The sequence below is a fragment of the Actinopolymorpha pittospori genome (genome assembly GCF_014873875.1).
GTDB classification, from domain to species: domain Bacteria; phylum Actinomycetota; class Actinomycetes; order Propionibacteriales; family Actinopolymorphaceae; genus Actinopolymorpha; species Actinopolymorpha pittospori.
Genome location: NZ_JADBEM010000001.1, coordinates 8,176,500 through 8,291,842 on the forward strand (window position 1 = coordinate 8,176,500; position 115,343 = coordinate 8,291,842).

The 115,343-nt window shown below is 70.9% G+C and carries 100 protein-coding genes (2 of these 100 cut by a window edge); 47 read left to right on the forward strand and 53 right to left on the reverse strand.

All coding sequences use genetic code 11. The annotated features are described in order from the left end of the window. The 4 genes in view from HEB94_RS38010 to HEB94_RS38025 are tightly spaced (at most 18 nt apart) and all read left to right on the forward strand, a layout consistent with a single transcriptional unit that may run on beyond the window. Window positions 1-578, forward strand: the 3' portion of a protein-coding gene (locus tag HEB94_RS38010; RefSeq protein ID WP_192754317.1) for a class I adenylate-forming enzyme family protein. 718 nt of this gene lie to the left of the window's left edge; only the last 578 of its 1,296 coding nucleotides appear in the window; the start codon falls outside the window, past its left edge; its stop codon occupies window positions 576-578. After that, window positions 575-1,882: a thiolase family protein gene (locus tag HEB94_RS38015; RefSeq protein ID WP_192754318.1), complete on the forward strand. Its 1,308-nt coding sequence runs from the start codon at window positions 575-577 to the stop codon at window positions 1,880-1,882. The genes HEB94_RS38010 and HEB94_RS38015 overlap by 4 nt, the downstream gene beginning before the upstream one ends. An 18-nt stretch (window positions 1,883-1,900) precedes the next feature. Further along, on the forward strand, window positions 1,901-2,575 hold the full coding sequence (locus tag HEB94_RS38020; RefSeq protein ID WP_192754319.1) for an energy-coupling factor ABC transporter ATP-binding protein: 675 nt from the start codon (window positions 1,901-1,903) through the stop codon (window positions 2,573-2,575). Continuing rightward, window positions 2,572-3,189, forward strand: a complete 618-nt coding sequence (locus HEB94_RS38025) for an energy-coupling factor transporter transmembrane component T family protein (protein WP_192754320.1) — start codon at window positions 2,572-2,574, stop codon at window positions 3,187-3,189. Before HEB94_RS38020 ends, HEB94_RS38025 begins: the two co-directional genes overlap by 4 nt. Before the next feature lie 7 nt (window positions 3,190-3,196). Here the strand turns inward: HEB94_RS38025 and HEB94_RS53905 are convergent, their stop codons facing one another. After that, the gene (locus HEB94_RS53905; protein WP_337918198.1) at window positions 3,197-4,057 is read right to left on the reverse strand and encodes an IclR family transcriptional regulator; all 861 of its coding nucleotides are present in this window, start codon (window positions 4,055-4,057) and stop codon (window positions 3,197-3,199) included. Between the two features lie 126 nt (window positions 4,058-4,183). Here HEB94_RS53905 and HEB94_RS38035 point away from each other — a divergent pair, with 126 nt between their 5' ends. Then, on the forward strand, window positions 4,184-4,960 hold the full coding sequence (locus tag HEB94_RS38035) for an enoyl-CoA hydratase-related protein (RefSeq protein WP_192754321.1): 777 nt from the start codon (window positions 4,184-4,186) through the stop codon (window positions 4,958-4,960). A 65-nt stretch (window positions 4,961-5,025) separates the two neighbouring features. Then, window positions 5,026-6,225 (forward strand): L-2-hydroxyglutarate oxidase, encoded by a 1,200-nt coding sequence (gene lhgO / locus HEB94_RS38040; protein WP_337918199.1) that lies wholly within the window; start codon window positions 5,026-5,028, stop codon window positions 6,223-6,225. Here the strand turns inward: lhgO and HEB94_RS38045 are convergent. After that, window positions 6,154-6,909: an AAA family ATPase gene (locus tag HEB94_RS38045; RefSeq protein ID WP_192754323.1), complete on the reverse strand. Its 756-nt coding sequence runs from the start codon at window positions 6,907-6,909 to the stop codon at window positions 6,154-6,156. The genes lhgO and HEB94_RS38045 overlap by 72 nt on opposite strands. Before the next feature lie 115 nt (window positions 6,910-7,024). Here HEB94_RS38045 and HEB94_RS38050 point away from each other — a divergent pair, with 115 nt between their 5' ends. Next, window positions 7,025-7,918, forward strand: a complete 894-nt coding sequence (locus HEB94_RS38050) for an LLM class flavin-dependent oxidoreductase (RefSeq protein WP_192754324.1) — start codon at window positions 7,025-7,027, stop codon at window positions 7,916-7,918. Between the two features lie 35 nt (window positions 7,919-7,953). Here the strand turns inward: HEB94_RS38050 and HEB94_RS38055 are convergent, their stop codons facing one another. The 9 genes from HEB94_RS38055 to HEB94_RS38095 form a co-directional block, all read right to left on the reverse strand. Further along, complete coding sequence (locus HEB94_RS38055; RefSeq protein WP_337918200.1) at window positions 7,954-8,661, reverse strand: acVLRF1 family peptidyl-tRNA hydrolase; 708 nt, start codon at window positions 8,659-8,661, stop codon at window positions 7,954-7,956. Next, a complete protein-coding gene (locus HEB94_RS38060) occupies window positions 8,627-8,950 on the reverse strand; it encodes a metal-sulfur cluster assembly factor (RefSeq protein ID WP_192754325.1) in 324 nt (107 codons plus the stop codon). The genes HEB94_RS38055 and HEB94_RS38060 overlap by 35 nt, the downstream gene beginning before the upstream one ends. Continuing rightward, on the reverse strand, window positions 8,950-9,474 hold the full coding sequence (gene sufU, locus HEB94_RS38065; RefSeq protein WP_192756930.1) for a Fe-S cluster assembly sulfur transfer protein SufU: 525 nt from the start codon (window positions 9,472-9,474) through the stop codon (window positions 8,950-8,952). The genes HEB94_RS38060 and sufU overlap by 1 nt, the downstream gene beginning before the upstream one ends. Before the next feature lie 17 nt (window positions 9,475-9,491). Then, on the reverse strand, window positions 9,492-10,790 hold the full coding sequence (locus tag HEB94_RS38070) for a cysteine desulfurase (protein WP_192756931.1): 1,299 nt from the start codon (window positions 10,788-10,790) through the stop codon (window positions 9,492-9,494). A gap of 56 nt (window positions 10,791-10,846) precedes the next feature. Further along, window positions 10,847-11,611, reverse strand: coding sequence for a Fe-S cluster assembly ATPase SufC (gene sufC / locus HEB94_RS38075; protein WP_192754326.1), 765 nt, complete (start codon window positions 11,609-11,611; stop codon window positions 10,847-10,849). A 26-nt stretch (window positions 11,612-11,637) separates the two neighbouring features. Then, on the reverse strand, window positions 11,638-11,970 hold the full coding sequence (locus HEB94_RS38080) for a Rieske 2Fe-2S domain-containing protein (RefSeq protein WP_192754327.1): 333 nt from the start codon (window positions 11,968-11,970) through the stop codon (window positions 11,638-11,640). After that, window positions 11,967-13,325 carry a Fe-S cluster assembly protein SufD gene (gene sufD / locus HEB94_RS38085; protein ID WP_337918202.1) on the reverse strand — a complete coding sequence of 453 codons (1,359 nt, stop codon included), beginning with the start codon at window positions 13,323-13,325 and terminating at the stop codon, window positions 11,967-11,969. The genes HEB94_RS38080 and sufD overlap by 4 nt, the downstream gene beginning before the upstream one ends. Window positions 13,326-13,400: 75 nt before the next feature. Next, window positions 13,401-14,813: a Fe-S cluster assembly protein SufB gene (gene sufB, locus HEB94_RS38090; protein ID WP_192754328.1), complete on the reverse strand. Its 1,413-nt coding sequence runs from the start codon at window positions 14,811-14,813 to the stop codon at window positions 13,401-13,403. Continuing rightward, window positions 14,810-15,574, reverse strand: a complete 765-nt coding sequence (locus tag HEB94_RS38095) for a helix-turn-helix transcriptional regulator (protein WP_337918203.1) — start codon at window positions 15,572-15,574, stop codon at window positions 14,810-14,812. The genes sufB and HEB94_RS38095 overlap by 4 nt, the downstream gene beginning before the upstream one ends. Before the next feature lie 416 nt (window positions 15,575-15,990). Between HEB94_RS38095 and HEB94_RS38100 the strand changes: the two genes are divergently transcribed. The 3 genes from HEB94_RS38100 (at window position 15,991) to HEB94_RS38110 (ending at window position 18,832) form a co-directional block, all read left to right on the forward strand. After that, entirely contained in the window at window positions 15,991-16,926 is a 936-nt protein-coding gene (locus HEB94_RS38100; protein ID WP_192754330.1) for an ATP-binding cassette domain-containing protein, read from the forward strand. Continuing rightward, a complete protein-coding gene (locus HEB94_RS38105) occupies window positions 16,923-17,708 on the forward strand; it encodes an ABC transporter permease (protein WP_192754331.1) in 786 nt (261 codons plus the stop codon). The genes HEB94_RS38100 and HEB94_RS38105 overlap by 4 nt, the downstream gene beginning before the upstream one ends. A gap of 134 nt (window positions 17,709-17,842) precedes the next feature. Continuing rightward, window positions 17,843-18,832, forward strand: coding sequence for a COX15/CtaA family protein (locus HEB94_RS38110; protein WP_337918204.1), 990 nt, complete (start codon window positions 17,843-17,845; stop codon window positions 18,830-18,832). Between the two features lie 300 nt (window positions 18,833-19,132). Here HEB94_RS38110 and HEB94_RS38115 read toward each other — a convergent pair whose 3' ends face one another. After that, window positions 19,133-20,908 (reverse strand): DEAD/DEAH box helicase, encoded by a 1,776-nt coding sequence (locus HEB94_RS38115; RefSeq protein ID WP_238361743.1) that lies wholly within the window; start codon window positions 20,906-20,908, stop codon window positions 19,133-19,135. Between the two features lie 276 nt (window positions 20,909-21,184). Here HEB94_RS38115 and HEB94_RS38120 point away from each other — a divergent pair, with 276 nt between their 5' ends. Then, complete coding sequence (locus HEB94_RS38120; RefSeq protein WP_192754332.1) at window positions 21,185-22,687, forward strand: DHA2 family efflux MFS transporter permease subunit; 1,503 nt, start codon at window positions 21,185-21,187, stop codon at window positions 22,685-22,687. Between the two features lie 118 nt (window positions 22,688-22,805). After that, on the forward strand, window positions 22,806-23,855 hold the full coding sequence (locus HEB94_RS38125) for an aldo/keto reductase (protein WP_192754333.1): 1,050 nt from the start codon (window positions 22,806-22,808) through the stop codon (window positions 23,853-23,855). A 197-nt stretch (window positions 23,856-24,052) separates the two neighbouring features. Here the strand turns inward: HEB94_RS38125 and HEB94_RS38130 are convergent, their stop codons facing one another. Next, window positions 24,053-24,766 (reverse strand): tyrosine-protein phosphatase, encoded by a 714-nt coding sequence (locus HEB94_RS38130; protein ID WP_192754334.1) that lies wholly within the window; start codon window positions 24,764-24,766, stop codon window positions 24,053-24,055. A gap of 154 nt (window positions 24,767-24,920) precedes the next feature. Continuing rightward, entirely contained in the window at window positions 24,921-25,895 is a 975-nt protein-coding gene (locus tag HEB94_RS38135; RefSeq protein WP_420481616.1) for a heme o synthase, read from the reverse strand. Window positions 25,896-26,213: 318 nt separating this feature from the next. Here HEB94_RS38135 and tkt point away from each other — a divergent pair, with 318 nt between their 5' ends. From tkt to pgl, 6 genes are read left to right on the forward strand one after another with little or no spacing between them, the layout of a single operon-like run. Continuing rightward, the gene (tkt, locus tag HEB94_RS38140) at window positions 26,214-28,319 is read left to right on the forward strand and encodes a transketolase (protein ID WP_192754336.1); all 2,106 of its coding nucleotides are present in this window, start codon (window positions 26,214-26,216) and stop codon (window positions 28,317-28,319) included. A 34-nt stretch (window positions 28,320-28,353) separates the two neighbouring features. Further along, complete coding sequence (tal, locus tag HEB94_RS38145; RefSeq protein ID WP_192754337.1) at window positions 28,354-29,460, forward strand: transaldolase; 1,107 nt, start codon at window positions 28,354-28,356, stop codon at window positions 29,458-29,460. Then, on the forward strand, window positions 29,460-31,079 hold the full coding sequence (locus tag HEB94_RS38150) for a glucose-6-phosphate isomerase (protein WP_192754338.1): 1,620 nt from the start codon (window positions 29,460-29,462) through the stop codon (window positions 31,077-31,079). The genes tal and HEB94_RS38150 overlap by 1 nt, the downstream gene beginning before the upstream one ends. Next, window positions 31,076-32,719 carry a glucose-6-phosphate dehydrogenase gene (zwf, locus tag HEB94_RS38155; RefSeq protein WP_192754339.1) on the forward strand — a complete coding sequence of 548 codons (1,644 nt, stop codon included), beginning with the start codon at window positions 31,076-31,078 and terminating at the stop codon, window positions 32,717-32,719. Before HEB94_RS38150 ends, zwf begins: the two co-directional genes overlap by 4 nt. Next, a complete protein-coding gene (locus tag HEB94_RS38160; RefSeq protein WP_192754340.1) occupies window positions 32,716-34,089 on the forward strand; it encodes a glucose-6-phosphate dehydrogenase assembly protein OpcA in 1,374 nt (457 codons plus the stop codon). The genes zwf and HEB94_RS38160 overlap by 4 nt, the downstream gene beginning before the upstream one ends. Next, window positions 34,086-34,868 carry a 6-phosphogluconolactonase gene (pgl, locus tag HEB94_RS38165; protein WP_192754341.1) on the forward strand — a complete coding sequence of 261 codons (783 nt, stop codon included), beginning with the start codon at window positions 34,086-34,088 and terminating at the stop codon, window positions 34,866-34,868. The genes HEB94_RS38160 and pgl overlap by 4 nt, the downstream gene beginning before the upstream one ends. Here the strand turns inward: pgl and HEB94_RS38170 are convergent. Both HEB94_RS38170 and HEB94_RS38175 read right to left on the reverse strand, forming a co-directional pair. Continuing rightward, window positions 34,846-35,871: a LacI family DNA-binding transcriptional regulator gene (locus tag HEB94_RS38170; protein WP_192754342.1), complete on the reverse strand. Its 1,026-nt coding sequence runs from the start codon at window positions 35,869-35,871 to the stop codon at window positions 34,846-34,848. The genes pgl and HEB94_RS38170 overlap by 23 nt on opposite strands. Window positions 35,872-35,900: 29 nt before the next feature. Beyond that, on the reverse strand, window positions 35,901-36,926 hold the full coding sequence (locus tag HEB94_RS38175) for a Gfo/Idh/MocA family protein (RefSeq protein WP_192754343.1): 1,026 nt from the start codon (window positions 36,924-36,926) through the stop codon (window positions 35,901-35,903). 150 nt (window positions 36,927-37,076) lie between these two features. On the opposite strand from HEB94_RS38175, the gene HEB94_RS38180 reads away from it, so the two are divergent. The 5 genes from HEB94_RS38180 to HEB94_RS38200 all read left to right on the forward strand — a co-directional run bounded on the left by HEB94_RS38180 (window position 37,077) and on the right by HEB94_RS38200 (window position 43,045). After that, window positions 37,077-38,612, forward strand: a complete 1,536-nt coding sequence (locus HEB94_RS38180) for a sodium:solute symporter family protein (RefSeq protein ID WP_337918206.1) — start codon at window positions 37,077-37,079, stop codon at window positions 38,610-38,612. After that, window positions 38,605-39,879, forward strand: a complete 1,275-nt coding sequence (locus tag HEB94_RS38185; protein ID WP_192754344.1) for an AGE family epimerase/isomerase — start codon at window positions 38,605-38,607, stop codon at window positions 39,877-39,879. Before HEB94_RS38180 ends, HEB94_RS38185 begins: the two co-directional genes overlap by 8 nt. Before the next feature lie 97 nt (window positions 39,880-39,976). Continuing rightward, on the forward strand, window positions 39,977-40,720 hold the full coding sequence (locus tag HEB94_RS38190) for a 6-phosphogluconolactonase (protein WP_337918207.1): 744 nt from the start codon (window positions 39,977-39,979) through the stop codon (window positions 40,718-40,720). Next, the gene (locus HEB94_RS38195) at window positions 40,707-41,903 is read left to right on the forward strand and encodes an amidohydrolase family protein (RefSeq protein WP_192754345.1); all 1,197 of its coding nucleotides are present in this window, start codon (window positions 40,707-40,709) and stop codon (window positions 41,901-41,903) included. Before HEB94_RS38190 ends, HEB94_RS38195 begins: the two co-directional genes overlap by 14 nt. After that, window positions 41,900-43,045 (forward strand): neutral/alkaline non-lysosomal ceramidase N-terminal domain-containing protein, encoded by a 1,146-nt coding sequence (locus HEB94_RS38200; RefSeq protein WP_192754346.1) that lies wholly within the window; start codon window positions 41,900-41,902, stop codon window positions 43,043-43,045. The genes HEB94_RS38195 and HEB94_RS38200 overlap by 4 nt, the downstream gene beginning before the upstream one ends. On the opposite strand, the gene HEB94_RS38205 is transcribed toward HEB94_RS38200, so the two are convergent. Both HEB94_RS38205 and HEB94_RS38210 read right to left on the reverse strand, forming a co-directional pair. Further along, the gene (locus HEB94_RS38205; protein WP_192754347.1) at window positions 43,042-43,266 is read right to left on the reverse strand and encodes a ferredoxin; all 225 of its coding nucleotides are present in this window, start codon (window positions 43,264-43,266) and stop codon (window positions 43,042-43,044) included. The genes HEB94_RS38200 and HEB94_RS38205 overlap by 4 nt on opposite strands. A 46-nt stretch (window positions 43,267-43,312) precedes the next feature. Next, a complete protein-coding gene (locus HEB94_RS38210; RefSeq protein WP_238361744.1) occupies window positions 43,313-44,575 on the reverse strand; it encodes a cytochrome P450 in 1,263 nt (420 codons plus the stop codon). A 344-nt stretch (window positions 44,576-44,919) separates the two neighbouring features. Here HEB94_RS38210 and HEB94_RS38215 point away from each other — a divergent pair, with 344 nt between their 5' ends. Further along, window positions 44,920-45,507, forward strand: a complete 588-nt coding sequence (locus HEB94_RS38215; RefSeq protein WP_192754348.1) for a TetR/AcrR family transcriptional regulator — start codon at window positions 44,920-44,922, stop codon at window positions 45,505-45,507. Window positions 45,508-45,569: 62 nt separating this feature from the next. Here HEB94_RS38215 and nadC read toward each other — a convergent pair whose 3' ends face one another. Genes nadC through nadA form a run of 3 tightly spaced genes read right to left on the reverse strand, consistent with a single transcriptional unit; the run spans window position 45,570 to window position 49,113 of the window. After that, the gene (gene nadC / locus HEB94_RS38220; protein ID WP_192754349.1) at window positions 45,570-46,478 is read right to left on the reverse strand and encodes a carboxylating nicotinate-nucleotide diphosphorylase; all 909 of its coding nucleotides are present in this window, start codon (window positions 46,476-46,478) and stop codon (window positions 45,570-45,572) included. Beyond that, window positions 46,475-48,100, reverse strand: coding sequence for an L-aspartate oxidase (locus HEB94_RS38225; RefSeq protein WP_192754350.1), 1,626 nt, complete (start codon window positions 48,098-48,100; stop codon window positions 46,475-46,477). Before HEB94_RS38225 ends, nadC begins: the two co-directional genes overlap by 4 nt. Continuing rightward, window positions 48,097-49,113 (reverse strand): quinolinate synthase NadA, encoded by a 1,017-nt coding sequence (gene nadA, locus HEB94_RS38230; RefSeq protein WP_192754351.1) that lies wholly within the window; start codon window positions 49,111-49,113, stop codon window positions 48,097-48,099. The genes HEB94_RS38225 and nadA overlap by 4 nt, the downstream gene beginning before the upstream one ends. Window positions 49,114-49,173: 60 nt before the next feature. On the opposite strand from nadA, the gene HEB94_RS38235 reads away from it, so the two are divergent. From HEB94_RS38235 to pepE, 3 genes are all read left to right on the forward strand, one after another. Then, on the forward strand, window positions 49,174-49,854 hold the full coding sequence (locus HEB94_RS38235) for an NUDIX hydrolase (RefSeq protein ID WP_337918208.1): 681 nt from the start codon (window positions 49,174-49,176) through the stop codon (window positions 49,852-49,854). A 98-nt stretch (window positions 49,855-49,952) separates the two neighbouring features. Then, entirely contained in the window at window positions 49,953-51,116 is a 1,164-nt protein-coding gene (locus HEB94_RS38240; protein WP_192754352.1) for an ADP-ribosylglycohydrolase family protein, read from the forward strand. A 106-nt stretch (window positions 51,117-51,222) separates the two neighbouring features. Continuing rightward, on the forward strand, window positions 51,223-51,951 hold the full coding sequence (gene pepE, locus HEB94_RS38245) for a dipeptidase PepE (protein ID WP_192754353.1): 729 nt from the start codon (window positions 51,223-51,225) through the stop codon (window positions 51,949-51,951). Between the two features lie 87 nt (window positions 51,952-52,038). Here pepE and HEB94_RS38250 read toward each other — a convergent pair whose 3' ends face one another. The 6 genes from HEB94_RS38250 to HEB94_RS38275 all read right to left on the reverse strand — a co-directional run bounded on the left by HEB94_RS38250 (window position 52,039) and on the right by HEB94_RS38275 (window position 58,695). Next, complete coding sequence (locus HEB94_RS38250; RefSeq protein WP_192754354.1) at window positions 52,039-52,974, reverse strand: DUF1177 domain-containing protein; 936 nt, start codon at window positions 52,972-52,974, stop codon at window positions 52,039-52,041. 39 nt (window positions 52,975-53,013) lie between these two features. Next, complete coding sequence (locus HEB94_RS38255) at window positions 53,014-53,706, reverse strand: AroM family protein (RefSeq protein WP_202896770.1); 693 nt, start codon at window positions 53,704-53,706, stop codon at window positions 53,014-53,016. Next, window positions 53,703-54,986: an alpha/beta fold hydrolase gene (locus tag HEB94_RS38260; protein WP_192754355.1), complete on the reverse strand. Its 1,284-nt coding sequence runs from the start codon at window positions 54,984-54,986 to the stop codon at window positions 53,703-53,705. Before HEB94_RS38260 ends, HEB94_RS38255 begins: the two co-directional genes overlap by 4 nt. 20 nt (window positions 54,987-55,006) lie before the next feature. Further along, window positions 55,007-55,738, reverse strand: a complete 732-nt coding sequence (locus tag HEB94_RS38265) for a 2,5-dihydroxypyridine 5,6-dioxygenase NicX family protein (RefSeq protein WP_202896771.1) — start codon at window positions 55,736-55,738, stop codon at window positions 55,007-55,009. A gap of 402 nt (window positions 55,739-56,140) precedes the next feature. Beyond that, complete coding sequence (locus tag HEB94_RS38270; protein WP_192754356.1) at window positions 56,141-57,820, reverse strand: OPT family oligopeptide transporter; 1,680 nt, start codon at window positions 57,818-57,820, stop codon at window positions 56,141-56,143. 50 nt (window positions 57,821-57,870) lie between these two features. Continuing rightward, on the reverse strand, window positions 57,871-58,695 hold the full coding sequence (locus HEB94_RS38275) for an IclR family transcriptional regulator (protein ID WP_192754357.1): 825 nt from the start codon (window positions 58,693-58,695) through the stop codon (window positions 57,871-57,873). Window positions 58,696-58,887: 192 nt separating this feature from the next. Between HEB94_RS38275 and HEB94_RS38280 the strand changes: the two genes are divergently transcribed. Further along, window positions 58,888-59,682 (forward strand): alpha/beta fold hydrolase, encoded by a 795-nt coding sequence (locus HEB94_RS38280; RefSeq protein WP_192754358.1) that lies wholly within the window; start codon window positions 58,888-58,890, stop codon window positions 59,680-59,682. Between the two features lie 13 nt (window positions 59,683-59,695). Here HEB94_RS38280 and HEB94_RS38285 read toward each other — a convergent pair whose 3' ends face one another. Next, window positions 59,696-60,187, reverse strand: coding sequence for a DUF1203 domain-containing protein (locus HEB94_RS38285; RefSeq protein ID WP_192754359.1), 492 nt, complete (start codon window positions 60,185-60,187; stop codon window positions 59,696-59,698). A gap of 82 nt (window positions 60,188-60,269) precedes the next feature. Next, a complete protein-coding gene (locus tag HEB94_RS38290) occupies window positions 60,270-61,565 on the reverse strand; it encodes a hypothetical protein (RefSeq protein WP_192754360.1) in 1,296 nt (431 codons plus the stop codon). A gap of 110 nt (window positions 61,566-61,675) precedes the next feature. Here HEB94_RS38290 and HEB94_RS38295 point away from each other — a divergent pair, with 110 nt between their 5' ends. The 4 genes from HEB94_RS38295 (at window position 61,676) to HEB94_RS38310 (ending at window position 64,889) form a co-directional block, all read left to right on the forward strand. After that, window positions 61,676-62,443: a GntR family transcriptional regulator gene (locus HEB94_RS38295; RefSeq protein ID WP_192754361.1), complete on the forward strand. Its 768-nt coding sequence runs from the start codon at window positions 61,676-61,678 to the stop codon at window positions 62,441-62,443. A gap of 107 nt (window positions 62,444-62,550) precedes the next feature. Further along, window positions 62,551-63,024: a hypothetical protein gene (locus HEB94_RS38300; RefSeq protein WP_192754362.1), complete on the forward strand. Its 474-nt coding sequence runs from the start codon at window positions 62,551-62,553 to the stop codon at window positions 63,022-63,024. Between the two features lie 119 nt (window positions 63,025-63,143). Continuing rightward, window positions 63,144-63,869 carry an excalibur calcium-binding domain-containing protein gene (locus HEB94_RS38305; RefSeq protein ID WP_192754363.1) on the forward strand — a complete coding sequence of 242 codons (726 nt, stop codon included), beginning with the start codon at window positions 63,144-63,146 and terminating at the stop codon, window positions 63,867-63,869. 84 nt (window positions 63,870-63,953) lie between these two features. Continuing rightward, a complete protein-coding gene (locus HEB94_RS38310; protein ID WP_192754364.1) occupies window positions 63,954-64,889 on the forward strand; it encodes a phosphotransferase in 936 nt (311 codons plus the stop codon). A 39-nt stretch (window positions 64,890-64,928) separates the two neighbouring features. Here HEB94_RS38310 and HEB94_RS38315 read toward each other — a convergent pair whose 3' ends face one another. The 7 genes from HEB94_RS38315 to HEB94_RS38345 form a co-directional block, all read right to left on the reverse strand. Next, window positions 64,929-65,960, reverse strand: coding sequence for a DNA polymerase IV (locus HEB94_RS38315; RefSeq protein ID WP_192754365.1), 1,032 nt, complete (start codon window positions 65,958-65,960; stop codon window positions 64,929-64,931). Between the two features lie 39 nt (window positions 65,961-65,999). Then, a complete protein-coding gene (locus tag HEB94_RS38320) occupies window positions 66,000-67,523 on the reverse strand; it encodes a family 43 glycosylhydrolase (RefSeq protein WP_192754366.1) in 1,524 nt (507 codons plus the stop codon). Window positions 67,524-67,670: 147 nt separating this feature from the next. Then, entirely contained in the window at window positions 67,671-68,939 is a 1,269-nt protein-coding gene (locus tag HEB94_RS38325; protein ID WP_192754367.1) for a Bcr/CflA family multidrug efflux MFS transporter, read from the reverse strand. A 411-nt stretch (window positions 68,940-69,350) separates the two neighbouring features. Continuing rightward, window positions 69,351-70,025 (reverse strand): SDR family oxidoreductase, encoded by a 675-nt coding sequence (locus tag HEB94_RS38330; protein ID WP_192754368.1) that lies wholly within the window; start codon window positions 70,023-70,025, stop codon window positions 69,351-69,353. A 627-nt stretch (window positions 70,026-70,652) separates the two neighbouring features. Further along, complete coding sequence (locus HEB94_RS38335; protein WP_192754369.1) at window positions 70,653-73,523, reverse strand: vitamin B12-dependent ribonucleotide reductase; 2,871 nt, start codon at window positions 73,521-73,523, stop codon at window positions 70,653-70,655. A 175-nt stretch (window positions 73,524-73,698) separates the two neighbouring features. Next, window positions 73,699-74,199 (reverse strand): transcriptional regulator NrdR, encoded by a 501-nt coding sequence (nrdR, locus tag HEB94_RS38340; protein WP_192754370.1) that lies wholly within the window; start codon window positions 74,197-74,199, stop codon window positions 73,699-73,701. Between the two features lie 675 nt (window positions 74,200-74,874). Then, complete coding sequence (locus HEB94_RS38345) at window positions 74,875-75,504, reverse strand: LysM peptidoglycan-binding domain-containing protein (RefSeq protein WP_192754371.1); 630 nt, start codon at window positions 75,502-75,504, stop codon at window positions 74,875-74,877. 305 nt (window positions 75,505-75,809) lie between these two features. Here HEB94_RS38345 and lexA point away from each other — a divergent pair, with 305 nt between their 5' ends. Both lexA and HEB94_RS38355 read left to right on the forward strand, forming a co-directional pair. Continuing rightward, on the forward strand, window positions 75,810-76,547 hold the full coding sequence (lexA, locus tag HEB94_RS38350) for a transcriptional repressor LexA (protein ID WP_192754372.1): 738 nt from the start codon (window positions 75,810-75,812) through the stop codon (window positions 76,545-76,547). Window positions 76,548-76,589: 42 nt separating this feature from the next. Beyond that, a complete protein-coding gene (locus tag HEB94_RS38355) occupies window positions 76,590-77,441 on the forward strand; it encodes a hypothetical protein (RefSeq protein WP_192754373.1) in 852 nt (283 codons plus the stop codon). A 111-nt stretch (window positions 77,442-77,552) separates the two neighbouring features. Here the strand turns inward: HEB94_RS38355 and HEB94_RS52980 are convergent, their stop codons facing one another. After that, window positions 77,553-79,685, reverse strand: a complete 2,133-nt coding sequence (locus tag HEB94_RS52980; RefSeq protein ID WP_192754374.1) for an ATP-dependent DNA helicase — start codon at window positions 79,683-79,685, stop codon at window positions 77,553-77,555. Between the two features lie 165 nt (window positions 79,686-79,850). Between HEB94_RS52980 and HEB94_RS38365 the strand changes: the two genes are divergently transcribed. Both HEB94_RS38365 and HEB94_RS38370 read left to right on the forward strand, forming a co-directional pair. After that, on the forward strand, window positions 79,851-81,704 hold the full coding sequence (locus HEB94_RS38365; RefSeq protein ID WP_192754375.1) for a S9 family peptidase: 1,854 nt from the start codon (window positions 79,851-79,853) through the stop codon (window positions 81,702-81,704). Window positions 81,705-81,845: 141 nt separating this feature from the next. Then, complete coding sequence (locus HEB94_RS38370) at window positions 81,846-82,484, forward strand: rhomboid family intramembrane serine protease (protein WP_192754376.1); 639 nt, start codon at window positions 81,846-81,848, stop codon at window positions 82,482-82,484. Between the two features lie 108 nt (window positions 82,485-82,592). Here the strand turns inward: HEB94_RS38370 and HEB94_RS38375 are convergent, their stop codons facing one another. Then, window positions 82,593-83,852 (reverse strand): MFS transporter, encoded by a 1,260-nt coding sequence (locus HEB94_RS38375; RefSeq protein ID WP_337918210.1) that lies wholly within the window; start codon window positions 83,850-83,852, stop codon window positions 82,593-82,595. Between the two features lie 76 nt (window positions 83,853-83,928). Here HEB94_RS38375 and HEB94_RS38380 point away from each other — a divergent pair, with 76 nt between their 5' ends. Continuing rightward, window positions 83,929-84,918 carry a DUF5937 family protein gene (locus HEB94_RS38380; RefSeq protein WP_192754377.1) on the forward strand — a complete coding sequence of 330 codons (990 nt, stop codon included), beginning with the start codon at window positions 83,929-83,931 and terminating at the stop codon, window positions 84,916-84,918. A 35-nt stretch (window positions 84,919-84,953) separates the two neighbouring features. Here HEB94_RS38380 and HEB94_RS38385 read toward each other — a convergent pair whose 3' ends face one another. After that, window positions 84,954-85,850 (reverse strand): LysR substrate-binding domain-containing protein, encoded by an 897-nt coding sequence (locus tag HEB94_RS38385; protein ID WP_192754378.1) that lies wholly within the window; start codon window positions 85,848-85,850, stop codon window positions 84,954-84,956. Between the two features lie 116 nt (window positions 85,851-85,966). On the opposite strand from HEB94_RS38385, the gene HEB94_RS38390 reads away from it, so the two are divergent. After that, entirely contained in the window at window positions 85,967-87,337 is a 1,371-nt protein-coding gene (locus tag HEB94_RS38390) for an MFS transporter (RefSeq protein ID WP_192754379.1), read from the forward strand. Window positions 87,338-87,383: 46 nt separating this feature from the next. Here the strand turns inward: HEB94_RS38390 and HEB94_RS38395 are convergent, their stop codons facing one another. Both HEB94_RS38395 and hflX read right to left on the reverse strand, forming a co-directional pair. Beyond that, window positions 87,384-88,106 (reverse strand): GIDE domain-containing protein, encoded by a 723-nt coding sequence (locus HEB94_RS38395; RefSeq protein WP_192754380.1) that lies wholly within the window; start codon window positions 88,104-88,106, stop codon window positions 87,384-87,386. A 136-nt stretch (window positions 88,107-88,242) separates the two neighbouring features. Beyond that, window positions 88,243-89,730: a GTPase HflX gene (hflX, locus tag HEB94_RS38400; protein WP_192754381.1), complete on the reverse strand. Its 1,488-nt coding sequence runs from the start codon at window positions 89,728-89,730 to the stop codon at window positions 88,243-88,245. Between the two features lie 227 nt (window positions 89,731-89,957). Here hflX and HEB94_RS38405 point away from each other — a divergent pair, with 227 nt between their 5' ends. Continuing rightward, the gene (locus HEB94_RS38405) at window positions 89,958-91,244 is read left to right on the forward strand and encodes an enolase C-terminal domain-like protein (RefSeq protein WP_192754382.1); all 1,287 of its coding nucleotides are present in this window, start codon (window positions 89,958-89,960) and stop codon (window positions 91,242-91,244) included. A gap of 96 nt (window positions 91,245-91,340) precedes the next feature. Here HEB94_RS38405 and HEB94_RS38410 read toward each other — a convergent pair whose 3' ends face one another. The 11 genes from HEB94_RS38410 to HEB94_RS38460 form a co-directional block, all read right to left on the reverse strand. Then, on the reverse strand, window positions 91,341-91,508 hold the full coding sequence (locus HEB94_RS38410) for a hypothetical protein (RefSeq protein WP_192754383.1): 168 nt from the start codon (window positions 91,506-91,508) through the stop codon (window positions 91,341-91,343). 208 nt (window positions 91,509-91,716) lie between these two features. Beyond that, the gene (gene dapF, locus HEB94_RS38415) at window positions 91,717-92,562 is read right to left on the reverse strand and encodes a diaminopimelate epimerase (RefSeq protein WP_192754384.1); all 846 of its coding nucleotides are present in this window, start codon (window positions 92,560-92,562) and stop codon (window positions 91,717-91,719) included. Window positions 92,563-92,699: 137 nt separating this feature from the next. Then, on the reverse strand, window positions 92,700-94,529 hold the full coding sequence (gene ggt / locus HEB94_RS38420) for a gamma-glutamyltransferase (RefSeq protein ID WP_192754385.1): 1,830 nt from the start codon (window positions 94,527-94,529) through the stop codon (window positions 92,700-92,702). A gap of 293 nt (window positions 94,530-94,822) precedes the next feature. Then, on the reverse strand, window positions 94,823-95,755 hold the full coding sequence (gene miaA, locus HEB94_RS38425; protein WP_337918211.1) for a tRNA (adenosine(37)-N6)-dimethylallyltransferase MiaA: 933 nt from the start codon (window positions 95,753-95,755) through the stop codon (window positions 94,823-94,825). Window positions 95,756-95,939: 184 nt separating this feature from the next. After that, a complete protein-coding gene (locus HEB94_RS38430; RefSeq protein ID WP_192754386.1) occupies window positions 95,940-96,659 on the reverse strand; it encodes a class III extradiol dioxygenase subunit B-like domain-containing protein in 720 nt (239 codons plus the stop codon). Between the two features lie 84 nt (window positions 96,660-96,743). Then, entirely contained in the window at window positions 96,744-97,256 is a 513-nt protein-coding gene (locus HEB94_RS38435) for a cellulose synthase (RefSeq protein ID WP_192754387.1), read from the reverse strand. A gap of 283 nt (window positions 97,257-97,539) precedes the next feature. Further along, window positions 97,540-98,763: an alpha-hydroxy acid oxidase gene (locus HEB94_RS38440; protein ID WP_192754388.1), complete on the reverse strand. Its 1,224-nt coding sequence runs from the start codon at window positions 98,761-98,763 to the stop codon at window positions 97,540-97,542. A 67-nt stretch (window positions 98,764-98,830) separates the two neighbouring features. Continuing rightward, complete coding sequence (locus HEB94_RS38445; RefSeq protein WP_192754389.1) at window positions 98,831-99,484, reverse strand: GntR family transcriptional regulator; 654 nt, start codon at window positions 99,482-99,484, stop codon at window positions 98,831-98,833. A gap of 102 nt (window positions 99,485-99,586) precedes the next feature. Then, entirely contained in the window at window positions 99,587-102,634 is a 3,048-nt protein-coding gene (locus HEB94_RS38450; RefSeq protein ID WP_192754390.1) for a glycoside hydrolase family 38 N-terminal domain-containing protein, read from the reverse strand. A gap of 225 nt (window positions 102,635-102,859) precedes the next feature. Beyond that, the gene (locus HEB94_RS38455) at window positions 102,860-103,888 is read right to left on the reverse strand and encodes a LacI family DNA-binding transcriptional regulator (RefSeq protein WP_192754391.1); all 1,029 of its coding nucleotides are present in this window, start codon (window positions 103,886-103,888) and stop codon (window positions 102,860-102,862) included. Between the two features lie 101 nt (window positions 103,889-103,989). Then, window positions 103,990-105,153 (reverse strand): glycosyltransferase family 4 protein, encoded by a 1,164-nt coding sequence (locus tag HEB94_RS38460; RefSeq protein ID WP_337918212.1) that lies wholly within the window; start codon window positions 105,151-105,153, stop codon window positions 103,990-103,992. A 337-nt stretch (window positions 105,154-105,490) separates the two neighbouring features. Between HEB94_RS38460 and HEB94_RS38465 the strand changes: the two genes are divergently transcribed. From HEB94_RS38465 to HEB94_RS38480, 4 genes are all read left to right on the forward strand, one after another. After that, window positions 105,491-106,327, forward strand: a complete 837-nt coding sequence (locus HEB94_RS38465; protein WP_337918213.1) for a PIG-L deacetylase family protein — start codon at window positions 105,491-105,493, stop codon at window positions 106,325-106,327. Further along, window positions 106,324-107,376, forward strand: coding sequence for a lysylphosphatidylglycerol synthase transmembrane domain-containing protein (locus HEB94_RS38470; RefSeq protein WP_337918214.1), 1,053 nt, complete (start codon window positions 106,324-106,326; stop codon window positions 107,374-107,376). The genes HEB94_RS38465 and HEB94_RS38470 overlap by 4 nt, the downstream gene beginning before the upstream one ends. 83 nt (window positions 107,377-107,459) lie before the next feature. Next, complete coding sequence (locus HEB94_RS38475; protein WP_192754394.1) at window positions 107,460-108,674, forward strand: Gfo/Idh/MocA family protein; 1,215 nt, start codon at window positions 107,460-107,462, stop codon at window positions 108,672-108,674. Further along, the gene (locus tag HEB94_RS38480) at window positions 108,674-110,737 is read left to right on the forward strand and encodes a hypothetical protein (RefSeq protein WP_202896773.1); all 2,064 of its coding nucleotides are present in this window, start codon (window positions 108,674-108,676) and stop codon (window positions 110,735-110,737) included. Before HEB94_RS38475 ends, HEB94_RS38480 begins: the two co-directional genes overlap by 1 nt. Before the next feature lie 9 nt (window positions 110,738-110,746). Here HEB94_RS38480 and miaB read toward each other — a convergent pair whose 3' ends face one another. Then, window positions 110,747-112,234: a tRNA (N6-isopentenyl adenosine(37)-C2)-methylthiotransferase MiaB gene (miaB, locus tag HEB94_RS38485; RefSeq protein WP_192754396.1), complete on the reverse strand. Its 1,488-nt coding sequence runs from the start codon at window positions 112,232-112,234 to the stop codon at window positions 110,747-110,749. Between the two features lie 285 nt (window positions 112,235-112,519). Between miaB and HEB94_RS38490 the strand changes: the two genes are divergently transcribed. The 4 genes from HEB94_RS38490 to HEB94_RS38505 all read left to right on the forward strand — a co-directional run. Further along, on the forward strand, window positions 112,520-113,302 hold the full coding sequence (locus tag HEB94_RS38490) for an amino acid ABC transporter ATP-binding protein (RefSeq protein ID WP_202896774.1): 783 nt from the start codon (window positions 112,520-112,522) through the stop codon (window positions 113,300-113,302). A 131-nt stretch (window positions 113,303-113,433) separates the two neighbouring features. Beyond that, window positions 113,434-114,315, forward strand: a complete 882-nt coding sequence (locus HEB94_RS38495; protein ID WP_192754397.1) for a glutamate ABC transporter substrate-binding protein — start codon at window positions 113,434-113,436, stop codon at window positions 114,313-114,315. 106 nt (window positions 114,316-114,421) lie between these two features. Continuing rightward, window positions 114,422-115,069 (forward strand): ABC transporter permease subunit, encoded by a 648-nt coding sequence (locus HEB94_RS38500; RefSeq protein ID WP_192754398.1) that lies wholly within the window; start codon window positions 114,422-114,424, stop codon window positions 115,067-115,069. Continuing rightward, window positions 115,066-115,343, forward strand: partial view of an amino acid ABC transporter permease gene (locus HEB94_RS38505; RefSeq protein WP_192754399.1) — the 5' portion only. The gene runs 574 nt beyond the window's last position; 278 of the gene's 852 nt are visible here — the first part of the coding sequence; it begins with the start codon at window positions 115,066-115,068; the stop codon falls past the right edge of the window. The genes HEB94_RS38500 and HEB94_RS38505 overlap by 4 nt, the downstream gene beginning before the upstream one ends.

Below are 115,343 nucleotides of genomic sequence, written 5' to 3' on the forward strand. Positions count from 1 at the left end.
TGCAGGTCATCGACTACTACGGCGCCGCCGAACTCTCCTTCGTCGCCATCCGCCGGCCTGGGCTGGCGCCGGGCCGGCTCCGCGTCTTCCCCGAGGTGGAGGTCGACGTGCGGGACGGCGCGATCTGGGCGCGGAGTCCCTACCTCGCGCTCGGCGTCGACCAGGACGCCGAGGGCTTCGCCGGCGTCGGCGACCACGGCGTACGCCATGACGACGGCACGTTGACCGTTCTCGGTAGGGGCGACGCGGCGATCACGAGCGGTGGTGCCACGATCGCGCCGGAGGCGGTCGAGGGCGTTCTGCGCACGGCGCCCGGTGTCCAGGACGTCGCTGTCGTCGGCTCGCCACACCCACGCCTCGGTCAGGTCGTCGTCGCGGTCGTCGAGGTCCGACCCGACCACCCACTGTCGCTGCCCGTCCTGCGTTCCACGGCGACCGAGCAACTTCCCCCCGCGCAGCGTCCCCGCGTCTGGTACGCCGTGGACCAGCTTCCGCGCACCGGCAGCGGCAAGGTCGCCCGAGCCCTCGTCGGTGCCGGGCTGCGGGACGGCTCGCTCGGGGCCCGGGTGCTCGCATGAGCGCGGGAACTCACCAGAACGCGGGCGCCGACTGGCACCCCCCGACGACCGACCCCTTCGAACCTGTGATCGTCGCGGCGCGGCGGACGCCGATCGCGACCGCCGGACACGGCCTGGCCCAGCGTTCCGCCGAGCGGCTCGCCGCGCCCGTCCTCAGCGCTCTGCTCGCCGACCTCGGCGTCGATTCCGACCAGGTGGCCGACGTACTCCTGGGCAACACGATGGGACCTGGCGGCAACCTCGCCCGGGTCGCGGCGCTGGCGGCCGGTCTCGGGACTCGTGTGCCCGGCGTGACGGTCGACCGCCAGTGCGGAAGTGGGCTGGAGGCCGTGACGCTGGCCGCCAGCCAGGTCCGTGCGCGCCGCGGCGACCTGTACCTCGCCGGCGGGGTGGAAAGCGCGTCCACCGCGCCGATCCGGGCCTGGCGGCCGACCACCGAGGGCGAGGAGCCCCGCGTCTACGAACGCGCGCCGTTCGCTCCCCCGCCCTACGCCGACCCGGAGATGGGCGAGGCCGCTGACCTGGTGGCCCGGGAGGCCGGGGTCAGCCGGGCCCGTCAGGACGCCTACGCCGCCCGCAGCCACGCCCGGGCGATCGCGGCGACGGAGGCGAAGGCCTTCGCCGACGAACTCGTTCCGCTGGACGGACTCGACCACGACGAGCGTCCCCGCGCCGGGCTGGACGTGCGCCGGCTCTCGCGGCTGCCTCCGGCGTTCGTCCCCGAGACGGAGGGCGGGACCGTCACCGCGGGCAACTCCTGCGGCGTCAACGACGGCGCGGCCGCCGTCGCCGTCGTCTCCGAACGCGTGCGGGCCCGGCACGGCTGGCCGGGGCTGCGGCTCCTCGACTGGGAGTGCGCCGGATCCGATCCCGCCCGACCCGGACTCGGTCCCGTACCCGCGGTCCGCGCGCTGCTGGCTCGAAACGACCTCGGCCTCGACGACGTGGGCGCGATCGAGTTCGTCGAGGCTTTCGCCGGCCAGGTCCTCGCCTGCGCCGACGCCCTCGACCTCGATCCTGTGCGGATCTGCCCCGAAGGCGGCGCCCTGGCCCTCGGCCATCCGTGGGGCGCGAGCGGAGCCGTCCTGCTCGTCCGCCTGTTCTCCCGGATGGTCCGCGCGGACGGACCCGCCCTCGGCCTCGCCGCCGTCGCCATCGGTGGCGGCATGGGCCTCGCGGCGCTCGTGACGCGGGTCGGCCCAGGACCCGGCCCAGAACCAGGCCCAGAACCAGGCCCAGAACCAGGCACTGACACACCCGGCGATACGCCGGGCACGGGACCGACTCCGGAGAACGAGCAGTGATCGAGCAGTGACCAGACCATGATCGAACTCCGGGACGTCACCCACCAGTACGGCTCCCGCGTCGTCCTCTCCCGTCTCGACCTGCGCCTGTCCGAACGGCGTATCGGCGTGGTCGGCGCCAACGGCTCGGGCAAGTCCACCTTCGCGCGCCTGCTCAACGGCCTGGTGGTTCCTACCGAGGGGCAGGTCCTCGTGGACGGCTTCGACACGCGAACGGCCGGCCGGGAGGTACGCCGCCGCGTCGGCTTCGTCTTCACTGACCCCGACGCCCAGGTCGTGATGCCCACGGTCGGCGAGGACGTCGCCTTCGGGCTGCGCCGCTCGGGCCTGCCGCGGGAGGAGATCGCCCGTCGGGTGGAGGAGGCCTTGCGCGCCTACGGACTCGCGGAGTACGCCGACCATCCCGCGCACCTGCTCTCCGGCGGCCAGACCCAGCTCCTCGCGCTGGCGGGCGTCCTCGTCACCGAGCCGGCGACGCTGGTGTGCGACGAGCCCACCACCCTGCTCGACCTGCGCAACGCGCGGATGGTCACCCAACTCCTCGCCAAGCTGCGGCAACAGGTGATCCTCGTCACCCACCACCTCCAGCTCCTGACCGGGTTCGACCGGGTACTCGTCCTGCACGAGGGCCGGCTCGTCGCCGACACCGATCCGGCCAGCGCGGTCGCCGCCTACGAGGAGCTGCTGGCATGAGCGGAGCGTTGACTCCGGCACTGGGGCTCTACCAACCGGGCGCTTCGCTGCTGCACCGCGCCCCGGCCGGCGCGAAGCTCGCCGGGCTGGCGTTGCTCGCGGTGGGTGTCCTGCGGATCACCGCGGTCACCACCCTCGGCATGGTCTTCGGCGCCACCCTGGCCGCCGCGGCCCTGGCGGGGCTGCCGTGGCGGGTCTGGCTCGCCCAGCTGCTGCCCGTCTGCTGGTTCGCCCTTCCCCTGCTGGTCTTCCAGTGGGTGACGGCGGGCCAGCACCGCGCGTTCATGGTGGTCGGCCAGTTGGTGGTGCTCGTCTCCCTGGCTGCACTGGTGACCCTGACGACCCGGGTGTCGGCGATGCTGGACGCGTTCGAGGTGGCGCTTGGCCCACTGCGTCGGATCGGCGTCAGCCCGTCCCGGGTCGCCCTCGTGCTCGCCCTCACGGTCCGCTGTGTGCCGATGGTCGCGCAGACGTACGCCGAGACCCGGGAGGCCCAACGCGCCCGCGGCCTCGAACGCAGCCCGGTCGCCCTCGTCGTCCCCCTCGTCATCCGGCTGCTGAAGAAGGCGGACGCCATCGGCGAGGCGCTCTCGGCCCGGGGGCTCGACGACTGATCGCCGCTCAGGAGGGTGCGGGACTCGCCGCCAGAACCTGGGCCCGCACACCCTCACGGGTGGCGCCGAGACCCTGGGAGACGCTCCACGCGGCGGCGGCGAGCAGCGGAGCCATCCGCTCCATGCGCTCCTCGGGCATCCGGCTGGTCGGCGCGGAGATGCTGATCGAGGCGACCGGGAGGTCGGCCGCGTCGAAGATCGCCGAGGCGATCGTGCGGATCCCGGCGATGCGTTCGGAGAAGGAGAACGCGACGTTGCCCGCCCGGATGTCGGCGAGTTGCTTGCGCAGAAGGTCCGGGTCGGTCGGCGTGGTCGGGGTGGCGGCCGGGATGGGCCGGGCGAGCACCACCTCCTGGACGTCGTGCGCGAGGTGGGCGAGCAGGACCTTGCCGGGAGCACCGAGCGGCAACGGGATGGGAACGCCGAACTCGGTGTAGGTGCGGCGCAGTGGCTGCCGGGTCTCCACCTGGTCGATGACCGCCCGCTCCTGGGTCGGCAGGAGAACATGCAGGCCGATCGTCTCGTCGACCTCGTCGCGCAGTCTGGTCATGGTCGGCCGGGCCACCTCGTGCACGGCGGAGGGCAGAACTCCGCCGCGGGCGAGCCGCATCAGCAGCGGACCGAGGGCGTAGCGGCGTTCGCGGGTCTGGCGGACGACGCCGTTGTCCTGCAGCGCACTGAGCAGGCGGTGGGTCGTACTGGTCGACAGCCCGGTCTGCCGGGAGATGTCGCTGATTCCGAGCTCGGGGTGCAGGGCGTCGAAACACCGCAGGATGGCGACGGCGCGGTCGATGGACTGAACGCCGCGGCGACGTTCGGCGAGGTCAGGCGGCTCGTGGTGCGGATCCTGGGGATTCGTTGACCTCACCCTTCCCCTGTGCCTAGGGTTTCGAATTGCGAGAGATTATCCCACTTGGTGGCATTCACGTAAGGAACCACTGGCGATGCTGCGCAGGGTTACACCGCCTCTTCGGGCCACGATCGAGGCCGTCCGGTGACCGACCAGCTGCTGCTCAGCCGTTCCGGCGCGGTGGCGACGCTCACCCTGAACCGGCCGGAGCGTCACAACGCGATCACCCTCGACATGTTCAGGGAACTCCCGACCGTCCTCGCCGAACTCGACGCCGACGACACGCTCAAGGTGGTCGTGCTCCGTGGCGCGGGACGGCGGGCCTTCGCCTCCGGCGCCGACATCGCGGAGTTCGAGGAGGTGCGCGGCGACGCCGCGAGCGCGCGGGTCTACAACGATGACGTGGCGGTGGCTGAGCAGGCCCTCCGAGACCTCACCAAGCCCACGATCGCGATGATCCACGGCTACTGCATCGGTGGCGGCTGCGGCCTCGCTCTCGCCGCCGACCTCCGCTTCGGCGACACCCGCACCCGGATGGCCATCACCCCGGCCAAGCTCGGGCTCGTCTACAGCCTCGACTCCACCAGGCGGCTCGTCGATCTGGTCGGTCCCTCGCGGGCCAAGTGGATCCTCATGTCCGGTGAGCAGATGGACGCGCACGAAGCCCACCGCCTCGGTCTCCTCGACGACCTGCAGCCCGTCGAGAACCTCGAGGCGCACACCTACGACTTCGCGCGGCTGCTCACCACGCGGGCGCAGTACAGCGTCCGGGCCGCCAAGCAGATCGTCAACAGGATCGTCGCGGGCCAGATCGCCGAGGACGAGTTCACGACGGATCTGCGCAACTCCTCCTTCGACACCGCCGACTACGCCGAGGGCGTGCGCGCGTTCCTCGACAAGCGCGAACCCCACTTCGACTGACGAACGCAGGGGACCGACACGTGACGCCCGCCGGCGCGGGTCCCGGGAGGACGCGTCGGTGCGCCGTGGTCGGAGGTGGCATTCTCGGCGTCGCCGTCGCCCGGCGGTTGCTGCAGGTCGAGCCCACGGCGAGCGTCACCGTCCTGGAGAAGGAGCCCGAACTCGCCCGGCACCAGACCGGCCACAACAGCGGCGTCGTCCACGCCGGGCTCTACTACCCGCCGGGATCGCTGAAGGCGCTGCTGTGCCGGCGCGGCGTGGGACTCCTGCGAGACCTGTGCGCCGCCCACGACGTCCCCTACGTCGAGTGCGGCCAGGTGCTCGTGGCTCTCGACGAGGTCGAACGCCGACGCCTGCTCGAGATCCGCGACCGCGCGGTCGCCAACGGCGTGCCTGGCATCCGGCTGCTGGACGCGGACGGGATCCGGCGGATCGAGCCGCACGCGCACGGCGTCGCGGGGCTGCACTCCCCCACGACGGCCATCGTCGACTTCGTGCGGGTCACCGGAGCGCTCGCGGCCGACGCGACGGCCGCCGGCGCGAGTGTACGGACCGGCGTCGAGGTCACGGGGTTCCGCCACCGCGGTGCCGAGGTGGTGGTGACGGGGGCGCACGGGTACGACGCGGCGTTCGACCTGGTGGTCGTCTGCGCGGGACTGCAGGCCGACCAGGTGTCGGTCCTCGCCGGCGACGAGCCCGATCCGGTGATCGTGCCGTTCCGGGGCGAGTATCACCTGCTACGGCCCGAACGCCGCTCGCTGGTACACGGCCTCGTCTACCCCGTCCCCGACCCGCGGTTCCCCTTTCTGGGTGTCCACCTGACCCCGCGCGTCGACGGCGAGGTCATGGTCGGGCCGAACGCGGTCCTCGCCCTCGCCCGCGAGGGATACGCGAGGGGTACGGCGTCGTGGCCACAGGTGCGCTCGACTCTCCTGCACCCGGGCTTCCGCGCGTTCGCGCGCCAGCACTGGCGGACCGGGCTCACCCAACTGCGGAGCTCGTTCAGCCACCGGGCGTTCGTGGCGGCGGTCCAGCGCTACGTGCCTGTCCTCCGGCCCGAGGACGTCCTGCCGGGGCCGGCCGGGATCCGCGCCCAGGCCCTCGACCGGGACGGCGTCCTGGTCGACGACTTCCGTATCCACCGGCGCGGACCCGTGGTGTGCGTCCGCAACGCCCCCTCGCCCGGGGCCACGTCATCCCTCGCGATCGCCGAGCACATCGTCGACCTGGCGCTCGACCGGCCGCTGCGGTTCGGTGGGAGCTGAGTCGGCCGAACCGCGGTCGGCCGAACCGCGGTCGGCTGGGCCAGCACCGGGCTCGGGGCCGAACCGCACCGACCGCAACTGGTCCGCCGTACGCCGGTCCAGCACCAGGGCGGACCGCGCGCCGGGCACCAACAGGTCGGGCCTCTGCGCCGCCTCGTCCAACAACGCGGACCAGCGGCGGCAGTGCAGGTCGAAGCGGCCCGGCGGAATCGACCGCCCCCGGGCCAGCTGCCCAGCCCGGGCCTGCTCGGGTGAGACGTCGAGCAGCAGCAGGTGTACTTCCAGGCCGTGTCGGCCCGCCCAACGACCGGCGAGCCGGCGCACCAACGGGCGGGTGCCGCAGTCGTGGGCGAGGACGGGGCCTCCCCGCCGGATCGCCGCCCACAGCCGCACGTAGTGGGAGGCGTGGACGAGCGGGCGCCAGAACCGGTACGGCACCGGCTGGAGCACTGTCCGCCACGCGGCACGCGTCTGCTCGGAGTCGAGGATCTGGATGCCACCCGTGCGTGGTGGCAGGGTCGGGCGGGCACCGTCGGCGTACAGCCGGCGCAACAACGTGGTCTTCCCGGCGCCCGGGACGCCGATGAGGAGCACCAGGGCATGCGCGGGAAAGCGCAGCTCGTCGACGGCGGAGCCACGCAGGTCGGCGAAGCCACGAGCCACGGCCACGTGCTCCTGAATCATGCGCATTCAACGTCGGGGAACGCGACCGGCGTTCCACTGGGCACGCCGACATCCCACCCGATACCCTGCCGCGGGACTCCGGGAACCTGCCCGGGGACGGCGAGAGGAGACGGGCGTGCGCGTAGGTGTGATGCTCCCGATCGGTGACGAGGTCGAGCCCGGCGTGCCGCGCGGCTACTCCGACATCCGAGACCTCGCGGTCCACGCGGAGTCCGCCGGCCTGGACGCGGTCTGGGTCTACGACCATCTACTCGGCGACTCGGTCGAGGACGCGGGCAGCTCCCCGTGGGAGGCATGGACCGTCCTCAGCGCGCTGGCGGAGGCCACCTCGACCGTGAGCCTCGGGGCGCTCGTCCTGTGCACGGCGTTCCGGCCCGCGGGCGTCCTCGCCCGGATGGCCGACTCCCTGCAGGAGGTCAGCGGCGGGCGGCTGGTTCTCGGCCTCGGCGCCGGCTGGCACCAGCCCGAGTTCGACGCGTTCCACCTGCCCTTCGACCACCGGGTCGGGCGGTTCTCCGAAGCGCTCGAGATCATCGCCACGATGCTCCGCGAGGGCCGGGCCACGCTGCGCGGTGAGTATCACCAGGTGGAGAACGCGCCGGTGCGGGAGCGTCCCGACCGTCCCGTGCCGCCGATCCTCGTCGCCGGTGTCCGGCCGCGGATGCTGGACCTGACCGCGCAGTACGCCGACGTCTGGAACCTAGCGTGGTACGGCCTGCCGAACGACCGCTTCCGGGAGGCCAACGCCGCGCTCGACGAGGCGTGCCGCAAGATCGACCGCGACCCGGCCACCCTGGCGCGCACCGCGGGCATCCTGGTCGGCACGCCGTCGGGGGACGACGAAGGCGACCAGCGCGTCGTCCCCGCCGACCCGGCGCGGATCGCGGCCGCGTTCGCCGCCTGGGCGGCGGAGGGAGTCTCGGAGCTCATCTGCCGACCGGACCCGTCCGACGCGGCGACAGTGAGCGTGATCGCGGACGGCTACGCCCGCTACCGCGCGGGTGCCTGAGCAGCCGCGCGGACGAACGCACTCGGCCCACCTGCTCAGGCTGGCTGGGTCAGCCTGATCCGCACCGCGCGGAACTCCTCCGGGGTGTTCCGGAGCACGGCCAGCTTCGGGTCGGGCACGTGCAGGTGTGGGCCGGTGACCAGCGTCCGTAGCGGAGCGAGCCGGGCGTCCTCGAGCACCTGCGCCACGGCTCGCCGGTCGCCGCCGACCACCATCGCGTCGAGGTCGGCCGCGTGCGGCAGGAGTACGCGCGCCACCACGTCCGCCGCGGCCTCGAAGGCTTCGCGGGCCTGCTTCTCGCGGCGCCGGGCGAAGCGCTGCTGGGACCAGCCGCCAGCCGCGGTACGGCCCTGCACCAGGCGTGCGCCGACCTTCGACACCTCGAGTCGCCGCCCGACGAAGACACCCGCGGCGTAGCCACCCATCCGGACCAACAGCACCCCGACGCGCCGGTCACGGGTGGCGTGGCCGACCAGACCGGCGTCGGGCAGCGCGGGATTCGCCCGCAACGGCGGGAAGGGCACGGTGCACTCGGCCCGGGCGCCGTCGGCGGCGACGAACGTCACCGTCTCCGCGCTCGCTCGCACGGCGTCGCCTCCGGTGTGCTCGCCCACCTCGGCGGCGCCGCCATGCCGCTCGAAGAAGCCGGCAAGCCAACGGTCGAGCCGTTCCGGCCCGACCGTCAGGTCCCGCTCCGTGCGCTCCGGCTCAGACGTTGAAGCCGAGGGCACGGAGCTGCTCACGGCCTTCGTCGGTGATCTTGTCCGGCCCCCACGGCGGCATCCAGACCCAGTTGATCCGGAAGGCCTCCACGATCCCGTCGAGGGCGACCTGCGTCTGGTCCTCGATCACGTCGGTGAGCGGGCAGGCGGCGGAGGTGAGGGTCATGTCGATGGTGGCGACGTTGTCTTCGTCCAACACCACGCCGTAGACGAGACCGAGGTCGACGACGTTGATGCCCAGTTCGGGGTCGACGACGTCCTTCAGCGCCTCGAGGAGGTCGTCCTCACTCGTCTTCACAGCGTCGGCCATCAGCCGACTCCCTTCTCGTTGCGGTGGTCCTGCGCGGACTCGGCCGCTCCATCGTTGGAGGACACCTCGCCGTCACCCCGTGCCTGCGCCTGCAGCGTCGCGTCCTTCCAGGCCATCCAGGACAGCAGCGCGCACTTGATCCGGGCGGGGTACTTCGAGACGCCCGCGAACGCGATGCCGTCCTCGAGTACGTCCTCGTCGGGCTCGGCCTGCCCCTTGGACTGCATGAGGGCGAGGAACTCGTCGTGCAGATGCAAGGCTTCCTTGACGCTCTTGCCCAGCAGCAGGTCGTGCATGACCGACGTGGCCGCCTGGCTGATCGAGCAGCCCATGCTTTCGTACGACACGTCCTCGACCCGGGCATCCTCGCCCGCACCGACCAGGTGGACGCGCAGGGTCACCTCGTCGCCGCAGGTCGGGTTGACGTGGTAGACCTCGGCCTCGAACGGATCCCGCAGGCCCTTGCCGTGCGGGTTCTTGTAGTGGTCCAGGATGATGTCCTGGTACAACGCTTCGACCTGCATCAGGTCAGCCACCGCCCTCAGCTTGTCCCGGTCCCGTCAGGGTACGCACCCGCGGCCCCTCCGGTGACTCCGAAGAAACGCTTGACCTGTTCGATCCCCTCGGCCAGCACGTCGATCTCGGCCCGGGTGTTGTACAGGTAGAACGTCGCCCTGGTCGTCGCCGGAATCTTGAACCGACGCACGATCGGCCAGGCACAGTGATGGCCCACACGGACCGCGATCCCGAGTTCGTCGAGCACCTGTCCCACGTCGTGGGGGTGGATCTCCTCGACGACGAACGACACCGCGCCGCCACGTGCCTCGGCGGTCGGCGGTCCGATCACGCGGACCCCGGAGATCGAGGACAGCCGCTCCAGCGCGTAGGCCGTGAGGTCGTGCTCGTGCGCCGCCACGGCTTCCATGCCGACGGCGGTCAGATAGTCGACCGCGGCACCGAGGCCGACCACCTGCGCGATGTTGGGCACGCCCGCCTCGAACCGCTGCGGCGGCGGAGCGAACGTCGTTCCCTCCATCCGGACGACCTCGATCATGGATCCGCCGGTCAGGAACGGCGGCATCGCCTCCAACAGCTCACGCCGCCCGACAAGGACGCCGACGCCCGTCGGTCCCAGCATCTTGTGGCCGGAGAAGACGAGGAAGTCGACGTCGAGCCGCGCGAAGTCGACCGGCTGGTGCGGAACCGACTGGGCCGCGTCGACCACGACCAGCGCGCCCATCGCGTGCGCCCGCGGAACGATCAGGTCGAGCGGGTTGACCGTTCCGAGCACGTTGGACTGCTGGGTGAGTGCCACCAGCTTGGTCCGCTCGTTGATCAACGTGTCGATCTCGGACAGGTCCAGCCGACCGTCGTCGGTGATCCCGAACCAGCGCAGCGTCGCGCCCGTACGCTGGCACAGCATCTGCCACGGCACGAGGTTGGCGTGGTGCTCCATCTCGGTGACGACGACCTCGTCGCCTGGTCCGATCCGGAAGCGTTCGGCCTCCGGGCCGGCCGTGCTGGCGTTGCTCATCGCGTAGGCGACGAGGTTGATGCCCTCGGTGGCGTTCTTGGTGAAGACCACCTCGCCCGCCTCCGCGCCGACGAAGGCCGCGATGCGCGCCCGCGCCGACTCGTAGAGGTCGGTCGCCTCCTCGGCGAGCCGGTGCGCGCCCCGGTGGACGGCGGCGTTGTGCTGCTCGTAGAAGTCGCGCTCGGCGTCGAGGACCTGGCGCGGCTTGTGCGAGGTGGCCCCGCTGTCGAGGTAGACGAGCGGGCGGCCGCCGGGCAGCACCCGCTCCAGGATCGGGAAGTCCTTCCGGATCCTTTCGACGTCCAGGGTGGCGCCCTTCCAGCCCTTGGCGGGCGTGGGAGTAGGCGTCCCCGGCGAAGCGGTCACGAAGATGCGCCTGCCTTCACGTAGCTCGCGTACCCCTCGGACTCCAGCTTCTCCGCGAGTTCGGGGCCGCCCTCCTCGGCGACCCGGCCGTCGACGAAGACGTGCACGTGGTCGGGGGTGATGTACCGCAGGATGCGGGTGTAGTGAGTGATGAGCAGAACGCCCTTGTCACCCTTGGCGTGGAACCTGTTGACGCCGTCGGAGACGACCTTCAACGCGTCGATGTCGAGGCCGGAGTCGGTCTCGTCGAGGATCGCGAACTTCGGGTCGAGCAGCTCCAGCTGGACGATCTCGTGCCGCTTCTTCTCACCACCGGAGAAGCCCTCGTTGACGTTGCGCTGGGCGAAGTCGGCGTCCATGCCCATCTGGTCGAGAGCGCCGTTGACCTCCTTGACCCACTTGCGCAGGTTCGGTGCCTGGCCGTCGACCGCGCCCTTCGCCGTACGCAGGAAGTTGGCGACCGAGACGCCGGCGACCTCCACGGGGTACTGCATGGCGAGGAACAGCCCGGCGCGGGCCCGCTCGTCGACGGTCTTGCTGAGGACGTCCTCGCCGTCGAGCGTGACGCTCCCGCCGGTGACCTGGTACTTCGGGTGGCCGGCGATGGAGTAGGCGAGGGTCGACTTGCCCGAGCCGTTCGGGCCCATGATGGCGTGGGTCTCCCCCGACTTCACGGTCAGGTTGACCCCACGCAGGATCTCCTTCGGACCGGTCTCGGTCTCGACGGAGACGTGCAGGTCGCGAATCTCGAGGGTGCTCACGGAAGTTCAGGCTCCAGTTCTACAGGTCAGTCTGTGGTGTTGAGCGGGTGGTGGACGTCGACCAGGACGTCGTCTCCGTCGACCTTCACCGGGTAGACCGGCACGGGTGTGGTCGCCGGGAGGCCCGTGGGCGTCCCGCTGGTCAGGTCGAAGCGCGAACCGTGCAGCCAGCACTCGATCTCGCCGTCCTCGACGTCGCCCTCGGACAGGGCGACCTCCGCGTGGGAGCAGACGTCGTGGATCGCGTGCACCTGGCCCTCGCTGCGCACGACCGCGACGGGCACCCCGTCCACGACCACACCCACCGCTCCGGTCTCGGGCAGGTCGGCCAGCGGACAGGCGCGCTGGTAGTCGGTCACGCACCCACCTCCCTCGTGCTGCCGGCCACGGTGGCGCCCGAGGACGCGGGCGCCAGGCCGGCGCTGCGCTCGAGTTCGTCCTCGACGTGTCGCATCAACCGGTCGCGCAGCTCAGGGACGCCGACGTGGCGGACCAGGTCGGCGAAGAAGCCGTGCACGACCAGCCGCCTCGCCTCGTCGACGGGGATGCCGCGCGCCTGGAGGTAGAACAGCTGCTCGTCGTCGAAGCGTCCGGTCGCACTCGCGTGGCCGGCGCCCTCGATCTCGCCGGTCTCGATCTCGAGGTTCGGCACGGAGTCGGCGCGGCAGCCATCTGTCAACATCAGGTTGCGGTTGTGCTCGTAGGTCTGGATGCCCTCGGCCACCTTGCGGATCAGCACGTCGCCGACCCAGACGGTGTGGGCGCCCTTCCCCTGCAACGCACCCTTGTACTCGACGTTGCTCTTGGTGTGCGGGGCGTTGTGGTCGACGAAGAGCCGGTGCTCGAGGTGCTGGTCGGAGTCGGCGAAGTACAGGCCGAGCGCCTCGACCTCTCCACCCGGGCCGGCGTACTCCACCTGGGTCTGCAGTCGCACCAGGTCGCCGCCGAAGGTGACCACCACGTGCTTGACGTGGGCGTCGCGCCCGACGCGGAGCGCCTGGTGGCCCGCGTGTACGGCGTCGTCGGCCCAGTCCTGCACCGACACCAGCGTGACCTTCGCCCCGTCACCGACGCGGACCTCGACGTTGTCGGCGAACGTCGCCGAACCCACGTGGTCGAGGATGAGCACGGCCTCGGCGTAGGGCTCGACGTCGACGAACGTGTGCCCGTAGCTCGCCCCGTCACCCACCTCGCCGCGGACCGTCACGACCGTCGGAGTCTGCGGCCGCGCCTCGGCGGGCACGGTCAGGACCGTGGCCGAGGTGAACGACGTCCAGGCCTGCGCGCTCACCCGGTCACCGGGCGAGTAGACCGAGCCGAGCCGCTGGTCGTCGCGGCCGACGGTCTCGACCCGGACGTCCGGCGCCGCGTCGATGTCGACGACGACCTTCCCGGTGGCCGCCGCGGAGCTGTCGGTGAGGCCACGCAGCCGCTTCAGCGGCGTGAACCGCCACACCTCCTCCCGGCCGTTCGGGACCGGGTGGTCGGCGAGGTCGAAGGAGCCTTCCGGGTGCAGGTGAGAGGCCGGCTTGGACTCCGCCCCCGCACCGTGGGAGTGCGGCTGGGCGGCCGAGGCAGCCGGGGTCGCCGGCGGGCCGGCGGCTGCGCCGGTGTCGGGCGAGAGCACCTGGGAAGCGACGGCAGCGCGGTCGTGCGCCGCCTCCTCGCCGGTGCTGATCTGGTCGTGGTCGGGCATGTCGGGTGTCGCTCTCACCTTCTCGTCGTACGAACTGGGCGTCGGCCAGCCGGTGCGCCGCGGTGATCCGCGGCGTCGCACCGGCCCGCTGGGTCAGCCGACGGCCCCCTCCATCTGCAGCTCGATCAGCCGGTTCATCTCCAGTGCGTACTCCATCGGCAGCTCGCGGGCGATCGGCTCCACGAACCCGCGGACGATCATCGCCATCGCCTCGTCCTCGTTGAGCCCACGGCTCATGAGGTAGAAGAGCTGGTCGTCGGTGACCTTGGACACCGTGGCCTCGTGGGCCATCTCCACGTCGTCCTCGCGGACGTCGACGTAGGGGTAGGTGTCGGACCGGCTCACCGTGTCGATGAGGAGTGCGTCGCACTTCACCGTGCTCTTGGAGTGGTCGGCGCCGTCCTGCACCTCGACCAGGCCGCGGTAGGAGGTGCGGCCACCGCCACGCGCGACCGACTTGGAGATGATCGAGGAGGACGTGTGCGGCGCGCAGTGCACCATCTTGGCGCCCGCGTCCTGGTGCTGGCCCTCGCCGGCGAACGCGATCGAGAGGGTCTCGCCCTTGGCGTGCTCACCCATGAGGTAGATCGCCGGGTACTTCATGGTGATCTTCGAGCCGAGGTTGCCGTCGACCCACTCCATCGTCGCGCCCTCGGCCGCGGTCGCCCGCTTGGTGACGAGGTTGTAGACGTTGTTGGACCAGTTCTGGATCGTGGTGTAGCGGCAGCGGGCGTTCTTCTTCACGATGATCTCGACCACCGCGGAGTGCAGCGAGTCGGTGGAGTAGATCGGCGCCGTACAACCCTCGACATAGTGCACGTAGGCACCCTCGTCGACGATGATCAGCGTCCGCTCGAACTGCCCCATGTTCTCGGTGTTGATCCGGAAGTAGGCCTGCAGCGGGATCTCCACGTGCACGCCCGGCGGAACGTAGATGAAGGAGCCTCCGGACCAGACCGCCGTGTTGAGCCCGGCGAACTTGTTGTCGCCGGCCGGGATCACCGTGCCGAAGTACTCCTGGAACAGCTCCGGGTGCTCACGCAGACCGGTGTCGGTGTCGACGAAGATGACGCCCTGCTGCTCGAGGTCCTCACGGATCTTGTGGTAGACGACCTCCGACTCGTACTGCGCCGCGACACCGGCGATCAGGCGCTGCTTCTCCGCCTCCGGGATGCCGAGCTTGTCGTAGGTGTTCTTGATGTCCGCGGGCAGCTCGTCCCAGGTCGTCGCCTGCTTCTCCGTGGAGCGCACGAAGTACTTGATGTTGTCGAAGTCGATCGTCGACAGGTCGGCGCCCCAGGTCGGCAGCGGCTTGCGGTAGAAGTACTTGAGTCCCCGCAGCCGCATGTCGAGCATCCACTCGGGCTCGTTCTTGAGCGCCGAGATGTTGCGGACGACATCCTCGGACAGGCCACGTTTCGCCGTGGCGCCCGCACTGTCTGAGTCCGCCCAGCCGTACTGGTACCGGCCCAGCCCCTCGAGTTCGGGATGCGCGGTCGTGGTCATGAAGAGTTCCTCCCAGTCCGGGATGTGGCACTTCGGGTCGTGGGGTGGTCGGTTGGTTGCGGCTCGTCCTTGCTGGCGGCCACGACTTCGGAGCGGGGTACGTGGGTGGTGCACACACCGTCACCGTGCGCGATCGTGGCAAGGCGCTGGACGTGTCGCCCGAGGATTCGGGAGAACACCTCCGTCTCCGCCTCGCACAGCTGCGGGAACTGCTCGGCGACGTGAGCGACCGGGCAGTGGTGCTGGCACAACTGTTCGCCGGCCCCCGCCGGAGCGACCGACGCAGCGTACCCATCCTCGGTCAGCGCCTCGGCCAGCGCGCTTGTTCCCTCACCCTCGGGGGACGTGGCCGCGACCGAGCGGTAGCGCTCCTCGAGTCGGCCGACGAGCCGCCGGGCGAACGCCTCCAGGGCATCCTCCCCGCCGGTCTCACGGATGTAACGCAACGCGCTCACCGCGAGATCGTCGTAGGCCTGGTGGAACGCGCTCCGGCCGGCGTCGGTCAGCGCGAACACCTTCGCCGGGCGCCCGCGCCCGCGGGGACCGCGGATGCGCTGCTCACGGGACCCGACGACGCCCTCGGCCACCATGGCGTCGAGGTGCCGCCGGATCGCGGCCGGAGTGACGCCCAGACGCTCGGCGAGCGCACCGGCGGTCTGTGGTCCACATTCGAGGATCACCCGGGCCACCCGCTCACGGGTCGACTCGTGCGCGGCGTCGCGGTCCGGGCCCGCGGTCACGGCGTCAGACGCAGTGTCCACCGGCTCGGGGTGCGCCGCCGGCATGGCCGAAGCCACGAGAGACGACCGAGCGTTTTTCACAACGCCATTGTGCTGTTATTCACGCGGTCCTGCTAGTGAGGCCTGCCTAAGTCGGCGCCGTGAGCGGCTCGAACGGCCTGCGACCTTCGTCACATCCCGCCGAAGTCGTGCGGAGCGACCCTGCGCGGAAGGGTCCTGACGCGACCTCAGTGACATCGCACGCCAAGGTGACATGCCACACGAAAGCGACAGGCGCGACCTGCCGGAATCTGCACCGATCGGCCCGCGACCCCGTTCTCCCCTCCTGCCCACCCGTGCCGCCGGGCCGGTCGCCGGCCCGCGGACGAGCGTTCCGACACCCGCGTCCGCGGGTTCGCGGCGTTGTGGTCGCAAGGTCACGCCCTACACTCGCGAGGGTGGGTGATCTGGTCATAGAGATTGAGGATCTCGTGGTGCGGTATGGCCGCGGGAAGGCCGCGGTCACCGCGGTCGCCGGCCTCAGTCTCGCGGTCGCCCAGGGCAGCGTGACCGCTGTGCTCGGGCCCAACGGCGCCGGCAAGACGACGACCATGGAGACCTGCGAGGGCTACCGCCGCCCGACCCGGGGCCGGGTCAGCGTGCTCGGCCTGGACCCCGTGAGCGACCGGCGCGCGCTCATGCCCCGCGTCGGCGTGATGCTGCAGGAGGGCGGTGCCTGGTCGGGAGCACGCGCGGTGGAGATGCTCCGCCACGTCGCCCGGCTGCACGCAAACCCACTCGACGTCGACCTGCTGGTGCAGCGGCTCGACCTCGCGGGCTGCGGCCGGACCCCGTACCGCAGGCTCTCCGGCGGGGAGAAGCAGCGACTCGCGCTCGCGATGGCTCTGGTCGGCCGCCCCGAACTCGTGATCCTCGACGAGCCCACCGCCGGGCTCGACCCGCACGCGCGCAGGGCGACCTGGGAACTCGTCGAGGAGCTTCGCCGCGACGGCGTCTCCCTCGTCCTCACCACCCATCACATGGAGGAGGCCGAGCGCCTCGCCGACCAGGTCTATGTCATCGACCGGGGTCGGGTGATCGCCGCCGGCTCGCCCAGCGAGCTGACCTCGCGCGGCGCGGCCAACACGCTTCGGTTCCGGGGCCCGATGGGCCTCGACCTGCGCTCGCTGCTGGCGGCCCTGCCCGACGGGAGCGGCGTCCGCGAACCCGCGCCGGGAAGCTACCTCATCCTCGGAAAGATCGATCCGCACCTGCTGGCGACCGTGACCGCCTGGTGTGCCGCCCACGGCGTCCTCGCCGATGACCTCGCGGTCGAGCGCCACACCCTGGAGGACGTCTTCCTCGAACTCACCGGACGGGAGCTGCGCCCATGACGGTCGGAACCTTCACACCCCGCCCAGGTGCCGCCCCGTTGCCCCGGATGGTCCTCGGCCAGGCCCTGATGGAGGCGAAACTGCTGCTCCGCAACGGCGAGCAGGTCGTCCTGGCCCTCGTCATCCCGCTGCTGCTGCTCGCCGCGGGCACCCTCGCCCCCGGCCTCGCGCTCGGGCCGGGCCGGCGGATCGACGTCCTGGCGCCGGGCGTTCTGGCACTCGCCGTCATGTCGACGGCGTTCACCAGTCTCGCGATCGCCACGGCGTTCGAACGGCGCTACGGCGTCCTCAAGCGGCTCGGCGTCTCTCCGCTCCCCCGCACCGGCCTGCTGGCCGGCAAGGTGCTCGCCGTCCTGCTCGTCGAGGCCGTCCAGGTGGTCCTCATCGTGGCCGCCGGATTGCTGCTCGGCTGGCGACCGGAGGCGAGCGTCGCGACGGTGGGCCCGGTGGTGGTGCTGGTGATCGCGGGAACGGCCGCGTTCGGCGCGCTCGGGCTGTTGATGGCCGGGACGCTCCGGGCGGAGGCCACCCTCGCCGCCGCGAACCTCGTCTACCTGTTGCTGGTGGTCTGCGGTGCGACCCTCGTTCCCGTTCACTCCTACCCCGAGGCGATGCAGCCCGTCATCGGCTGGCTGCCCTCGGGCGCGCTCGCCGAGGGGATGCGCCAGGCGTTCGGTCCGGCGGGTCCCTCCTGGAGCGCGGTGGCAGGGGCGATCGGGATCCTGCTCGCCTGGGCGGTGGCGGGAGCCCTCGCCACGGCGCGCACCTTCCGCTGGGAGTGACCTCGCACCAGGCCCGTTCGGACGACGCCGCGACACCAGGGCCAACCCGGCGATTCGTCGTTGAAGCGGACGTCTCCGGCGCGCCCGGCGGAGGCATTGCCGGCGACCGGTCCGCCGCTGCTTAGGCTTGGCCCGTGCAGCTGCCTCGTCCCACCCTCACCCACCTGCGCGGCCTGGCCATCGCGGCCGTGATCGCCAACATCGCCATCGTGGTGACCGGAGGGGCGGTTCGGCTCACCGGATCGGGGCTCGGCTGCCCGACCTGGCCGCGGTGTACCGAGCAGTCCTTCGTCGCCCACCAGGAGCTGGGCATCAACGGGGCCATCGAGTTCGGCAACCGGATGCTCACCTTCGTGGTCGGGATCGTGGTGGCCCTGTGCTGGCTCGCCGCCATGCGCTACCAGCCGCACCGGCGCGACCTGCGCTGGCTGTCGGGCATCCTGGTGCTCGGCGTCCCCGCGCAGGCCGTGATGGGTGGGCTCACGGTCCTGAGCCACCTCGACCCCTGGGTGGTAGGGCTGCACTTCATGGTGTCGCCGGTGCTGGTCGTGGTGGCGGTCGTCTTCGCCCGCCACACCCGTGAGACCGGTGGGCCGGCGACGAGGACCGTCCCGGCACCGGTGCGCGGCCTCGCGATCGGCACGCTCGCGACGACGTTCGTGGTGATGTACGTCGGCACCATCGTGACGGGCAGCGGACCACACGCCGGTGACCTCACAGCGCGCCGGAACGGCATCGATCCGGCGACGATCAGCCAGTTCCACGCCGACGTGGTTTTCCTGCTCGTCGGGCTCACCATCGGGGCACTGGTGGCGTTCCGGGCGACCTCGGCACCCGCCCGCGCCCAACGAGCGGCGCTGGTGCTGCTTCTCACCGAGATCGGCCAGGGCCTCGTCGGGTTCGTGCAGTACTTCACCGGCCTGCCCGCCGTGCTCGTCGGCATCCATCTCGGCGGCGCCACCCTGACGGTCGCGGCCGCGACCTGGCTGGTGCTCGGAACCCGCCGGCTCACCGCACCGGCCGGTACGACGGACGTCGAGAATTCGGCGGACGCGCAGGTCGAAGGCGCCGGTCGACTCGACCAGTTCGGCAGTCCCGCCCAACCGGCGCGGCAACCCGGCTGACCCACCGCAACGCGCGCGAGGCACAGCCCGCGTGAACCAGCGGTTAGCAAATCAGCCCGCGCGAATCTTCGGCGGCGAAATCAGCTGGTGTGAACCAGCGGTGGCGAAGTCAGCCGGCCTGTATGTCGCCAGTTGCTCTGCCAGGCACGCTCGCCTGCCGCGCGCCGGCTTCCATGATCATGAAGGTTCCCGGTCACAGAGCCACCGGGAACCTTCATGATCACGAACATGTTCAAGTGAAGCAGACCGCGTGGGGGGCGAGCCACCTTCGGGCTCGCCCACGGTCAGCCCACGGGTGGGTCAGGAGGCGCGGCTGGTTCGGCCCTCACCACGGTGGTCGCGGTTGCGGCGGCTCTCGCCGCGCCGCCCCTCGGCGGGACGCCCTTCACCCGAACGACCGTCGCTTCCGCGCCCGTCACCCGGACGCCCCTCGCCGAAGGAGGGCCGACGGTCACCGTCAGCTCGCCGCGGCCGGAAGGCGCGCTTGGAAGCGCCACCCCGGTCCGAACGGCGCGCGCCCTGCTGGCGCCGCGCTTCGCTCACCTGCGGCCGGGTCACCACGATCGGGGTACCGGAGACAGCCACGTCACGCACCGCCTCGTGGCCGGGCGTCACCTCGAACGCGCTGGGCGTGACCTTGGCCAGCTTGTGTAGGCGGGCCACCTCGCGCCGCTGGTCGGGCTGGACCAGGGAGATCACTGTCCCGGTCGCACCGGCCCGCGCCGTTCGTCCGGAACGGTGGAGGTAGTCCTTGTGGTCCGCCGACGGGTCGAAGTGCACGACCAGGTCCACGTCGTCGACGTGGATGCCACGGGCCGCGACGTCGGTGGCGATGAGGACGCGGGGCGAACCCGACGCGAACCCGGACAGCGCCCGACGACGTGCGCCCTGCTTGAGGTTTCCGTGGATGGCAGCGGCCTCGACACCGGCGTGGCCGAGTTGCTTGACCAGCCGGTCGGCGCCGTGCTTGGTCCGGACGAAGAACAGCGTCCGTCCGGGCCGGGACGCGATCTCCGCGGCCACGGCGACCTTGTCGTCGGGGCGCAGGGTGAACACCCGGTGCTCGACGGACTCGACCGGCGCGGCGGCCGGTGCGACCGCGTGGAACGCCGGGTCCTTGAGATAGCGCGCCACCAGTCGGGCGACGCCGCGGTCCAGGGTGGCGGAGAAGAGCATCCGCTGGCCACCCTCCGCCGTCATGTCGAGGAGCCGGGTGACCGCGGGAAGGAATCCCAGGTCGGCCATGTAGTCCGCCTCGTCCAGGACGCTGACGTCGACCTGCGCGAGAGTGCACTCGCCCTGTTCGATCAGGTCGAGCAGGCGCCCCGGGGTCGCGACCACGATGTCCACACCGTCCCGCAACGCGAGGACCTGCCGGCGCATCGAGGCGCCGCCGTAGACCGTGGTGAGCTCGACTCCGATCCGCCGCGCGAGCGGAAGCAGAACGTCGGCCACCTGCTGGGCGAGCTCGCGGGTCGGTACGAGGACCAGGCCGCGGGGGGTTCCGGGCCGGCGGGTGGCGTCGGCGCCGACCAGCCGGGTGAGCATGGGCAGCCCGAAGGCCAGGGTCTTACCCGAACCCGTCTGGGCGCGGCCGAGGACGTCGCGGCCGGCCAGCGTGTCGGGCAGGGTGCGGGCCTGGATCGGGAACGGGCGTTCGATCCCGCGCCGACGCAGCGCCTCGGCGAGGCGCTCGGGGAGGCCGGTGCTCTCGAAGCTGGTGGGGATGTCGGCCGGTTCTACCGCGCCGGCCGCGTCGAGGGCGGCCTCCAGCTCCAGCTCGAAGGACTCCTCGACGTTGTGGGAGCGAACCCGGTCGGGTCCGGGTCCGCCGCGTCGCGGCCGCGGCGGGCGGGCTCCACCACGCGAGGAGTCGGCGTGCCGCGAGGTGGCGCGGCGGGAGTCGCTCCAGCGGGAGCCGTTCGGCCGTCCGTCCGCCCCGCGAGAGGGGGTACGGGACCTGGTGCCGTAGCCGGAGGTGGAACGAGAGTCGCTTCCAGCAGTCGATCCGGAGTCGGATCCAGTGGAGGCATTACGAACCCGGCGGGAGTATTCCGCCTCGGAGTTTTGGGGCATGTAAAGACTTGCTCCGTCGTGGGGCTTCGGCCGCGACGTCCGGTCGGTTGTCACGCACGACGTCTACGAGCGGACGGCTCGCGGACGGGGACGGAACACTCGGAGGGGCGACCATGCGGGCGGCTCGCCCACAAGAGGGACGGCGGACGCCGTCTTGCGCAGATCTTACCCACGACGCCGGGACAGGCCTCCCCCGGGTCCAGGCGACGAGCGACCCGGGACGTACGGTTCAAGCTCCGGGCCGCGACCTGCACACACCGAGGAGGATCCGTCACGATGAGTGAGGCACGCCCCGATCCGACGGTGGCAGGGCCCCGGCAGGTGCCTCTTGCCTCCTCGATGGGTCGGTGGGTCGTCTTCGCCGCCATCCTCGGATCCGGTGTCGCGATGCTCGACAGCACCGTCGTCAACGTCGCCTTGCCAGCCATCGATCGCGAACTCGGCGGTGGGATCCAGGTCCAACAGTGGGTGCTTGACGGCTACCTGCTCACCTTGAGTGCCCTGCTGTTGCTCGGCGGTGTCCTCGGTGACCGGTACGGCCGTCGGCGGATCTTCACGATCGGCCTTGTGGTGTTCACGCTCGCGTCCGTCGCCTGTGGCCTCGCGCCCAACGGGGGAACGCTGATCATCGCGCGCGTGGTCCAGGGCGTCGGTGGCGCGCTGCTCGTACCCGGGAGTCTCGCGCTGATCGACGCGACCATCCGGTCGGAGGACCGCGGCCGGGCCGTCGGGATGTGGGCCGGGCTGACCGGCGTCGCCTCCGCCATCGGCCCCTTCGTCGGTGGATGGCTGGTCGTGGTGTCCTCGTGGCGGTGGGTGTTCCTGCTCAACGTCCCGCTGGCACTCGCCGCTGTGTGGGTGATGGTGCGACACGTCCCGGAGAGCCGGGACCCGGACGCCCCACGTCACCTGGACCTCGTCGGGGCGCTCTGTATCACCGCCGGCCTGGCGGGCCTCACCTACGCACTGATCGAGGTACCCGGCAGCGGCTGGGACGTCGCGACCATCATCGCGACGGTCATCGGCGTCGCCGGCCTGGTGGCGTTCCCGATCGTGGAGATACGCCACCCGACGCCGCTGCTGCCGCTCGACATCTTCCGGTCCGGGCAGTTCACCGGGGCCAACCTCACGACGTTCGCGGTGTACGCCGCGCTCGGTGGCGCGTTGTTCCTGCTGGCGCTGCAACTCCAGCAGTCGCTCGGTTACTCCGCCCTCACGGCCGGTGTCGCCACCCTGCCGATCACGGTGCTGATGCTGCTCCTGTCCTCACGAATGGGCGCCGCCGCCCAGCGAACCGGCCCCCGGTTGCCGATGACGGTGGGGCCGCTGGTCGCCGCGGTGGGCCTCGCGCTCATGGCGCGGATCGTGCCGGGAGCGTCGTACCTCACCGACATCCTTCCGTCCGTGGTGATCTTCGGGCTCGGCCTGTCGATCACGGTCGCGCCGCTGACGTCCACCGTGCTCGCGGCGGTGCCGGAGACGCGCGTCGGCGCGGCGTCGGGGGTCAACAACGCGGTCGCACGGACGGCCGGACTGCTCGCGGTCGCGATCCTTCCACCGGTGGCGGGCGTCGCCGGCGCGGGCGGCGGACCGCTCGGCTCGGGCTTCAGCCGCGCGATGGCCATCGCCGCGGTCGTGTGCGCGCTCGGCGGGGTCATCGCCTTCGCGACCGTACGACGTGGAACGCCGGTCGAGCACCACACGCTGCCCGGGCTGCAGCAGTGCTGCCAGGATCCGAGCACCCGCACCACCGAAGGCGCCGGGCAGCGGGCGCGCTGAACGCCGGTCGCGGACACTCCCCCGACAGCGTCTTCAGTCCTTCCGCGCCAGCGGGCATGATCAACGGCGTACCCGGGCCCGCGCACCGCCGCCCGGATCGCCGAGCCGAGAGGACAGCATGGACCACCTCACCCCTCGTCCAGACCTGTACGACGTGCCCTACCAGGCAGAGGACTTCCGCGGCATGCCCTACCGCCAAGTCGGCGCGTCCGGGTTGCGCGCCTCGGCGATCGGCCTGGGCACCTGGAAGTTCGGCTACCCGCACACCGGTGACGGGGCCCGCGTCGACGAGCGCACGGCGTTCGCGATCTTCGACCGTGCGGTCGAACTCGGCGTCACCTTCTGGGACACCGCCAACCGCTACAACAACGGGTCGGGCAACTCCGAGCGCCTGATCGGCCGGTGGCTTCGGGCCAACCCGGACCAGCGCCGCGACATCGTCCTCGCGACGAAGGCGCACGGTGGCATGGACGGCGCGACCCCCAACCACAGCGGCCTGTCCCGAGGCAACATCGTCGACGCCGTGCACGCATCCCTGGCGCGGCTGCAACTCGACCACGTGGACGTCCTCTACTTCCACCGGTTCGACCCGACCGTGCCGATCGAGGAGAGCCTGGAGACCATCGAGGACCTCGTACGCGAAGGGCTCATCCGCTACTTCGCGGTGTCGAACTTCACCCGGGACCAGCTCGCGAGCTACCTCGAGGTGCAGGGCGGACTGTCGCGACGGTGCCGACCCGTGGCGGTCCAGAACCGCTTCGACCCGCTCAACCGCGAGCCGGACGACTATGTCGGAACGCTCGCCTACTGCGCGGCGCAGGGCATCGCCTACGTGCCGTACAGCCCGCTCGCGGGAGGCCTGCTGACCCGGCGTTACCTCGACCCGAGCGGCGCCGGTGCCGGTGACCGGCTGCACGACGAGGGCAGGCTGGAGTCGGTGGCGACCGAGGAGAAGCTCGCCGGGGTACGCCGGCTGCTGAAGCTCGCCGAGGCCTGGGAGGTGGAGGTCAGCCAGCTCGCGCTCGCCTACCTGCTCACACTTCCGGGCATGGGCCCGCAGATCCCGAGCAGTTCGACCGTGGCCCAGCTCGAGTCCAACGCCGCGGCCGGCCGCATCCGACTGGACGAGCAGCAGATCGCGGAGGTGGAGGCCGCCCTCGCCGGCTGACCCGCACGACCCGCACGTCGGGCGCGACCCGCCCGTCGTGCACGGACGGGTACGACAGAGAGCGCTGGTCCGCCGAACGTCCCGTCCGAGAGCCCTCGGGCGGGGAGTTCGGCGGTCTCCAGCCCAGCTCCGGACCAGCTCGACGTGACGTTCGCCATACTCCGGCGACCGCGCTGAGGCCACCCGAGCGGTGCGCCTCAGGCGCGCAGACGAGTCCGCAGCGCGTTCGCCTGCGCGGCCGTGAAGCCACCGGTCTCGAGATAGCCCGCCACCCCGTCGTACTTCGTGTCGAGGTGCGCGAGGGTGTTCAGGATGATCCGCGGCGGGGTCGGCTGCAGCCCCCGCATGATCTCGCGGATCCGGAGGTCGGCGATGCCCTCGAGGACGGCTGCACTGTCGGAGGCGAGACGGCCCTCGGTGAGGGCGTAGTCGGCGCCGATCGTCTCCGGCTCGACGCCCGCGATCCGCAGGGCCATCGCGACGACCATCCCGGTCCGGTCCTTGCCTCCTGCGCAGTGGACCACGACGCCACCCGGAGGGGCGTCGGCGATCGCCCCGAGCGCGGTGGCGAACAGCGCCGGCCGCAGGTCGAGCATCGTGATGTAGATCTCGTCCAGCGTCATGGTCTCGTTGTCGGGGTCGGCGGGGTTCTGGACCGCGACGTGGCAGTACAACGGCGTACGCGCGAACGGGCTCGGCAGGCTCTCGCACTCGCGGTCGCGGCGCAGGTCGATGATCCGGCTCACGCCGTAGGCCTCGACCGCGGCGATCCCCTCGGGGGTGAGCCTGCTGTGGTTGTCGGTGCGGATCAACGCGCCGAGGCGGATCGCGCCACCGTCGGAGGTCGGCAGCCCGCCGACATCACGCGCGTTCAGGCAGTTGGGCCAGTCCAGGTGATTGGGCGAAGCCATGTGATTGGGCGAAGCCATGCCGGCCCTACACCCCCAACAGACGAAGCGTCGCGCCCGGCGCGCGACAGTGTCCTCGCCAGGGTACTGAGCGGGCGGGAAACCGACCGGAGACGGGCGGGAAACGGCAACCCGCCCCGGAGTGGGCGGTCGGGCCTCAGCGGGTCAGCAGCGGGTCGATCGCGACCGCGACGAAGAGCAGCGCGAGGTAGAGGTTGGACCAGTGGAAGAACCGCATCGGGCGCAGTGCGGGGCCGGACTGTCCCCGCGCGACCCGGCGGACGAGGGCGAACGCCTCGACCATGACGAGCGCGCCCAGAACCGCTGCCGCCACGGGGTAGAACCACCCGGTGGGTGCGATCGGCCACAGTGCGAGCGAGGCGAGAACCGTCGCGCCGGAGTAGGCGACCACCTGCCAGGCGACCGCGCGTTCGGTGGCCACCACGGGAAGCATCGGTACGCCGGCCGCCGCGTAGTCCTCGCGGTAACGCATCGCGAGCGTCCAGGTGTGCGGCGGCGTCCAGAAGAACACCACCAGCACGAGGGCGAGCGGCGCCCAGTCGAGTGAGCCGCGGACCGCGGTCCAGCCGATCGCCACGGGGAAACAGCCCGCGATGCCGCCCCACACGATGTTCTGCGCCGTACGCCGCTTCAGGACCATCGTGTAGACGAGGATGTAGAAGGCGTTGGCGGCCAGTGCGAGCAGCGCTGAGAGCCAGTTGACGAGCAGCCCCAGCCAGAGTGTCGCGACCAGTCCGAGCAGGAGTCCGAACATCGCGGCGTTGCGGGGACTCACCGCGTGTCTCGGCAACGGTCGCCGACGTGTACGCCGCATCCGCTCGTCGATGTCGCGGTCGAGCACGCAGTTGAGGGTGTTGGCGCTCCCCGCCGCGAGGATGCCGCCCAGCACGGTGGCGAGCACCAGGCCGAGGTTGGGCACGCCACCCTGGGCGAGGAACATCACCGGCACCGTGGTGACGAGGAGCAGCTCGATGATCCGGGGCTTGGTGAGGGCGACGTAGGCCGAGACGACATCCCGCCAGCTCGGTCGGCCGGCGGGTGCACCAGGGTGAAGATCCCTCTCGACGGACCCGGAATGGACGGGTCCGGAGTCGACAGCCGCCACGCACACCTCGAAACCGGAGAGCACCAAGCCGGACGGTCCGGCCCAAACGATCGGCGGCCAGTCTAAGAGCCGAGTCCCGGTGCCAGTCCGCCGGGCTCGCCGGGTTTGGTCCGGGACCGCCTCCGGGCGGGCGACGAGCCAGGCCCCGGATGCCTACCTCACCTACCCCATATCAAGGCATTTCCGGGCAGGAGTGGCGTATGCGGAGTGTGGTGACAAGAGGCCCGGGGCAGGGGGACGGCAGGCGAGCGTAGCCCTACCTGGGTGAGTAGGCTCGCAAGCGATGGCGCTTCCTCAACTCCTCACAAGGAGCCGATCAGCCGTATGACTGCCAGCCCCGCATCCGAACCCCTGCAGTGGACCGATCTGGACAAGCGAGCCGTCGACACGATCCGAGCGCTCGCCATGGACGCGGTCGAGAACACCGGCAACGGCCATCCCGGTACGGCGATGAGTCTGGCCCCGGCGGCCTACATGCTGTTCCAGCGGCTGATGCGCTACGACCCTGCCGACCCCGACTGGTCCGGACGAGACCGCTTCGTGCTCTCCGCCGGCCACACCAGCCTCACGCTCTACATCCAGCTCTTCTACGCCGGGCTCCTCGATCTCGACGACCTGAAGCACTTCCGCCAGTGGGGTAGCCGCACACCCGGCCACCCCGAGCACGGGCACACCCCGGGCGTGGAGACGACGACCGGCCCGTTGGGCCAGGGCATCGGCAACGCGGTGGGCATGGCCATGGCCGCCCGGCGCGAGCGCGGGCTGCTCGACCCCGAGGCCGCACTCGGTGGGAGCCCGTTCGACCACCGCGTCTTCACGATCGTGAGCGACGGTGACATCGAGGAGGGCATCAGCCACGAGGCCAGCGCTCTGGCCGCGCACCAGAAGCTCGGCAACCTGGTCGCCCTCTACGACGACAACCTGATCTCCATCGAGGACGACACGACGATCGCGAAGTCCGAGGACGTCGGCGCGCGCTACGAGGCCTACGGCTGGCACGTCCAGACCGTGGAGTGGCGCCGTTCGGAGGACTACGTCGAGGACGTCGAGGCGCTGTGGTCGGCCTACCAGACCGCGCTCGCCGAGACCGACCGCCCGTCCCTGATCGTGCTCAAGACGATCATCGCCTGGCCCGCCCCGAACGCCCAGAACACCGGCAAGTCCCACGGCTCCGCACTCGGTGCCGACGAGGTCGCCTCGACCAAGGAGATCCTGGGCTTCGACCCGGCGAAGAGCTTCGTGGTCGAGAAGGACGTGCTCGCCCACGTGCGCCAGCTCCGCGAGCGGGGCGCCGCGCTCCACCACGAGTGGGACAAGGCCTACAAGGCCTGGCGCAGCGCCAACCCCGAGCGGACCCAGCTGCACGACCGGATGCGCGAGCGGCGCCTGCCCGACGGCTGGACCGAGCGCATTCCGTCGTTCGAGGCCGGCAAGGACGTCGCGACGCGCAAGGCGTCGGGTGCCGTCATCTCGGCCCTCGCCCCGGTTCTCCCGGAGCTGTGGGGAGGCTCGGCCGACCTCGCGGAGTCCAACAACACGACTCCCGACGGCGAACCCTCCTTCGTGCCGCCCGAGTACGCCACGAAGGAGTTCCCCGGCGACTGGTACGGCCGGGTGCTCCACTTCGGCATCCGCGAGCACGGCATGGGCGCGATCCTTAACGGCATCGCCCTGCACGGCGGCACCCGCCCCTACGGCGCGACGTTCCTGGTCTTCAGCGACTACATGCGCCCGTCGGTGCGGCTGGCCGCGCTGATGAAGCTGCCGGTGATCTACGTCTGGACCCACGACTCGGTCGGTCTCGGCGAGGACGGGCCGACCCACCAGCCGGTCGAACACCTGGCCGCGCTGCGGGCCATCCCCGGCCTGGAGGTCATCCGGCCGGGCGACGCCAACGAGGCGGCGGCCGCGTGGCAGTTCGCCCTGTCCCGGCCGAACGCGCCGAAGGGGCTCGCTCTCACCCGGCAGAACCTCCCGACCTTCGACCGCTCCGAGGGCAGCGGCTTTGCGCCGGCCAGCGAGGTCGGCAAGGGCGGCTACGTCCTCGTCGACGCTCCCGGCGACGGGCTCCCCGACGTCGTGCTGATCGCAACCGGCTCCGAGCTCCAGCTCGCGGTGGCCGCCCGTGAACAGCTCGCTGCCGAGGGCATCGGCGCGCGGGTCGTCTCGATGCCGTGCGTGGAGTGGTTCGACGACCAGGACCAGGCCTACCGCGACACCGTGCTCCCGCCCGCCGTCCGGGCGCGGGTCTGTGTCGAGGCCGGGATCGCTCAGCCCTGGCATCGCTTCGCGGGAGACAAGGGAAAGATCGTGTCCCTGGAACATTTCGGCGCTTCCGCGGATTACAAGACCCTGTTCCGGGAGTTCGGGTTTACGGCGGACTCGGTGGCACAGGCCGCACGGGAGAGCCTCGCGGCGACTCGCGGTTGAGCAGCCGGCGCCACCGGCAGTGGAAGGAGAACGGATGAACGACCGACTTGCCGAACTGTCCGGCTCAGGTGTGGCCATCTGGATCGACGACGTGTCCCGGCGCCGACTCAGCACGGGCAACCTGGCCGAACTCATCAAGGACAAGAACGTCGTCGGGGTCACCAGCAACCCGACGATCTTCGCGAAGGCGCTCAGCAACGCCGACGACTACGCCGACCAGACGCGTGATCTCGCCGTCCGCGGCGTCGATCTCGAGGAGGCCGTACGCGCGATCACGACGTACGACATCCGCTGGGCGGCCGACGTGCTGCGTCCGGTCTATGACCGCAGCAACGGTGTCGACGGCCGCGTGTCGCTCGAGATCGACCCCCGCCTCGCGCGGGAGACCGACAAGACGATCGCCGAGGCCCGCGCGCTGTGGCGGCTCGTCGACCGGCCGAACCTCTTCATCAAGATCCCGGCCACGGCCGAGGGTCTGCCGGCGATCACGGCGGCGCTCGCGGCGGGCATCAGTGTCAACGTGACGTTGATCTTCGCCCTCGACCGCTACCGCGCCGTGATGGACGCCTTCATGACCGGTCTGGAGCAGGCCAAGGCCAACGGCCACGACCTGTCGAAGATCGCGAGTGTGGCGTCCTTCTTCGTGAGCCGGGTCGACACCGAGGTCGACAAGCGCCTCGACAAGATCGGCACGGAGCAGGCCAAGGAGCTTCGTGGGAAGGCCGCGATCGCCAACGCGCGGCTGGCCTTCGAGGCCTACGAGCAGGCGTTCGGCACCCAGCGCTGGAAGGCGTTGGAGGCCGCGGGTGCGCTACCGCAGCGTCCCCTGTGGGCGTCCACGTCCACGAAGGACCCCAACCTGCCCGACACGATCTACGTCACCGAACTCGTGACGCAGGGCGTCGTCAACACCATGCCGGAGGCGACGCTGGTGGCCTTCGCCGATCACGGTGAGGTCCACGGCGACACGGTCCGCGGCACCTACGACGAGGCCCGCAAGGTGATCGCCGACCTCGAGGCCCTCGGCATCAGCTACGACGACGTGGTGAACGTGCTCGAGGACGAGGGCGTCGAGAAGTTCGCCGCCAGCTGGAAGGAACTCCTCGAGTCGGTGAGCAAGGAACTCAAGGGGGCCAAGTAGTGACGACGGAGAGCCTCTCTGTCGCGGTAGAACGGCCCCACAGCGACGTCCTCAGTCGCCTCATCGACGACCAGGTGGCGTCCTCCCTCGCCGCGAAGGACCCGACCCTGTGGGGCCCGGAGGCCGAGCCGGAGGCATCTGTCCGGCTCGGCTGGGTCGACCTACCCCGTGCGTCGCGTCCACTGCTGGCGGAGATCGACGCGCTGCGCGCCGATCTGCGCCAGGAGGGGCTCGACCACATCGTGCTGGCGGGTATGGGCGGATCCTCCCTCGCACCCGAGGTGATCACCGCCACCGCCGGCGTCGAGCTCACGGTGCTCGACTCCACCGATCCGTCCGTCATCCGCCGGGCGATCGACGACCGTCTCGAGCGGACCGTGCTCGTCGTGTCGAGCAAGTCCGGCTCGACGGTCGAGACCGACAGCCACCGCCGCGCCTACCTTCGTGCCTTCGCCGACGCGGGTGTCGACGGGCCGAGCCGGATCGTGGTCGTCACCGATCCGGGTTCGCCGCTCGCGAAGATCGCCGAGTCCGAGGGCTATCGCAAGGTCTTCCTCGCCGATCCCAACGTCGGCGGCCGCTACAGCGCCCTGTCGGCGTTCGGACTCGTCCCCGCAGGCCTCGCCGGTGTCGACGTCGCCGACCTGCTGGACGAGGCCGAGGCGGTCACCCCCACGCTCCGGCTCGACTCGAGCGGCAATCCGGCCCTGCTGCTCGCCGCGTGCCTCGGCGGCGGCCACAACGAGGGCCACGACAAGGTCGCCCTGGGCAAGGGCGCCAGTACCAACACCGGTTTCGGGGCCTGGGCCGAGCAGCTGATCGCCGAGTCGACCGGCAAGCTCGGCAAGGGACTCCTCCCGGTCGATCTCGGTGGAACGGGTGGCACCACCCCCGGCTGGGCCAGGCCGGGCGACGACGTGACGTCCGTCGCCCTCGGTTCGCCGCACCACTCCCAGGCCGGCCAGATCATCACCGACGGCCCGCTGGGAGCGATGTTCCAGCTCTGGGAAACGGCCGTCGCGATGGCCGGCCGAGTGATCGGGATCAACCCGTTCGACCAGCCCAACGTCGAGGAGGCCAAGCGGGCCGCGCGGGCCCTGCTCGACCAGCCACCGGCGTCCTCCGACGCGCCGCCACCGGCCTACGTCGACGGTGCGGTGGAGGTCTACGGCGACGAGGACCTGTTGCGCGGTGCCACGACGGTCCGCGACGCGCTCGCCGCGATCGCCGCGGCCGTGCCCGCGCAGGGCTACCTCGCGGTGCTCGCCTACCTCGACCGGGAGGTGGACGGCCAGGCCGCCGCGCTCCGGGAGGCTCTGGGCGGGCGCGCGCACTTCCAGGTCACCTTCGGGTGGGGACCTCGGTTCCTCCACTCGACCGGGCAGTACCACAAGGGTGGCCATCCCAACGGGGCGTTCGTCGAGATCACCGGTGCCATCGCCGAGGACCTCGACGTGCCGGACCGTCCCTACACGTTCGGCCAGCTCATCACCGCACAGGCCGCCGGTGACCTGGCCGTTCTACGGGACAAGGGGTTGCCCACCCTGCGACTTCATCTCACCGACCGGAAAGCCGGCCTCGCCCAGCTTCTGGAAGCGGCCGGAAAGGTGTCTTCATGACCGACGAGCAAAACACGGCGGGGACCGCTGTCGCGGACGGCGGCGCACCGAACGTCGTGGGTGTGCCCGCCGAGACCGAACCGTTGGGCGTGGCCGCCGCGGCCCTTGCCCTCACGCCGCCGGAGGACAATCCTCTCCGCGATCCCCAGGACCGCCGACTCCCCCGCATCGCCGGCCCGTGCGGCCTGGTGATCTTCGGGGTGACCGGCGACCTCGCCCGTAAGAAGCTGATGCCGGCCGTCTACGACCTCGCCAACCGTGGGTTGCTCCCGCCGGGCTTCGCCCTGGTGGGTTTCGCCCGCCGCGACTGGGCGAACGAGGACTTCGAGCAGGTCGTCCACGACGCGGTCAAGGAGTACGCCCGGACGCCGTTCCGCGAGGAGGTCTGGAAGCAGCTGTCGGAGGGCTTCCGCTTCGTCCCGGGCGAACTCGACGACGACGCTTCGTTCGTCCGGCTCCGCGAGACGATCGACGAACTCGACCGTGAGCGCGGCACCAACGGCAACCACGTGTTCTACCTCTCGGTGCCGCCGAAGCTGTTCCCGACGACCGTCCGGCAGCTGAAGAAGCACGGACTGGCCGACCAGAGCCCCGAAAACTGGCGCCGCGTCGTGGTGGAGAAGCCGTTCGGCCACAACCTCGAGAGTGCTCAGGAGCTCAACGCCATCGTCTCGGAGGTCTTCTCCCCTGAGCAGGTGTTCCGCATCGACCACTACCTCGGCAAGGAGACGGTGCAGAACATCCTGGCGCTGCGCTTCGCCAACCAGATGTTCGAGCCGGTCTGGAACGCCAACTACGTCGACCACCTGCAGATCACCATGGCCGAGGACGTCGGCATCGGTGGCCGCGCGGGCTACTACGACGGGATCGGCGCGGCCCGCGACGTCATCCAGAACCACCTGCTCCAGCTGATGGCGCTCACCGCCATGGAGGAGCCGGTGAGCTTCGACGCCAAGAGCCTGCGGATCGAGAAGCAGAAGGTGCTCGCGGCCGTCCACCTCCCGGACCGCCTCGACCTGCACACCGCACACGGCCACTACTCCGAGGGGTGGGCCGGCGGCCTGAAGGTCCGGGGCTACCTCCAGGAGGAGGGCATCCCGGCCGACACCCGCACCGAGACCTACGCCGCGATCAAGCTCGAGATCGACACCAGGCGCTGGGCGGGCGTACCCATCTACCTGCGCACCGGCAAGCGACTCGCTCGCCGGGTGACCGAGGTGGCGGTGGTCTTCAAGAAGGCCCCGCACCTCCCGTTCGCCTCGACCGCGACGGAGGAACTCGGCAACAACACCCTGGTGATGCGGATCCAGCCCGACGAGGGGATCACGCTGCGGTTCGGTTCGAAGGTGCCCGGCAGCCAGATGGAGATCCGGGACGTCACGATGGACTTCGCCTACGGCGGCGCGTTCACCGAGTCCTCGCCGGAGGCCTACGAGCGGCTCATCCTCGACGTCTTGCTGGGTGACTCCCCGCTGTTCCCCCAGCACGAGGAGGTCGAGCTGTCCTGGCGGATTCTCGACCCGATCGTCGGCTACTGGGCCGAGCACGACAAGCCAGAGCAATACCCCGCGGGTACGTGGGGACCGGCGTCCGCCGACGAGATGCTGGCCCGCGACGGTCGGGCCTGGAGGCGTCCGTGATCATCGACCTGTCCAACACCACCGCCAGCAAGATCGCCTCGGCGCTGGTCAAGGCGCGCCGCAGCGCGGGTAGCCCTGCCATGGGCATGGTGCTCACGCTGATCGTGGTGGCCGACGAGAGCAACCACTACGACGCCATGAAGGCGGCCATGGAGGCGGCGAAGGAACACCCGTCGCGCATCCTCGGGGTCATCCCCCGGGGCGGCCGTGGCGCCGCCCGTCTCGACGCCGAGGTACGCGTCGGAGGCGAGAGTGGATCGGGCGAGAGCGTGCTGCTCCGCCTCTACGGCGAACTCTCCCGGCACGCCGAGTCGGTCGTGATGCCGCTGCTGCTGCCGGAGTCCCCCGTCGTCGTCTGGTGGCCCAACAAGGCGCCGGACGTACCTTCGGAGGATCCCGTCGGGCAGCTTTCCCAGCGGCGGGTCACCGACGCGGCGGCGTCGCGGCGACCGCTCGCCACCCTGTCGGGCTTCTGCCACCGCTACCAGCCGGGCGACACCGACCTGTCCTGGACGCGGACCACACCGTGGCGGGCACTGCTCGCCGCCGCCCTGGACCAGCCGCACGGAGCGATCTCCGCGGCGACCGTCGAGGCCGAGCGCGGCAACGCCAGCGCCGACCTGCTCGCCGCGTGGATCGGCGGCCGGCTGGGGATCCCCACCAAGATCAAGGTCAGTCGGGGTCCTGGCATCACCGCGGCGATCCTGCACACCGACCGCGGCGACCTGTCGATCACTCGCCCCGACGGCCGGCTCGCGCAGTACTCCGTTCCGGGCCAGCCCAACCGGCACGTGGCGCTGAAGCGCCGCGAGACCTACGAGCTGCTGGCCGAGGAGCTGCGCCGCCTCGACCCCGACGACGTCTACGCCGAAACCGTCGACGAGCTACTACGTCGTACGACCGGTGGCGGCGAGCAGCTGGTCGAGGCCGGTGCCAGGCGAGCGTCGGGTGCCACCACGGCCAACGGCGCGACCGCCACCAGGGCCTCCACCGATTCCGGCGACTCGGCCGGCTCAACCAACTCGACTCGCTCGGCCAACTCGACCGGCTCCCGCGACTCGGCCGGCTCCGGCGACAAGGACACGGCGAAGAAGACGCCGGCCAAGAAGTCCGCCGCGAAGAAGGCACCGGCCAAGAAGTCGGCGGCGAAGAAGACGCCCGCGAAGAAGACCTCGCCCGCGGCGCGGGCCACCGCCACGAAGTCGGCAGCCACCCTGTCGACCGCGGCCGGGTCCGCGGCGAAGAAGGCGGCGAAGAAGGCGGCGAAGTCGGCTTCCTCGACTGGCCAGAAGTCCACCGCTCGTGGTGGGTCGGCGCGGAAGGCGACGTCCCGCAAGTCCGCTTCAGGTTCCTCCGAGGCGGGCCGATGAGCACGCCCGAGATCGTCGTCCACGCTGACAAGGAACTCCTCGCGCGGGCCGTGGCTGCCCGCCTGGTGACCCGGCTGGTCGACGTCCAGGCCAGCCGTGGCACCGCGTCCGTCGTCCTCACCGGCGGCGGCATCGGCACCGGCGTCCTCGCGGCCCTGGCCGAGTCCCCTGCCCGCGACGCCATTGACTGGCGGCAGCTGTCGGTGTGGTGGGGCGACGAGCGGTTCCTGCCCTCCGGCGATCCCGAGCGCAACGAGACCAGTGCCCGGGCCGCCCTGCTCGACCACGTACCGGTCGACCCGGCGCGAGTGCATCCGATGGGCGCCACGGACGGTCCCGACGGCAAGGACGCCGAGGCCGCGGCCAACAGGTACGCCGAGGAGCTCGCCGCCGCCGTGCGCACCGAGGATCACGGCCCGGTTCCGCGGTTCGACGTCCTGATGCTCGGCGTGGGCCCGGACGGTCACGTCGCCTCGATGTTCCCCGAGCACCCCGGGGTCCATGAGGACCAGCGCCAGGTGGTCGCCGTGCACGGGTCGCCGAAGCCGCCGCCGACCCGGCTGTCGCTGACGTTCCCGGCCCTCAACGCCGCCCGCGAGGTGTGGTTCCTGGTCTCCGGTGAGGAGAAGGCCGGGGCCGTACGCCTGGCCCTCGGCGGTGCCGGACCGGTGCAGATCCCGGCCACCGGCGTCCGCGGACAGCAGCGGATCCTGTGGCTGCTCGACCGGGCCGCCGCCAAGGAGCTTCCGCCCGACCTCACCCGCCCCGGCTCGCGCTGACCGCACCGGTGCTGGACCGGATCACGAGGTGCGTGTCCAGCACGTAGCGCGCGTCGCGCACGTCCGCGTTCCCGAGCACGCCCAGCAGGAGTTCGACGGCCGCGCGACCAGCTTCCCCGGTCTGCGCGGACACCGTGGTGAGCGGCGGCGCCGTGGTGGCGGCCACGCCGTCGTCGCAGCCGACCACGCTGAAGTGCGTCGGCACGGGGATCCCGGCGGCGGCGAGGCCCGCGAGCAGTCCCTGCGCGAGCACGTCGTCGAAGCCGACCGCGGCACTCACTCCAGTGGCGAGAAGGGCGGGTACGCAGGCGACGCCGCTGTCGTAGGTCGGCCTGCGGGCCGCGACGGTCACCAACTCCAGACCCTGGCGAGCCGCGACCGCCCGGCGCAACGCCCGCCGGCGCTGCTGGTGCGCCCAGGAAGGATGCGGCCCACTGACGTAGGCGATCCGGCGGTGCCCGAGGTCGGCGAGGTGGTCGACGGCGGCGTTGATCCCACCCGTCGGGTCGATGAGGACGCGTGGGATGCCCTCGAGATCGCGGTTGACGAGAACGACCGGCCGTCGCTCCGCGTGCCTGCGGACGCGCGCCGCGTCCAGCCGGGACGACGCCAACACGATGCCCTCGACCTGTCCGGTGAACCTCGCGAGCAGTGAGTCCTCGCGTTCGGCGTCCTCGTCGGAGTCACCCAGGAAGACGCCGTAACCGGCCGCGTCGGCGGCCCGCTGCGCACCTCGTACCAGTGGCGGGAAGAACGGGTTGGCGATGTCTGGGACCACCAGGGCGATGGTGGCGTAGCGGCCCGTCGACAGCCCCCGGGCGACGATGTTCGGTGTGTAGCCCAACCGGGTGGCGACCGCGCGGACGTGCGCGACGGTCTCCGGCCGCAGCAGGTCCGGGCGGCTGAACGCCCGGGACACGGTCGCGCGGGAGACGCGGGCGGCCTCCGCGACCTCGCGGATCGTGGGCGCACCACCCGGCGCCTGGGCTGGGACTCTGCTCATGACGTGCGAAGCGTAGGTCGTCGTGGTCCTCAGACCGCGACCGATCCACCACTGTCGAGGGACCGGTGGATGGCGTCCAGGATCGCCGTGACGTGCCGGCTGTGCGCGAGCGGCACCAACGGTTCGGTGTCGTCGACCACGCATCCGACCACGTGGCCGACCGCGAGGGCCAGCGCGCCGGCCTGCACACCGTGCAGAACCGGCATGATCGAGGTCCGGGGGTAGCGGAACTCCGTCGGGGTGGCTATCTCGAGTTGGTCGTCCTTGCGATCGAGGTGCACCACTCCGTGTTCGCCGACGACCTCGATGAAGGAGTCGGTCATGGTCGGGTAGGTGTCGGGATAGATCCAGCACGACTCGAACGTCGCTACCGCGCCGGAGGCGAAGCGGACCTGCGCCTGGATGGCGTCCGGCGTCTGGATGCCCTGCGCGTCGAGCACGCCGCGCACCCCGGTCGCGAAGGTCTCGACAGCGGTGTCGTCGCCGAGGAACCAGCACACCAGGTCGATGTCGTGGCTGGACAGGAACCACGCCGGGGTCGTCCGCTCCGCCCAGGTGAGCATCTGCGTCGGCACGTGGATGCGGTCGTTCTTGCGGGCGTAGGCCAGGCGTGGGCGGCCGATCGCGCCCGCCGCGATGTGCGCCTTCGCCTCGGCGTAGCTCGGGATCCACCGGTGGTTGAACGACGTCATCGCCGTGACACCCGCCCGCTCGACCGCGGCGATCACCCGGTCGGCGTCGGCGAGGTTGGTGGCGAGCGGCTTCTCGACCAGCAGTGCCTTGCCCGCCTCAGCCGCGGCGACGGCTATCTCCGTGTGCAGGTGGTCGGGGGTGGCGACGATGACGAGGGCGACGTCCTCGCGGGTGAGGAGTCGCGTGTAGTCGTCGGTGGCCACCGGCGCGCGGTGTCGGGCCGCGAGCGCCCGCGCCGCGTCCACCGGAACGCTCGCCACGCCGACGAGCCGGGCCCGCGGATCGGCCGCCACCGCCCCGGCGTGCGCCGTCCCCATCACACCCGCGCCGATGACCGCCACGCCGACTGGTTGCTCCGCCATGGCTGCACACGGTTGCACATCGTCCTCGCGTGCGGCAACGCTCCAAGACGGCCGGTACTGGCAGGGGCTTCGACACCTCCAGCGATTGACCTGCAACCGCTTGCACGACAGACTCGATCGCCATCCGCAACGGCCCGGCAGGAGGGATTCGTGGGCACCTTCGGTTGGCTCGTCGTCATCGGCTACTTCGTCGTGATGGTCGGTATCGGCGTGTGGGCGAAGTCGCGGATCCGTGACGCCCGGGACTTCTTCGTCGCCGGCGGCCGGATGCCCTGGTGGCTCGCGGGCATCTCCCACCACATGTCGGGCTACAGCGCCGCGGTCTTCGTGGGCTACGCGGCGGTGGCGTACCAGTTCGGCGTCACCCTCTACGTCTGGTGGGCGCTCACCATCACGTTCGCGATGTTCGTTGGTGCGGCCCTCTTCGCCCCGCGCTGGTCGCGGCTGCGCCAACGCCGCGGCATCATCTCCCCGCTCGAGTACCTCTCGACGAGGTACGGCGTCCCGACCCAGCAACTGCTGGCCTGGAGCGGTACCGCGCTGAAGGTGTTCGACGTCGGCGCCAAGTGGGCGGCGACCGCGATCCTGCTGCGGGTCTTCGCCGACGTCCCGCTGTTCTGGGGCATCCTTCTCACCGGCGGCGTGACCCTCGTCTACTCCACCGTCGGTGGCCTGTGGGCCGACGCGCTCACCGACTTGGGGCAGTTCGTCATCCAGTTGCTCGCCGGCGTGACCCTCTTCGTCGCGGTGCTCGCCAAACTGGGCGGCGTCTCCGCCATCTGGGGGATCTGGGACCGGCTGCCCGAGAGCCACGCTGCGCCGTTCAACGGTGACTACACGGTCGGCTTCGTCCTGGCGTACGTGCTCATCTCCACGCTGTCCTACAACGGCGGAACGTGGAACCTCGCCCAGCGCTTCATCGCCGCGCCGACCGGCACGGCGGCCCGCCGCGCCGCGCTGACCTCGGCGGTGCTCTACCTCGTCTGGCCGCTGGTGCTGTTCTTCCCGATGTGGGCGGCGCCGCTGCTGTTGCCGAACCTCTCCGACCCGTCGCAGTCGTACGCCCTGCTCACCACGCAGCTGCTGCCACAGGGGCTGGTCGGACTCGTGCTCGCCGGGATGTTCGCCCACACGATGGCGATGACCTCCTCCGACGCGAACGCGATCTCCGCCGTCGTTCTCCGCGACATCCTGCCCACGGTGTGGAAGGGCGCCCGGACGATGGGTGGCCGGCTCGAACTCACCATCGGCCGGATCTCCGTGTGCGCGTTCATCGCGTTGTCGATGGTCATCGCGCTCGCCGCCGACTCCTTCGGCGGTGTCCTCGGCCTGATCGTGTTGTGGTTCGGGGCGCTCGTCGGTCCGATCGCGATCCCGATGCTGCTCGGCATGCTGCCCGCGTTCCGCCGCTGCGGACCGACCGCGGCGATCGTGTCCTGGGCGGTCGGACTGGTGGTGTTCGCCCTGGTGAAGTACCCCCTGGCCGACACGATCACCGGCATGGGCGCCCACCTGGGCCAGACCCTCACCGTGGCGGCCCCGGTCGTCTGCTCGCTCGTGGTCTTCGTCGTGATCGGACTAGTGCGGCCATGGCGCGACGAGGGCAGCGACGCGCTGATCGACGCCCTCGCGAGCGACGCCGAGCCGGCCGACGGCCAATCCGGCAAGGTGACCGCTCATGCCTGACGTCGCGAATCCCACGTCGCACCTAGTGCACGACGTCCTCGCCTGGTGGCTGCGCAACGGACCCGACCGCTACCACGGCGGTGTCCTCACATGTTGGGACAACCAGGGCGAGAACCTGCTCTCGACCGACAAGTACACCTGGTCGCAGGGTCGCTGGATCTGGTTGCTCGCAAGGGTCGTCGAGGCGGTCGAAGCCGGCCGACTGTCCGCGCAAGGCGTCCTTGACAGTGCCGAGCTGCGCGGGCTGGCCCGAGGGAGCGTGGAGTTCGTGCGTTCCCACGCGGTCCTGCCCGACCAGACCACGGCGTACGTCACCGATCGCGCCGGCACGCCGTACGAGCCGTCGCCCGGGTCGGGCCTGCACGCCAGCCTGTTCGCGGACTGTTTCGTCGCGCTCGGCCTGGCGGCGTGGGCCCGGATCGGGCCCGACATCGACGCAGGGACAGCGGCGGTGGCGCTGCTCGAGTCCGCCGCCGAACGGGTTCGCGCGGGTGTGGCGAAGACCGACCCCTACCCGATCCATCCGGACTTCACGGCGCTGTCGCTGCCGATGATCCTGGTGGGTACGGCGACGGAGGTCTTTCTCGGGACCAGGTCGCCGCGCGCCGCGGCGATCGCGGTCGAGGCGGCGGGCACCATCGGTTCCGCCCTGCGTACCGGCCCCGCCGGGGCCGACCTGGTGGAGATGCGCCCACGGGTCGACGGCCTGGACGACACCCTGCTGGCGCGGCACCGCACACCCGGCCACGTGCTCGAGTGCCTGTGGTTCCTGGCCCACGCCGCCGAGGCCGTACCGGGCGTGGCCGCAGCACTCGGTCCGGACCCTCGCTGGCTGCCCACGGCCGCACTGCACGCCCTCGAACTCGGCTGGGACGACCGCCACGGTGGACTGTTCCGCTATGCCGACCGCGACGGTGGCGAGCCGCGCGGCCGGACGCTGGCCGATCCCTACGAACGCCTCGTCCAGGAGACCTGGGACACCAAGCTGTGGTGGCCACACGCCGAGGCTCTCTACACGACCGCCCTGCTGGCGCGACGATTCCCCGACGCCGGCGCCCACCTGGGCGCATGGCACCAGCGCCTGCACGACTACACCTACGCGACGTTCCCCGCGGGCCCGGGCCGGGAGTGGACACAGATCCGGGACCGGGACGGCACCCCGCTGTCCAGGACGGTCGCGCTGCCGGTGAAGGATCCGTTCCACATCGCTCGCGCGTTGCTCCTGCAGGTGGAGTTGATCAGTCAAAAGCCCGACGAAGACCGGTGAGTGCCGCGAGAATCCCCTCTCCAGCAAAGAAACAGACCGCACAGACCGACCCTGCGATCTCGGACCAGCCGAGCATCCACGTCGAGAGGATGACCACGTGACCGATCCGATCGTCCGCGTCTTCGCCGACCGCGCCAGTATGGGCCACGCGGCCGCGGCCGACATCGCCGCCGAGTTGCGCGAACGCCTGTCGTACCAACTCGCTGTCCGGATGGTGTTCGCGGCCGCGCCGAGCCAGCGCGAGGCGCTGGACGCCCTCGTCGCCGAGGCCGGAATCGACTGGAACCGCGTCACGGCGTTCCACATGGACGACTATCTCGGCCTGCCCGAGGGTGCACCCCAGCGCTTCGGGCAGTGGCTGCGGGAGGTGGTCTTCGACCGGTTGCCGTTCAAGGACGTTCACCTGATGCGCACCGACGGCGACCCCGAACTCCGGGCCGCGGAGTACACCGCCCTGCTCGCGGAGGAGCCGATCGACGTGGTGGTGCTCGGCATCGGCGTCAACGGCCACATCGCGTTCAACGACCCGCCGGTCGCGGACTTCGCGGACCCGAAGGCGGTCAAGGTGGTCGAACTCGACGAGACCTGCCGGCAGCAGCAGGTGGACGACGGCTGTTTCCCGACCCTGGCCGACGTCCCGCCGACCGCCCTCACCCTCACCGTGCCGCGACTGCTCGACGCGGGCCGGCTCTTCTGCGTCGTGCCCGGCCGGGCGAAGGCGACCGCGGTCCGACGTACGCTCCGCGAGCGGATCGGTGAGGCGTGTCCGGCCACCGCGCTGCGCACCCACCAGGCATGCACTCTCTACCTCGACCAGGACTCCGCCAGTGAGCTCGCCTGACGCCCTCGAGACCTCCGCCGTCCAACCGTCCGCCCTCGAACTCTCCGGCCGCGACCCCGCGACGGGCGGCCGGCTCACCGTCGCCGTGCGCGACGGTGTGGTCGCGGAGGTCCACCTGGACAGCGCGGACCGGCCCGGCGACGAGACGCCCTGGCTCTCGCCCGGTCTGATCGACCTGCAGGTCAACGGCTACGCGGGCTTCGACGCCAACGACCCCACCGCCGGGCCGGAGGTGATCGGTGCGCTGGCGCGGTCGCTGTTCGCGGTCGGCGTCACCACCGTGGTGCCAACCGTGGTGACGGCCTCCGAGGAGCACATCCTCGACTGCCTGCGTCAGGTCGTCCGGGCCCGGGCCGACGACCCGCTCGTCCGGCACGCGATCCCGTTCGTCCATGTGGAGGGTCCGCACCTGTCGGAGGAGGACGGGCCCCGGGGCGTCCACGCGCGTGACCAGGTCCGGCCACCCGACGCCGCGGAGTTCGAACGCTGGCAGCAGGCGAGCGAGGGCCTGGTCGGGCTGGTCACGATGTCGCCGCACTTCCCCGACAGCACGGCCTACATCGCCCAGTTGGTCTCGCACGGCGTTCGCGTCGCGGTCGGCCACACCCACGCGACGCCGGAACAGATCCACGCGGCGGCCGACGCGGGCGCGACCCTGAGCACCCATCTGGGCAACGGCGCGCACGCGGTCCTCCCCCGCCATCCCAACTACGTCTGGGCCCAACTCGCCGACGACCGGCTCAGCGCCGGTCTCATCGCCGACGGCCACCATCTCCCGACCGACACCCTGATCGCGATGCTCGCCGCCAAGGGGGCCGGTCGGGCGTTCCTCGTGTCCGACGCCACCACGCTCGCGGGTTCGCCGCCGGGTGTCTACGAGACTCCGGTCGGTGGGTCGGTCGAACTCTCCGCCGACGGTCGGTTGTCCCACGTCGGTACGCCGTATCTCGCCGGCGCGGCGCGTTCCCTCACCGAGGGCGTGGCACACCTCGCGGGACTCGGCCGGCACTCACTGGCCGACGCGCTCGCCCTCGCCAGCGCCGTACCGGGGCGGATCTGCGGGGGCCGGGGCCGGCTCGAGGTGGGCGCACCGGCCGACCTGGTGGCGTTCCGGTGGGTGGCCGGCGACCCCACCCTCACCATGGAGCGGGTGCTCGTGGGCGGGACGACGGTCCTGCGATGAGTTCGCCGCCGGACGGGGTGCTCGTGGGCGCGCACGTCGCCGACGTCACCCCGCCGGTCGGGCTCGCGATGTCCGGGTTCCTCGCCCGGACGTCGCCGGCGACCGGCACCCACGACCCGCTCACGGTTCGTGCGGTGACCATCGGATCCACCGCGGTCGTGACGGTGGACGCCTGCGGTCTCCACGAGGACACCTGCGTGCGGGTTCGCGAGCGGCTGCTCGGTGCGAGCGACCTGACCGCGGTCGTGGTCACCGCCACGCACACCCACGGTGGTCCGGCGCTCGTACCCGGCCGGCTCGGTGGCCCGGTCGACTCCGGCTACCTGCGACGCGTCGAGCAGGCGTGCGTCGAGGCCGTCCTGCGAGCGCGGACGAAGGCGCGGCCGGCGACCGCGTGGTTCGGGTCCGGGGCCGATCCCGACGTCACCCGCAACCGGCGCCGCCCGGACGGCCCGGTCGACACCGCACTGCCGGTCCTGTCCTACCTCGACCCGGCCGGCCGCGTCATCGCCGTGATCACGTCGTACGCCTGCCATCCGGTCGTCCTCGGCGCCGACAACACGCTCTGGACGGCGGACTATCCGGGCGTCGTACGCCGGGAGATCGAGGCTGCCCGTCCCGGCGGGGTCGCGCTCTTCCTCACCGGCTGCTGCGGCGACGCCAACACCGGCCATCCCGCCAGCGCCTCGACCCTGACGGTGAGCGACTCCCGTACCTTCGAGGCGTGTGAGAAGGCCGGTCGGCGGATCGCGCAAGCTGTCCTTGACGCGCCGGCGACGCCGACGGCCGGTCCCACCGGCGCCCGCTCGGGCGAGGTCGTCCTCGACCGCCGCGACGGCGGGAGCTGGCGTGGCCGGGTGAGCGTACTCACGTGGTCGGGGGTCCGGCTCGTCGCGCTGCCGGGCGAGCCCTTCGCCGCGACCGCGCTCGCGCTCCGCGCGGGTCTGCCCGGGCAGTTGCTCACCTTCGGGTACGCCGACGGCTGCCCCGGCTACTTCCCGACCCGGGAGGAGTTCGCGTACGGCGGGTACGAGGTCGAGGAGGCACACCGCTACTACGGCATGCCGGCGGCGTTCGCCCCCGGGTGTGCCGAGCGACTGCGCGACGAAGCCCTCCACCTCGCGGGCGCCGCACCTGCCTAGGGCTCGTCGGCCTCGTCGCGCTCGTCGGCCTCGGCCAGGCGCAGCGCCCCGGACGGGCACAGTTCGACCGCCTCGCGCAGGTCGCCCAACCGGGACGGGTCGGGATGGGCGTCGAGCAGCGTCACGAGCCCCTCGTCGTCGGAGTCGAACAGGTCCGGTGCGGTGAGCACGCACTGTCCCGCGCCGATACACACGTCCCGATCCGCCCTGATGTGTGGCATGTCGTCCTCTCTCGCCGGCGCCGCGTCGGCGTTCTTCCTAAGCCGGTCACCAGCTCACCGGGAAGCTGTTCATCCCGAAGATCCCGCCGCCGTACTTGAACGACAGCGCCTCGTCCGGCTCGTCGGTGCGCAGGTCCGGGATCCGCTCGAAGAGGGTGCGGTAGGCGATCTCCAGCTCCGCGCGGGCGAGGTTCTGCCCCAGGCACTGGTGGATGCCGTACCCGAACGCGACATGGTGGCGGGCACCGCGCCCGACCTCCAGCTCGTCGGCGTTCGCGAAGACCCGCTCGTCCCGGTTGGCCGACGCACCCAGGACGAAGACGCCGTCCCCGGCGCGGAGGAGTTGGCCGCCGATCTCGACGTCCTCGATCGCCATCCGGTCGAACGCCACCCAGTCGACGACGGAGAGGTACCGCAGCAGTTCCTCGACGGCTCCGGGCCAACCCGTGGGATCGGCCCGCAGGCCGGCGAGCTGGTCGGGGTTGCGCAGCAGGGTGAAGACCCCCAGCGGAATCATGTTCGCGGTCGTCTCGTGGCCCGCGACCAGCAGCAGGAAGGTCATGTTGACGAGCGCGTTGTGGCTCAGCTCGCCCGCGGCGACCGGTCCACGCAGCAGCCGGCCGATGAGGTTGTCGCCGGGATCGCGGGTGGCGCGGCGCACCAGGTCGTCCAGGTAGTCGCGGATCTCCATGATGGCCTCGTACGCCCCGCGCGGGTCGTCGGAGGAGGCGAGCATGCGCCGCGTCCGCGACTGGAAGTACTCTCGGTCGGCGTAGGGCACGCCCAACAGCTGACAGATCACCAGGGACGGCAACGGCAGCCCGAACGCCTCGACCAGGTCGGCACTCGCGCCGCCCGCGAGCATGTCGTCGATCAGCTGGTCGGCCGTCTGCTGGATGCCGGGACGTAGCTGGTTGATCCTGCGGACGGTGAACTCCGTGATGAGCATCCGCCGATAGATGTCGTGCTCGGGCGCGTCCATGTCGATGAACGAACCTTCGTGCAGCTTGGTCCGCATCACCTGTTCGTACTCCGAATGCTCCCGCTTCCCGAGGACTGGAAAGTCGGGCCGGCTGGTGTCGGTGCTGATGCGCGGATCGGTCAGGACCTGCTGGGCTTCCGCGTGCCGCGTCACCACCCAGATCACGGCGCCACTGGGGACCTGGACCCGGACGAGCGGGCCTCGGGCGCGGAGCTCGGCGTACTCCGGCGGCGGCGCGTACGGGCATCGCCGCGCCATCGGGAAGCTCCGCGGCGTCGCGGCGTCCCCTACCGCGGCGTCCCGGTCGGGCGAGTCCTGCATGGTCATAGTCTTTCCCCCTGACGAGAAGATCCTGACGGATCCAGCTACCTTACTTACATGAAAGTAAGCGGACTGGACCGTCGAGGTCAACGGGGCGTCCCGTAAAGAAGTCGCCATGGATCTCCGCGGCGAAGGAACGGGTCGGTCACCCAGAACAGCACCGCGCAGGCGGCCCACGCGGCACGTCAGGGTTGGTTGGCGTCCAAACGACGGTGGGACAGCCGGCCGTACGACGCCTGGACGCGACCCGGCTGCACGGACGGGTGAGGGTGACACCGACCACGACAGCTCGCCGAGACACAGCTGACCCAGACAGCTGACCCAGACACAGAGGGAGTACCGAAGCGCAGATGGCCGGGCGACGCAGCGACACCCGGGAACGGATCCAGCAGGTGGCGCTGGAGCTGTTCTCCACGCAGGGATACGAGCAGACCTCTCTGCGCGAAGTGGCCGAACGTCTGCGCATCACCAGGCCCGCGCTCTACTACCACTTCCGGACCAAGGAGGACATCCTCTCCAGCGTCCTGGAGGACCTCGGCTCCTCGATCGAGGAGCTGGTCCAGTGGGGGCAGGCCCAACCGCGGACAGCGCGGGCGCGCCGGCAGATCCTGCACCGGATCGCCGGGCTGCTCAACGACCAGTGGCGTCCGCTGGTGAGGTTCTCCCAGGTCAACCAGACCGCGATGAAGAGCCATCCGGACGGCGCGCGGATGCAGGAGCGCATGCTCGCGCTCGTGTCCCTGCTGAGTGACCCGGACGCGGAACCCGCCGCGCAGTTCGAGGCCCGCCTCGCGGTCGTCGCGCTGTTCATGGGCACCGTGCCGTTCCTCTTCGACCTCGGTCTCACCGACGAGCAACGCTCGGCGGTCGCGCTGGAGGTCGCGGGCAAGCTCGTGGCCGACCCCGACGAGACCGACGACCCCGACGAGACCAACTGAGACGCGCACCGCCCGTCCTGCCCGCGGGCGGGCGACCCACGGGCAGGACGGGCGTGACCGCTTCAGCTCATGTCGAGGCCGAGGTCCAGTGCGGGAGCCGAGTGCGTCAGGGCGCCGACCGCAAGGTAGTCGACGCCGGTCTCGGCGTAGGACCGGGCGACATCGAGGGTGATGCCGCCCGAGGCCTCGAGCCGGGTGCCGGTGCCCGCTGCCCGGGTACGACGTACGGCCTCGGCGCACTGCGCGGGTGTGAAGTTGTCGAGCAGGACGAGTTCCGCCGCGGCGGCGAGGACGGAGTCCAGCTCCTCCAGCGTGGTCACCTCGACCTCGCGCGGCAGGTCCGGCGCCTGCGCGCGGACCGCCGCCAGTGCGGCGGCCACCGAGCCGGCCGCGACGACGTGGTTGTCCTTCACCAGTACGGCGTCGCCGAGACCCATCCGGTGGTTGACCCCGCCACCACAGCGGACGGCGTACTTCTCCAGCACCCGGAGGCCGGGCATCGTCTTACGGGTGTCGCGGATCGCACACCCCGTGCCGGCGACCGCCTCGACCCAGGCCGCTGTCTCCGTCGCGATCCCGGACAGGTGACACACCAGGTTGAGCGCGGTGCGTTCGGCCGTCAGCAGGGCCCGCACCGGTCCCCGCAGCACCAGCGCCGGCTTGCCCGCCTCCAGGCGGCTGCCGTCGGCCTCCTGGGCGAGGACCTCGAACTCGCCAGGTGCCACCAGGTCGAGGACGGCCGGCACGAGCGCGCCACCCGCGAGGACGCCTCGCCGGCGTGGCGTGAGGTCGGCTTCTGCCCGCGCGTCGGCCGCCACGGTGGCCGCCGTCGTCACGTCGGGACCGTAGCGGAGGTCCTCCGTCAAGGCCGTCCTGACGACGCGCAGGGCGTCCTCGACGTCCAGTCCGGCCTGCTCCAGTCCTGCCACCACGGCGGGTGAGAACTCCCGCGTCGCGAGTGTTCCGGTCATGCGACTCCTCCCAGATCCAGGGAGCGCACCAGCGCGGGCTGGCCCGCGTCGTCCAGGCCCACGACCAGGCTGCGCCTCCATCGTTCGTCGTCTCGCCCGGCGTGGTCGTGCCGGAGGTGGCAGCCGCGGGACTCCTGCCGCTCGCCGGCGGCGAAGACCAGCGCCCGGGCCACCAGGTGGAGCGCGGCGTCCTCCACGTCACCGCGCCCGCGAGGCACTCGACGTTCGGACATCGAGTCGAGTGACTTCGCGACGACCTCGAGGCCGTCGTGGTCGCGACCGATCGCCGCGTGCCGGCTCATCAACTGCTGCAGGACCGGCCGATCGGCGACCGGCTGCGCGGCCGGCTCCGCTTCGGTCGCGGTCCTGGGATCACCGAGTGCCCCGGAGGCGTGGTCGGCGGCGACCGCTCGCGCGGCGCGCGTGCCCACGACCAGCCCTTCCAGCAGGCTGTTGGACGCGAGCCGGTTGGCGCCGTGCAGACCCGTCCGGGCCACCTCGCCCGCGGCGTAGAGCCCTGGTACGCAGCTGCGTCCGTCGACCGACGTCACCACGCCACCGCAGCCGAAGTGCGCCGCCGGGGCGACCGGGATCGGCTCGGTCGCGGGATCGATTCCGGCGTCCTGGCAGGCGGCGTACACGGTCGGGAACCGCGTCCGGAAGGCTTCCCCCGACCGATGCGTGGCGTCGAGGAAGACATGGTCGTCTATGCCGCCGGGTGCCTCGGCGAGCCGGCGGATGACGGCCGCGGACACGACGTCGCGCGGCGCGAGGTCCTCCAGTGGGTGGACTCCCGCCATCACCCTGGCACCGGCGCCGTCCACCAGGACGGCACCTTCACCGCGCACCGCCTCGGTGACGAGCGGCCGGCGTCCCCTCGCACCACGGCCGTTGTGGAGCACGGTCGGATGGAACTGCACGAACTCCAGGTCGGCCACCATCGCCCCGGCACGCAGCGCGAGCGCGACGCCGTCCGCGGTCGCGACGTCGGGGTTGGTGGTCGTCTCGTAGAGCTGACCGAGTCCACCGGTCGCGAGCAGGACCGCCGGTGCGCGCAGCCGGCCGAGTGTGCCGCCGTCGTCGACGACGGCGAGGCCGGCGACCGCGCCCGCCGGAGTCTTCGACACCGCCACCGCCGAGTGGCGTTCGAGCAGCGTCAAGGCTCGGTTGCGGGCGCCCGCGAGCAGGGCTCGCTCGACCTCCGCGCCGGTGGCGTCGCCGCCGGCGTGGATCACCCGGAACGCCGTGTGACCTCCCTCACGGGTGCGCGCGAGCCGTTGGTGCGGACCGGCGTCGAAGACCGCGCCAGCGTCGCGCAGGCGGGCGACGGCGCCCGGTCCGTCGGACAGGATCGTCGCCACGGCCTCCAGGTCGCACAGGCCCGCGCCCGCGACGATCGTGTCGTCGATGTGCCGGCGGACGGAGTCGTCCGGATCATGTTCGCCGGGCAGCACGACTGCGACGCCACCCTGCGCCCAGCGGGTGTTGCCGGCGTCGGCCTCCGCCTTGGTGACGACGACGACACGCAGCCCGCGAGCGGTGGCCTCCAGCGCGGCGGTGAGTCCCGCGACGCCGGTGCCGACGACGACCAGGTCGGCGTCCGCCTCCCAGCCGCTACTCATTCGCCGCCGCCAGGACGGCCGATCTCGACCATCCGTTGGACCGCTCCGCGGGCGCGTTCGGCGATGTTGGCGTCGACGTTCACCTCGTCGGTTCCCTCGCGAAGGCTCCGCAGCAACGCGCCGGGGGTGATCATCTTCATGTAGCGGCAGGAGGCCCGGTCGTTGACCGGGCGGAAGTCGACGCCCGGAGCGGCCTTGCGGAGTTGGTGGAGCATGCCCACCTCGGTCGCGACCAGCACCGAACGGGACTTCGTCTCCTTCGCCTCGTCGAGCATCCCGCCCGTCGAGAGGATCTTGACGCGCTCGGAGGCCACGGCGCCCTCGCCCGCGAGGTAGAGCGCCGACGTCGCACACCCGCACTCGGGGTGGATGAACAGCTCGGCGTCTGGCAGGGCGGCCGCGCGTTCAGCGAGTTCGGTCCCGTTGATGCCCGCGTGGACGTGGCACTCCCCCGCCCAGACGTGCAGGTTGTCCCGGCCGGTCTCCCGCTTCACGTGCGCGCCGAGGAACATGTCGGGCAGGAACAGCACCTCCCGGTCGGCCGGGATCGAGGCGACCACCTCGACCGCGTTGGACGACGTGCAGCAGATGTCGGTCTCCGCCTTCACCTCGGCCGTCGTGTTGACGTACGACACCACGACCGCGCCCGGGTGCTCAGCCTTCCAGGCACGCAACTGGTTCGCGTCGATCGAGTCGGCGAGGGAGCAGCCGGCCCGGGCGTCGGGGATGAGCACCGTCTTGTCGGGGCTGAGGATCTTGGCGGTCTCAGCCATGAAGTGCACGCCGCAGAAGACGATGGTCGACGCCTCGCTGGTCGCCGCGATGCGGCTGAGCGCGAGCGAGTCGCCGGTGTGGTGCGCGATGTCCTGAATCTCAGGTATCTGGTAGTTGTGCGCGAGAATCACGGCGTCACGCTCAGTGGCGAGACGCCTCACCTCGTCTCGCCACGCTTCGTCTGGCACCACACCGTCGTAGGCGCCAGCCGTGTGTTCCGCTGAAGCGACAGCGGTCATGAGACCCTCCCGGAGGGTTTTCGCCTAGTAATCGAAAACTCCCCGGGATACTATCACCGCGTGGATCGACTGGGGCATGAGGTGTTGGCGGCAGTGCTCCAAGTCCGTTCCTGGTCACTGCAGGTTCTGCTCTGGCAGCGCGCCAAGGAGCCGCAGGCGGGCCACTGGTCACTCCCTGGAGGTCAGCTCGGCGCCACCGAGGACGTCGAGGCGTCCGTACGCCGACAGCTCGCGGAGAAGGTCGACGTACGCCAGCTCTCCCACGTCGAACAGCTCCAGGTCTTCAGCGCACCGAACCGGATGCCTGGGGCCCGCGTCCTCGCGACCGCCTTCCTCGGCCTGGTGCCAAGCGACAACGATCCGGAGATCCCCGCCGACACCCGGTGGTTTCCGGTCGACGCGCTCCCCGCCACGGCGTTCGACCACCACGCCATCGTGCTCCGGGCCCGCGACCGGCTGCGCTCCAAGCTCTCCTACACCAACCTCGGCTTCGCACTCGCTCCCCCGTCCTTCACGATCTCCGAGCTCCGCGAGATCTACGCCGCGGCGCTCGGTCACCGGGTCTCGGCGACCAACCTGCAGCGGGTGCTCTCCCGGCGCGGGCAGCTCGAACCCACCGGGCAGACCGCGGTGTCCGGTCCGGCGGGTGGCCGGCCGGCCGCGGTGTTCCGGTTCACCTGCCGGGACATGTTCATCACCGACCCGTTCGCCGTGCTCCGGCCACCCACCACACGTCGCTGACCCAGCCAGGACCCATCCGGGCCGATCCGGACTCCGGTCACGGGTGCCAGCCGCGTCCCTTAGGGTGCGAGTCCTGCCGGACCGCGCGAGGAGTGAGGATGCCCGCGACCAGCGACGCCACGACCGAGGCCACCGCCGAGCCGCGTACGTGGTCGCGGGAACCCCTGCAGGACTATCGCGCGAAGGTCCGCGGCTGCCTGCTCGGCGGTGCGATCGGTGACGCGCTGGGGGCGCCGGTGGAGTTCTCGTCACTGGCCACGATCCGTGCGACGTACGGGCCCGTGGGCGTCACCGACCTCGAACCCCTCGGCGGATCGGACGGGCGTCGCGGACTGGTCACCGACGACACCCAGATGACCCTCTTCACCGCCGAGGGAATCATCCGTGCCAGCATCCGCTGGGACCGCGGCGTGTGTCATCCGCCGTCGGTGGTCTACCGGGCCCTCCTGCGCTGGCTCGCCACTCAGGAGCAGTCCTCCCCACCACCGGACGCGTCCGGCTGGCTGGCCCGGCAGAGCTGGCTCTACGCCCAGCGTGCTCCCGGCAACGCGTGTCTGTCCGGCCTGCGCTCGGGACGGATGGGCACGCTCGCGGAGCCCGTCAATCCCGACTCCAAGGGCTGCGGCGCGGTCATGCGGTCCGCTCCGTTCGGTCTGCTCCCGCCGATCCCCCGCTTCGGCGTCCGTGCGGCCTTCGACTTCGCCGTCGAGTGCGCCGTGCAGACCCACGGCCACCCGACCGGCTACCTCGCCGCGGGCGCGTTCGCCGCGCTGGTGCGGCTGCTGGTCGCCGGTACGCCGCTGCCGGCCGCTGTCAACGACGTCCTGACGCTGCTCGCGGACCACGACGGCCACGAGGAGACCAGCGCGGCCCTGCGCGCCGCGGTCGCCGCGAGCACCGATCAGGCGCCCACACCTGAGACCGTGGAGGCGCTGGGCGCTGGATGGGTGGCGGAGGAGGCGCTCGCGATCGGTGTCTACGCGGCCCTCGCCCACCCGGGTCCCGCGGACGTACGCAGGGCGCTCCTGCTCGCCGTCAACCACTCCGGCGACACCGACTCCACCGGCTCGATCTGCGGCAACCTCCTCGGCGCCCTGCACGGCGAGACGGCCCTGCCGTCGGACTGGGTGGCCGAGGTGGAGGGCCGGGGCACCATCCTCGAACTCGCCGACGACTTCGCGCTGGAGTTCACCCGGCAGTCCGAACTCCACGGCGACTACGGGCCGCACACCAGGTGGACCACCCGCTATCCGGGCGCCTGAGCCCGCCCACGCATCCCGGCACCTGAGCCCGCCGACTACGACGCTGCCAGCTCCGGTGCGGACCCGCGCGCGGTGAGGCGACCACGCTCCCGCACACTGGGACACCATGGACCTGTTGCTGCTCTCGAACTCCCGCAACCACGGCCAGAGCTTCCTCGCCCACGCGCTGGAGGAGATCGACGGATTCCTCGGTGACGCGCGCCGGCTCGCGTTCGTTCCGTACGCACTGCGGGACCACGACGGCTACACCGCCATCATCGCCGAGGCGCTGGCCCCGCTCGGGATCGAGGTGGTCGGCGTCCACACCGGTGCCGACCCGCGCGCCGCCGTCGCCGACGCTCCGGCCGTCTTCGTGGGCGGTGGCAACACCTTCCGGCTGCTCAGGGCGTTGCGGACGACCGGCGTCTTCGAGGTCGTCCGTCACCGCGTCACCGCGGGCGACCTGCGCTACCTGGGTTCCAGCGCGGGCACGAACCTGACCGCGCCGACGCTGCGGACCACGAACGACATGCCCATCGTGGAGCCCCCGTCCTTCGAGGCGTTCGGCTTCGTGCCGTTCCAGATCAACCCGCACTACCTCGACCCAGCGCCCGACAGCACCCACATGGGCGAGACGCGCGAGCAGCGACTCACGGAGTTCCTCGAGGAGAACGACGTGCCCGTACTCGGCATCAGGGAGGGCGGCTGGCTCCGCGTCTGCGGCGAGACCGCGACGCTTGGCGGGGCCAACGGCGCGCGACTGTTCACCCGCGCCGCCGAACCGCGGGAGTTGGCGCCGGGAGCCGACGTCTCGCAGTTGCTCGCCACCCGGCCGCGCTACGACAGCCCGGCCTGAAACGCACAGTGGCGTCGGTCACCGGTCGAAACCGGTGACCGACGCCACCCAGGCGGGGTCCGGGCCTGGTGTGTGCGGGGCGTGGACCTAGCGCCCGCCCGCCTGCTGCAGGCGGGTCATCGGCCCGTACAACTCGACCAGCCGGGCGAACTCCGCCGCGTCGTAGAACGCGCAGGTGCCCCGGCCGAAGTCCTTCGCCACCTCGACGCAGAAGCGCACCGCCGCGTCGACGCTGCGCAGGTCCGTCGCGCCCGTCGCCGATCCGGCCACGGCCGTCTCGGTGGTGAGTGCGACCCCGACGACCGGAGCCGCGGTGGCCGTCGCCGGCTGCAGGATCGAGTTGACGTGGTGAACGTCGTTGCCGTACGGCGTGATGTCCTGCGTGGCGAGCGGCAACACGACCGGCAGTTGGCCGCTGACCCGCTGCTGGATCGCCATGAGGTCCTCACTCGTGCGCAGGATCCAGCCCTCCTTGACGGTGGGCGAGATCGCGAAGCCGAGGTGGTTGCAGATCCGGTTGCCCTTGGTCGTGTCGACCGACAACACCGCGTCGGCGTCCGGGTCCACCTCCTGCGCGTTCATCTCGGCGATCCCCACCGGGGAGTCCATGAACGGGACCGGGTCGTGCGGGCGGGTGGGAGCGTCGGGACAGATGTGTGTCGCGAGCACCACGTCACCGGCGAGGACGTCGCCGCGGCTGTGCATGGAGGCCAGCTTCGCCGCGGCGGCGACCGCGACGAGTGCGCCGTCGCCGTCGGAGACGAAGCCGATCTGCTCAGGTCGGGCTCCGAGACCGCCGAGCCGCCCGACGACGGCGAGCGTGGGAGCCGAACCACCCGAACGCCGTCCGGCCGATCCCGGCACGACGACCCGGATGAAGTCCGTGCTGCCCTTGTCCCCCTCGACCGTACTCACCTCGATCTCGCGGGCCCCCGCGGCGCGGAGGTACTCCGCGACGGCTTCGCCGTTGACCGAGGGATCGTCGAGCAGATCGTAGGCATCGATGACATGGCGCCAACTCATGAAACGGTTACGTCCTTTCCTGCAACTGTGGTGTATCCGTCACGCGACCACCTCACCGGCGAGGCGCGCGACGACCGAGCGCGCGAGCAGCACCGGAACGCCGCTCTGCTGCCGGGCGGCCGCACGCATCGCGTCGGTGTAGCCCATGCAGTCGAGGACGATCCAGCGCGCGCCGCGCCCGGCCAGGTCCGCCGCCGCGGCCGCGACGGCGGCGGGCGTGCCGCCGTCGTACGGCGTCGCGGCGGCGACCTCGACCCGGGCCGCCACCCCAGCCCACTTCGCGAGGCTCATCGCGATCTGCTGCGGCAGCGGGCACACGACCCCGAGCACACCGCCCCTGGTGTCACCGCCGCAGAGTCCCTCGACGCCGGAGACGAAGAGACGCTCGGCCAGCAGCAGCGGCCGCGTGTGGGCGAGCTTGGGGAACTCACCGGTGCAGACGACCAGCGTGGCGTCAACCCCGGCTTGCTCCAACCAGCCGATGGCGCTCTCCACCCTGCCCACCACCGCGTCGTGGTCGAGGACGACCGACGACCCGTCGCGCAGGCGCGTCGTCAGGACGTGCTTGGCACCGGCGGGCGGCGCCATGCCCGCGATCTTGGCTTCGGACAGCCCGTCGAGCGCCCCGCGTTCGACGACCTCGACCGGCGGCAGCCAGCCGGACAGCTCCGGCACCATGTCGATCCGGGGCGTCTGACCGATCGTCACGACTCCCAATCGCCGTCCGTTCACGATGTCTCCTTGGACAGGCCGATCAGCCGGTCGAGCACACCGGCGACCCGCAGGCCGTCGTGCTCGTGTTCGTTGGTGATCCACGGGGTGACCCGGCGCACCGCCGCGGCAGTGGCGAGGGAGAGTTCACGCGCGACGTACATGTCCTCGTAGTAGAGGGCCGCGAAGGTCGGAACGTCGTTGCGCGCCAGTTGGTCCGGGTCGTAGAGCGCGGGCCAGTCGTCCTTGGCCGCGAGGATCTCGGCGGCCTCGCGCAGCGGCACCAGCGCGGGATCCTCGGCGAAGAGGAAGGGGTAGATCATCTCCCCGGTGAACAGGAACGGCGTGTCCGCCTCGAGCGCGAACTCCGGCCGCTGCGCGTGGAGCCGCTCCGCCGACCAGGCCGAGGCCGAACCCTGGCAGTAGATGGGTTCGTGCAACACCGCGTAGAGCGGGTTGGTCGCGAAGCTCAGGGAGCCACCGAGCCCGGTGAGGAAGGTGTCGGAGAGTTCCGGGCCGTCGACACCATCGACGAACGACTCCTCCAGCAGGTAGTGCAGGCCGTCGAAGTCCGCACGCATCCCCAGCCGCATCCCCGCCGTCTGGAACCGCCGCGGGCTCAGGCGCTCGCCGGTGGGCAGTCGTACGTCGTGGGTCTCGAGGTGCTCGACCACGCGGGCGCACAGGTCACGGTCGCCGGGATGGCGGTCGAAGTAGAGCGCGTTCTTCTCCAGGGTCCGGACGTAGGTGAGGGTGTAGACGTCGTCGGCCGTGCCCCCGAGCGGCGGGAGACCACCGGTGACGAACACCTCCCGGAGCCCTTCCGGAGCGAACGACAGGTAGGTCAGCGCGCAGAAGCCGCCGTAGCTCTGCCCGAGCACCGTCCAGGGCTGGTCGCGCTGGAGTTCGCGCCGCAGCACCTCGGAGTCGGCGACGATCGCGTCCGCCCGGAAGTGGGTGAGGTAGTCGGCCTGCACCTTCGCGTCGCCGCGCCGGGCCAGGGTCTGTCGGTTGGCCGGCGTCGACAGGCCGGTCCCCCGCTGGTCGAGTACGACGACCCGGTAGTCCTGCAGGGCCCGTCCGAGCCAGCCGCCGCGGCTGCTCGGTCGCAGCCCCTTGCCGCCGGGGCCACCCTGGAGGAACAACAGGCGGGGCAGTCCGGCGTCCACCTTCGCCGCGTCGACGATCTCCCGCGCGTAGACCTCGATGCGTTCACCATCGGGTCGCGCGTGGTCGAGCGGTACCTCGAGCGTGTACTCCGTGCAGGCAAGATCGCGTTGACGGTAGCTCCGCGCCTTCATCGAAGCCCTCCCCTTCTGAGTCAGTAGCCCGGGACGGCCAGTCGCCGGCAGATCTCGACCAGGGTCGGATGCACGTACCGGCCGTCCAGCTCGATCGCTTCACCGTCAAGGTAGATCGAGGGGTCGAGCATGCTTCCGTCGGTATGGGCCGCGGCCACCCAGGGCTCGCCGCCGATCCAGGCGCCCTTCGTGCCGAGGCCGAGTTCCACGCACCCGAAGACCCGCTCGTCCTCGACGATCCGCCCGGTCGGACGGGTCACGCCAGGGTTGAAGCCGAGGGACCAGTGGGCGATCCGGAACATATTCGGGTCGCCGTGACCCTCCATCCAACGGGCGAACGTCGTCGCGTCGGGACCGCCCTCGATGGCGGACACGACCCCCTGGGAGACCTTCATCCGGACCGGGGAACGCAGCAGCCCGAGCTCGGCCGGGGGCCAGGCTGCGCCGTCGAGGACGAGCACGCCCTCCTGCGTCTCCTCCAGCGGGTTCCACGAGATCTGCCCGGCCAGCATCACGGTCTCGCCCGGCCGTTCGGCCGGCTTGCCGCGCAGGTTGATCGGCCGGCCGCCGTTACGGGCGCGCAGGTCGGTTCCCGCGGGTGTCGTGACGCGCACCTCGTCGGCGGCCTCGAGCAGCCCGCACAGGGCGCGGCCGAGTTCCATCACACCCTCGAAGTCCACCCGCGCGATGGTGTCGACGAGCATCGACACGTCCATGCCGGTGAGGTTCGCGTACCTCGTGCCACTCGCCATCGCGGCACGGAACGCCTCGGAGTGCATAACGTAGGCGAAGGCGAACTCGATCCAGACGTCCGAGCGCGACGATCGCACCGGCGACCGGACCGGGCGGCTCCATCGCCGACGTGGGCCGGGTGTCGTACCACACGACCGTCGCCGAGGCACCCGCCGCGGCCACCGCCCGCGCGGTCGCGTCGACGACCCGCCCGTCGGTCGAGGTGTCCGCCGTGAGGACGACGTCCTCGCCCGGCTTGACGAGCATGATCTGCTCGACGAGCTTGCGAGCGCCCAGCGCCGCCTCCAGGTGGAGGTACTCCGGCCTTGCCTCGATCCCCATCTGTCCCTCCTTCCGTCCCAGCCGTCCCAGCCGACGCCGGCCGTCGTGGCGGCCGGCGTCCCCGTGCGTCGGCGTACAGGTCAGCGTTCGACGATGCGTCCGACGTCCGACAACGAGTTGCCGGCGATGATCCCCGCGCCGATCAGGTTGAGGTCGCTTTCGGCCTTCGGTCCCCGCAGACGGGTCCACACGATCCGCAGGATCAGCGCCGCGAACACCAGCCAGCAGGCGTACGGCGTGAGGATCAGCAGACCGGTGGCGAGCAGCACGCCCATCTGCCGGGACGGCCCGCCGATGATCTGGATGATCGCACCCGGGATCGCCCAGATCAGGATGTTGATCAGCGTCGAACTGTCGCCGAGGCCCGCGGCCACGGTGTCGGCGTACACCTTCGCGACCGGCGGGACCAGGCCGTCGGCGAAGTACGACTGCCAGGTCACGGCGACGACGACGAGCGCGACCGCGAAGCCGATCAGCTGGGCGATGTACTGCTGCTTGCGCCCGGCCCGCTCCACCAGGCGGTACGGTGTCGCGCCCTTGCGGACGATCCAGCCGGCCTTGAAGTCGTAGCCCATGTCCGCGAACGCCGGGCCGGTCGAGGCGACATAGGCCACGAACAGCGCGAGCGGCAACGTCGGAATGCCGATCACCAGGCCGAGGACCAGGAAGATCAGGGTCACCGCGAACGCCGGGAACCATCCCGAGTGCATGGCGGCGAGGCCGACGATGAGTTCGTGCACGAGAGCCGCGAAGCCGGCGAGCAGGCACCATCCGACGAGCTGGATCGGGCTCAGGTCAGCGAGCACCCCACCCAGCAGGGCGACGACGAGCGCGCCGATGGTGAACAGGACGTAGCCCTCACCGAGGGCGCGGCGCAGTCGGCGTTCGTCGACGGTCGTCACGTCGGCGTCGTCAGCGTCGTCGGCGTCGTCAGCGGCTTTCGCCTCCGCCGCGGCGTACTCCGCATGCGCGGCCGCCTCGTCGACCCGCCCCTTACGCTCCCGGCGCACCAGCAGCAGGACCGCCTGGACGAGTGCGACCAGGCCGGCGCCGACCATGACGCCGTGCGGGATGTACAACGCGTCGAGGTTGAAGTGGAACCACTCACCGCTGTACTGCTTGATACCGAGGCCGAGCCCGAACATCCCGAGCGCCCAGATGTTCCCGATCAGGGCCACGCCGGCCGCCGACATCGGAAGCTTGAGAATCGAGCCGGCCAGGCCGAGCAGACCACCGATACCGAGGACGACGGCCCGCCGCCCGCCCTCGTCACCCGCGATCAGGGTCTCGGCGGCGGCGACCCCCGGAGGCCAGGTGCCACGGCCGGGAAAGAGCTTGGAGTCGAAGACCCGGAACAGCACCCAGGTGTCCACGACGAGACCGATGCCCGCGCCGATGAGCATCGGCCAGACGAGGTCGCGCCGGCCGAGCGCGAACGGCACCGCGATCGGCACCAGCAGCGAGTTGGCCGCCGCGAAGGTCGCACCGGAGATCGCGCTCTGGACGAGGTTCTGCCGGTGGATGGAACGCATGTCGCGCAGCTTCCACAGCGGAATCCGTCCGGCCAGCATGGCGATCAGCGCGCCGATCACCGAGGTGTTCGCGGTCACGCCGAGGGTGGTGATGAGGTGCAGGCCGATGAAGGCGCCCACCACCGAAAGGACGACAGTGAGTCCGAGGACTACCGGCTCGACGGCGCGTGGGTGCGACTCGGGACCTCGCAGGTCCGCGCCCTTGGGCGGTGAGGTGGTGGTGGACATCCGTCCTCCCTCCAGCCGGCGTGCACCATGTGGTGAGCCGGGTGATTCGTTCAGCCCGTACCGTTCAGCAGTGCACTGAGTCGCTGCCCGGTACTCCGTACGAGATCGACGGCCTTGTCGATCTTGCCGGCCATCCGGTCATGCGGGCCGATGATGACGATCGAGCCGACCACCTGACCGAGGGAGAAGCACGGTGCCGCCACCGAGGTGACGTTCGCGTCGTACTCGCCGTGGGAGACCGCGACGCCTTCGTCGCGAACCTGGGCGTACATCTCGGTCAGGACGTCAGGATCGACAATGGTCTGCTCACTGAATCGGGTGAGCGGGCCGCTGCCGAGCAGCCGGCGTAGGTCCGCCTCCGGGTAGAAGGCGAAGATCGCGTGACCGGCGGCGCCACCGTGGGCGGGGATCGTCTCGCCCACCGTGGCGGAGTACCGCACGGGTCCGTCGGCGTCGACGGCGGCCGTGCAGCGATAGAAGGCCCCGTGCGGGACGTTCAGGATGGTGCTCTCCCCCACCTGCTGGGTGAGTTCGCGCAGGAGTGGACGGACGGCCGCCTCGAGGGCGCCGCCCCGCTCCGCCGCGCGGGCGAGGACGCCGACCGTCACCCCGAGGCGGTAGCGCCTGCTCTCGGGATCCGCGAGCACGAAGCCGCGCCCCGCCAGGGTGGCGAGGAGCCGTTGGGTGACGGACTTGTCCAGGCCCAGCTCACGGGCGAGTTCGGTGACGCCCCACTCGGGGCGCTCCCGGAACGCCAGCAGGACCTGAAGTGCGCGGTCGGCGGTCTGGAGTACGCCAGAGGTGCGCCGGACGGCGGGAGCGGGCGGGGCGCTGACGCCAACCGCGTCGCGTAGGACCGCGTCGTCCGCACCCATTCCGTCTCCTTGTCGCACATGTGAGTGTTGTGATAATCACAACGCTGTCCCGCTATTCACACCGCTCGGCACTATGCCCCGACACTCCGCATCTCGTCAAGACGGCGTCAAGACGCGGAGCGCGAGAGGGCACCCGCGCCGAGCGCGGGGGGACGGATCGACCATGATCATCTGTCCGCTTTGATATGCGCCATGACTCTTCGGTGGGACCCGCCAGGACCGGTACGGGGACGGCTCGTCCTCCTGCACGGAGAGCTCGCGGCGGCGACCACCTGGTGGCGCGTCGGATCCGAACTCGCCGAGCAGGGCTGGCTCGTCAGCGCCCCCGACCTACCCGGCCACGGCACCATGCCGGAGAACGGTGGTCGTCCGCTGGACATGCCGACTCTCGTCCAGGGAGTCGCGGAACGCCTGCCCGGACAGGTCGACCTGCTGGTCGGCCACGGACTCGGTGCGATCGTCGCCCTCGTCCTCGCCAACCGCTACGTCGAACTCACCAAGGCGGTCGTTCTCGAGGAGCCGCTCAGCGCGCGACCGGAGGACTGCAAGGCGCTCGCCGACGCGGCCATCGCCGCCTCGGCTCTCGCCCACGCCGACCGCGATCGCTACCTCGAACGGGTCCGCGAAACCCATCCGCTGTGGAGTCACGGCGACGTCCAGCAGGCGCTGATCGGCGTCCGGGCGGCCGACGCCCCGGCCCTCGCCGCCGCGCTACGCCGACCGCGTCCCTGGGACCTGCCCGCCCTGCTCGGGACCCTCCATACGCCCGCGCTGTTCCTCGTCGCGCCGAGCGGAGCCGACACGCCGGACGCCACTCCGTCGAGCTCTCTGCGGGGGCTGGACCGGCTCGCCGCCGAACGCCGGACCTCCGCGGACCGCTTCGTCGTGCTCCACGGCGGTCACCATCTCCACCGAGACCTGCCCGACCAGTGGATCAAGGCCGTCTGCGGGTTCGCCGACGCGGTGTGCCCGGCCCCGCACCCCTGATGTTCAGCGCGGTCTAAGCCGTGCGGGTGATGGTGAACATGTAGCAGCCCCAGGTGATGTTGCGGCTGTGCACACGTTCGACGTCGGGATCGGCGAACATCTCGGCGAGGACCCGCTCGGCGTCTCGACCGTCGTACAGCCGGGTCGCGTCGTGGATCCAGCCGCGCCGGTCGTAAGCACGGAAGACCTGCGGACGCGCGCACCAGTCCGCGGGGTAGCTGGTCGTGCTGGCCGGGCCCGCACACGGCTCGGCGTGCGCGAGCACCGCGCCGATCTCGCGGTAGGGGGTTGCCGGTAGCGGTGGTTCGTAGCCGAAGAGGATCAGGCTTTCGCCCGGTTCGGCGCCACGCAGGCAGCAACGCAACGGATCCCGACCCTCGGCGACGATGCGCTCGACCGGCACACCCCGGGCATCGACTCCCCCGGAACGTGCGGCGTCCAGCACCGCCGTGGGGATCGCGTGGAACCAGAAGGTCTCGCTGGTCGGCTTCGAAGCAGTGCTCATGCACCCACGATGGACGGCGGCTCGCGCCGACGCTGGCGAGAAACGGACGTCGCTTGGGCGCCGCCCGCCCGGCGCGGCGGCCTCAGTCGCAGTCCCGCCAGCGCGGCTCGTGCGGGCTGTGGGCCCGCAGCCGCAGCGCGGTCAGCGCCGCCGGCCGGCCGAGGGCGTTCAGGGCATAGCGTCCGCCCGGCGGACGGTCGGCGACGAAGCCGAGGGTGAATCCGCGCCGGACGAAGGACCACGCCGCGCCCTCGGTCGCCGAGTGCGGGACGGGGGCGTCGTCGCGGGTCCGGAAATCCGGTGCCACGACGTCGTGGGCGGCGGCCGCGAGCTCCGCGCTGGTCGCCGGCTCACGCACCAGAACCGCGGCCGCGATCTCCGCGACGGCGACCTCGTAGGGGTGTTCGCCCAACCAGGCGAGGGCCGCCGCCTCCCAGAGCCGGACCGGCTCCAGCAGCACCGAACGCCCCCGCGCGGAGAGCCGGAGGGTGTCGCGCCGCTTGGTGACGAGGCGTTGCCCGCGAACGATCCCGTGCAGTTCCATGAGTTCGGGCAGGTCGACCTCGCGGTTGGCGGGCCGCGGCGTGGGACTCCAGCGGAACCGTTCGTCGGCTTCGCGGGCGACTTCGGGAGGCAGATAGCCGCGCTGGGTGAGGCGTACGCCGTCACCGATCCGGTTGAGCAACCACACGAGGGTGGCCGGCTGGCCCTCGGGCACCGTGACGGGATCCCGGAGGAAGGGGACCACCGGCGCGAGGCGCTGCTCGCGCTCGGGGCTGACGCCCATCATCCAGGCCTCGCGGCGTTGGGTGTGGATGACGTCGATCGGACGCCATCCGTCGAAGTAGCGCGACGGCGAGGTGAGCCAGCGTTCGGTCAGGGCCCGTTGCCGACGTCGCCACCCGGGTGCGCCCGGGGCGTAGTCACCGGCCACGATCGCGGCCTCGAGCACGCGCTGCAACTCGTCGTAGGCGTTCGCCTCGGCGGCCGTCACGTGCCGTGCCCAGATGAGCAGATCGGTGTCGGGCGGCGACGTCCCGGTACGACCGAACGCGGCGTTGGCGGCCAGCAGCCCTTCGCTCCGGTCCCGCGCGTACGCCTCGAGCACCTCGGCGGTCTCCTCCGACCGGGCGATCACGGCGAGGGACGGACGTCCGGCGAGCTCCATGACCTGACCGGCCGCCTCGACGACCCGCCGCCACTCCTCCGCCGACACGGGCCACCGATTGGGCAGGTCGATCCAGAGCATCCGCTGGAGCTCGGCCTGCCCGACCTCGCCGAAGTCTCTGAAGTCACCTACCAGCCAGTCGACCACGCTCCGGGCATGGCCGGCCAGCTCCTCGGGCATCCGAGCCAGCAGCACGTCGTGGCGACCCATGCTTCGACATCCCCTCCCACTGACGATCACCGGGCTTGTCTCAGCATCACACGCCGCGCCGCCAAGGTCACGGGTGAATCGCTGTCCCGGCTCGCGGTCGATACTGGACCATGTCCCGGACGCGTCACGAGATCGACCCGAGTCTGCTGGCGACGACCGCGTTGGCGGCCGACCGCCCCAAGGGTTATCAGCTCCGGAAGATCCTGGAGGAGCTCGCCGACCGGCTGCCGCCCGGGGCCCTGATGCCCTCCGAACGCGTCCTCGCCGACCACTTCAAGATCTCGCGGACGACGGTGCGCCAGGAGATCGAGCGGATGGTCACCGACGGCGTGCTTCTGCGCCGGCACGGACACGGAACCGTCGTCGCCGAGCCACGACCGGCGCACGCCGACCTCATCACCTCCTTCAGCCGCGACATGCGGGCACGCGGCATGACGCCGGGCTCTCGGGTCCTGTCCGCCACCGTCGAACCCGCGACCGGTCGGGTCGCCGCCAGGTTGGAGATCGGGACCGGGTCACCCGTTCTGCACCTGGTGCGACTTCGCACCGCGGACGGCAGCCCGATGGCGAGGGAGAGCACCGACGTCCCGCTCGCGCGTTTCCCTGGCCTGGAAGGGCTGCACTGGGACGAGCGGTCGCTGTTCGACACGTTGGAGGAACGTTTCGGCGTACGGCCCGCGACGAGTGACGCCCACATCCTCGCCGTGGTCCCCGACCCGCACGACGCGGAACTCCTCGAGATCGAACCCCACCAGCCGTGTCTGCTCATCGAGGCGGTCACCCGGGACGGCGCCGGACTCGTCCTGGAGTCGGAACGCTCGCTGTACCGCGGCGACCGCTACGAGGTTCTCGCCCGGGCCAGGCGGGGTCACCACTGACACCTCGCGCCGCGGCGTCGGCGTCGGCGCAGGCGTCGGCGTCGGCCCTGGGACATCGCGGTGAGGAGTAACGGTCCGGTGCACGCCTGTGGAAAAAGCTCACCCTGGTGGACGGAAATGACGCACCATCAGGTATGGGCATCCACCGGTGGGACCTCCGCGATCCGGCCGCAGCGCTTACCGGGATCGCCCGACGTCACCAGCTGCGACCCGGCATGGTGATCGTCGGACTGATCGAGCTTCCTGACACGATCCAGCATCTCCTCGACACGACCGTCCTCTACGACGCCGACGAGCCTCCCGACGAGGCCCGGCACTGCGCCGTCCTCATCCGTCGCGCCGCCCACCGGTTGTTCGGACCGCGCGTCGTCATCGGCACACCGCGCCACGCCTTCCTGACCGTGGTCGTACGTCGAGGGCCGCTGCGGTTGAGTTCCGCCGACCGGCGCTGGTGGGAGGGGTGGAGACAGGCCGAGCACAAGCTCCCGGTCTTCGACGGCACGCTCGTCGTGATGACCGAGCAGGGCTGGCGATCCGCCGACGACCAACTGGTCGGATTCCAACCAGCGCTGGCCGCGTGAGCAGACGGCGCGGAGATGAGGAACCCACCGCACAAGGGCTTTCCAGCATGTGACCAAACACCTGCGGACCACCGCGCGAAGCTCTATGATCGCGACCGGCCTGGTCCGAGGAGTGATTCATGCCCGCACGCTTCAACGCGCCGCCTAACTGGCCGGTCCCGGCGGGCTGGACCCCACCCGCACAGTGGAAGCCCGACCCCACCTGGGGCCCACCGCCCTACGGCTGGAAGGTGTGGCTCGAAGAGCCGCAACGCCGTTCACTCAACCGCCGTCGCCATCTGCTCGTCGGCCTCGGGGTCGTGGCGGGTCTTGGCACGCTGATCGGCTACGTGCACGCCTTCTCCGCCACGCCGGAAGACCAGTTCGTCAGGACCAACTCCAACGACCCCGCGCCCAACGGCTACGCCCCTTTGCTGGTCGGGCCGGTGGACGGTGTGGACATGTCGCGGCAGGACCCGGCGCCCTACACCGCCGTACCGCCGAACACCCCCACGCCACGGGCCACCTCAGGCGGCAGGGCCGACGTACGGGCGACCACGCCCGGTTCCCCGTCCGGTTCGACGTCGGCGCGCCCGCGGCACCGCGAGACCACGACGCCGACCCCGCCCGCGCCCACGACGACGCCGACCCCACGAGACCGCGACCACGACCACCACCCTCGCCGTGACCGCGACCACGACCCCCGTGACTGGCCGCGGACCGAGCTCGACCCGCGTTTCTCCACCTGTCAGGTCGCGCGCGAGCACGGCTATGGACCCTACGTCGCCGGCCGCGACATCGAGTACTTCTGGTACGCCGACACCGACCGCGACGGCATCGCCTGCGAGTCGGTCTCGCACCGCTGAACCGCGCCGGCCCATCCGCCTCGTCGGCCCTGGCCTCGGGCCGGGACGTGCGGATCGCGGACCGCTCTGGCAGGGTGTCGTCTCGTGCCCGCCCCGCCGCCACCGAGACTGTCCGCCGAGAGTTACTCGCGGCATCTCGGCGACGTGGAGTTCTGGGCGCCGTACGTGCGGACGGTCCTGGAACGCCACGGCCTCGGTGACCGCCCGCTGGAGTCCGGATTCGTCGGCACCTTCCCGACGTTCCTCGCCGGCGACGTCGTGGTGAAGCTCTTCGGCTGGTTCCACTCCTGGCGCAGCTGCCACGCCAGCGAACTGGCCGCGCAGGAGATGCTCGCCCGGCGGCCCGAGGTTCCGGTCCCCACGCTGCTCGGGCACGGCCGGCTCTACGACGGGCCGGACGGTTGGCCCTACCTGATCACCACCCGGATGGCGGGGCAGGCCTGGCGCGACGTTCGGCTCGACGACGCGGCCCGGGTCCGGGTGGCCGGCGAACTCGGCACGTCGATGCGCGTCGTCCACGACATCGCGCCCCTCGAAGGGCCTGGCCACCCGCCGGCACTCCTCGAGTCCCGCGACCGACTGACCGTGATCCGGGCCGCCGCCCTGGACCGCCACCGCACCTGGCGAACCCTGCCCGCCGCGCTGGTCGACCAGATTCCGGCGTACCTGTGCCCACCCGCGCCGGAACGCTTCGTCCACGCCGACCTCACCGCCGACCACATCTTCGTCAAGGACGGCTCGCTCGTGGGAGTCATCGACTGGGGCGACGCGACCCTGACCGACCCCTGCTACGAGCTGGCCGCGCTGCACCTCGAGGCGTTCGGTCTGGACAAGGACCTGCTGCGCGCCTTCCTGGACGGATACGGCTGGAAGCCGGACGAGGGGTTCGTGCGGCGGGCGATGAGTGCCGCTCTCACCCATGAGTTCGACGTCTTCTCCACCCACTCCGAACGGTTGCCGGCAGAGTCGTTCACGAGCCTGGCCGACCTCGCCACGGCGATCTGGGATGTCGGCACCTGACCGGTCGACCCGACCGCGCCCCCGGCGAGCCGGCGACCGCTAGGTCGTCTCGAACTCCGCCCTGACCCCGAGCAGCCGCACCGGGCGGCGGCTCTCGAACTTCTCCAGCGCGGCCAGAGCACCCGCCTCGATCGCCGCGACGTCGCTGGTCGGCGCCGGCAGGCCCACACTGCGGGTGAGCGTACGGAACGGCGCGAACCTCACCTTCACCCCGACCCGGACGGCGGGGCGGCCCTCCGACCGCACGTCCTCGGCCACGCGCCGGGCCAGCCCGACGATCTCCGTGCGCACCACGTCCCAGTCGGTGAGGTTCTGCTGGAAGGTCGTCTCCCGACTTCGCGAGCGCGGCACGTACGGCGTACCGACCACCGGTGAGTTGTCTGCGCCCCGGGCGAGCCGACGAAACCAAGGCCCCATGGTCGGACCGAGGCGGTCGGCGAGTGCGTACGGATCGGCGGCCGCCAACTCCTTGACCGTGTGGATGCCGAGGTCGGTGAGCTTGCGGGCGGTCTTAGTGCCGATACCCCACAGGGCATCGGTCGTGCGGTCCCCCATGACGTCCCACCAGTTGTCCTCGGTGAGCCGGAAGACCCCGGCCGGCTTGCCGAACCCGGTCGCCAACTTCGCCCGGAGCTTGTTGTCGCCGATGCCGACCGAGCACGCGAGCCGGGTCCGCTCCCGTACGGCGTCCTGGATCTCGCGGGCCACCGACTCCGGATCGTCGGTGTGGGTCTCCACGAACGCCTCGTCCCAGCCCATCACCTCGACCACCACGGGAAACTCCCGCAGGGTCTCCATGACCTGAGCGGAGGCCGCCTCGTAGGCGGGCCCGTCGGCGGGAAGGAACACCGCGTCCGGACACCGCTTCGCCGCGGTTCGCAGCGGCATGCCCGAGTGGACCCCGAACTCCCGCGCCTCGTAGGACGCGGTGGCCACCACCGCGCGCTGGGTCGGATCGCCGGACCCTCCGACGACGACCGGCTGCCCCTTCAGCTCAGGTCGCCGCAGCACCTCGACGGCCGCGATGAACTGGTCGAGGTCGACGTGGAGAACCCACCGTGGCGCGTCCACCTCCCCAGTGTGCCCGCCGCTTCCCCCGGCCGCCGGTACTCAGGCGACGTCGACGTAGTCGACTTCCGCGACCCACGTGGCGGGTCCGAGGCGGACGGTGTTCGATCCGGCCGACAGGCGGACGTCGATGGTGGCCTCGCCCCAGGTGTCGCTGCCCGTGAACGGGTACTCGATGGTTCCCGCCCGCCGTCCGTCGACGGCGACATGGTGGCTCGCCGTTCGTTCGGCGCCGTTCGAGTCGACCGAGACGTTTCCATAGCCCACGTGCAGGGTGTAGGCGCCCGACCTCGGTGCGTAGACCTGGAGTTCGACCCAGCTGTCGGGATGATCCAGGTCCGACACGACCGCGCCACCCGACGCCCCGGTCGCGTCCGTCCGAACCGTGGCGTGGTGCACCCGTCCGCCCTCGCCCTCGACCCGGAACCGGCTGCCGCGGACCACGGGGGTGTCGTCGGCGGCCCAGCCGAGTTCGGCGACGTAGAGCGCGCGGTAGCCGCCGTCCCGGACACCGTGGAAGACGATGTGGTCGCCGGCGTCCGTGTCCTGGAGAACGTCGGCGCCACCGGGTCCGGTGACGGCCCCGTCGAAGGTCGCGGTCGACAACAGGGGACGGTCGGCCTTGGTGTAGGGCCCGGCAACCGAGGCCGCGGTCGCGATCCGCGTCGCGTAGGTGCCGTTCCAGTACTCCCCCGTCGCGTAGAACAGGTTGTACGACGTGCCCTGCCGCACCAGGACCGGCGCCTCGACCAGCCATCCCTCGTCGCCGTCGTTGGAGATCAGCGGCACCCGCTCGCCGGCGAAGGTCACGCCGTCAGGGGCGACCGGCTGTAGGTAGATCGTCGTCGGCAGGCCGATGGCGTTGCCGTCGTTCTTGTAGAGCAGGTACCGGCGACCGTCACGGTCGACGAAGCTCGACGCGTCGATGGCCCCGCCCGCCTCGGCCGGGCAGACCAGCGGCTCGGTGCCGACGGGGACGAACGGCCCGCGAGGAGAGTCCGCGATCGCCGCGCCGATGCACTGGCGGTTCGATGCGGTGTGCCGGGCCGTGTAGTAGAGCAGGAACGTCCCGTCCGCCCGGCGTGACACGTCGGGCGCCCAGGTGAAGCCCGACGATGCCCACTCGCCCAGCCGGGGCAGGGCATCCGCCTGCTGCACGGTCCACGGCCCGTCGAGCGACGTGGCCGAGGCCACCGGGAGCGTCTTCGCGGAGTTGGTCGAGTACACGTAGTAGGTGTCGCCCACCTTGAGGATGTCCGGGTCCGGGAAGTCCTGGTCCAGCGCGAGAGTGGGGTGCTTGGTCCCCGTCGCGCGACCGTCCGGTCGGGGGACCTCCCCCTCGCCGGTGGCAGCGCCGCTATCAGCGGCGGCGGCCGGCCTCGGGGGGCCGTCCGTTCCCTGCACGCTCCCCGGACCGTCCGCGCGAGCCGGCCCCGCGGTCGCGAGCACCGACGTGCCGACGGTGGAGGCCGCGACCAGCGTGCCAACCAGGACGAGCAGGCCCGCGCCGGCGATTCGGCGGAGCAGCGGGATGGTGCGCGGCACCAGGAGTCTCACGTCGCTCATGATCACGTCGTACCGTTCATGATCAACGTTGTAAACCCGGATGGCCGCAGCGGGTCGCCCTCCCCCGGATATGACGGGACCTCGCCTACGAGCGTGTCGGAGGCGAGGTCCCGTGGTGGCCTGCCGGGCTACCGGCGGGCGCGAGGGTCAGTGCAGCAGCGGCGCCGCCTCACGTTCGGCCTCCTGCCCCGCCTCGACCGAGCCGCGGGTGGTGCGCTCGGACGGCGCGAGGATGAGCACGATCACCGCCATTCCGAGCGCGCCACCGGCGATCACACCGGCCATCGGCACCGCGGTGGCGGCTCCGAGCGCACCGATGACCGGACCGGCGACGGCCCCGACGACGAACTGCGTCATGCCGACCATCGCCGCCGCCGTACCCGCGGACTCCGGGTGGCGGTTCAGCGCGAGCGCACCCGCGTTCGGGAGCACCAGGCCCAGGCTCGACATCAGGACGAACAGTGGCGCCGCCAGCCCCACGAGGCCGAACCACCCGGTCGCGGTCGTGAGCAGCAGCACCAGCCCGGCAGCGACCGTGAACGGCAACGCGCGTCGCAGGATCTGGAAAGACGGCGACCGCAGCACCAGCCGGGCGTTCCACTGACTCGCGGCGACCATGCCGATCGAGTTGAGCCCGAACAGCAGCCCGAAGACCTGCGGCGAGACGCCGTGGACCTCCTGGTAGGCGAACGGCGAACCGGAGACGTATCCGAAGATGGTGAGGAAGCCGAGCGCGGAGATCGCGGCGTACCCCACGTAACGCCGGTCACCCAGCAGCTGCCGGTAGGTCCGCATGGTGCCGGCCACCCCGCCACTGCGCCGGCGTTCGTGCGGCAGCGTCTCACGGACGAACAGCGCCACGACCACGGTCATGATCACCCCGAACGCCGTGAGCACCCAGAACAGCCCGCGCCAGCCGGTGAGGCCGAGTAGCTGGCCGCCCAGCGTCGGGGCGAGGACCGGCGCGACGCCCATCACCAGCAGGAGCCGGCTGAGGATGCTCGCGACCATGGGGCCGTCCACCAGGTCGCGCACCAGCGCCTGGGCGAGGACGGCCCCGGCCGCCCCGGCGAGGCCCTGGAGGAACCTGCCGAGGGCGAGTGCCTCGACGGAGGGCGCCAGGGCGCACACGACAGAGGCGACGGCGTACCCCGCCATGCCGACCAGCAGCGGCTTACGTCGCCCGATCGCGTCGGACAACGGCCCGATCAGTGCCTGGCCGATCGCGAGTCCCACGAGGCACGCGGTCAGCGTCAGCTGCACCATCGACTCGGATGTGTGCAGGGAACGGGTCAGCTCCGGGAAGGCCGGGAGGTAGAGGTCGATGGACATCGGCCCGATCGCGGTGATCGAGCCGAGGAGAAGGATGAGCAGCGGAAGCCGGGACACGCCGGCAGCGCCGACGGAGGTGCGCACAGGTGGTCTCCGAAGCATGAGTCGGTGCACACGACGAGCGGGTGCGGGGACGATACGTGGATCTGGTGGGAAGGGTCAGGACGGCGGGCTGTCGGGCAGGCTGGGGCGTCGAGAAGAGGTCCTCTCGACGACACGGGCTCCACGCGCCGGCCGACCTGAAGCGATCGGGCCCGAGGCAGGATCAAGCGAACGGTCGGTGATGATCCGGCGCGGGCGACGCTGCCCACGTGTTCAGCTCCATCGATACCTGGTCCATTCCATCACGTCGAAGTGACTCACATCACGCCCGAGCGTGAACGGCGGTCTCCCGCCGAAGATTTCACAATGCGTTCACACAGCCGCACCGGCCGAGGTCGAAAGTGGCCGCCGACGAGCCGGTCCGGGCCGGCCGACCCGCCGAGCCCGGCCTGGTCAGCCCCGGCGTACCAGCTGGGCGATGGCCTCGCCGATCGGCGTGTCGCCGGCCACCATCTCGAGCACCAGACCCGTCGTGGCCGGGCTGTCGAGCAGCGCCATGATGACCGCGGCGACGTCGTCGCGACTCACCGGAGCGAACTCGGCGTGCGGAGCGAGCCGCACCTGGCCGCCGCCCGGATCGTCGGTGAGTCGGCCCGGTCGCATGATGGTCCAGTCCAGGTCGCGTGCGCGCAGATCGTCCTCCGCGGCGAGCTTCGCCCGAAGGTAGGCGACGAACACCTCGTCCTGGCCCGGTGGCGTGGCGCCGTCACGCACGCTGTCCACCCCCATGGAGGAGATCTGTACGAAGCGCCGTACGCCCGCACGTTCGCCCGCCTCGGCGAGCAGGACGGACGCACCGCGGTCGACGGTGTCCTTGCGGTCCTTCCCGCTCCCGGGTCCGGCACCCGCCACGAAGACCAGGGCGTCGGAGTCGGCCACCACATCGGCCACCTGGTCGACCGTGGAGCGCTCGAGGTCCATCACCACGGGTGTCACGCCGATCGCGATGAGGTCGAGTTGGTGGTCCTCGTCTCGGATGATTCCGACCACCTCGTCCCCCCGCTGGACGAGTAGACGCCCGAGCCGACTGCCGATCTTGCCGTGTGCGCCGGCAATCATCACACGCATCGCCATCTCCTTGTCCGATGTGTCCCCTGTGTCGGCCTGCGCAGGCACCCGCTCGGGTCCCCCGCGGTCCTGCGCGTTCGTACGCCGGTCTACGCCGAACCGCCGGGCGGGCCGGGGCCAGTGCCGTGGCGGCCACTCGCCTAGCGAACCACGTACGCACGGCCCAGGGGTAAGGACGAACGGGTCGCCCCGTCCCGCCACTCTCCCGTGATCATGCTCCTGATCACGAAGGGTCCGGGGCACATAGCACCCGAAACCCATCATGATCATGAGCGTCGGGAGGACATCGTTGGCGACGACCTCGCCGGGCTCGGAGCACCAGGACCGGCGTGCACGCCACGCGACCCTCGACCAGCGCGGGTGTCCGCCACGGGCTGCGACCCGTGCTCGCGCCAGTGCGATCACCGTCAAGCGGTCCTTGCGTCCGAACGATCACGCAAGCAGTCCATGCGTCCCAGGACCAGGCAAGCAGCCCTTGCGGTCCGATGAGGTCGAGCAACCGAGACCCATCGCGGGCGAGGTTGGGGCGCAGCACGACGGGGAGCGGGATCTGATCCCGCTCCCCGTCGTGGTGCTGCGCCGCCTGGACCGCGCGCCTGCCTCACGAAGGAGGCAGGTGCGTTCGGCTCAGCTGCAGCCGCTGGTGCTGCCGCATCCTTCGCAGACGAAGCAGCTACCGGCCGGACGCATCTTCGTTCCACAGGTGAAGCACAGCGGGGCGTCGGCGGTGGTTCCCTGGATCGCCTCCAGCAGTTCGGTCGAGGTGTGGGCCTTGACCGGTGCAGGCTTGGCAGCGCTCACCGCCGTGGGGCTGCCGGCCTCGGTCTGCTCGGCGGCGGCTGCCTCGCCCTGCTTCAGCGACGAGGCGTCACCGGCGTCGCCGGCCGCGTCGTCGCTCTCGACCGGTTCGTAGGAGCCGGTCTCGAGTTGGCGCTGTCGCTCCTCGGCGGAGTGGATGCCGAGCGCCACCCGGGTCTCGAACGGCAGGTAGTCGAGCGCCAGCCGCCGGAAGATGTAGTCCATGATCGACTGCGACATCCGGACGTCCGGGTCGTCGGTCATCCCGGCCGGCTCGAACCGCAGGTTGGTGAACTTCTGGACGAACGTCTCCAGCGGGACGCCGTACTGCAGGGCGATCGAGATCGCGATCGAGAAGGCGTCCATCACGCCGGCGAGGGTCGAGCCCTGCTTGCCGAGCTTGAGGAACACCTCGCCGAGGCCGTCGTCGGGGTAGGAGCCGGCGGTCATGTAACCCTCGGCGCCACCCACGGTGAAGGACGTCGTTCGCGACGGACGCGACTTCGGCAGCCGACGCCGCGTGGGGCGGTACTCGACCACGACTTCCTTCTCGGGCGCCTCCGTGGCGACCTCGGCCTTCTTGGCCCGGGCGTCCGACAGCGGCTGACCGACCTTGCAGTTGTCGCGGTAGATCGCGAGCGCCTTGAGACCGAGCTTCCAACCCTGGAAGTAGATCTCCTCGACCTCTTCGACGGTCGCCGTCTCCGGCATGTTGACGGTCTTGGAGATCGCACCGGAGACGAACGGCTGCACCGCGGCCATCATCTTCACGTGGCCCATCGGCCGGATGGCCCGCGCGCCCATCGCGCAGTCGAACACCTCGTAGTGCTCGAGCTTGAGCCCAGGCGCGTCGACGACGTGCCCGTGCTCGGCGATGTATTCGACGATGGCCTCGATCGGCTCCTGCTGGTAGCCGAGCTTGACGAGCGCCCGCGGGATCGTGTTGTTGACGATCTGCATCGAGCCGCCGCCGACGAGCTTCTTGAACTTCACCAGCGCGAGGTCGGGCTCGATACCGGTGGTGTCACAGTCCATGGCCAAGCCGATGGTGCCGGTCGGTGCGATCACCGACGCCTGCGCGTTGCGGTAGCCGTTCTTGGTACCGATCTTGACCGCCGCGTCCCACGCGGACCCGGCCGCCTCGAGGACCTCCCGATCCAGCGTCCCGACCGAGCGCACGGCGTCGTTGGCCGCCGCGTGCTTGCGGATGACGCGCTGGTGCGGGGAGGCGTTGCGGGCATAGCCGGCGTAGGGGCCGACGACACCGGCGAGCTCGGCGGACCGCTTGTAGGCGGTCCCGGTCATCAGCGAGCTGATGGCCGCGGCGAGCGCCCGGCCGCCGTCGGAGTCGTAGCCGTGGCCGGTCGCCATCAGCAGCGCGCCGAGGTTGGCGTAGCCGATGCCGAGCTGGCGGTAGTCGCGGGTCGTCTCACCGATCGCCTCGGTCGGGAAGTCGGCGAAGCAGATGGAGATGTCCATCGCCGTGATGACGACCTCGACCGCGCGCGCGAACGTGTCGACGTCGAAACGCCCGTCCTCACGCAGGAACTTCAGCAGGTTCAACGACGCGAGGTTGCACGAGGAGTTGTCCAGGTGCATGTACTCCGAACACGGGTTGGACGCCGTGATCCGCCCGGTCTCGGGGCAGGTGTGCCAGTCGTTGATGGTGTCGTCGTACTGCATTCCCGGGTCGGCGCACGCCCAGGCGGCGTCCGCGATCTTGCGGAACAGGCTCTTGGCGTCGACTTCCTCGAGCACGTCGCCGTTCTGGCGACCGCGCAGTCCGAACGTCGTGCCGCTCTCGACCGCCCGCATGAACTCGTCGGAGGCCCGCACGGAGTTGTTGGCGTTCTGGTACTGCACCGAGACGATGTCCTTGCCGCCGAGGTCCATGTCGAACCCGGCGTCACGCAGCGCCCGGATCTTCTCCTCTTCCCGGGCCTTGGTCTCGATGAACTCCTCGATGTCGGGGTGGTCGACGTCGAGGATCACCATCTTCGCCGCGCGGCGCGTCGCGCCGCCGGACTTGATGGTCCCGGCGGAGGCGTCGGCCCCACGCATGAACGACACCGGGCCGGATGCCGTGCCACCGGAGGAGAGCAGCTCGCGGCTCGCGCGGATCCGGGAGAGGTTGACGCCCGAGCCCGAACCGCCCTTGAAGATCAGCCCCTCTTCCTTGTACCAGTTGAGGATCGAGTCCATCGAGTCGTCGACGGCGAGGATGAAGCAGGCGGAGACCTGCTGCGGCGCCGGGGTGCCTACGTTGAACCACACGGGGCTGTTGAAGCTGAAGTACTGGTGCAGCAGCATCCAGGTCAGCTCGTGGTCGAAGATCTCCGCGTCGGCCGCGGTCGCGAAGTAGCCGTACTTCTCGCCGGCCTCGCGGTAGGTGCTGACGACCCGGTCGATGAGCTGTCGAAGACTCGCCTCCCGGTCGGCGCTGCCGACCGCGCCACGGAAATACTTCGTGGTGACGATCGTGGACGCGTTGACGGACCAGAAGTCGGGGAACTCGACGCCGCGCTGCTCGAAGACGGTCTCGCCGGTCCTCCAGTTCTGCTGAACGACGTCCCTACGTTCCCAGGTCACCTCGTCATAGGGGTGGGTGCCTGGAGTCGTGAAGATACGGCCGATCTTCAGGCCCTTCGTCGAGCGTCCCCTCGCGCCCCCTCGAGCCGGACCGCTCACCGTCTCCGTCATGCTGACTCTCCTTGCTCTCCCGGGTTGGGCGCTTCCCCTCGCGAACCCGGGCATGGGTGATGGAACGACGTCGAGACGCCGTCACTGACTGTGGGCTTGTTGTCTGACGCTTGTCACGAGCGCCGGTTCGGCGCACCTTCTGGGCATTGCGGACTCTCTGGCGTACTGCTGACTCTCATGAGCGGGTGGTCTCGCGGCGAGGCTTCGTCTCGGGCTCGGGCACCGTCTCGTCGTTCTCCGCACGGAGGACGGCGATCTCGGTCTCGAAGTCCGCGAGGCTCGCGAAGCCGCGGTAGACGCTGGCGAACCGCATGTAGGCCACCTCGTCGAGTTCGCGCAACGGCCCCAGGATGGCGAGTCCGACCTCGTGGGACGGAATCTCGGCCGCCCCGGTCGAGCGGATCTCCTCTTCCACCCGCTGCGCGAGGAGGGCGAGTGCGTCCTCCCCGACAGGTCGACCCTTGCAGGCCTTTCGTACTCCGGAGACCACCTTCTCGCGACTGAACGGCTCGGTGACGCCGGCGCGCTTGACGACCGCGAGAGTCACCTGCTCGACGGTCGTGAACCGGCGCTCACAGTCGAGGCACTGGCGGCGCCTGCGGATGGCGGTGCCGTCATCGGCGGTACGACTGTCGACGACACGGCTGTCCGGATGCCGGCAGAAGGGGCAGTGCATCGCTTTCGTGCCTCCTTCTGGCGCGGTGCGCGAACGCGGACATGTCCGGTGAGGTTCATCGGCGGATCACGGGCTCCCTGGGGACGATCCTGTGGATTGCCTGGGGAGAACCTGTGGGCTACGAATCACAACCTGTGGACGACTTACAGCTATGTAACTACCACATCTAGGGGTAACGGTACGTCGACCGCTCCGAGCGTGCAAGCTCTCCGCGTGTCCGCCGAAGTCGTGTCGGCGTCGCCGCAGGTCAGCGGAGCACGCGCCCACGAAACAGACATTTCGCCGTCGGCGTGTCGGGCTTCGGAACAGGGCGTGAACGGGCGGCGCGGGACGACCGCGGGGCCCTCGTGGGGTCCCGTGCGCACCGGGAAGTCCGGTGAGTACCGCGAGCGGTGGTCCGGCGACGAGCGGTTAACTGGGCCGCGAAGGACGCGAACGGCAGGCCCGGTCGGAGGGCCGCGACAGTCGTGGCGCGCCGAAGCCATACCGGCGCTCGGCCACGCGGTTGGCGCACGTTGGTGGGGCGCTGGCCGGCGGGCAGCGGTTCTACGCCCCGAGCGGCCGGCACGCTCAGGGGTTCACGCCACGGGCCGTTGGACGGGAATGCGCGACTCGGGGCGCGGCCGTCAACTCTGGTAGGACGACCTTCGTTCGTTGTCAGCCCGCTCTTGACACTCAGCGCGCCGCGACCGGAACGACCAGCCGCTGGCCCACTTCCAGGTCACCTGCCCGCGACAACGCGTTCAGGCGCGAGATCTCGTCGACGGTGGCACGGACGTCTCCACCGGGCGCGAGGCGCGCCGCGATGTCCCAGAGAGTGTCGCCGGGGCCGACCGTGATCGTGGTGGCGGCGACTGGTTCCGCCGACGCACGCGTGGGGGCCGCGTCGACGGCCCGCTGCACCAGGAGCCCGAACGCGGCCAGCGCGAGCAGGACCGCCGCCGTGGCGAGCGTCGCGACCACGACCCGTCCTCGCCTGGTGAGGACCAGGGGCGGCTGGCGCAGGGCGCCACCGACCGGGAGTGCGCATGAGCGGACGCGGCGGGTGCGGAGCGACGGCCGGGACGCCCCTCGCCACCCCGTGGCGATGGGTTGGTGGTCGACCGGCACCTGGTCGACCGGCACTCGATCGACGGGTGGCTGGTCGACAGGTGCCTGGTCGACGGGCGGAAGAGCGACCGGCGGCTGAGCGACGGAACCGCCGACGACACCACGGGCGCGGACCACCCGCGAGCGGCTCGATCCGGCGGCGGCACGACGGGCCATGAAGTCCTCGAGATGCACCACTGACGAGCTACTGCTCATCTCCCGACCTCCTAGGCGGAGACACCGACTATGATCATTATGTCGAACGGTTGTTCGACCGCACGCCTGACGATTTTCTACACCACGCCACCGACAAGGCGCCAGGTCGCATCGAAACTTTGTTCGACGCCGTGGACAGAAAGCGTATGGAGGACCACCGACATCACCTCCGACGCACCGCGACACGACGTCGAACAGATGTTTGAAAGTGCACATGACAGGCCCTAGGCTCCGTCTCGAGAGCGTGCCGTCGCGCACTGCGACCGGAATGCGACCAGAAAATCGCCGGAAGGAGAAGTGCCGCTATGCCCAAGCGGAAGAATCCCGTTCCCGACTCGTCCACAGCCGCGGTTCGAGAGCTCCCGGACGGCCCACCTGATGCCAGCGGTCTCACGCCGAGGCAGCGCCGGGTTCTCGAGGTGATCCGCGATTCGGTCGAGTCCCGCGGCTATCCGCCCGCGATGCGTGAGATCGGCGAGATGGTCGGCTTGACGTCGTCCTCGTCCGTGGCGCACCAACTGCGCGTCCTCGAGGGCAAGGGCTTCATCCGGCGCGACCCCAACCGTCCGCGCGCGCTCGAGGTGCTCGCTCCCGTGGAGTCGACGCGTCGGCCGGGCCCGACCGGCGTGGTCACCTACGACGAGACCGACAGCGGCGACAAGTACCCCGCCCCCGCCTTCGTCCCCGTGGTCGGCCGGATCGCCGCAGGTGGCCCGATCCTCGCCGAGCAGGCCGTCGAGGAGATCATGCCCCTCCCGCGCCAGCTGGTCGGCGAAGGCGAGCTCTTCCTCCTGAAGGTCCGTGGTGACTCGATGGTCGAGGCCGCCATCTGCGACGGCGACTGGGTGGTCATCCGTCAGCAGCCTGCCGCCGAGTCCGGCGAGATCGTGTCTGCGATGATCGATGGCGAAGCGACGGTGAAGACCTATCGGCGCCGGGACGGAAAAGTGTGGCTTGTCCCGCATAATCCAGCTTACGAGCCCATTCCTGGAGACGGTGCGGTCATCCTCGGTAAGGTCGTCGCGGTCCTGCGTCGCGTCTGATCCCGGTCAGGTGACGCCCCCCGGATGCCAGGAGCAGCAGAGATGACCGAGTCAGCGGTGGGTGATGACGCCATGACCAGCCCCGAGAAGGCTTCGCCCGGGGAGCACGAGGCGCCACCGCCCAAGGCGGCCCTGGCCCCCAACGACGGGAAGAGCCTCACGGTCGAGGTCGAGGGAACGCGATGGGCACGCGTCCCGATCCAGACCGAGCTCTTCGCCCGGGGCGACGCTCTCACCGAGAAGGTCGCCGGTTACGTCGTCGACACGGTGAAGAAGGCGGAGGCGAGCGTCGACTTCACGGGCGCGTTCCTCGAGCCGTGGCATGTCGTCGTGAGCGAGAAGATCGTCGCGATCTCCCAGGGGCGTTCCTACTTCACCTGGGAGATCAACCCGTCCCGGTCGGCCCGGGTGCTCTCCCGGTGGGTCCAGCGGACTCCGCACGGGATCGGCCTCGGCAGCCCCTGGACGATGGAGCTCGCGATCAAGGAAGCCGGCCTGCCCCGCATCCTGCTCGCGGCGGGAGCGAGCATCGTGGGCAAGGCGGTCGGACGGCGCGGCTGGTTCTACACAGTGGCCGGACACCGGGTCAACGCGATCGACGGTCCGACGCCCTACTCCGCCTATCCGTCGAACGTCTCCGCGAAGCTTCCTCCGAAGGACCCCGACCGCGTCGCCGCGGAGATCACGACCGCCGTACGGGCTCAGCTTCCCGACGGTCCCGCACGCACACTTGCCGGTGCCGTCGTCATGGACTCCAACGACCTCGGTCGCGACGTCCTTGGCCACCACACCGACCGGGCGCCGCTGTTCTTCTGCGAGTTGTTCCGGGACAACCCGTTCGGTCAGGGACGTCAGCAGACGCCGATCGCCGTCTGCTTCCGACTTCCTGGGTGACGTCCGCTCCCTACCCGTGGACGTGCGCTGCTGCGCTCGGCTGAAGGATTGGCTCGCGCGCGGGTCGGCGTTCGTCCAGGTTCCGGTCGCGCGGACGAACGCCGACCGTTCTCATGACTCCCGGGTCGAGCGCAGCCGACGAAGTGCTCCCAGCGCGACCTCACGGTCCGGGGTGAACCACATGGGCGGTAGCGACGACCGCAGGTATCCGCCGTAGCGGGCCGTGACCAGGCGGGGGTCGAGCACCGCCACCACGCCGCGGTCGGTCGACCTCCGGATCAGCCTTCCGACTCCCTGGGCGAGCAGCAGCGCCGCGTGCGTGGCGGCGACCGACATGAACCCGTTGCCGCCGGCCTCGTCGACCGCCCGCTGCCGCGCCGACGCGAGCGGATCGTCCGGGCGTGGGAACGGAATCCGGTCGATCACGACGAGTTGGCAGGTGTCGCCGGGCACATCCAGGCCCTGCCACAGCGAGAGGGTCCCGAACAACGAGGTCGCAGGTTCGGCCACGAAACGTCGGTGGAGTTCGGCCAACTGCCCTTCACCCTGGCAGAGGACCTCGAAGCCGAGCCGCTGGCGAACCATCGCGGCGGCCTCCTCGGCGGCCCGCCGGGACGAGAAGAGCCCGAGCGTCGCACCCCCCGCCGCCTCCATCAGGGCGCACAACTCGTCGAGGATCCGGTCGGAGATTCCGCCGCGTCCCGGGGGCGGGAGCCGACGTCCGACGTAGAGGATCGACTGCCGGCCGTAGTCGAACGGCGAGCCGACGTCGAGGGCACGCCACGGCAGCGCCTCCACGACGTCCTTGCCTTCGCCGCTGCCTTCGTTCGCCTTGCCCTCCCCCGCCTTGCCCGCGTCGGCGGTCCCGCCTTCGTCGGCGGTCCTGCCTCCACCCGGCGCCTTCTCCGCGGCGTCACCCGTGGTCTCGTCGGGCTCGACGATCCGGTCGACCGGACGCAGCCCGACCGAGCGCGCCGCCGCGTCGAAGTCTCCGCCGAGCTTCAGCGTGGCCGAGGTCAACACACAGGTCCGCTCGGCCAGGAGCCGCTCACGCAGCAATCCGGACACCGACAACGGCGCGATGCGCAGTTCGGGTCCACCGCGTTCGCGCTCGGCGATCCAGACCACGTCGTAGGCCGACATCGCGGCGATCCGCTCGCTGATGTCCCGGATCTGCTCGACGTAGGACCGGGCCTGTCGGCGACCGGACTCCGCGTCGGCGTCCTTCTTGTCACTGGGGAACGCCGACCACGCCGCCCTTGCGGAGTCCCGGATCACCGCGACCGCGGTCGCCAGGTCCCCGGGGAGGGCCTCCACCCGGCCGAGCGGCGCCGATGCCAGGGCCGCCCGGAGTTCCTCACCGGCATCCTCCAGCGGGTCGGCCTCACCGCCCTCGCAGAACGCCCGCGCACGGCGGGCGGCGCGTTCGACCATGCCGGGTGAGAGTTCGGCCGACGCGGTACTGGTCACCCGGGCGGCGAGCTCGTGCGCCTCGTCGACGACCACGACGTCGTAGTCGGGCAGCACCTTGATGTTCTCGAGCGCGTCGATCGCGAGGAGTGCGTGGTTGGTGACGATGACGTCGGCGGCGAGCGCGCGCTCCCGGGCCCGCTCGGCGAAGCACTCCTCGCCGTAGGGGCAGCGCTGCGCCCCGAGGCATTCGCGGGAGGAGACCGAGATCTGAGCCCAGGCACGATCCTGGTGGGTCGGCGCAGCGTCACGGTCACCGTCGGCGCCGGTCTGGGCCTGCTTGGTCGCCCAGGCGCGCAACTCCAGCACCTGGCGTCCGAGCGGCCCGGTCGGAGCCCGCTCGATGAGGGTGCCCTGCTCGTCGGGAACTCCGTCGCGAACCCGGTGCAGGCACGCGTAGTTCTGCCGACCCTTCAGGATGGCGTAGGAACCCCGCCGGCCGAGCCGCTTCTCGATCGACTCGACGAGCGCGGGCAGGTCCCGTCCGACCAGCTGCGCCTGCAGGGCGAGCGTGGCGGTCGCGACGATGACCGGGCGGTCACCTCCGCCTGGGTTCAGGAACGCCGGGACGAGGTAGGCGAGCGACTTTCCCGTACCCGTACCAGCCTGGACCACGAGGTGCTCGCGGCTGGCCATGGCCGAGGCGACGGCGTCGGCCATCTGCAGCTGGCCGGGCCGCTCGATGCCGGCCAGGGCATCCACGGCGTCGTGGAGCAGCTCTCGCACGCGGTGATCAGGACGGCGTCGGGCGGATCCCCGTGCTGCTTCGGCCATCCCGCGAGGCTATACCGGGGGCGTTTCGAGCCACCCGGACGGCACACCTCGCCTCCGGCGAGCGGCCGGTAACATCCCGCGACCGATCCGCGGGGGCGACGGCACCCGTGTGGATAACCGCCCTCTGCCGGTCACCGCCACCGATTGTGTGGTGTGATCTCCTCCATGACCTACGACGCCGTGCCGCTCATTCCTCGTGCGGTCCTGTTCGGAAACCCGACCTACGCCAGCCCGACGGTCTCGCCCGACGGCACCCGGCTGGGGTTCCTCGCGCCCGAGGACGGCGTTCTCAACGTCTGGGTCGGCCCGGTCGACCAGCCTGATCAGGCTCGGCCGCTCACCCACGACCGCGGCAACGGCATCCGGGTCTTCGGCTTCTGCCACGACGACCGCACGCTGTTCTACCTGCAGGACAAGGAAGGCGACGAGAACTGGCGCCTGCACCTGCTGGATCTCGCATCCGGCCAGGAGCAGTGTGTGACGCCGTTCGACAACGTGCAGGTCCGGGTGCTCGGCCACAACCGCTGGCACCCGACGACCATGCTGCTCGGCATCAACAAGGACACACCCGAGCTGCACGACGTCTACGAACTCGACCTCGAGACCGGCGAACTCGAGAAGGTTCTGGACAATCCGGGCTTCGTGGGCTGGCTCGCCGACACCGACCTCGAGGTCCAGGGAGCGGCCTCGATCACCGAGGACGGCGGTGCGGTCTTCTTCCTCACCGACGAGTCCGGTGAGTTCCATCCCTGGCTCGAGGTGCCGGCCGACGACACCAACACCACCAACCCGCTCGGCTTCTCCCGGGACGGTGAGACGCTCTACCTCGTCTCCTCGCTGGACGCGAACGCCGCCCGGCTGATCAGCGTCGACCTGTCCACGGGTGAGCAGTCCGTGCTGGCCGAGGACGACGCCTATGACATCGGCGGCGTCGAACTGCACCCCGAGACGCGAGCGCCACAGGCGGTCATCTTCGACAAGGACCGTGAGGTCTGGGAGTTCCTCGACGCCGACTACGGCCTCGCGGTGGAGGAGTTGCGGTCCTCCCTCGGCATCGACGGCGAGCTGGGGATCAACCGCGCCGAGCGCGGCGGCCAGGTCTGGATGGTCTCCGTCGTTCCCTCCGACGGACCGATCCGCTACTACCTCTACGACCGGTCCAACGGCTCCCTGAAGTTCCTCTTCTCCCACAAGCCCGACCTCGCGGGCTACCACCTCGCCCCGATGGAGCCGTTCTCCTTCACCGCTCGCGACGGCCTGGAGATCCACGGTTACCTGAGCTTCCCGCCCGACGTCGAACGCCGGGGCCTCCCGGCCGTCCTCAACGTCCACGGGGGCCCGTGGGCGCGCGACGCGTGGGGCTACAACGCCGAGGCGCAGTGGCTCGCCAACCGTGGCTACGTCTGCGTCGAGGTCAACTACCGCGGCTCGACCGGCTACGGCAAGGCGTTCGGCAACGCCGCCAACAAGCAGTGGGGCCGGGACATGCACACCGACCTGCTCGACGCCATCGAGCACCTGGCCGGCCAGGGTCTGATCGACCGGGAACGTGTCGGCATCATGGGCGGCTCCTACGGCGGGTACGCCGCGCTCGCGGGTGCGGCGTTCACCCCCGAGGCGTTCCGCTGCGCCGTCGACCTGTGCGGACCCTCCAACCTGCTCACCCTGCTCGCGTCGGTCCCGGCCTACTGGAAGCCGCTCGTCGCGATGATGCACGCCAAGGTGGGCGACCCGGAGACGGAGAAGGACATGCTCTGGGAGCGGTCGCCACTGTCCCGCGTCGACGACATCAAGATTCCGGTCCTCGTCGGTCAGGGCGCCAACGACCCACGCGTGAAGCAGGCGGAGGCGGAGCAGATCGTCGACGCGCTGAAGGCCAAGGGGCTACCCCACGAGTACCTCCTCTTCCCCGATGAGGGCCACGGCCTCGCCCGACCGGAGAACCGCGAGACCTACTACGCCGCCGTGGAGCGGTTCCTCGCCGAGCACCTGGGCGGACGCACGGAGTCGGCACAGTGACGAGGCGGATCCACGCCGCGGCGGTTCACTGCCCGGGTTGGACGTTCTTCGCCCTACTTGAGGTGGATGCCGCCGGATGAGAAGCTCGTAAGAAATCGCCGCGCGGCGACGTTGCTTGCGCTGATCAGGCATGGTGGAGACATGGCGTTTGAGACCTCTCGTTCGCCCGGACGGCGCGGGCTGAGCCGGGGCGGTGATCCCGGTGTCGCGGGTCTGAAGGCTCTCGTGCTGCTGGTCGGCCTGATGTGGGTCAGCGAGTTCATCGACATCGCGCTCGGCCACCGCCTCGATTCCTTCGGTATCCAGGCGCGGGACGCCGACGGCCTGGTCGGGATCCTCTTCGCGCCGTTCCTGCACGCCGGGTTCGGGCACCTGATCTCCAACACCATCCCCCTGTTGATGTTGGGGGCGATCATCGCTGTGGCCGGCGCTGCCCGGCTGCTGCTGGTCACGCTCCTCATCGGGCTTGTGAGCGGCGTCGGGACCTGGCTGACATCGCCGCCCACCTCCATCACGATCGGCGCGAGTGGGTTGGTGTTCGGATACGCCACCTACCTCATCGCTCGCGGCATCTTCAACCGCAGCATCGGTCAACTTCTCATCGGACTGGTCGTGATCCTGGTGTGGGGCGGCGCGCTGTTCGGCGGGCTGCTGCCGCAGGCCGGGATCTCCTGGCAGGGCCACCTGTTCGGCGCCATCGGCGGGGTGCTCACCGCCTGGTTCCTGGGTGGCGAGCAACGCCGGAGTGCCTCGCCCATCGCCCCGCCGTTCCGCGGCTGAGCGACGTCGAGGATCGGGTTCAGACAGCACGAGATTCACGCGAGGGTGGAGACGTTGGTCTCCGACGTCACGTCGGTCACCAACGTCTCCACCCTCGCGCCCGCTTGATCACCTCCCGGCGGCCGGGTCCGTCACCACCTGGCCCTCCCCCGCGAGGTCAGCGGCGCGAGCGCGCAGCGTCGGAGCAAGCATGAGTTGGCCGACGAGCATCACCACCCCGAGAGCGGCACAGCCGACCCACAGCGTGTTCGCTCCGGCGTGCTCCAGTACCGCCGTCCCCGCCAGTGGTCCAACGGTCGCGCCGAGCGCGAAGGTGACGCCCGCGATGCCCATGTAGCCGCCGCGAAGATCGACCGGCGCGAGGTCGGCGAAGATGGCGATGATCAGGGTCGTGTAGCCGATCTCGCCGAGGGTCCACACGACGACCGTCCCCGCGTAGCCGAGCGCACTGTCGGCGAGGACGGCCGCACCGAAGCCGAGTCCCACGACCAGCATCGACAGGCCGGTCAGGACGCTTCGGTCGTGCCGCTCGAGGAAGCGGAGCAGGAACGGCTGCAGTACGACGACGACCACGCCGTTGACCGCGATGACCAGGCCGTACGTCGAGGCCGCCAGACCGTCCGCCCCCATCGCGAGCGGGAGGGTCGTGTACGACTGGAAGTAGACGACGGCGTACATCGTGGACAGGGCGACGAGGCCGAGCAGCGCCCGGTCACGTACGGCGACCGCGACCAGCGACCGGCGCGATCCCTCGGCGACGGCCGGACGGGTCTCGGGCACGGCCCGCCAGATGATCAGGGCGGCGATCAGGCAGGTACCCGCGTCGACCCAGAACAGCAGGCCGAACCCGAATCGAACGGCGAAGCCCGCGGCCACCGTCGAGATGGAGAAGCCGAGGTTGACGGCCCAGAAGAGCAGCCCGTACGCGCGGACCCGCGTCTCCGGCCCGATCAGGTCGGCGACCACCGCCTCGGCCGCCGGCCGGAAGATCTCGGAGGTGACGCCGACCGCGAACGCCGACGCCCAGATGAAGGCGAGGTTCGGTGCCGTACCCAGCGCGGCCATCGCGGCCGCCGTACCCAGGAAACCCACGAGGAGGGTGGTGCGGCGGCCCACATGGTCCGACATCCAGCCACCGAGCAGGTGCGACACGATGTTGCCGGCGCCGACCGCCGCGGCGACGGCCCCCGCGGTCGTCGCACTCACCTGCTGGGCCTGGGTGAGGTAGAGCACGAGGAAGGGCTGGACGAAGCCGCCGAGCCGGTTGATCAGTTGGCCGGACCACAGCGCCCAGAACGCGGACGGGAGTCCGGCCGGGCCGCCGAAACGGCGTACGGGACGGGCGTCGGAGGAAGCGGTGATACTCACAGGAGCAGCCTGCGGATCCGAACCGCGGGTGTCGACGATTAGTTCACGGCCTAATCGTGGGCGCTAGGCTCGGCCGGTGACCTCGATCGACCTCAATCCGGACGACATCAGCCGGATCCGGTTCGCCATCTCCCCCGTCTGGGAGACGGTGACCAGCGTCCGCAGCCTCACCGGGAACGCCTCAGCCTCGGGCGGCATGCACCGTGCCTGGGCCCGGAGGGTGGCACCGCGCCTTCGGCAGGTCGATCTCGCGCTGCTGTCGGCCCTGATCCCGCCGGATGGCTACATCCCGGACTTCCTCACGCCGGCACCGTCCCGGCGTACGTCCACCTTCGATGCCGGCCTGGCGGCGGTCGCGGCGACACCACCGGCGACGGTCGCGGCCGACGTCGAACTCCTCCGCGACGGACGTCGCGATCCCCTGCTCGAGAAGCTGATCGCCGATCCGGCCGCCACGCTCGCCGCCGTGGTCGACGCGCTCGACCGCTACTGGCGGATCGCCGTCGAACCGGACTGGAGCCGCCTGCACGCCCTGCTCGAGGCCGATCTGGCGTTTCGCATGGACGAGCTCGCCTCCGGTGGGGTCCACCAACTGTTTCGTTCGCTGCATCCGTCGTTGGGATATGCCAACGGCACTCTCACCGTGGCCAAGTCCTACTGCTGCCACACCCCGCTCACCGGGCAGGGACTCCTGCTCGTGCCGTGTGTCTTCGCCTGGCCGGATCTGCTCGTGCTCACCGCGCCCCCGCACGTGCCCACGGTGACGTACTCGCCCCGCGGAGTCGGCCTGATGTGGGAGGAACCCAGAGACGGCGGGCGCGGGCCTTCGCCGCTCGCGGATCTCGTTGGTCGAACCCGCGCGGCCCTCGTCGCCCAACTCGACGTGCCCATGTCGACCACGCAGCTCGCCTGTCAGCTCGACCTCACGGCACCGACGCTGAGCGCCCACCTGCGCATCCTCGCGGCGGCGGGCGTGGTGGCCTCTCGTCGGAAGGGGCGCACGGTTCTCTACGCGCGGACCGACCTTGGCGAGCGCCTGCTCGACGGCGGTGCCGCGGCGAGCTGAGGGCCGCGGGCGGCGCCGCCGGAACGCGCGACTGATCAGCGCGGCGCGGCGGTGACCTCGATGCAGGCCCGGACGAAGTCGCGCAGCAACGGGTCGGCACTGCCCTGTCGCCAGGCGACCGCGAACTTCCCGGGTCGGGCGTCCTCGACGAGCCGGTACACGATGTCCGGGCGCTGATACATCGCGGTCGTCGGCTCGGCGATCATGGCGACGCCGCGTCCGGTCGCGATGGCGGCGAAGAAGTCGTCGGGATTCCTCACCTCGGTGCTCACGACCGGTGGGCGCTCGAACTCCTCGAGCCCGAGCCAGAAGTCCCGGAAGACTCCCGCGGACACGGGCATCGCGACGAACGGCTCGTCCTGGAGGTCCCGTAGCCGTACGCTCCGGCGGCTCGCGAGCGGGTGGCCCACGGGCAGGACGACACAGCGGGACTCGGTCCCGAGCACCTCGATCTCGAGACTGTCCTGGCCGGGGACGGGCAGCCGGAGGAAGGCCGCGTCGACCGTCCCGTCGACGACGACGCGGGCCGGATCGGTCCAGTCGTTGCCGCGCAACTCGATCCGCCAGCCGGGTCGAAGCCCGGCGAACGCGGCGGTGAGGGGCTGGAGCAGGGCAGGCGGAAGGCTGGAGTGGTAACCGACCCGCAGGACCCGCTCGTCGCGCCGGTGCACCCGGCGTACCTGCGCTAGTCCCTCCTCGAGATCGGCGAGCACCCGTCGGGCGACCGGGAGGAGCGCCCGACCGGCGTCGCTGAGCGCCACGCGCTGACGGCTGCGGACGAGCAGGACGACGTCCAGGTCACTTTCGAGCCGACGGATGGCCTTGGACAGAACGGGTTGGGCGATGTGCAGACGTTGCGCTGCGTGGGTGAAGTGCAACTCCTCGGCGAGGACCGCGAAGTAGCGCAGTGAACGGGACGAGACCTCCAGCACGGATCGACTCTACCGTCGCTTATTCCGAACGGGCATAACGCCGGGTATTGGCTCGGCCGGGTTCGTTTCGGCGAAGGTGGGCGGGACCGACGGAACCACCATGATCTGGAGGAGTCATGCCAGGGACACGGACCGGTGCTGTCGCGGATCCCACCAGACGATCCGTCCAGTCCGCCTCGTTGACGCTCGTGGTCGCATGCGTGGGCCTGGTCGTGACGGTGCTGGACTCGACCGCCGTCACCGTCGCGCTGCCCACGATCGGCGACCAACTCGGCGGCGCGGTGTCCGGCCTTCAGTGGGTCGTGGACGCCTATGCCCTGATGTTCGCGGGCCTGATGCTGTCCGCGGGATCGATCTCCGACCGGGCGGGTGCCAGCCGCGCCTTCGGTGTCGGCGTCGGACTGTTCACCCTCGCCTCCGCGCTGTGCGCGCTCGCCCCGAGCCTTGCCCTGCTGATCGCGGCGCGGGCTGTGCAGGGTGGGGCGGCGGCGGTCATGCTTCCGGCGTCGCTGGCACTCGTCCGGCAGGCCTACGCCGACCCGCGGGCGCGGATCCGTGCCATCGCCTACTGGACTGCCAGCGGAGGCGTCGCGATCGCCGCCGGGCCGGTCGTCGGCGGAGTGCTGACCGACGCGTTGGGCTGGCAGGCCATCTTCCTCATCAACGTCCCCATCGGGCTGCTCGGCCTGGTCGGACTCCTCCAGGCTCCGCGCTCCACCCCGCGACAGGCTCCCCTGGATCTCATCGGCCAGGTCGCCGCGATGCTGGCCGTGACCGGAGCGACCTTCGCCGCGATCGAGGGCGGCGCCGGCTCGGTCCTGGCGGGCCTGGTCGGGGCTGCGGTGTGCGTCGTCGGCGCGATCCTGTTCGTCCGGGTCGAACGACGCTCGCCGCATCCCGCCGTACCACTGCACCTGTTCCGTTCGGTCCCGGTGACGGTGTACGTGGCGACCGGGTTCGCCCTCAACTTCGCCTTCTACGGCATCGTGTTCGTGCTCACGCTGTTCTTCCAGAACCAGCGCGGCGTCACGCCGATGACCGCCGGACTCATGTTCGTGCCGATGACGGGGTTCGTCATGGCGGCCAACCTGCTCGCCGGAAAGCTCACCACCCGCTTCGGCCCGCGCCCACCGATGGTCGCCGGTCAACTGGTCCAGGCCGCCGGCCTGCTCGGACTCGTCTCCGTCAGCAGGGCCACGCCGACCGTCGTGATCCTCGTGCTGCTCGTCCCGCTGGGGATCGGTGCCGGCCTCGCCGTACCGCCGCTGACGACGGCACTGCTCGACGCCGTCGACGCCGAACGGGCCGGACTCGCCTCGGGGCTGCTCAACGCGGCGCGACAACTCGGTGGCGCCGTCGGCGTGGCACTGTCCGGAGCGCTGGTCGGCATCGGCTTCGTGGCCGGGATGAGGATCGCGCTCGTCGGATCCGCCGCCCTGTTGCTCGCCACGGCGGCGGCCGGAGCGGCCCGGCGTACGCGGAGCTGAGCCTGACCGGCGCCGTCGCTCCCCGACGGCTCGCGGTCACCTCCGGTCAGCGCAGCGCACCAACGAGGATCAGCACCGGGCCGAGGACGACACCGGCCGCGGTCGCCACGCTGAAGGCCTTCTCGTGCAGTCGGGTTCGCCGCAGGAGGTCGACCTCACTGCGGGTGGAGATGATCGAGGGTTCGACGATCGCCAACTCGCCGGTGGCGTCGCTCGCCTCACCGAGTACGTAGACCTGCTCACCGAGTGCGAGTGCCCACTCCTCGTAGTGGTAGCCGATGGTGTCGGGATCGCCGTTCGGTGCGTTGTCGGGCTCGAAGCGATCGACCACCTTCAAGGCGCCGTCGGGCCAGGTCTTGCCCGGGTGCACCAGCACCGCTCCGGTCGGGTCGGTCACGAGGAAGCCGGCGCCCGAGCTACGCTCCGCGACCTGCTCGTCCCGCTCGACGCGCTCCGGTCGGCCGTCGCTGTTGTGGTCGGTGTGCCAGTACTTGCGGGTGACGACGTGCCGGTGCCAGACGCACTCGGCGTCACCGACCTCCGAGCGCAACGGACCGGAGACGTCGGCGGCCACCGGCCCGGCCACCTCGCAGCGCTGACGAAACGCTCCGGGTCCTGCCGCCTGGGCCGCCGCCAGCGCGAGGGCGTGCAGGTCGCGCGCCGCGTAGGTCTCGGTGGTGACCATGATGTGTTGCCTGCCGCGCGCCCGCCAGGCGAAGTAGGCGCAGCCGAGCGCCGCGACGAGTGCGATGACCCCGACGACGATCATGAGGACGCCCTTCCAACCGACCTGGCGCCACCTGTCCGAAGCGGCGCACGCGGGCGATCTTAGAGGCACAGCACCAAAAGGGCGATCCTCCCGTTCAGTATGAACAGGAGGATCGCCCCGACGACGTACGGATGGGTCAACCGGCAGTGAAGCCGTTCAGGGTCGCGGCCAGAACCGGGTCGACCCGGGCGCGCAGCCGGGTGCCGTCGGCGGTGTGCTCAACCTCGAGCACCTCACCGCGTTCGTGCACCTTGGCCACCAGGTCACCGCGGGCGTAGGGCACCAGCGCGCTCACCTCGATCTCCGGCCGGGGCAGCTCCGCGCCGACCATCGCGAGCAGCTCGGGAATCCCGTGACCGGTCTTCGCGGAGACGACGACCGAGCGCGGGACCAGCGTCTGCAGCCGGGCCAGCTCGATCGGGTCGGCGAGGTCGGCCTTGTTGATCGCGAGGATCTCCGGCAGGTCACCCGCACCAGCCTCGGCGAGCACCTCCCGGACAGCGCTGATCTGACCCTCCGGGTCGGGGTGCGAGCCGTCGACGACATGCACGACGAGGTCCGCCTCGGCGACCTCCTCGAGCGTCGAACGGAACGCCTCGACCAACTGGTGCGGCAGGTGACGGACGAACCCCACCGTGTCGGTGAGGGTGAACAACCGGCCGTCTGGCGTGCTGGCCCGACGGGTCGTCGGGTCGAGGGTCGCGAAGAGCGCGTCCTCGACGAGGACACCCGCGCCGGTCAGCCGGTTGAGCAACGACGACTTGCCGGCGTTGGTGTATCCGGCGATCGCCACCGAAGGAACGGCGTTGCGGCGACGCTGTAGGCGCTTGGTGCCGCGTCCGGTCTTCATCCCGTCGATCTCACGGCGCAGCTTCGCCATCCGGGTGCGGATCCGGCGCCGGTCGATCTCGAGCTTGGTCTCACCAGGACCGCGCAGGCCCACGCCGCCGTTGCCGCCTCCGGCGCGGCCGCCGCCCTGACGGGACAGGTTGCCACCCCAACCACGCAGGCGAGGAAGGAAGTAGGAGAGTTGCGCGAGCTCGACCTGGGCCTTGCCCTCACGGCTCTTCGCGTGCTGGGCGAAGATGTCGAGGATCAGCGCGGTGCGGTCGATCACCTTGACCTTGACGCGCTCTTCCAGGTTGCGGAGCTGGGCGGGGCTGAGCTCGCCGTCGCAGATCACCGTGTCGGCGCCGCTGGCGACGACCTCGCTGTGCACCTCCTCGACCTTGCCTCGGCCGATGTAGGTGGCCTCGTCGGGGCGGCGGCGACGCTGGATCAGGCCCTCGAGCACCTCGGCGCCCGCGGTCTCGGCCAGCAGCTTCAGCTCGCGGAGGGAGTTTTCGGCGTCGGCGACGCTGCCGTCGGTCCAGACGCCGACGAGGACGACCCGCTCGAGCTGCAGCCGGCGGTATTCGACCTCGGTGATGTCGGTGAGCTCGGTGGAGAAACCCGCGACTCGTCGGAGTGCCCGGCGGTCCTCAAGGTCGAGTTCGCCCGTGGCGGGGTCGTCCAGGGGGATCTCCCGGTCGACCACGGAGAGATGGATGTCGGTACCGTTCACCGTCGGGTCCGCCGAGCGATCGGCGAGGGCGTCGGTCCGTCGTTCTGGTCGTAGTGTCATACAGCTCCAGTCAACGCCACGGATCGGCCGTAGCTTCCCCCATCGTGGCACGCGCCCGTCCCCTGTGCATCCGGATATGACCGCAGTGCGACGAATCCGGCACCCGGAGCCCGGCCGCGCGACCGGCTGTGACCGATACCTGCCCCTTTCGAGCCCTGCGGTGCCATGGGCGTTGCCGGCTCCCTACAGTCCCCTGCGGAACCTCCTCCGCAGAAGGGACACTTCAGGTGACCTCGCCCGACAACGCCGCCACCCCACTCGCAGCCCCGCCCTGGCAGGACCTCGCCGGCGGAGGCCCCAAGATCACCCGCGTGCGGACGATCCTCACCGCACCGGAGAACATCACCCTGGTGGTGGTGAAGATCGAGACCTCCGAGCCGGAGCTCTACGGCCTCGGCTGCGCGACCTTCACCCAGCGCGCCCGGGCGGTCGCGGAGGCCATCGACTCCTACCTGGCCCCCCAGCTGATCGGGCGCGACCCGGCCGACATCACCGACATCGTGAACTCGCTGTTCGTGAGCTCGTACTGGCGCTCCGGCCCGGTCCTGAACAACGCGCTCTCCGGTGTCGACATGGCGCTGTGGGACCTGAAGGGCAAGCAGGCGGGCCTGCCGGTCTGGCAGCTGCTGGGCGGCCGGTGCCGCACTGCGGTGCCGGTCTACGGCCACGCGGCCGGCCGCGACTTCGCCGAGGTCGAGGACGCGGTTCGCCGCTACGTCGAGAAGGGCTACCGCTACGTGCGGTGCCAGGTGGCGGTACCCGGGGCCCTGACGTACGGCGCCCCGTCGGCGAACGGCTCGGAGGCCCCGACCTCCAAGCTCTCGCCGAACGCCTGGAACCCCGACGCGTACGTGCGGGTCGTTCCGGCGCTCTTCGCCCACCTGCGTGAGCAACTCGGCGACGAGGTCCACCTGCTGCACGACGTCCACGAGCGGCTGAACCCGTCGCAGGCCGTGCTTCTCGCCAAGGCGTTGGAGCCGTTCTCGCTGTTCTTCCTCGAGGACCTGCTGGCGCCGGAGGACCTCGGCTGGCTACCGACGGTGCGGGCCCAGGCGGCCACGCCGCTCGCGATCGGCGAGCTGTTCGTCAACCCCGCGGAGTACGTGCCGTTGGTCCGCGACCGGCTCATCGACTTCGTGCGCTGCCACATCTCCGCCATCGGCGGCCTCACACCGGCCTGGCGCCTGGCGAACGCCGCGGAACTCTTCGGCGTCCGTACCGCCTGGCACGGACCGGGTGACGTCTCGCCGGTGGGTCACGCCGCCAACCTCGCGCTCGACCTCGCGGCACCGAACTTCGGGATCCAGGAGCAGCACGTCTTCAACTCCACCGCGATGGAGGTCTTCCCCGGTTGCCCGGAGGTGAAGGACGGTCACCTGTGGCCGAGCGACGCACCGGGGCTCGGAGTCGACCTGGACGAGGAGCTCGCCGCGAAGTTCCCGCCGGTCGAGCCGCTCGTCAAGGACGCCTGGACACGTACCCGGCTGCCTGACGGCACGGTGCAGCGGCCCTGACGACCGGTCAGGTCGGAGCGAAGGTGTGAGTTGTCGACGGTCATCGGGCCCCGACGCCTGAGGCGTCGGGGCCCGGCCCTTGACTCGGTGCAGGAGTCAGCGTGCTTCGTGGTAACTGGTCGACCGGAGCAGAACGGCGGTCCGTGCGACCGCCGACTTGCGTGCGAGTGAAGAGGCCCGACGGGCCCGCACATGCCGCAGAACGACCTGGCGACGCTGCGCGCGCAGCTCGACGTCGTGCTCTGTGGGAATGCTGGACGACATACCCCCGACAGTAGTCGCCAGCACCGACACCCACCTCCGTCGTACGTCGCGTACCGACTCCGTCCTTGGGAGGAGCCGGGTGGCACCTGAGGTCAGGGATGCAACGGGGCCGGGTCAGGGACGACGCCAGGGACCTCCCTGACCCCGCGACTCCCGCGGCGTCCGTCCTCAGTCCGTCCTCAGGTGCGCGAGCGCGAGTGCGACGGCCTCACAGGTCGAACTCGCCGCGGACGGTGAGCTCCGCTGGCCCGGTCAGCTCCACTTCACCGTCCGCGCGAAGACCGATCGAGAGGGTGCCACCCGGGACGTCGACACGATAGGTCACCGGCGTGCCCACGCCGTCCGCCGCGGCCACACGGGCGGCCACCGCGCAGGCGCCGGTGCCGCAGGAGCGGGTCTCCCCGACTCCGCGTTCGTGCACCCTCATCGCCACATGGTGGTCACCGCGCCGCACCGCGAACTCCGCGTTGACGCCCTTCGGGAACACCTCGGCCGGTGTCCACACCGGCGGGTCCAGCAGGGCACCCGGATCGGTGAGGTCGTCGACCATCGCCACCGCGTGGGGGTTTCCCATGTCGACGGCGACCGCGGGCCAGCTCCGACCGCCCGCCGAGATGGTGAGTCCGCTCGACTCCGGGAAGGTCGCGGGTCCCATGCCGACCGTCAGCTGCCCGTCGGGCTCGAGGCGGACCGGCTTCACACCCGCCCTGGTCGCGACCGGCACCTCGGACGTGCCTTCGACCAGGCCGCGTTCCAGGAGGAAGCGGACGAAGACGCGAACACCGTTGCCGCACATCTCGCCGATCGAACCGTCGGCGTTGCGGTAGTCCATGAACCACTCGGCGGCGTCGGCGTAGCGGCGACCGTCGTCGGTCGCGGACGTACGGACCACCCGGAGCACCCCGTCGGCGCCGATGCCGCGGCGGCGGTCGCAGAGCTCACGCACGATCGTGGCGTCGAGATCGGGGTACGCCGTGCCGTCGGGGTCGAGCACCAGAACGAAGTCGTTCTCCGTGCCGTGGCCCTTGACCCACTGCAGCGTACGGGTGCTCACGGTGCGAAGCGCTCCTTCGTCGGTGATCGGTCCGGGTCGCACGGGTGCTGGCCCTGGAACGAACCTATTGCATCAGGAGCGGGCCGCGATGGTGTCGCCGACCCGGGGGCAGGCACGCCCCTCCCCGCGACGCTCGGTCAGCGTTCGGGGCGCGGGTGCACCACCATGGCGGAGCCGCCACCCCGCCGGGTCGGCTCCGCCGCGGCCAGCACGAAGCCACCTCGGCCGAACTCGATCCCGGTCTCCGCACCGATCTCCGGGACGGAGGTGAAGCTGAACCCCCGCGCCGCCAGGGCCCTGCCTGCCGGAGAGGTCCGGAATGCCGGTTCTGCCTCGAGCGCGGTGTTACGGGAGGAGGCCCGCGGGGCCGCGATCGCCTGCGGCAGGCTCATGCCGAGGTCGAGCCGGTTGACCAGGGTCTGCAGGACGGTCGTGATGATCGTCGCGCCGCCGGGACTGCCGAGCGCGAGCAACGGCCTCCCGTCGGCCAGGACGATCGTCGGCGAGATCGACGAGCGGGGCCGCTTGCCCGGCGCCGGCAGGTTGGGGTCGGGAGCGGTCCCCTGGGTCGGGGTGAAGCTGAAGTCGGTGAGCTCGTTGTTGAGCAGGAACCCTCGCCCCGGGACGACCATGCCGTTGCCGCCGGTCTGCTCGATGGTGAGGGTGTAGGCGACGACGTTGCCCCACCGGTCCGAGGTGGTGACGTGCGTCGTCGACGGGCCCTCGCGCTGCTCGGTCGGCGCCACCGAGGCGTGCTCACCGCACCGGGAGTAGTCCCCGTCGGGTACGCCGGGGGCGACCGGCTTCGCGAGGACCGAGTCCGACCTGATCTCGCAGGCCCGCTCGCCGGCGAAGCCCTGGGAGAGCAGTTCGCGCAGGGGGACGTCCACCTGGGAGGGGTCACCGACGTAGCGGTTGCGGTCCGCGAACGCCAACGCGCTCGCCTCGAGGTAGGAGTGCAGCGCGGCCACCTGGTCGCGCTTGGTGATCCCCTTCGCCTCGAGGATGTTCAACGCCTCACCGACGGTCGAGCCACCCGAGGACGGCGGGGCCATGCCGTAGACGTCGAGGCCGTGATAGGTCACCTTCGTGGGCGCGCGCATGAGGGCGCGGTACGCCGCGAGGTCGCCGGTCGTCATCCCACCCGGCCGCACCTCCCGGTCGGCGCCGGGCGCGAGTGGCGGGTGCTGGACCGTGTGCACGACGTCCGCGCCGAGAGCCCCGTCGTAGAGCGCCTTCGTGCCCTGCCGGCCGAGGAGTTGGTAGGTCTTCGCGAGGTCGGGGTTGCGGAACACCGTGCCGACCCTCGGCGGCGCCCCACCCGGTAGGTACAGGTCGCGGGAGGTGGTGAAGTCGCCGAAGATCTTCCGGTTGTCGTCGACCTGCGTACGGAACGTGTCGTCGACCACGAAGCCCTTCGACGCGACCTTCGTCGCGGGCGCGAGCGCCTCCCGCAGGGAGTAGGTGCCCCACCGGTCGAGTGCGCGCTCCCAGGTGGCGGGGGTGCCGGGCACACCCACCGACAGGCCGCTCACCCGGGCGGCCTCGAACGGCAGCTCGTTGCCGGTCGCCGGGTCGACGAACAGCTTGTCGGTCGCCGACGCGGGCGCGGTCTCCCGCCCGTCGATGCTGTGTACCTTGCGGCCGCGTGCGTCGTAGTAGACGAGGAAGCCGCCACCTCCGATGCCGGCGGAGAAGGGTTCGGTGACGCCCAGGGTGGCGGCCGCGGCGACGGCCGCGTCGACGGCGTTGCCGCCGTGTCGGAGTACGTCGATGCCGGCCCGGGTCGCGTCGGCGTCGACCGTCGCGACACCACCTCCGTAGCCCGACGCGACGGCCTGCTTGGCCGGCGCGGGCCGCGCGGTACGTTCGGCGGCCTGCGCGGACGGTCCGACGAGTCCGGCACCGCCGGCACCCCCGGCACAGACGAGGACGGCAACCGCGGTGACGGCGACGGTACGGCGCATCAACTGCTCCTTCCCTGGCGACGATCACCGGGCGATCACCTGCGTCGATCACCCCGGCAACGATCAGCCGACGACGGACACCTGGCGACGACGCGTCGGTCGTGGGAGCCGGAGGAGAGGTACGCCACGACCACTGGCCACGACCGACGCTAACGCGGACCGGGCGTCGATGAGAACCGCTGCGCGCCAACCAGATGATCTTCGTCGGATCCGGCCAGCCCTGCGGGTGAGGCCGCCTGACCCGAGCCGGGGTAAGCCGGAGGACCCCGCGGAAGCGGGACCCGCCGAGGGAGTCAGTGCGTGGGAGGAAGTCGGAGCACCTCGGCGGCCAGGTCGGCAGCGCGGTCGAGCAGGTCAGGGTCACCGAAGGGCAACCAGTGGATCCGGGGGTCACGTCGGAACCACGAGTCCTGCCGCCGGGCGAACCGGCGGGTCGCCCGCACCGTCGCCTCCTTGGCCTCCTCCTCGGTGCACTCGCCGGCGAGCTGGTCGAGGACCTGCGCATAGCCGAGCGCCCTGCTCGCCGTTCGTCCCTCGCGCAGACCGGCCTCCTCGAGCCGGCGCACCTCGGCCACGAAACCCGCGTCCCACATGACATCCACCCGCGCTCGGATGCGTTCGTCCAGGACCTCCCGAGGAACGTCAAGGCCGGCTTGACAGGCTCGGTCGAACGCGTACTCGTGGGCGGGAAGGGTCGCCGTGAACGACCGTCCGGTCAGCTCGACGACCTCCAGCGCGCGCACGATGCGCCGGGTGTTGCTGGGCAGGATGCCCGCGGCCGCGGCGGGATCCACCTCCGCGAGCCGTCGGTGCAACGCCTCGGCGCCCAGCTCGTCGAGTTCACCCTCGAGGCGACGGCGCAGGTCGGGGTCGGTGCCCGGGAACTCGAACCGGTCCAGGATCGCCCGGATGTAGAGCGCGGAGCCACCCACGACCACGGGCAGCACGCCCCGGCGGTGACAGTCGGCGATCGCCGCCCTCGCCCGTTGCTGGAACTCCGCGACGGTCGCGGTCTCCTGGATGTCGAGGACGTCCACGACGTGGTGGGGGACACCGTGTTGCTCCGCGAGCGGGAGCTTCGCGGTTCCGATGTCCATCCCCCGATAGACCTGCATCGAGTCGGCGTTCACCACTTCCGCGTGCAGCCGCGCCGCGAGCGCCACCGCCAGGTCGGACTTGCCCGCTGCCGTCGGACCGACGACGGCGAGCACCGGGCCGGACGTCACGCGTTCACCTTCTTCCCGCGAAGTGTGTGGATGTGCCGGACGAGTGTGTGGATGTGCCGGGAGGGGTAGGACTCCGCCGTAGCGAGCACGAGTTCACAGACCCGTTCGAGCACCACCTGACCATCCTGCCGAGGACGCCGGCCGCGGTGAACGGAGGATCGGTTCTGGCGCTGCCCGACCTCGTTCAGCCGAGGCCGTCCAACCGCCAGGACGCGACGAAATATCCCACACCGTAGGGAGCCTCGTCGGCCAGCACCGAAGCCTCGAGGCGCCGCCCTACGACGGAGTCCGCGGCTCCCGCGAGTACCTGCCAAGCCGCCCGGCCTGCAGCCAGCAGCTCTCGTGCCAGGTCGGGTTGGAGCCCCCGGAGCCCGTCGAGGTCGCCTGACCCCAGCGAGGCGACCACCCGCGCGTCCCAGCCAGGAGCCCGCGGGTCGACGGCTCCGGGGGCCCGCTCGTCTCGACGAGCCGAACCGTCGCCCATGACCAGGAACCCGACCCGGCCCGCCCGCGCGGCGAGGCTCGCACCGAGGTCGGCGCACCGAGCGGGGTCGAACGAGTCGGGTACGCCGACATAACGGCGTTCCCCCACGTAACCCGACTCGTCCAGCAACCACGCTCCGACCGTCAGGGCGAGCGGCAGCGCCTCGGACTCCATCGGGTCCGGCCCGCCGACGCACACGTCGACGCCGTAGGCAGCCAGGGACCCGGCCGCACCGGTCCCCCACGTCCGTGCGGCAGGCGCGTCACCGACACACACCATCAGGTCGGGGTCGGCCGCGAGCACCCGGCGCAGTGACTCCCGGGCGGCCGCGCGCACCGGTTCGATCTCACCCCCCGCTCCCGCCGCGAGCGCGGGCACCAGCAGGGGCGGATGAGGACAGACGGCGGCGGCGGCGAACACGGCAGGCAGCGTAGCTTCGCGAGTCGCGACCGTCGTACGGGCGTCTGGGTGGACGTCGCCCCGACGGTCGCGACCGCGAGCGGATCAGGAGATGCCGCGCCGCTTGAGGATCTCGTCGATGTCCTCGAACTCCGCGAGCGGGTCGTCCTGCTTGGCCTTGCCCTTCCCCACGGCCTTGGGCTTGCCGGGGTCCTTCGCCGGCTTGGCGGCCTGGCCATCTGCGTCGACCGGCTTCGTCGACGGGGCAGGTGCCACGCGTTCACCGGTCGCCGTCTCCGCCGCGCCCGCGGCGGCCCGGCGGCGGCGCAGCACGGCGGCCACCGGGAGCAGGATCGCGGCCATGCCGAACAGCGCGACGCCCGTCCAGGCGACCGGGCTGAAGATGAAGCCGCTGACCCACTGGACCAACGCGGTGCCGATCGTCCACAACAGCTTGACCATGCCGGTGAGGAAGATGGCCATCGGCAACACGGCCCAGCCGAGGAGCCGCAGGCCCGCGGCCGCGCCGCGGCGCCGGAACGCGAAGAAGGCGGCGATGACGCCGACGGCCGTGAGGCCGGCACAGATCGGAGCCCACGTCACGTCTTCGTAGTTCATGTCAGGCCGCCCTCCGTCGCGCTGCCACAGCCAGTCGTGGCGGGCCTTGCGCATTCGTCCCGCACCCGTCCATCCTGCACCGCAAGAAGGCCAGATGCACGGGGGCCATCCCTACCCTGCCCCGGAGATCCCCCGGAAGGGGGTGGCCGGTCCCAGGCATACACCGCATTCACGTCGTAACGTCGCGTACGCCGCGAAGGCGGCGACCCGGAGCCGACCAGGCCCGATCAGCGCCAGGTCAGCCCCGGATCCGCTCCGGACCACCTCCGGACCAGCTCCGCGCTCAGAAGGTCACGGCAGGCAGGGTGACGTGGGAACGGTTCAGCTCGCCGAGGTCGCGTACGCCGAGCAGTTGGAGGGTGCGGGTGAGCTCCCCGGCGAGGATCTCGACGGCCCGCTGGACGCCACGTTCACCGCCGGCCATCAGGCCGTACAGGTAGGCGCGTCCGATCAGGACCGCCCGGGCGCCGAGCGCGCAGGCCGCGACGATGTCGGCGCCGGTCATGACGCCGGTGTCGACGTAGACCTCGGCCCGGTCGCCCACCGCGTCGACGACCTCCGGCACCATCGCGAGCGGGATCGGCGCCCGGTCGAGCTGGCGGCCACCGTGGTTGGACAACACGATGCCGTCGGCCCCGAGGTCGACGACCTTGCGCGCGTCGTCGACGTTCTGGATCCCCTTGACCACCAGCGACCCGGGCCACGCATCGCGCATCCAGGCCAGGTCGTCGAAGGTGACCGTCGGGTCGAACATGTGGTTGATCAGCTCCGCCACGGTGCCCGGCCAGTCCGACAGCGACGCGAACGTGAGCGGTTCGGTGGTCAGCAGGTTCATCCACCACGCCGGGTGCATGCCCATGTCGAGGATCGTCTTCGGGGTCAGCGACGGCGGGATCGTCATGCCGTTGCGGACGTCGCGCAACCGGGCGCCCGCGACGGGTACGTCGACGGTCAGCATGAGCGTGGTGTAGCCGGCGGCGATCGACCGGTCGACGAGGTCCTTGCCGGCGGCACGGTCGGTCCAGACGTAGAGCTGGAACCACCTGTCCGCGTTGGGCGCGGCGGCCGCGACGTCTTCGATGGAGGTCGTCCCCATCGTCGACAGGGCGTAGGGAATGCCGGTCCGCTCGGCGACCCGGGCCACCGCTGGCTCGCCCTCGTGCTGCATCATCCGGGTGAAGCCGGTGGGTGCGAAGGCGAAGGGGTAGGCCGAGGGGCGGCCGAGGATCGTCGTGCTCGGGTCGACCTGGGAGACGTCGCGAAGGATGCTCGGGTTGAACTGCAACCGGTTGTACAGCGACCGGGCCCGGCGCAGCGTGACCTCACTCTCCGCCGCACCGTCGGTGTAGTCGAAGGGCGCGCGGGGAGTGCGGCGTTTCGCGATCATCCGCAGGTCGGCGATGGTGAGGGCGCGGTCGAGTCGGCGCTTGGTCGCGTCGAGCTCCAGGCCCCGGGTGCGCACCAGGGGCCGCAGCTCTGACCAGCGGGGTAGACGGCGTTCGGTCATCGGGCGGATCTCCCTTGTGCAGAAGGAACCTTGGGCGGTCTGGAAGATGGCGTTCCCTGGACTCGCATCAGCCACCACCTGATCTGGCCAACGCGCGGACGATCCCCTGTCGCCCGACCTCCAGGTCGTCGGCCAGCGCGAGTTGCGCCGTCTCCACCCCCTGGTGCAGCGCGGTCAGGAGATCGCGGTGGATGCGCGCGAGCCCACCGGGTTCGAACTCCGGCCGGATGAACGCGAGCAGCACCTGCAGCTCGTCCTCGCAAGCGGCGTAGGCGGCGAGCAACCGGGTGTTGCCGGCGGCCGCGACGATCGCGTGGTGGATCGCCTTGTGCGCCGCCGTCACGTCGTGCCACGCAGCGGTGCGGTGCGGGGTGTCGACGCCATCGAGCTCGGCCACGGCCGCCTCGATCGGGCCGAGGTCGCGTCCGCACTCGAGCGCGAGTCGGAGGCTGCCGAGCTCGATGACGCCTCGGTAGGTGAAGAGCTCGTCGATGCGTTCCTGGGTCAGCTGGGGGACGAACGCACCGCGATGGCGTTCGTGCACGAGCAGGCCGGCCGTCACGAGGAGTCGCAGGGCCGCCCGGATGGTGTAACGGCCGACTCCGAAGGTGCCGGCGAGCTGCTCCTCGGACAGGTGGGAGCCGGGCGGCAGCGCCCCGTCCAGAAGCTGGGCACGCAACGCCGCCGCGACGTTCTCGGCGGCCGCACGATCCTCACCCATGGGGCAGATTGTGTCACAACCCCCGTCGAGGTCAGTACCAAAACGGACGGGGGTCCCCGGCCGGTCAGCCGGAAACCCCCGTCCGCGTCGTACTGGCGAGCGTTATGCGCGCTTGCACCGGAGGGTGAGGACCTGGAACGGCCGCAGCGCCACGCTGACACCGCCGTCGGCGATCTCCCGGTCGGCGAGCGTGCGCTCGAGCAGGTCGGTCTCCTGCACCGATGCGAGCCCGAACGACGTCGACAGCCGCGCCGTCGCCCGGTTGCCGTGCGCTTCGTACAGCCGGACCACGACGTCACCGGACTGGTCGTCGGCCAGCTTCACGGCCTCCACGACCACCGCCGGGTTGTCGATCTCGACCAGCGGAGCGACGCCCTCGGCACCGGTCACCGTCCGCGCCGGCAGGTTGATCCGGTAGCCCTCCTCGACGGCCTCGGGAATGCCCGCGCCCGGCACCAGGGCGTAGGACAGCCGGTGCAGTCCCTGGTCGGTCACCGGGTCGGGTACCCGCGGCGCACGCAGCAGCGAGAGCCGCACCGTGGTGGTGGTGCCGCCGTCCTCCCGCACGTCCCGGGTCACGTCGTGACCGTAGGTCGAGTTGTTGACGACCGCGTGGCCGTAGCCGGGCTCACCCACGTGGATCCACCGGTGGGCGCAGATCTCGAACTTCGCGTCCTCCCACGAGGTGTTGGTGTGGGTCGGCCGGAAGAGGTGGCCGAACTGCGTCTCCGAGGCCGACTGGGCGGCGCGCACGTCCAGCGGGAACGCCGCCTTGAGGAACTTCTCCTTCTCGTGCCAGTCGATCTCGTTGTCGATGTTGACCTGGCACTCACCGGCGCGCAGCGTGATCGTCTGCACGATCGTCGACGAACCGAAGGACCGGGTGACGGCGACCGCCGCCTCCTCCGCCGACTCGGCGATGACCTCGATGGAGTCGACGCCGGTGAGGTCCTTCACCTTGTTGCGGTAGAAGGGGTCGACGTCCCAGGCGTCCCAGACGTTCGGCGTGTCGACGTGGAGCTGGAGCAGGTTGCCCACGGTCCCAGGCGCGATCGCCTCCCGGCCCGACTCGATCTCCAGGACCGAGCTCAGCAGGCCGCGCTCGTCGATCCGCACCCGGACCAGGCCGTTGCCGACGACGAGGGAGCCGCCGTCCCGCTCGACGGTGACGGCCGGGGCGTGCGAGCCGGACTTCACGGCCGCACCGAGTGCCGGCACACCGTTCCGGTCGTGCGGAGCGGCGTTGAAGACGACGGTCGCGTCGCCCGCACCCGCCAGCGCCGCCTGCGCCCGCTCGATGATGCCCTCGAGTTCGACGGCCACTCGGGCGTAGGTCTCCTCCGCCTCGCGGTGCACCCAGTGGATCGAGCTGCCCGGCAGGATGTCGTGGAACTGGTTGAGCAGGACGGCCTTCCAGATCCGGTCCAGGTCGGCGTAGGGGTAGTCGAGCTTGCCCGCCACCGTCGCGGCCGCCGACCACAGCTCGGCCTCGCGGAGCAGGTGCTCACTACGCCGGTTGCCCTGCTTGGTCTTGGCCTGGGAGGTGTAGGTCGCCCGGTGCAGCTCGAGGTAGAGCTCACCCACCCAGACCGGCGCCTTGGTGTACTCGTCGTGCGCCCGCGCGAAGAAGTCGGCCGGGTGCTCGATCGTCACCTTCGGGGAGGACTCGAGGTCGGCGAGGCGCTCCGCCCGACCGAGCATCTCGCGGGTGGGTCCGCCACCGCCGTCGCCGTGACCGAACGGCAGCAACGACCACGTGCCGCCACCCTGGTCCTGGTAGTTGCGCTGGGCGCGGGCGAGCTCCTTGCCGGTGAGCTGGCCGTTGTAGGTGTCGGCCGGCGGGAAGTGGGTGAACACCCGGGTCCCGTCGATGCCCTCCCACCAGAACGTGTGGTGGGGGAACTTGTTGGTCTGGTTCCAGGAGATCTTCTGCGTCAGGAACCACTTGTGCCCGGACAGCTTGACCAGCTGCGGCATGGCCGCGGTGTAGCCGAAGGAGTCGGGCAGCCAGACGACCTCGGTCTCGATGCCGTACTCGTCCAGGAAGAACCGCTTGCCGTGCACGAACTGCCGCGCGAGCGCCTCACCACCGGGCATGTTGGTGTCGGACTCGACCCACATGCCGCCGATGGGGATGATCTGGCCGGCCTCGACCGCCTGCTTGAGCCGGTCCCACACCTTCGGGTGGTGGTCCTTCATCCAGGCGTGCTGCTGGGCCTGGGAGAAGGCGAACCGGAAGTCGGGGTTGTCGGCCGCCAAGGTGGTGACGTTGGACACCGTACGGGCGACCTTGCGGACCGTCTCGCGCAGTGGCCACAGCCAGGCCGAGTCGATGTGCGCGTGACCGACCGCGGAGATCTGGTGGGCACTCGCGTACGCCGGCTTGGACAGCACCGGCGCGAGCTGCTCGCGCGCCAACGCCGCCGACCCGGGGATGTCGTCGTAGTCGAGCGCGTCGAGGGAACGCTCCAGGGCCCGCAGGATCTCCGCGCGGCGCGGCAGGTCCTCCGGAAGCTCCTGCATCAGCTGGGACAGCACCTCGACGTCGCGCAGCAGGTGCCACACGTCCACGTGGAAAACCGCGATCTCGGCCCGCCGGATCTCATACATCGGGTCGGTGCCGGCGGTGGACTTGTCGCCGAGGTTCGTGGGGCGGAAGCCCTCCTGGATGACGGTCGGGTTCGCCGCGGCCTCGAGGTAGACCTGGAACCGCGTGCCGCCCTTGGCCTTCGCGTGCTCGGACTCAGAGACGCCGCCCGCGGTGAGCCCGCTGATCGGGAGGTAGATGTTGTCCGGGTTGAGTCCCTTGATCGGGTCGCCGTCCGGGGTGTAGGCGAGCCCTTCCGCCGAGAACCCGGGTCCGCCACCGAAGCCGAGGTCGATCACGGCCTCGACGCGCCTGCCGTCCCACTCCTGCGGCACCTGCGCCGTCAGCCGGAACCAGCTGGTCCCCCACGGCGGGCCCCACTTGTCTCCCAGGGCCGCCGGCTTGAAGTCGGCCGCGAGCGCCTCGCTGACCGGCACCGGTTCACCCGGGGCGTGCCATACCTCGATGTCGAGCGGAACGGTTTCGCCGTAGAGGGCGGGACGGAGACGCTGCTGGAGAGCGCGTTCCAACCTTGCCTCTACCAGGCGGTGGTCGTCGTGCATAGATCCTCCGAGGAACCGGTAGCAGTCCTGGCGCCAGGGTGGCAGTGTTCCCATGCCGGTCGTCAGGGCGCGTCACTTTGTGCGAGAGACGCTAGTGCAGACGCCTCGGGTCCGGCGCGCCGTGGGCGGGCAGACTTACGCCACGGACGCTGCGCGACGAGGGGGGCACGGAATGTACTCGACCGGGGTTTGACGGCGGAGAAGGACGGCCGGAACCGGCCGTGTTCAGCGGCCGAGGGTGCTCTCGCGTTCGACCAGCCGGTAGGCGGCGAAGACCTCCTGCGGCCCGTGTTCGGCGTCGGCGCGGCCCGCCGCCCCCACCCGGAGCTGCTGGTCCAGCAGATCGACGGACAGGTCGGCGATCTGACGCTTGTCCGGTGAGATGGTCGACAGCGTTGGTACGGAGTAACGGCCGTCCTCGATGTCGTCGAAGCCGATGACGGCGATGTCGTCGGGCACCCGTACGCCCCGGTCGGCGAGGGTGCGCAGCGCGCCGAGCGCCAGGAGGTCGTTGAAGCAGAACACCGCGTCGGGCCGGGTGGGGCCGTCGAGCAACTCCGCCATCGCCTGCGCGCCGTCGGCTCGGTGGAAGCGCGGCGTCGCGGCGACCAGCCGCTCGTCGAAGGGGACGCCTGCCTGCGCCAGCGCCTCGCGGTAGCCCCGCAGTCGCACCCGCGCGGTCACCCCCGCCGCCGCCGTCTGCGCGCCGATGGCCGAGATCCGGGTGCGGCCGAGGCCGAGGAGGTGGGCCGTCGCGTCACGTCCGGCGGCGACGTTGTCGATGAGGACGTGGTCGGCCGGCCCGTGGTGCACCCGTTCACCGAGCAGGACCATCGGCGTGGAGTCGGTGCGTTCGGCCAGGTCGGCGACGGTGAGGGCGAGCGGACTGAGGATGAGCCCGTCGATCAGCTGGTCGCGGAAGCCGCCGATGACCTGGCGTTCACGCTCGCGGACGCCCTCGGTCTGGTCGACCAGCACGGTCCAGCCGTGCCGGTCGGCGGCGGCGACGAGGTGGCGGGCCAGCTCGGCGAAGTAGGGGACGTCGAGTTCGGGGACGGCGAGCGCGATGACACCGGTACGCCCGCGCCGCAGGCTGCGCGCGGACAGGTTCGGCCGGTAGTTGAGGGTGGCGATCGCCTCCTCCACCCGGGTGCGGGTCTCCGCCCTGACGTGGAGGTAGCCGTTGACGACGTTCGACACGGTCTTCGGTGAGACCCCGGCAAGTTCCGCGACATCCCGCAGCGTCGTGCGCATCGCTGTTTCCTCCCGGCCAAGGTCGCTCACATCCGGCCCCATTGTGCGGGAAGCCGGGAGTCCACGGGAACGCCGACTCCTCCGGCGGGCCCGGACCGCGGCTAGGGGACGTCGGGAAGCGCCCGCTTCTCGGCGAGGGCGTACAGCTCCTCGAAGGCGGCCAGGACCACCGGCCAGGTGCACCGCACCGGCTCGCTGGCGCTGTTGTGTGCCGCGATCGACGCCCGGAGCGCATGGTCGCGGGCGAGGCGTACGACCGCGGCGGCGAGCTCGGACGGCGTACGCGCGAGCAGGCCCTCCTTCTCCGGGACCACGAAGTCGGCGACGCCGCCCCGGTCGTAGGCCACGACGGGAACGCCGGCCACCCGGGCCTCCAGCGCCGCGATCCCGAAGGACTCCCTGGTCGCCGGCGCCACGAACACATCCGCCTCGGCGAGCACCGCGCGGACGCCCGCCCGGTCGAGCCGGCCCGCCAACCGGACCCAGCCGGTCATGCCGTTCCAGCGGAGGTAGCGCTCCATGAACGGCAGGGCCGGGCCGTCGCCGACGACCGTCGCGCGCAGCCGGACCTCCGCACCGAGCGCCGCCCGGGCCGCGCGCAGGAGCCGGAGCAACGTCAACGGCTGCTTGCGTGGCGCGAGCCGTCCCACCGCGACGACGTGGACCTCGCGCGCTCGCCCGGCCTGGTCACCTCCCGGCTGGTCACTTCCTGGCTGGTCACTTCCGGGTGGTTCGGCCGCGCGCCAGAGCGCGGTGCTCACGCCGTTCGGGACCACCTGGACCGGAATCCGGCCGCGGACGACCCGCCGGATCGGATCCGCCGCCGCCTCGCTCACGGTCGTGCACACCACCCGCCAGTCACGCCAGCCGGCGCCGAGGTCCAGCATCCGATACATCGCGGCGGTGCCCGGGTCCCACATGCTGTGCACCGTCACGAGGGTCGGCAACCGATGGCGCTCCGCGACGCGCAGGGCCGCCCAGGCGAACGGCGAGAGCGCCCCGACGTGGACGTGCACGACGTCCGGCCGCAGCTCGGAGTAGAGCCGGGCCACGTGCCGCCCCGCCCGCGGATGGACGGGAAGCTCCCACGGAAGCGGCGCGACGACGCGATGCACGGGCACCTCGGTGGCCACCGCGCACCGACCGTCTCGGTCGGGTGTCGCGGTGACGACCTCGACGTGGTGACCGGACCGGCGCTGCATGCGGGTCAGCTCCGCGAGCTGGATCTCGATGCCGCCGAGTCTGGGAAGGAAGCAGTCGCTCACGTGTACGACTTTCATCACACGTCCCCCGTGTCGAGGCCGACCGCGGGAACCCACGCTCCCGGCTGGAGACACCAGGAGCGACCGCGCTGCCCGTGCGGTACGGAATGTACGCTCCCGCACCCGGCTCGGCGGGCCTTTCCGCGGCACCGGCGTGCGACCCGTTCGGTCCGTTGGGCGGGTTCGGTGTGTCGAGTCCGTTCGAACCCGCCGACCCGTTCGTCCTCGTACCCCATGAGTCCATCCGACCAACCGGGATCCCTGGATCTCCATCGGAGGAGTCCCTGGAGTGTCCCTGAGGAGATGCCGATCTCGCGGCGCGGCATGCGAGGGTTGACGCGTGGTTCGTACGTGTGTGTTCTTTCACGCCCATCCCGACGACGAGGCGTTGTTCACCTCCGGCACGATGGCGCGACTGGCCGCGCAGGGTCACCGCGTCGTCCTGGTCGTCGCCACCGCGGGTGACCAGGGGCTCGCGGCGCCGGAGTCGACCGGAGGCGGCCGGCTGGGCGAGGTCCGACTCGCCGAACTGCGGTCGTCTGCGCGCGCCCTCGGCTGCGCACGGGTGGAGTACCTCGGGTACGCCGACTCCGGACTCGACGGCACCGCCGAGTCCCACGGTCCGCCGCCCTTCTCGGCGACGCCCGTGGAGGAGGCCGCGAGCCGCCTCGCCGCCGTGCTCACCGAGGAGAACGCCGACCTGCTCACGACCTACGACCCCGCCGGCGGCTACGGCCATCCCGACCACGTGCGGGTGCACCATGTCGGCGCCCGGGCGGCCCGACTCGCCGGAACACCCACGGTGCTCGAGGCGACCGTCGACCGCGAACTCCTGCTGCGGGCACTCCGACTGGTGGGCCGGGTCCACCGCTTCCCACCGGAGTTCGACGTCGACGCCTTCGAACGCGCCTTCTCCCCTCGAGCGGAGATCACCCACCGGGTCGACGTACGCCGCTACGCCGCCGCCAAGCGCGCGAGCCTCGCCGCCCACGCCACCCAGGCGACCGGCGGCGACTCCGTCCGGACGGTGGCGGCGCTGCGGCGCCTGCCCGGGCCCCTGTTTCGATGGGTGCTCGGCACCGAGTGGTTCGTCCAACGCGACCTCCCGCCAGGCACCCTGCTCACCGACCCGCTGGCCGGCCTGCCCAGGCGCGCCGAGGCGGGAGACGCGCGGTGACGGGCGCGCCCACGATCGCCCGACGACGCTGGGTCCGCACCGTCGCGTCCGTCGTGTCCGCCCTGGTCGCCGTCGGTCTCGTGATCGCCCTCCCCTACTTCGTGGGCATCCACTGGGGCGTCATCTGGGCGCAGTTCGCCGTGCTCGACTGGAAGGTCGTGGCGGGTCTGTTCGCGCTGTGGTTCGCGGGGCTGTGGTGCTACACCTACGTCCAGACCGCCTCCCTTCCCGGGCTCGGTCACCGGCAGGCGCTGGCCCTGAACGCCGTCGGCAGCGCGGTCAGCAACCTGATGCCGTTCGGCGGCGCGGCCGGCGTGGCGGTCAACTTCGCGATGGCGCGGTCCTGGGGCTTCCGGAACCAGGCGATCGCCGTCGCGACCCTCGCGAGTGGCATCTGGAACATCCTCGCGAGGTTCCTGCTACCGGCGCTCGGGCTGCTCGCCCTGCTGGTCACCGGGCGGGTCCCGGACACCTGGCTCGCCGTACCCGCCGGCACCGCGGCGCTCGTCCTGCTGGGCGCGGTCGCCGCTCTCGTCACGGCTCTGCGCTGGGACCGCGCGGCGGACGTCCTTGGTCGAGCGGCCGACCGGTTGCTGGATCTGCTGCCCCGGCGGATCCGGCCGAAGGCCCTCCGGCCGAGCCGGGCGATGGCCCGGATGCGCCTCACCACGGTCGACCTGCTGCGCGGGTCCTGGCCGACGATGACGCTCGGCATGGTCTCCTACCTCACACTGCAGGCGCTGCTCTTCTGCTCCTGCCTGCTCGCGACCGGCGCCTACCTCGGCGCCGGCGAGGCGATCGCGGCGTACGCCCTCGGCAGGCTGCTCACGACCGTGGTGGTGACTCCCGGCGGGTTCGGGATCGCCGAGGCGGGCACGGCCGCGGTGATGATCCACCTCGGCGGATCCGCCGGACCGGTGACCGCGGCGGTCCTGCTGTTCTCGATGTTCACCTTCGTCCTGGAAGTGCCGCTCGGCGCGCTCGCCTGGAGCCTGTACTCGGTCGGCGTGTCCCGCTCCGGCCCGGAGGCGACCGCGGAGGAGACGTAGCGACCGGCGACCGGGACTGGAACCCCGAACAGGGAAAGCGCTTCCCGACAGGGATGATGGTTCGAGCCGATCGAGGAGGAACCATGACCCCGTTACCCCGAGTTGGCCTGGTGGGCGTCAACGGCTACGGCCGCACCCACCTGCGCAACGCCGCCCGCCTCCACGACGAGGGGCGCCTCCGACTCCTCGCCTACGCCGACGTCGCGCCCACCGCGGCCGCGGCGGTCGCGGAACACTGCGCCGAGCCGCCGCGTGCCTATCCCGGGCTCGGGGCGATGCTCGACGCGGAGGCCCTCGACGTGGCGGTTCTCGGCACCCCGATCCCCCTGCACGCGGAGATGATCGAGCAGGCGTTCGGCCACGGCGTGTCGGTCCTGGTGGAGAAGCCACCGGTGGTGACCGTCCAGGACGTCGACCGGCTCCTTGGCCGGCAGGAGAACGGTGGCCCCGCCTGCCAGGTCGGTTTCCAGTCCGCCCGGGCACCCGTCATGCGCACCCTCGCCCGGCTCGCCCGCAGCGGAGCGCTCGGCACGGTGGAGCACGTCGGACTGGTCGGGAAGTGGCTGCGGGCCGACTCCTACTACGCGCGTACCGGCTGGGCCGGGCGTCTCACCCACGAGGGTCGCTACGTTCTCGACGGCACCCTCACCAACCCGCTCGCCCACGGCCTGATGAACACCCTGATCCTCGCGGGGGACGACGACGACCACCCCGCGACACCCGCCACTGTGCAGGCGGAGCTCTACCGCTGCCGCGACACCATCGAGGGCGACGACACCGCGAGCGTGCGGATCACCACCACCAACGGCCGCACCATCCTGCTCGCCGTCACGTTGTGCGCACGGACGCAGGTGGAGCCGTACGTCTTCGTCAAGGGCACGTTGGCGACCGCGAAGGCCTTCTACACGGCTGGCGCACTCGAGTTCGAGCCGTCCACACACGGCGACGCCGTCGCCGCCGGGACCGAGAAAGCACCCGATCTGCTCGCGAATCTTGTGAATGTCGTCGGGGGTACGCGCGAACAGCTCCTGTGCCCGCTTAGAATGTGCCGCGGATTTGTCCTCGCTCTGAACGGCATGTACGAGTCCGCAGGCAGACCCAGACCCGTCTCGCCACATTTCACCTCTGTCCATGTCGAGAATGGCGAGCGTTGGGTCCACTTGGTGGGCGTCGACGACCTCGTTGAGCGCTGCGCCCATCAGGGGCAGCTCTTCTCCGAGGCCGGCGCCGGCTGGGCGTCGCCCACGCGGGCTTTCTCCCTCGCGAACTACCGAAATTTTGATCTTTCCTCATGCTGATGGACCGTTACCGAATCGTCGCTCGTCACACCGTCCGGCAGACCTCGGCTGATCCACTGGAGCCGCTGTCGGTCGGCAACGGCGAGTTCGCGTTCACCGCCGATGTGACCGGGCTGCAGACCTTCCCCACCTTCCACGCCGAGGGGATGCGGCTCGGCACCCAGGCGCAGTGGGCGTGGCACGCCGCGCCCAACCCGGAGGGCTTCGTCCTCGAGGACTCCTTCGAGGACTACGAGACCGCCGGTGGACGCACGGTTCCCTACGCCACGACCGGTCCCGACTTCGGCGACCCCAGCGCCGACCATCGCGGCAAGCGTGCCCGCCAGTGGCTGCGGGAGAACCCGCACCGGGTCGACCTCGGCCGGATCGGCTTCGTCCGTCCCGACGGAAGCCCGCTGCAGCTTCGTGACCTCGGCGCGGTGAGCCAGCGGCTCGACCTGTGGCGCGGCCGGATCGAGAGCCGGTTCGAGCTCGACGGCACGCTGGTCGAGGTGACCACGACCTGCGACCCCGAGCTCGACCTGCTTGCCGTCCGCATCGAGTCGCCCCTGCTGGCCAAGGGCGAGCTCGCCATCGGGACGAGGTTCCCCTACGCCGTCGGCAACTGGAGCGATCCGAGCGACTGGGCCGCTCCCACCCGCCACCGCAGTGACATCACCGTGCGCGGAAACCGGGCCGACATCGAGCGGGTGCTCGACGACGACGTGCACCACGTCGTCCTCGCCTGGTCCAACGGGGCCAAGCTGAAGCAGGTCGGTCCGCACGAGTTCGTCCTGCACTCCGACGGCATCGGCGTCGTCGAGTTGACCGCGACCTTCTCCCCCACCCCCGTGGCCGCCACGCCGCCGACGGTCGCCGAGACGCTCGCCACGGCCGAGATCCACTGGGCGGAGTTCTGGTCCACGGGCGGCATGGTCGACCTTTCCGGGTGCACCGACCCGCGCGCGGAGGAGCTCGAACGCCGGATCGTCCTCTCGCAGTACCTCACGGCCATCCACTGCGCGGGCTCGACACCGCCGCAGGAGACGGGCCTCGTCACCAACAGCTGGCGCGGGAAGTTCCACCTGGAGATGCACTGGTGGCACGCCGCCCACTTCGCGCTGTGGAACCACACGCCGCTCCTCGAACGCAGTCTCGCGTGGTACGAACGCACCCTGCCCGTCGCGCAGGAGAACGCCCGGGTACAGGGCTACTCCGGCGCCCGCTGGCCCAAGCAGGTCGGGCCGCAGGGCCGCGAGAGTCCGAGCGACGTGGGCGCCATCCTCATCTGGCAGCAGCCACACCCCATCTACTTCGCCGAGCTCGTCTGGCGGCGCCAGCCCTCCCGGCGGACCCTGGAACGCTTCGCGCGGGTGGTCTTCGAGTCCGCCGCGTTCATGGCCGCCTACGCCACCTGGGACCCCCGGCACGAACGCTTCGACCTCGGGCCACCGCTGGTGTCCGCGCAGGAGAAGGCGTACCCGTCCCGAGCCGAGGCCCGCAATCCGTCCTTCGAGCTCGCCTACTGGGCGTGGGGTCTCGAGACCGCACAGGCCTGGCGCGAACGGCTCGGCCTGGCCAGGATCCCCGCCTGGGACGCCGTGGCGAAACAGCTCGCCCCGCTGCCGATGCGCAACGGTCTGTACGTCGAGCTCGAGCACCCGGTCACCGAACGCGAAGGGCACCCGACCATGGTCGGCGCGCTGGGCTTCGTGCCCGACGTCGGTCAGGTCCAGCCCGAGCGCATGCGCGCGACGCTGCGGGACGTGCTGTCGCGGTGGGAGTGGTCCGACACCTGGGGCTGGGACTATCCCCTGCTCGCGATGACCGCCTGCCGGGTCGGCGAACCCCGCCTCGCCGTCGACGCGCTGCTCATGGACGCGCCGAAGAACCACTATCTCGGCAACGGCCACAACTTCCAGCGTCCCGGCACGCTGCCGCTGTATCTGCCGGGTAACGGCGGCCTGCTCTACGCGGTCGCCATGATGGCGGCGGGTTGGGACGGCGCGCCCGATGGTCCGACCCCGGGCTTCCCGAGCACCGGTTGGCAGGTGCGGGCGGAGAACATCTCCCCCGCGCCCTGACCCGGCGGCTCAGCGGCGAAGGGTGGGCATGCCGAGCAGGACGCCCTTCGGCGGCTCGGGCGCGCCGGCCTGGCGGGAGGCCCACAGGTCACCGGCGCGGGTCCGGCGGACGTCGAGGAGCGGGCCGTCGGCGACCAGGTGGTGGGGCGCCGCGTAGGTGACCTCGACACGTACGAGGTCGCCCGGGCGGACCTCACGCAGTCCGACCCGGCCGCCTTCCGCGCCGGAGAAGTGCACCAGCCGATTGTCCCTGGCCCGGCCGCTCATGCGTTCGGTCGCGGCGTCCTTGCGTCCCTCACCCTCGGCCACCAGGAGTTCGACCTCGCGGCCGACGAGCGCGCGGTTCTCGGCCCACGCGGTCTCCTCCACCACCGCGACCAGGCGCTCGTAGCGGTCCTGGACCACGTCCTTGGGCACCTGGTCGTCCATGTCGGCGGCCGGCGTGCCGGGGCGCTTGGAGTACTGGAACGTGAACGCGCTCGCGAACCTCGACTCGCGCACGACGTGCAGCGTTTCCTCGAAGTCCTCCTCGGTCTCACCGGGGAAGCCGACGATGATGTCGGTGGTGATCGCCGCGTCGGGCATGGCCTCGCGAACCTTCGCCACGATGTCGAGGTAACGAGCCTGCCGGTAGGAACGTCGCATCGCCCGCAGCACGCGGTCGGAGCCCGACTGGAGAGGCATGTGCAACTGGTGCATGACGTTGGGCGTCTCGGCCATCGCGGCGATCACGTCGTCGGTGAAGTCGCGTGGGTGTGGCGAGGTGAAACGCACCCGCTCCAGGCCCTCGACGGAGCCGCACGACCGCAGCAGCTTGCCGAAGGCGTACCGGTCGCCGAACTCCACGCCGTAGGCGTTGACGTTCTGGCCGAGCAGGGTCACCTCGAGGACGCCCTCACCCACCAGCGCCTCGACCTCCGCGAGGATGTCGCCCGGACGCCGGTCCTTCTCCCGTCCGCGCAGCGCCGGGACGATGCAGAACGTGCAGGTGTTGTTGCATCCGACGCTCACCGCGACCCAGGCGGCGTAGGGGGACTCCCGGCGCGACGGCAGGGTCGAGGGGAAGGTCTCGAGGTAGTCCTTGATCTCCACCTGGGCCTCACCGAGGACCCGGGACCGCTCGAGCAGCGCCGGCAGCGAGCCGATGTTGTGGGTGCCGAACACGACGTCGACCCAGGGAGCCCGACGGACGATCTCACCCTTGTCTTTCTGGGCGAGGCAGCCGCCGACCGCTATCTGCATGCCGGCGTGCTTGGCCTTGGTCGGCGCGAGATGGCCGAGGTTGCCGTAGAGCTTGTTGTCGGCGTTCTCCCGCACCGCGCAGGTGTTGAGGACGACGACGTCGGCGGTGGCGTCGGCGGATGCGCGAACGTAGCCCGCGTCCTCCAGCAGCCCGGAGAGCCGCTCGGAGTCGTGGACGTTCATCTGGCACCCGAAGGTCCGCAGCTCGTACGTGCGAGGGCGGACCGGCGTCGGGGATTCGGTACCGTGCGTCATGACGGGGCAAGCCTACGGTGCCGCTCGTCCAGCGTCATGAGGCAGGCGGCTCCTGTATCGCCGCTCGGGACGACGTGGGCGTCCGGGCAGATGGAGTGGGCGGACGGAGTGGACGGAGCCGGCCGCGGGGTCGGCGGCGGGAGGCGTCCGGAGCATCACTTTCCGACCTCGACAACACACGAAGCGTCACCGGATCATCTGCGGCATGATCGGCATGTTCCAGTCGGGCTACAGACCACCGGGCGGTCTCGCGCACGGGCCAGAAGAAAGGTACCTTCCCCTGTCATGACAGACACGAGCGAGCGACCGCCCGCGACCGGCGCGGCCTCCGCACGCCCGCTGGTCACCCTGACCGACGTCAACAAGCATTTCGGTGACCTGCACGTCCTGCAAGACATCAACCTCACGGTCGGTGCCGGCGAGGTGGTCGTGATCATCGGGCCATCCGGGTCGGGCAAGTCCACGCTCTGTCGGACGATCAACCGGCTGGAGCCCATCGACTCCGGCGAGATCCGGCTCGACGGCCAGCCTCTGCCGGCCGAGGGCAAGGCGCTCGCCCAGCTACGCGCCGACGTGGGGATGGTCTTCCAGTCGTTCAACCTCTTCCAGCACAAGACGGTCCTGGAAAACGTCACGCTCGGGCCGGTCAAGGTCCGCAAGCAGTCCAAGGCTGACGCCGCGCAGAAGGCGGCGGCCCTCCTCGAGCGGGTCGGCGTCGCCAACCAGGCGGAGAAGTACCCCGCCCAACTCTCCGGCGGGCAGCAGCAGCGGGTGGCGATCGCGCGGGCGCTCGCGATGGAGCCCAAGGTCATCCTCTTCGACGAGCCCACCTCGGCACTCGACCCCGAGATGATCAAAGAAGTCCTCGACGTCATGGTCGACCTCGCCCGGGGCGGGATGACGATGGTCGTGGTCACCCACGAGATGGGGTTCGCGCGCAGTGCCGCCGACCGGGTGGCCTTCATGGCCGATGGTCGGATCGTGGAGGAACGCACGCCCGAGGAGTTCTTCACCAACCCCGAGTCGGCCCGCGCGAAGGACTTCCTCTCCAAGATCCTCCAGCACTGAGCCGGTGACACCGAGTCGATGGGCACCGGACCAACGAGGCGCGCAGCGACCGCCCCACGCGCCGGATCGCAGGCCGGGCAGGCCGATGGGCGGAACGAACGGCTTCGTGAGCAACCAACGAAAGGGACGTCATGCTGAAGGGCAGTTTGCGCTTGCTGGGAGCGGGGATCGTCGCCGCGCTCGCTCTCAGTGCATGTGGCAGCAGCGGGGGTAGCGAGATCGACGTCAAGGTCGCCGAGAACCCGCAGTTCGCCGCCGGTACGTCGATGGCCAAGTTCAACGAGGCCCAGAAGATCAAGATCGGCATCAAGTTCGACCAGCCCGGCATCGGCTACAAGAAGCCCGGAACGGACACCCCGACCGGCTTCGACGTTGCGATGGGCGAGATCATCGCCGCTGGCATGGGCATCAAGCCGGAGAACATCGAGTGGGTCGAGACGGTCTCCAAGAACCGCGAGGCCTTCCTCCAGAAGGGCACCGTCGACCTCATCCTCGCGTCGTACTCCATCACCGACGAGCGGCGCCAGGTCGTGGGTCAGGCCGGCCCCTACTACGTCACCGGCCAGGGCCTGCTCGTCCGCAAGGACGACACCTCCATCAAGTCCGGTAACGACCTCAAGGGCAAGAAGGTCTGCTCGGTCACCGGGTCGACCTCGCTCAAGCAGGTCGAGGAGCTCTACGGCGCGAAGCCGGCGCCGTTCGGCTCCTACTCCGAGTGCGTGACCCAGCTGAAGAACAAGTCCGTCGACGCCGTGACGACCGACGAGGCGATCCTGTTCGGCTACGCCGCAGAGGACCCCGACACGCTGACGACCGTCGGTAAGCCTTTCAGCGAGGAGCGCTACGGCATCGGCTTCAAGCACGGTGACACGGCCATGTGCAACTACCTGACCGACACCATCAACGCATCCGTCAAGGACGGCATGTGGAAGAAGGCCTTCGACGCCACCCTGGGCAAGTCCAACCTGCCCGCCCCGGCCGCACCGAAGACCGACGCCTGCAGCGCCGCCTGACCACAGGCCTGCCCGATGCGCGTTCGACCGGACGCGCATCGGGCAGCCGTCTGTCACCCGCCCGCCACCTGATCCATCGGGCCTGAGCAAGGGAGACCAGCCCGACGTGAACGTCCTGATCGACAATCTGCCGAAGGTCATCGACGGCTTCTGGCTCACCCTCCAGCTGCTCGTGGTCTCGGGGGTCGTCGCGCTGGTGCTCGGTACGGTCCTCGCCGCGATGCGGGTCTCCCCGGTGCCGGTGCTGCGGGGAGCGGGGACGGCCTATGTCACCGTCTTCCGCAACACGCCGCTGCTGATCGTCTTCCTCATCATCGTCACCGGTCTGCCGACTGTCGGGCTCCAGTACAGCTTCTTCGTGCGGGCGGCCATCTCCCTCTCCCTCTACACCTCGGCGTTCGTCTGCGAGGCGATCCGCTCCGGCGTCAACGCCATCCAGGCGGGCCAGGCCGAGGCGGCCCGGGCGATCGGCATGACCTTCGGTCAGAGCTTGCGGCTCATCGTGTTGCCGCAGGCGTTCCGGGCCGTCGTCCCACCCCTCGCGAGCATCCTCATCGCTCTCGCGAAGAACACCGCCATCGCCGAGGTGTTCGGCGTCACCGAGGCGAGCTACCAGCTCGACTCCCTGGTGCGTGACTTCCCGACCGCCCTGTGGTGGCTCTTCGGCGGCATCGCGCTCGGCTACATGATCATCGTGTTCGCCCTCGCCGGCGGTGCCTCCCTGCTCGAACGACGTTGGACGGTGGCCCGATGAGTTCAGTTCTCTTCGACGTTCCCGGCCCGGCCACCCGCCGGCGGCATCTGATCGGCGGCATCGTCGGGTCCGTGGTCCTCCTCGCCCTGCTCGGCGTGATGCTGTGGAAGCTCTGGCAGGCCGACCAGATCACCCCGAAGGCGTTCGAGCCGTTCGCCGATCCCGACATCATCCGCGGACTGTTCCAAGCGATCGGGACCACCCTGGTGGCGGCCGCGGTGGCCATCCTGCTGGCGCTGGTCTTCGGCGCGGTCTTCGCGGCCGGCCGGCTCTC

What these genes read in the sequence shown, in the direction of transcription:
- HEB94_RS38015 (WP_192754318.1), top strand. Translation starts at nt 575, where the DNA reads ATGAGCGCGGGAACTCACCAGAACGCGGGCGCCGACTGGCACCCCCCG.
- HEB94_RS38020 (WP_192754319.1), top strand. Translation starts at nt 1,901, where the DNA reads ATGATCGAACTCCGGGACGTCACCCACCAGTACGGCTCCCGCGTCGTC.
- HEB94_RS38025 (WP_192754320.1), top strand. Translation starts at nt 2,572, where the DNA reads ATGAGCGGAGCGTTGACTCCGGCACTGGGGCTCTACCAACCGGGCGCT.
- HEB94_RS38045 (WP_192754323.1), bottom strand. Translation starts at nt 6,909, where the DNA reads ATGATTCAGGAGCACGTGGCCGTGGCTCGTGGCTTCGCCGACCTGCGT.
- HEB94_RS38060 (WP_192754325.1), bottom strand. Translation starts at nt 8,950, where the DNA reads ATGGCCGACGCTGTGAAGACGAGTGAGGACGACCTCCTCGAGGCGCTG.
- sufU (WP_192756930.1), bottom strand. Translation starts at nt 9,474, where the DNA reads ATGCAGGTCGAAGCGTTGTACCAGGACATCATCCTGGACCACTACAAG.
- sufB (WP_192754328.1), bottom strand. Translation starts at nt 14,813, where the DNA reads ATGACCACGACCGCGCATCCCGAACTCGAGGGGCTGGGCCGGTACCAG.
- HEB94_RS38105 (WP_192754331.1), top strand. Translation starts at nt 16,923, where the DNA reads ATGACGGTCGGAACCTTCACACCCCGCCCAGGTGCCGCCCCGTTGCCC.
- HEB94_RS38115 (WP_238361743.1), bottom strand. Translation starts at nt 20,908, where the DNA reads ATGCCCCAAAACTCCGAGGCGGAATACTCCCGCCGGGTTCGTAATGCC.
- HEB94_RS38120 (WP_192754332.1), top strand. Translation starts at nt 21,185, where the DNA reads ATGAGTGAGGCACGCCCCGATCCGACGGTGGCAGGGCCCCGGCAGGTG.
- HEB94_RS38125 (WP_192754333.1), top strand. Translation starts at nt 22,806, where the DNA reads ATGGACCACCTCACCCCTCGTCCAGACCTGTACGACGTGCCCTACCAG.
- HEB94_RS38130 (WP_192754334.1), bottom strand. Translation starts at nt 24,766, where the DNA reads ATGGCTTCGCCCAATCACCTGGACTGGCCCAACTGCCTGAACGCGCGT.
- tkt (WP_192754336.1), top strand. Translation starts at nt 26,214, where the DNA reads ATGACTGCCAGCCCCGCATCCGAACCCCTGCAGTGGACCGATCTGGAC.
- tal (WP_192754337.1), top strand. Translation starts at nt 28,354, where the DNA reads ATGAACGACCGACTTGCCGAACTGTCCGGCTCAGGTGTGGCCATCTGG.
- zwf (WP_192754339.1), top strand. Translation starts at nt 31,076, where the DNA reads ATGACCGACGAGCAAAACACGGCGGGGACCGCTGTCGCGGACGGCGGC.
- pgl (WP_192754341.1), top strand. Translation starts at nt 34,086, where the DNA reads ATGAGCACGCCCGAGATCGTCGTCCACGCTGACAAGGAACTCCTCGCG.
- HEB94_RS38170 (WP_192754342.1), bottom strand. Translation starts at nt 35,871, where the DNA reads ATGAGCAGAGTCCCAGCCCAGGCGCCGGGTGGTGCGCCCACGATCCGC.
- HEB94_RS38175 (WP_192754343.1), bottom strand. Translation starts at nt 36,926, where the DNA reads ATGGCGGAGCAACCAGTCGGCGTGGCGGTCATCGGCGCGGGTGTGATG.
- HEB94_RS38185 (WP_192754344.1), top strand. Translation starts at nt 38,605, where the DNA reads ATGCCTGACGTCGCGAATCCCACGTCGCACCTAGTGCACGACGTCCTC.
- HEB94_RS38200 (WP_192754346.1), top strand. Translation starts at nt 41,900, where the DNA reads ATGAGTTCGCCGCCGGACGGGGTGCTCGTGGGCGCGCACGTCGCCGAC.
- HEB94_RS38205 (WP_192754347.1), bottom strand. Translation starts at nt 43,266, where the DNA reads ATGCCACACATCAGGGCGGATCGGGACGTGTGTATCGGCGCGGGACAG.
- HEB94_RS38210 (WP_238361744.1), bottom strand. Translation starts at nt 44,575, where the DNA reads ATGACCATGCAGGACTCGCCCGACCGGGACGCCGCGGTAGGGGACGCC.
- HEB94_RS38215 (WP_192754348.1), top strand. Translation starts at nt 44,920, where the DNA reads ATGGCCGGGCGACGCAGCGACACCCGGGAACGGATCCAGCAGGTGGCG.
- nadC (WP_192754349.1), bottom strand. Translation starts at nt 46,478, where the DNA reads ATGACCGGAACACTCGCGACGCGGGAGTTCTCACCCGCCGTGGTGGCA.
- HEB94_RS38225 (WP_192754350.1), bottom strand. Translation starts at nt 48,100, where the DNA reads ATGAGTAGCGGCTGGGAGGCGGACGCCGACCTGGTCGTCGTCGGCACC.
- nadA (WP_192754351.1), bottom strand. Translation starts at nt 49,113, where the DNA reads ATGACCGCTGTCGCTTCAGCGGAACACACGGCTGGCGCCTACGACGGT.
- HEB94_RS38240 (WP_192754352.1), top strand. Translation starts at nt 49,953, where the DNA reads ATGCCCGCGACCAGCGACGCCACGACCGAGGCCACCGCCGAGCCGCGT.
- pepE (WP_192754353.1), top strand. Translation starts at nt 51,223, where the DNA reads ATGGACCTGTTGCTGCTCTCGAACTCCCGCAACCACGGCCAGAGCTTC.
- HEB94_RS38250 (WP_192754354.1), bottom strand. Translation starts at nt 52,974, where the DNA reads ATGAGTTGGCGCCATGTCATCGATGCCTACGATCTGCTCGACGATCCC.
- HEB94_RS38260 (WP_192754355.1), bottom strand. Translation starts at nt 54,986, where the DNA reads ATGAAGGCGCGGAGCTACCGTCAACGCGATCTTGCCTGCACGGAGTAC.
- HEB94_RS38265 (WP_202896771.1), bottom strand. Translation starts at nt 55,738, where the DNA reads ATGGCGAGTGGCACGAGGTACGCGAACCTCACCGGCATGGACGTGTCG.
- HEB94_RS38270 (WP_192754356.1), bottom strand. Translation starts at nt 57,820, where the DNA reads ATGTCCACCACCACCTCACCGCCCAAGGGCGCGGACCTGCGAGGTCCC.
- HEB94_RS38275 (WP_192754357.1), bottom strand. Translation starts at nt 58,695, where the DNA reads ATGGGTGCGGACGACGCGGTCCTACGCGACGCGGTTGGCGTCAGCGCC.
- HEB94_RS38280 (WP_192754358.1), top strand. Translation starts at nt 58,888, where the DNA reads ATGACTCTTCGGTGGGACCCGCCAGGACCGGTACGGGGACGGCTCGTC.
- HEB94_RS38285 (WP_192754359.1), bottom strand. Translation starts at nt 60,187, where the DNA reads ATGAGCACTGCTTCGAAGCCGACCAGCGAGACCTTCTGGTTCCACGCG.
- HEB94_RS38290 (WP_192754360.1), bottom strand. Translation starts at nt 61,565, where the DNA reads ATGGGTCGCCACGACGTGCTGCTGGCTCGGATGCCCGAGGAGCTGGCC.
- HEB94_RS38295 (WP_192754361.1), top strand. Translation starts at nt 61,676, where the DNA reads ATGTCCCGGACGCGTCACGAGATCGACCCGAGTCTGCTGGCGACGACC.
- HEB94_RS38305 (WP_192754363.1), top strand. Translation starts at nt 63,144, where the DNA reads ATGCCCGCACGCTTCAACGCGCCGCCTAACTGGCCGGTCCCGGCGGGC.
- HEB94_RS38320 (WP_192754366.1), bottom strand. Translation starts at nt 67,523, where the DNA reads ATGAGCGACGTGAGACTCCTGGTGCCGCGCACCATCCCGCTGCTCCGC.
- HEB94_RS38330 (WP_192754368.1), bottom strand. Translation starts at nt 70,025, where the DNA reads ATGCGTGTGATGATTGCCGGCGCACACGGCAAGATCGGCAGTCGGCTC.
- HEB94_RS38335 (WP_192754369.1), bottom strand. Translation starts at nt 73,523, where the DNA reads ATGACGGAGACGGTGAGCGGTCCGGCTCGAGGGGGCGCGAGGGGACGC.
- nrdR (WP_192754370.1), bottom strand. Translation starts at nt 74,199, where the DNA reads ATGCACTGCCCCTTCTGCCGGCATCCGGACAGCCGTGTCGTCGACAGT.
- HEB94_RS38345 (WP_192754371.1), bottom strand. Translation starts at nt 75,504, where the DNA reads ATGAGCAGTAGCTCGTCAGTGGTGCATCTCGAGGACTTCATGGCCCGT.
- lexA (WP_192754372.1), top strand. Translation starts at nt 75,810, where the DNA reads ATGCCCAAGCGGAAGAATCCCGTTCCCGACTCGTCCACAGCCGCGGTT.
- HEB94_RS38355 (WP_192754373.1), top strand. Translation starts at nt 76,590, where the DNA reads ATGACCGAGTCAGCGGTGGGTGATGACGCCATGACCAGCCCCGAGAAG.
- HEB94_RS52980 (WP_192754374.1), bottom strand. Translation starts at nt 79,685, where the DNA reads ATGGCCGAAGCAGCACGGGGATCCGCCCGACGCCGTCCTGATCACCGC.
- HEB94_RS38365 (WP_192754375.1), top strand. Translation starts at nt 79,851, where the DNA reads ATGACCTACGACGCCGTGCCGCTCATTCCTCGTGCGGTCCTGTTCGGA.
- HEB94_RS38370 (WP_192754376.1), top strand. Translation starts at nt 81,846, where the DNA reads ATGGCGTTTGAGACCTCTCGTTCGCCCGGACGGCGCGGGCTGAGCCGG.
- HEB94_RS38390 (WP_192754379.1), top strand. Translation starts at nt 85,967, where the DNA reads ATGCCAGGGACACGGACCGGTGCTGTCGCGGATCCCACCAGACGATCC.
- HEB94_RS38395 (WP_192754380.1), bottom strand. Translation starts at nt 88,106, where the DNA reads ATGATCGTCGTCGGGGTCATCGCACTCGTCGCGGCGCTCGGCTGCGCC.
- hflX (WP_192754381.1), bottom strand. Translation starts at nt 89,730, where the DNA reads ATGACACTACGACCAGAACGACGGACCGACGCCCTCGCCGATCGCTCG.
- HEB94_RS38410 (WP_192754383.1), bottom strand. Translation starts at nt 91,508, where the DNA reads ATGTCGTCCAGCATTCCCACAGAGCACGACGTCGAGCTGCGCGCGCAG.
- ggt (WP_192754385.1), bottom strand. Translation starts at nt 94,529, where the DNA reads ATGCGCCGTACCGTCGCCGTCACCGCGGTTGCCGTCCTCGTCTGTGCC.
- HEB94_RS38435 (WP_192754387.1), bottom strand. Translation starts at nt 97,256, where the DNA reads ATGAACTACGAAGACGTGACGTGGGCTCCGATCTGTGCCGGCCTCACG.
- HEB94_RS38440 (WP_192754388.1), bottom strand. Translation starts at nt 98,763, where the DNA reads ATGACCGAACGCCGTCTACCCCGCTGGTCAGAGCTGCGGCCCCTGGTG.
- HEB94_RS38445 (WP_192754389.1), bottom strand. Translation starts at nt 99,484, where the DNA reads ATGGGTGAGGATCGTGCGGCCGCCGAGAACGTCGCGGCGGCGTTGCGT.
- HEB94_RS38450 (WP_192754390.1), bottom strand. Translation starts at nt 102,634, where the DNA reads ATGCACGACGACCACCGCCTGGTAGAGGCAAGGTTGGAACGCGCTCTC.
- HEB94_RS38455 (WP_192754391.1), bottom strand. Translation starts at nt 103,888, where the DNA reads ATGCGCACGACGCTGCGGGATGTCGCGGAACTTGCCGGGGTCTCACCG.
- HEB94_RS38475 (WP_192754394.1), top strand. Translation starts at nt 107,460, where the DNA reads ATGACCCCGTTACCCCGAGTTGGCCTGGTGGGCGTCAACGGCTACGGC.
- HEB94_RS38480 (WP_202896773.1), top strand. Translation starts at nt 108,674, where the DNA reads ATGGACCGTTACCGAATCGTCGCTCGTCACACCGTCCGGCAGACCTCG.
- miaB (WP_192754396.1), bottom strand. Translation starts at nt 112,234, where the DNA reads ATGACGCACGGTACCGAATCCCCGACGCCGGTCCGCCCTCGCACGTAC.
- HEB94_RS38490 (WP_202896774.1), top strand. Translation starts at nt 112,520, where the DNA reads ATGACAGACACGAGCGAGCGACCGCCCGCGACCGGCGCGGCCTCCGCA.
- HEB94_RS38495 (WP_192754397.1), top strand. Translation starts at nt 113,434, where the DNA reads ATGCTGAAGGGCAGTTTGCGCTTGCTGGGAGCGGGGATCGTCGCCGCG.